This window comes from Cupriavidus sp. BIS7 (assembly GCF_000292345.1).
Lineage (GTDB): Bacteria > Pseudomonadota > Gammaproteobacteria > Burkholderiales > Burkholderiaceae > Cupriavidus.
This window is the reverse complement of record NZ_ALOU01000005.1, coordinates 1-115,343: the sequence shown is the minus strand read 5'-3', so window position 1 is coordinate 115,343 and position 115,343 is coordinate 1. Positions and strand designations below refer to the sequence as shown.

98 protein-coding genes (1 of these 98 running past the window's edge) are annotated in these 115,343 nt (G+C 65.2%); 63 read left to right on the top strand and 35 right to left on the bottom strand.

Features of this window, described 5'->3' with window-relative positions; genetic code table 11:
• A protein-coding gene (locus B552_RS27010) for a GntR family transcriptional regulator (protein ID WP_237718140.1) crosses the window boundary here: on the bottom strand, positions 1-199 show its beginning. Its footprint begins 815 nt before the window's first position; the window shows 199 of its 1,014 coding nt (coding positions 1-199); the start codon lies at positions 197-199; its stop codon lies off the left edge, out of view.
• 241 nt (positions 200-440) lie between these two features.
• Here B552_RS27010 and B552_RS0101570 point away from each other — a divergent pair, with 241 nt between their 5' ends.
• On the top strand, positions 441-1,607 hold the full coding sequence (locus B552_RS0101570; protein ID WP_019447238.1) for a lactonase family protein: 1,167 nt from the start codon (positions 441-443) through the stop codon (positions 1,605-1,607).
• Positions 1,608-1,821: 214 nt separating this feature from the next.
• Here B552_RS0101570 and B552_RS0101565 read toward each other — a convergent pair whose 3' ends face one another.
• A complete protein-coding gene (locus B552_RS0101565; RefSeq protein ID WP_026035194.1) occupies positions 1,822-2,982 on the bottom strand; it encodes a porin in 1,161 nt (386 codons plus the stop codon).
• A 670-nt stretch (positions 2,983-3,652) separates the two neighbouring features.
• Between B552_RS0101565 and B552_RS0101555 the strand changes: the two genes are divergently transcribed.
• From B552_RS0101555 to B552_RS0101525, 7 genes are all read left to right on the top strand, one after another.
• Positions 3,653-4,858: a hypothetical protein gene (locus B552_RS0101555; protein ID WP_035879258.1), complete on the top strand. Its 1,206-nt coding sequence runs from the start codon at positions 3,653-3,655 to the stop codon at positions 4,856-4,858.
• Positions 4,859-5,046: 188 nt separating this feature from the next.
• Positions 5,047-6,951, top strand: a complete 1,905-nt coding sequence (locus tag B552_RS0101550) for an acyl-CoA synthetase (RefSeq protein WP_026035193.1) — start codon at positions 5,047-5,049, stop codon at positions 6,949-6,951.
• A 296-nt stretch (positions 6,952-7,247) separates the two neighbouring features.
• A complete protein-coding gene (locus B552_RS0101545; protein WP_019447233.1) occupies positions 7,248-10,526 on the top strand; it encodes an AAA family ATPase in 3,279 nt (1,092 codons plus the stop codon).
• Between the two features lie 110 nt (positions 10,527-10,636).
• A complete protein-coding gene (locus B552_RS0101540) occupies positions 10,637-12,022 on the top strand; it encodes an FAD-binding oxidoreductase (RefSeq protein WP_019447232.1) in 1,386 nt (461 codons plus the stop codon).
• Entirely contained in the window at positions 12,019-12,357 is a 339-nt protein-coding gene (locus tag B552_RS27005) for a carboxymuconolactone decarboxylase family protein (protein ID WP_051003502.1), read from the top strand. The genes B552_RS0101540 and B552_RS27005 overlap by 4 nt, the downstream gene beginning before the upstream one ends.
• 68 nt (positions 12,358-12,425) lie before the next feature.
• Positions 12,426-12,743, top strand: a complete 318-nt coding sequence (locus B552_RS0101530; RefSeq protein ID WP_026035192.1) for a Rieske 2Fe-2S domain-containing protein — start codon at positions 12,426-12,428, stop codon at positions 12,741-12,743.
• Between the two features lie 14 nt (positions 12,744-12,757).
• Positions 12,758-13,222 (top strand): YaiI/YqxD family protein, encoded by a 465-nt coding sequence (locus B552_RS0101525; protein WP_019447229.1) that lies wholly within the window; start codon positions 12,758-12,760, stop codon positions 13,220-13,222.
• A gap of 257 nt (positions 13,223-13,479) precedes the next feature.
• Here B552_RS0101525 and B552_RS0101520 read toward each other — a convergent pair whose 3' ends face one another.
• Positions 13,480-14,454, bottom strand: a complete 975-nt coding sequence (locus B552_RS0101520) for a tripartite tricarboxylate transporter substrate-binding protein (protein WP_051003508.1) — start codon at positions 14,452-14,454, stop codon at positions 13,480-13,482.
• A 44-nt stretch (positions 14,455-14,498) separates the two neighbouring features.
• Complete coding sequence (locus B552_RS0101515; protein WP_019447227.1) at positions 14,499-15,596, bottom strand: porin; 1,098 nt, start codon at positions 15,594-15,596, stop codon at positions 14,499-14,501.
• 287 nt (positions 15,597-15,883) lie between these two features.
• Here B552_RS0101515 and B552_RS0101510 point away from each other — a divergent pair, with 287 nt between their 5' ends.
• From B552_RS0101510 to B552_RS0101440, 15 genes are all read left to right on the top strand, one after another.
• A complete protein-coding gene (locus B552_RS0101510; protein WP_019447226.1) occupies positions 15,884-16,762 on the top strand; it encodes an alpha/beta hydrolase in 879 nt (292 codons plus the stop codon).
• A gap of 148 nt (positions 16,763-16,910) precedes the next feature.
• A complete protein-coding gene (locus tag B552_RS0101505) occupies positions 16,911-17,405 on the top strand; it encodes a hypothetical protein (protein WP_026035190.1) in 495 nt (164 codons plus the stop codon).
• A gap of 46 nt (positions 17,406-17,451) precedes the next feature.
• Positions 17,452-17,865 (top strand): glycine zipper family protein, encoded by a 414-nt coding sequence (locus B552_RS0101500; protein ID WP_019447224.1) that lies wholly within the window; start codon positions 17,452-17,454, stop codon positions 17,863-17,865.
• A gap of 303 nt (positions 17,866-18,168) precedes the next feature.
• Positions 18,169-18,474 (top strand): recombinase-like helix-turn-helix domain-containing protein, encoded by a 306-nt coding sequence (locus B552_RS0101495; RefSeq protein ID WP_019447223.1) that lies wholly within the window; start codon positions 18,169-18,171, stop codon positions 18,472-18,474.
• 71 nt (positions 18,475-18,545) lie between these two features.
• Positions 18,546-19,607, top strand: a complete 1,062-nt coding sequence (locus B552_RS0101490; protein WP_019447222.1) for an aromatic ring-hydroxylating dioxygenase subunit alpha — start codon at positions 18,546-18,548, stop codon at positions 19,605-19,607.
• Positions 19,600-20,373, top strand: a complete 774-nt coding sequence (locus B552_RS0101485) for an SDR family oxidoreductase (RefSeq protein WP_019447221.1) — start codon at positions 19,600-19,602, stop codon at positions 20,371-20,373. The genes B552_RS0101490 and B552_RS0101485 overlap by 8 nt, the downstream gene beginning before the upstream one ends.
• Before the next feature lie 17 nt (positions 20,374-20,390).
• On the top strand, positions 20,391-20,927 hold the full coding sequence (locus B552_RS0101480) for a cupin domain-containing protein (RefSeq protein ID WP_019447220.1): 537 nt from the start codon (positions 20,391-20,393) through the stop codon (positions 20,925-20,927).
• Positions 20,928-20,978: 51 nt separating this feature from the next.
• Complete coding sequence (locus tag B552_RS0101475) at positions 20,979-21,836, top strand: IclR family transcriptional regulator (RefSeq protein ID WP_019447219.1); 858 nt, start codon at positions 20,979-20,981, stop codon at positions 21,834-21,836.
• A 15-nt stretch (positions 21,837-21,851) separates the two neighbouring features.
• The gene (locus B552_RS0101470) at positions 21,852-22,655 is read left to right on the top strand and encodes an SDR family oxidoreductase (protein ID WP_019447218.1); all 804 of its coding nucleotides are present in this window, start codon (positions 21,852-21,854) and stop codon (positions 22,653-22,655) included.
• Positions 22,648-24,345 carry a thiamine pyrophosphate-binding protein gene (locus tag B552_RS0101465; protein ID WP_019447217.1) on the top strand — a complete coding sequence of 566 codons (1,698 nt, stop codon included), beginning with the start codon at positions 22,648-22,650 and terminating at the stop codon, positions 24,343-24,345. The genes B552_RS0101470 and B552_RS0101465 overlap by 8 nt, the downstream gene beginning before the upstream one ends.
• A gap of 12 nt (positions 24,346-24,357) precedes the next feature.
• Positions 24,358-25,164, top strand: a complete 807-nt coding sequence (locus tag B552_RS0101460) for an aspartate dehydrogenase (RefSeq protein WP_019447216.1) — start codon at positions 24,358-24,360, stop codon at positions 25,162-25,164.
• Between the two features lie 21 nt (positions 25,165-25,185).
• Positions 25,186-26,664 (top strand): aldehyde dehydrogenase, encoded by a 1,479-nt coding sequence (locus tag B552_RS0101455; protein WP_019447215.1) that lies wholly within the window; start codon positions 25,186-25,188, stop codon positions 26,662-26,664.
• A gap of 30 nt (positions 26,665-26,694) precedes the next feature.
• The gene (locus B552_RS0101450) at positions 26,695-27,663 is read left to right on the top strand and encodes a VOC family protein (protein ID WP_026035188.1); all 969 of its coding nucleotides are present in this window, start codon (positions 26,695-26,697) and stop codon (positions 27,661-27,663) included.
• Positions 27,664-27,695: 32 nt separating this feature from the next.
• Positions 27,696-28,652 carry a PDR/VanB family oxidoreductase gene (locus B552_RS0101445; protein WP_026035187.1) on the top strand — a complete coding sequence of 319 codons (957 nt, stop codon included), beginning with the start codon at positions 27,696-27,698 and terminating at the stop codon, positions 28,650-28,652.
• 249 nt (positions 28,653-28,901) lie between these two features.
• On the top strand, positions 28,902-30,248 hold the full coding sequence (locus B552_RS0101440; RefSeq protein WP_019447212.1) for an MFS transporter: 1,347 nt from the start codon (positions 28,902-28,904) through the stop codon (positions 30,246-30,248).
• A 177-nt stretch (positions 30,249-30,425) separates the two neighbouring features.
• Here the strand turns inward: B552_RS0101440 and B552_RS0101435 are convergent, their stop codons facing one another.
• The 3 genes from B552_RS0101435 to B552_RS0101425 all read right to left on the bottom strand — a co-directional run bounded on the left by B552_RS0101435 (position 30,426) and on the right by B552_RS0101425 (position 32,665).
• Positions 30,426-30,857 (bottom strand): hypothetical protein, encoded by a 432-nt coding sequence (locus B552_RS0101435; RefSeq protein ID WP_019447211.1) that lies wholly within the window; start codon positions 30,855-30,857, stop codon positions 30,426-30,428.
• Between the two features lie 127 nt (positions 30,858-30,984).
• Entirely contained in the window at positions 30,985-31,971 is a 987-nt protein-coding gene (locus tag B552_RS0101430; protein ID WP_019447210.1) for a putative sulfate exporter family transporter, read from the bottom strand.
• Between the two features lie 181 nt (positions 31,972-32,152).
• The gene (locus B552_RS0101425) at positions 32,153-32,665 is read right to left on the bottom strand and encodes a MarR family transcriptional regulator (RefSeq protein WP_019447209.1); all 513 of its coding nucleotides are present in this window, start codon (positions 32,663-32,665) and stop codon (positions 32,153-32,155) included.
• Positions 32,666-33,002: 337 nt separating this feature from the next.
• Between B552_RS0101425 and B552_RS0101420 the strand changes: the two genes are divergently transcribed.
• The 4 genes from B552_RS0101420 to B552_RS0101405 all read left to right on the top strand — a co-directional run bounded on the left by B552_RS0101420 (position 33,003) and on the right by B552_RS0101405 (position 37,678).
• Positions 33,003-33,842 carry an IclR family transcriptional regulator gene (locus B552_RS0101420; RefSeq protein ID WP_019447208.1) on the top strand — a complete coding sequence of 280 codons (840 nt, stop codon included), beginning with the start codon at positions 33,003-33,005 and terminating at the stop codon, positions 33,840-33,842.
• A 70-nt stretch (positions 33,843-33,912) separates the two neighbouring features.
• Positions 33,913-34,923, top strand: coding sequence for a tripartite tricarboxylate transporter substrate binding protein (locus B552_RS0101415; protein ID WP_026035186.1), 1,011 nt, complete (start codon positions 33,913-33,915; stop codon positions 34,921-34,923).
• A gap of 141 nt (positions 34,924-35,064) precedes the next feature.
• Positions 35,065-35,505 (top strand): (2Fe-2S)-binding protein, encoded by a 441-nt coding sequence (locus tag B552_RS0101410; protein WP_019447206.1) that lies wholly within the window; start codon positions 35,065-35,067, stop codon positions 35,503-35,505.
• Positions 35,489-37,678 carry a molybdopterin cofactor-binding domain-containing protein gene (locus B552_RS0101405; protein WP_026035185.1) on the top strand — a complete coding sequence of 730 codons (2,190 nt, stop codon included), beginning with the start codon at positions 35,489-35,491 and terminating at the stop codon, positions 37,676-37,678. The genes B552_RS0101410 and B552_RS0101405 overlap by 17 nt, the downstream gene beginning before the upstream one ends.
• Before the next feature lie 80 nt (positions 37,679-37,758).
• Here the strand turns inward: B552_RS0101405 and B552_RS0101400 are convergent, their stop codons facing one another.
• Positions 37,759-38,499: an SDR family oxidoreductase gene (locus B552_RS0101400; RefSeq protein ID WP_019447204.1), complete on the bottom strand. Its 741-nt coding sequence runs from the start codon at positions 38,497-38,499 to the stop codon at positions 37,759-37,761.
• A gap of 112 nt (positions 38,500-38,611) precedes the next feature.
• On the opposite strand from B552_RS0101400, the gene B552_RS0101395 reads away from it, so the two are divergent.
• Together B552_RS0101395 and B552_RS0101390 are read left to right on the top strand one after the other, a co-directional pair.
• Complete coding sequence (locus B552_RS0101395; protein ID WP_019447203.1) at positions 38,612-39,535, top strand: LysR family transcriptional regulator; 924 nt, start codon at positions 38,612-38,614, stop codon at positions 39,533-39,535.
• A gap of 43 nt (positions 39,536-39,578) precedes the next feature.
• Positions 39,579-42,497, top strand: coding sequence for an HD domain-containing phosphohydrolase (locus B552_RS0101390; protein WP_237718139.1), 2,919 nt, complete (start codon positions 39,579-39,581; stop codon positions 42,495-42,497).
• On the opposite strand, the gene B552_RS0101385 is transcribed toward B552_RS0101390, so the two are convergent.
• Genes B552_RS0101385 through B552_RS0101375 form a run of 3 tightly spaced genes read right to left on the bottom strand, consistent with a single transcriptional unit; the run spans position 42,479 to position 48,320 of the window.
• Positions 42,479-43,921, bottom strand: coding sequence for an efflux transporter outer membrane subunit (locus B552_RS0101385; protein WP_019447201.1), 1,443 nt, complete (start codon positions 43,919-43,921; stop codon positions 42,479-42,481). The two genes, B552_RS0101390 and B552_RS0101385, sit on opposite strands and share 19 nt — an antisense overlap.
• The gene (locus B552_RS0101380) at positions 43,918-45,123 is read right to left on the bottom strand and encodes an efflux RND transporter periplasmic adaptor subunit (protein WP_019447200.1); all 1,206 of its coding nucleotides are present in this window, start codon (positions 45,121-45,123) and stop codon (positions 43,918-43,920) included. The genes B552_RS0101385 and B552_RS0101380 overlap by 4 nt, the downstream gene beginning before the upstream one ends.
• Positions 45,120-48,320, bottom strand: a complete 3,201-nt coding sequence (locus B552_RS0101375) for an efflux RND transporter permease subunit (RefSeq protein WP_019447199.1) — start codon at positions 48,318-48,320, stop codon at positions 45,120-45,122. The genes B552_RS0101380 and B552_RS0101375 overlap by 4 nt, the downstream gene beginning before the upstream one ends.
• Before the next feature lie 186 nt (positions 48,321-48,506).
• Between B552_RS0101375 and B552_RS0101370 the strand changes: the two genes are divergently transcribed.
• From B552_RS0101370 to B552_RS0101360, 3 genes are all read left to right on the top strand, one after another.
• The gene (locus B552_RS0101370) at positions 48,507-49,181 is read left to right on the top strand and encodes a heavy metal response regulator transcription factor (RefSeq protein ID WP_019447198.1); all 675 of its coding nucleotides are present in this window, start codon (positions 48,507-48,509) and stop codon (positions 49,179-49,181) included.
• On the top strand, positions 49,178-50,602 hold the full coding sequence (locus tag B552_RS0101365; protein ID WP_019447197.1) for a heavy metal sensor histidine kinase: 1,425 nt from the start codon (positions 49,178-49,180) through the stop codon (positions 50,600-50,602). The genes B552_RS0101370 and B552_RS0101365 overlap by 4 nt, the downstream gene beginning before the upstream one ends.
• Positions 50,603-50,697: 95 nt before the next feature.
• Entirely contained in the window at positions 50,698-51,915 is a 1,218-nt protein-coding gene (locus B552_RS0101360; protein WP_019447196.1) for an alpha/beta fold hydrolase, read from the top strand.
• Here the strand turns inward: B552_RS0101360 and B552_RS0101355 are convergent.
• Positions 51,904-52,866, bottom strand: coding sequence for a LysR family transcriptional regulator (locus tag B552_RS0101355; RefSeq protein ID WP_026035183.1), 963 nt, complete (start codon positions 52,864-52,866; stop codon positions 51,904-51,906). The two genes, B552_RS0101360 and B552_RS0101355, sit on opposite strands and share 12 nt — an antisense overlap.
• Positions 52,867-52,959: 93 nt before the next feature.
• Between B552_RS0101355 and B552_RS0101350 the strand changes: the two genes are divergently transcribed.
• The 7 genes from B552_RS0101350 (at position 52,960) to B552_RS0101320 (ending at position 61,910) form a co-directional block, all read left to right on the top strand.
• Positions 52,960-54,321 carry a D-serine ammonia-lyase gene (locus tag B552_RS0101350; RefSeq protein WP_083860202.1) on the top strand — a complete coding sequence of 454 codons (1,362 nt, stop codon included), beginning with the start codon at positions 52,960-52,962 and terminating at the stop codon, positions 54,319-54,321.
• A gap of 103 nt (positions 54,322-54,424) precedes the next feature.
• A complete protein-coding gene (locus tag B552_RS0101345) occupies positions 54,425-55,333 on the top strand; it encodes a tripartite tricarboxylate transporter substrate binding protein (protein ID WP_019447193.1) in 909 nt (302 codons plus the stop codon).
• 15 nt (positions 55,334-55,348) lie between these two features.
• Positions 55,349-56,875 (top strand): amidase family protein, encoded by a 1,527-nt coding sequence (locus tag B552_RS0101340; protein WP_019447192.1) that lies wholly within the window; start codon positions 55,349-55,351, stop codon positions 56,873-56,875.
• A gap of 164 nt (positions 56,876-57,039) precedes the next feature.
• Positions 57,040-58,005, top strand: coding sequence for a tripartite tricarboxylate transporter substrate binding protein (locus tag B552_RS0101335; RefSeq protein WP_026035181.1), 966 nt, complete (start codon positions 57,040-57,042; stop codon positions 58,003-58,005).
• 28 nt (positions 58,006-58,033) lie between these two features.
• Positions 58,034-58,834 carry an enoyl-CoA hydratase/isomerase family protein gene (locus B552_RS0101330; RefSeq protein WP_019447190.1) on the top strand — a complete coding sequence of 267 codons (801 nt, stop codon included), beginning with the start codon at positions 58,034-58,036 and terminating at the stop codon, positions 58,832-58,834.
• A 6-nt stretch (positions 58,835-58,840) separates the two neighbouring features.
• Complete coding sequence (locus B552_RS0101325) at positions 58,841-60,973, top strand: acetate--CoA ligase family protein (RefSeq protein ID WP_019447189.1); 2,133 nt, start codon at positions 58,841-58,843, stop codon at positions 60,971-60,973.
• Between the two features lie 130 nt (positions 60,974-61,103).
• Positions 61,104-61,910: an IclR family transcriptional regulator gene (locus B552_RS0101320; protein WP_019447188.1), complete on the top strand. Its 807-nt coding sequence runs from the start codon at positions 61,104-61,106 to the stop codon at positions 61,908-61,910.
• Positions 61,911-62,000: 90 nt separating this feature from the next.
• Here B552_RS0101320 and mdcH read toward each other — a convergent pair whose 3' ends face one another.
• The 7 genes from mdcH to mdcA are packed head-to-tail and all read right to left on the bottom strand — an operon-like array spanning position 62,001 to position 68,104.
• Positions 62,001-62,936: a malonate decarboxylase subunit epsilon gene (mdcH, locus tag B552_RS0101315; RefSeq protein ID WP_019447187.1), complete on the bottom strand. Its 936-nt coding sequence runs from the start codon at positions 62,934-62,936 to the stop codon at positions 62,001-62,003.
• A complete protein-coding gene (locus tag B552_RS0101310) occupies positions 62,921-63,562 on the bottom strand; it encodes a malonate decarboxylase holo-ACP synthase (RefSeq protein ID WP_019447186.1) in 642 nt (213 codons plus the stop codon). The genes mdcH and B552_RS0101310 overlap by 16 nt, the downstream gene beginning before the upstream one ends.
• Positions 63,563-63,566: 4 nt before the next feature.
• The gene (mdcE, locus tag B552_RS0101305) at positions 63,567-64,385 is read right to left on the bottom strand and encodes a biotin-independent malonate decarboxylase subunit gamma (RefSeq protein ID WP_019447185.1); all 819 of its coding nucleotides are present in this window, start codon (positions 64,383-64,385) and stop codon (positions 63,567-63,569) included.
• Positions 64,382-65,227 (bottom strand): biotin-independent malonate decarboxylase subunit beta, encoded by an 846-nt coding sequence (locus tag B552_RS0101300; RefSeq protein ID WP_019447184.1) that lies wholly within the window; start codon positions 65,225-65,227, stop codon positions 64,382-64,384. The genes mdcE and B552_RS0101300 overlap by 4 nt, the downstream gene beginning before the upstream one ends.
• The gene (locus B552_RS0101295) at positions 65,224-65,553 is read right to left on the bottom strand and encodes a malonate decarboxylase subunit delta (RefSeq protein WP_019447183.1); all 330 of its coding nucleotides are present in this window, start codon (positions 65,551-65,553) and stop codon (positions 65,224-65,226) included. Before B552_RS0101295 ends, B552_RS0101300 begins: the two co-directional genes overlap by 4 nt.
• Positions 65,553-66,446 (bottom strand): triphosphoribosyl-dephospho-CoA synthase, encoded by an 894-nt coding sequence (locus tag B552_RS0101290; RefSeq protein WP_019447182.1) that lies wholly within the window; start codon positions 66,444-66,446, stop codon positions 65,553-65,555. Before B552_RS0101290 ends, B552_RS0101295 begins: the two co-directional genes overlap by 1 nt.
• Positions 66,446-68,104: a malonate decarboxylase subunit alpha gene (mdcA, locus tag B552_RS0101285; RefSeq protein WP_019447181.1), complete on the bottom strand. Its 1,659-nt coding sequence runs from the start codon at positions 68,102-68,104 to the stop codon at positions 66,446-66,448. Before mdcA ends, B552_RS0101290 begins: the two co-directional genes overlap by 1 nt.
• A gap of 252 nt (positions 68,105-68,356) precedes the next feature.
• Here mdcA and madL point away from each other — a divergent pair, with 252 nt between their 5' ends.
• Both madL and madM read left to right on the top strand, forming a co-directional pair.
• Positions 68,357-68,755, top strand: a complete 399-nt coding sequence (gene madL, locus B552_RS0101280; RefSeq protein ID WP_019447180.1) for a malonate transporter subunit MadL — start codon at positions 68,357-68,359, stop codon at positions 68,753-68,755.
• A gap of 17 nt (positions 68,756-68,772) precedes the next feature.
• Positions 68,773-69,549: a malonate transporter subunit MadM gene (gene madM / locus B552_RS0101275; RefSeq protein ID WP_019447179.1), complete on the top strand. Its 777-nt coding sequence runs from the start codon at positions 68,773-68,775 to the stop codon at positions 69,547-69,549.
• A 50-nt stretch (positions 69,550-69,599) separates the two neighbouring features.
• On the opposite strand, the gene B552_RS0101270 is transcribed toward madM, so the two are convergent.
• Together B552_RS0101270 and B552_RS0101265 are read right to left on the bottom strand one after the other, a co-directional pair.
• Positions 69,600-70,526: a LysR family transcriptional regulator gene (locus B552_RS0101270; RefSeq protein WP_019447178.1), complete on the bottom strand. Its 927-nt coding sequence runs from the start codon at positions 70,524-70,526 to the stop codon at positions 69,600-69,602.
• 81 nt (positions 70,527-70,607) lie between these two features.
• The gene (locus B552_RS0101265) at positions 70,608-71,525 is read right to left on the bottom strand and encodes a sterol desaturase family protein (RefSeq protein WP_026035179.1); all 918 of its coding nucleotides are present in this window, start codon (positions 71,523-71,525) and stop codon (positions 70,608-70,610) included.
• A gap of 235 nt (positions 71,526-71,760) precedes the next feature.
• Between B552_RS0101265 and B552_RS0101260 the strand changes: the two genes are divergently transcribed.
• The 6 genes from B552_RS0101260 to B552_RS0101235 all read left to right on the top strand — a co-directional run bounded on the left by B552_RS0101260 (position 71,761) and on the right by B552_RS0101235 (position 76,602).
• Positions 71,761-72,660, top strand: coding sequence for a PXPV repeat protein (locus B552_RS0101260; protein ID WP_019447176.1), 900 nt, complete (start codon positions 71,761-71,763; stop codon positions 72,658-72,660).
• Positions 72,661-72,713: 53 nt separating this feature from the next.
• Positions 72,714-73,028: a hypothetical protein gene (locus B552_RS0101255; protein WP_026035178.1), complete on the top strand. Its 315-nt coding sequence runs from the start codon at positions 72,714-72,716 to the stop codon at positions 73,026-73,028.
• 45 nt (positions 73,029-73,073) lie between these two features.
• Positions 73,074-73,787, top strand: a complete 714-nt coding sequence (locus tag B552_RS0101250) for a response regulator (RefSeq protein WP_019447174.1) — start codon at positions 73,074-73,076, stop codon at positions 73,785-73,787.
• Positions 73,788-73,795: 8 nt separating this feature from the next.
• Positions 73,796-75,106: an ATP-binding protein gene (locus B552_RS0101245; protein WP_019447173.1), complete on the top strand. Its 1,311-nt coding sequence runs from the start codon at positions 73,796-73,798 to the stop codon at positions 75,104-75,106.
• 109 nt (positions 75,107-75,215) lie between these two features.
• The gene (locus B552_RS0101240) at positions 75,216-75,977 is read left to right on the top strand and encodes a DUF4410 domain-containing protein (RefSeq protein ID WP_019447172.1); all 762 of its coding nucleotides are present in this window, start codon (positions 75,216-75,218) and stop codon (positions 75,975-75,977) included.
• 184 nt (positions 75,978-76,161) lie between these two features.
• Positions 76,162-76,602 (top strand): MarR family transcriptional regulator, encoded by a 441-nt coding sequence (locus tag B552_RS0101235; protein WP_019447171.1) that lies wholly within the window; start codon positions 76,162-76,164, stop codon positions 76,600-76,602.
• 129 nt (positions 76,603-76,731) lie between these two features.
• Here B552_RS0101235 and B552_RS0101230 read toward each other — a convergent pair whose 3' ends face one another.
• The 4 genes from B552_RS0101230 to B552_RS0101215 form a co-directional block, all read right to left on the bottom strand.
• Complete coding sequence (locus B552_RS0101230) at positions 76,732-77,469, bottom strand: aspartate/glutamate racemase family protein (RefSeq protein WP_019447170.1); 738 nt, start codon at positions 77,467-77,469, stop codon at positions 76,732-76,734.
• Between the two features lie 6 nt (positions 77,470-77,475).
• On the bottom strand, positions 77,476-78,894 hold the full coding sequence (hydA, locus tag B552_RS0101225; protein WP_019447169.1) for a dihydropyrimidinase: 1,419 nt from the start codon (positions 78,892-78,894) through the stop codon (positions 77,476-77,478).
• Between the two features lie 25 nt (positions 78,895-78,919).
• Positions 78,920-79,648 (bottom strand): aspartate/glutamate racemase family protein, encoded by a 729-nt coding sequence (locus tag B552_RS0101220; RefSeq protein WP_019447168.1) that lies wholly within the window; start codon positions 79,646-79,648, stop codon positions 78,920-78,922.
• Between the two features lie 87 nt (positions 79,649-79,735).
• Positions 79,736-81,037, bottom strand: a complete 1,302-nt coding sequence (locus tag B552_RS0101215; RefSeq protein ID WP_019447167.1) for an MFS transporter — start codon at positions 81,035-81,037, stop codon at positions 79,736-79,738.
• Between the two features lie 187 nt (positions 81,038-81,224).
• On the opposite strand from B552_RS0101215, the gene B552_RS0101210 reads away from it, so the two are divergent.
• From B552_RS0101210 to B552_RS27000, 5 genes are all read left to right on the top strand, one after another.
• The gene (locus tag B552_RS0101210; protein ID WP_026035177.1) at positions 81,225-81,956 is read left to right on the top strand and encodes a GntR family transcriptional regulator; all 732 of its coding nucleotides are present in this window, start codon (positions 81,225-81,227) and stop codon (positions 81,954-81,956) included.
• A 347-nt stretch (positions 81,957-82,303) separates the two neighbouring features.
• Positions 82,304-83,329 (top strand): VirK/YbjX family protein, encoded by a 1,026-nt coding sequence (locus tag B552_RS0101205; protein WP_026035176.1) that lies wholly within the window; start codon positions 82,304-82,306, stop codon positions 83,327-83,329.
• A gap of 111 nt (positions 83,330-83,440) precedes the next feature.
• Complete coding sequence (locus B552_RS0101200) at positions 83,441-84,190, top strand: GntR family transcriptional regulator (protein ID WP_026035175.1); 750 nt, start codon at positions 83,441-83,443, stop codon at positions 84,188-84,190.
• 45 nt (positions 84,191-84,235) lie between these two features.
• The gene (locus tag B552_RS0101195; RefSeq protein WP_019447163.1) at positions 84,236-85,789 is read left to right on the top strand and encodes an acetolactate synthase large subunit; all 1,554 of its coding nucleotides are present in this window, start codon (positions 84,236-84,238) and stop codon (positions 85,787-85,789) included.
• A gap of 133 nt (positions 85,790-85,922) precedes the next feature.
• The gene (locus B552_RS27000; protein WP_019447162.1) at positions 85,923-87,332 is read left to right on the top strand and encodes a DUF1996 domain-containing protein; all 1,410 of its coding nucleotides are present in this window, start codon (positions 85,923-85,925) and stop codon (positions 87,330-87,332) included.
• Between the two features lie 37 nt (positions 87,333-87,369).
• Here the strand turns inward: B552_RS27000 and B552_RS0101185 are convergent, their stop codons facing one another.
• From B552_RS0101185 to B552_RS0101175, 3 genes are read right to left on the bottom strand one after another with little or no spacing between them, the layout of a single operon-like run.
• Positions 87,370-88,230: a MaoC family dehydratase N-terminal domain-containing protein gene (locus B552_RS0101185; RefSeq protein ID WP_019447161.1), complete on the bottom strand. Its 861-nt coding sequence runs from the start codon at positions 88,228-88,230 to the stop codon at positions 87,370-87,372.
• A 17-nt stretch (positions 88,231-88,247) separates the two neighbouring features.
• Positions 88,248-89,621: an MmgE/PrpD family protein gene (locus B552_RS0101180; RefSeq protein WP_019447160.1), complete on the bottom strand. Its 1,374-nt coding sequence runs from the start codon at positions 89,619-89,621 to the stop codon at positions 88,248-88,250.
• A gap of 8 nt (positions 89,622-89,629) precedes the next feature.
• Positions 89,630-90,799, bottom strand: coding sequence for an acyl-CoA dehydrogenase family protein (locus B552_RS0101175; protein ID WP_019447159.1), 1,170 nt, complete (start codon positions 90,797-90,799; stop codon positions 89,630-89,632).
• 276 nt (positions 90,800-91,075) lie between these two features.
• On the opposite strand from B552_RS0101175, the gene B552_RS0101170 reads away from it, so the two are divergent.
• From B552_RS0101170 to B552_RS0101150, 5 genes are all read left to right on the top strand, one after another.
• Entirely contained in the window at positions 91,076-92,113 is a 1,038-nt protein-coding gene (locus B552_RS0101170) for a tripartite tricarboxylate transporter substrate-binding protein (protein ID WP_019447158.1), read from the top strand.
• Between the two features lie 143 nt (positions 92,114-92,256).
• A complete protein-coding gene (locus B552_RS0101165) occupies positions 92,257-93,171 on the top strand; it encodes an SDR family NAD(P)-dependent oxidoreductase (RefSeq protein ID WP_019447157.1) in 915 nt (304 codons plus the stop codon).
• A gap of 809 nt (positions 93,172-93,980) precedes the next feature.
• Entirely contained in the window at positions 93,981-95,903 is a 1,923-nt protein-coding gene (locus B552_RS0101160; protein WP_019447156.1) for a PrkA family serine protein kinase, read from the top strand.
• A gap of 99 nt (positions 95,904-96,002) precedes the next feature.
• Positions 96,003-97,274 (top strand): YeaH/YhbH family protein, encoded by a 1,272-nt coding sequence (locus B552_RS0101155; protein ID WP_019447155.1) that lies wholly within the window; start codon positions 96,003-96,005, stop codon positions 97,272-97,274.
• A 37-nt stretch (positions 97,275-97,311) separates the two neighbouring features.
• On the top strand, positions 97,312-98,850 hold the full coding sequence (locus B552_RS0101150) for a SpoVR family protein (RefSeq protein ID WP_019447154.1): 1,539 nt from the start codon (positions 97,312-97,314) through the stop codon (positions 98,848-98,850).
• Between the two features lie 12 nt (positions 98,851-98,862).
• On the opposite strand, the gene B552_RS0101145 is transcribed toward B552_RS0101150, so the two are convergent.
• Complete coding sequence (locus B552_RS0101145) at positions 98,863-100,050, bottom strand: helix-turn-helix transcriptional regulator (protein WP_019447153.1); 1,188 nt, start codon at positions 100,048-100,050, stop codon at positions 98,863-98,865.
• 375 nt (positions 100,051-100,425) lie between these two features.
• On the bottom strand, positions 100,426-102,738 hold the full coding sequence (locus tag B552_RS0101140; protein WP_019447152.1) for a mechanosensitive ion channel family protein: 2,313 nt from the start codon (positions 102,736-102,738) through the stop codon (positions 100,426-100,428).
• Between the two features lie 203 nt (positions 102,739-102,941).
• Here B552_RS0101140 and B552_RS0101135 point away from each other — a divergent pair, with 203 nt between their 5' ends.
• Positions 102,942-103,568 (top strand): LysE family translocator, encoded by a 627-nt coding sequence (locus B552_RS0101135; protein WP_026035174.1) that lies wholly within the window; start codon positions 102,942-102,944, stop codon positions 103,566-103,568.
• A 14-nt stretch (positions 103,569-103,582) separates the two neighbouring features.
• Here B552_RS0101135 and B552_RS0101130 read toward each other — a convergent pair whose 3' ends face one another.
• From B552_RS0101130 to B552_RS0101120, 3 genes are all read right to left on the bottom strand, one after another.
• Positions 103,583-104,257, bottom strand: a complete 675-nt coding sequence (locus B552_RS0101130; protein WP_019447150.1) for a histidine phosphatase family protein — start codon at positions 104,255-104,257, stop codon at positions 103,583-103,585.
• Positions 104,258-104,382: 125 nt separating this feature from the next.
• Positions 104,383-105,381 (bottom strand): tripartite tricarboxylate transporter substrate binding protein, encoded by a 999-nt coding sequence (locus tag B552_RS0101125; RefSeq protein ID WP_019447149.1) that lies wholly within the window; start codon positions 105,379-105,381, stop codon positions 104,383-104,385.
• Between the two features lie 111 nt (positions 105,382-105,492).
• Positions 105,493-106,170: a TetR/AcrR family transcriptional regulator gene (locus B552_RS0101120; RefSeq protein WP_019447148.1), complete on the bottom strand. Its 678-nt coding sequence runs from the start codon at positions 106,168-106,170 to the stop codon at positions 105,493-105,495.
• 163 nt (positions 106,171-106,333) lie between these two features.
• Here B552_RS0101120 and B552_RS0101115 point away from each other — a divergent pair, with 163 nt between their 5' ends.
• The 5 genes from B552_RS0101115 (at position 106,334) to B552_RS0101095 (ending at position 113,052) form a co-directional block, all read left to right on the top strand.
• Complete coding sequence (locus B552_RS0101115) at positions 106,334-107,140, top strand: helix-turn-helix domain-containing protein (RefSeq protein ID WP_019447147.1); 807 nt, start codon at positions 106,334-106,336, stop codon at positions 107,138-107,140.
• Between the two features lie 79 nt (positions 107,141-107,219).
• A complete protein-coding gene (locus B552_RS0101110; RefSeq protein ID WP_019447146.1) occupies positions 107,220-109,331 on the top strand; it encodes an acetate--CoA ligase family protein in 2,112 nt (703 codons plus the stop codon).
• Positions 109,332-109,408: 77 nt separating this feature from the next.
• Positions 109,409-110,722, top strand: a complete 1,314-nt coding sequence (locus tag B552_RS0101105) for a DUF1254 domain-containing protein (RefSeq protein ID WP_019447145.1) — start codon at positions 109,409-109,411, stop codon at positions 110,720-110,722.
• A 39-nt stretch (positions 110,723-110,761) separates the two neighbouring features.
• On the top strand, positions 110,762-112,078 hold the full coding sequence (locus tag B552_RS0101100) for a DUF1254 domain-containing protein (RefSeq protein ID WP_019447144.1): 1,317 nt from the start codon (positions 110,762-110,764) through the stop codon (positions 112,076-112,078).
• Positions 112,075-113,052 (top strand): tripartite tricarboxylate transporter substrate binding protein, encoded by a 978-nt coding sequence (locus tag B552_RS0101095; RefSeq protein WP_019447143.1) that lies wholly within the window; start codon positions 112,075-112,077, stop codon positions 113,050-113,052. Before B552_RS0101100 ends, B552_RS0101095 begins: the two co-directional genes overlap by 4 nt.
• 81 nt (positions 113,053-113,133) lie before the next feature.
• Here the strand turns inward: B552_RS0101095 and B552_RS0101090 are convergent, their stop codons facing one another.
• Both B552_RS0101090 and B552_RS0101085 read right to left on the bottom strand, forming a co-directional pair.
• Positions 113,134-113,562, bottom strand: coding sequence for a hypothetical protein (locus B552_RS0101090; RefSeq protein ID WP_019447142.1), 429 nt, complete (start codon positions 113,560-113,562; stop codon positions 113,134-113,136).
• Between the two features lie 104 nt (positions 113,563-113,666).
• Positions 113,667-115,259, bottom strand: a complete 1,593-nt coding sequence (locus B552_RS0101085; RefSeq protein WP_026035172.1) for an exonuclease domain-containing protein — start codon at positions 115,257-115,259, stop codon at positions 113,667-113,669.
• Between the last annotated feature and the right edge of the window lie 84 nt (positions 115,260-115,343).

Genomic DNA, 115,343 nt, shown 5'->3' with positions numbered 1-115,343 from the left:
GGATGGATTCGGCGAGGCGTTCACCTTCCGCCAGATCGTCTCGTCTGGCCAAAGCAAGGATTTCCCTGGTGACTCGGGTCTGAAGCGGCGTCAATGGCATGGAATGGGACGGATGCAGATGTTCGACATGAGGCACGGAGTCGAGCGTGCCGCACGCAGCCGCGCGAGAACTCGCCCCTCCTGATGTCGATTGTGCCATTCCCACAGCAGTCTCCTTGATATGCCGATGTCTACGCCTTGCATCCTCGGGTTTACGCCGATGCCATGCCTCTTTGCGTATCGCTTTTTATGATCATAGAATGCATTACGGCGCAACGCAAGAAAGATCGTTTGCAGCCAATGGACATGTCGTCAGTTCGATGGCTCGCCATTGGTGCATGCCGGTGCGCCGTGCACGCACCAAGGCGCCATCTCTTCAACGGAAACCAGGAGACAGGGGAATGAACCCAGGAAGACGCCAGGCTATTCAGAATCTGGCCGCGCTGACGACAGCGCTCTACCAACTACCAACCGTCAACGCTATGGGAATCGAACCGACCGCTATGTACGCCTACGTGGGCTGCCGCACGACCAGGGAGCGCAATGCGCGCGGCAAAGGCATCAATGTCTACCGTGTAGATGGGAAGACAGGAGAGTGGAAACACGTGCAACTGGTCGAAGGAACGGACAATCCGTCGTTCCTTACGCTGGACCGTAGCCAGAAGTATCTCTATGCCGTCCATGGTGACCTGAGCCAAATCACCGCCTATTCGCTGGACCGCGCAACCGGCAAGCTCACGTTCCTGAACCAACAGAGCACTGAAGGTAAAAATCCAGCGCATCTCGTTGTCGATCCTACCGATCGATTCGTCATTGTCGGCAACTATGCGACCGGCTCTGTCGTCAGCTTGCCGATCCAGGCAGACGGTAGCCTTGGGCGAGTCAGCGACCTGGTCGAGCTTCCCGGCAAACCGGGGCCTCATCGTACGCAACAAGCCAGTTCTCACCCGCACGATGTGCCGTTTGACCGCAGTGGACGGTTCTTCATCGTTCCGGACAAGGGGCTTGACCGCGTCTTCGCGTTCCGTCTCGATTCCGTCAGCGGCAAAATCACGCCGGCGAATCCGCCCTTCGTCCAGGCGCGAGAAGGCGCGGGGCCGCGTCATGTCACATTTCATCCTGCCAAACCTCTGGCCTACGTGATGAACGAGCTTGACTCGACCATCACGACCTATCGTTACGACGCTGAAACCGGGGCACTGACTCCCGTCCAGATCGTCTCCACGATTCCGGAAAATTTCACAGGAGACAACACCGGCGCGGAGATTGAAATTGCTCGGTCCGGCAAGTTCCTGTTCGGTTCCAATCGCGGGCACGACAGCATTGTCACGATGCACGTGGACCCCGATAACGGCCTTCTCAAACCGGTCGCGTGGACATACACCCAGGGCAAAGGTCCACGGTTCTTTACGTTGGACCCAGTGGGGAGGATGGTCTATGCGGCCAACGAGAACAGTGACAGCGTGGTCGGATTCCGCATCGACGACGCGAACGGACAACTGACACCGTCTGGACTTGTACTCCAGACCGGCAGCCCTGTGTGTTTGGTCTTCGCCCGCACACAGTAACGCCCACCCCACGTTAGAAAAGAAAAGGTTCGACAGCAGGGATTGCCTGTCGAACCTTTGAAGTAGGAAATGCCGAGGAAAGTGCCGCCCGGACGGGAAGGAAACGGCATTCCCTGTGGAGCCTGTACAGATTGATCTTCAGAGCCGCCGCAAGAAGCGGCAGGGCTCATCGGGTAGCGCGCTCAACATCTGCGGTTCGCTACCCGCACCAGCATCAGAAGATGTGTCGGATACCGATGGCGGCGCCGAACATCGAGCTCTGGCCATTGGCGAGCGCGTAGTTGTTGACCGTAAGGCTGGTGGCATAGTTGCTTGCTGCCGATTCCATGGCCAGGCCGGCATTCTTTGCGTACGCCATCGTCAGGTAGACATCGGTACGCTTCGAGAACGAGTAATCGGCAATCAGGGCAAGCTGCCACGGGTTGGCGGCGTGGACATTGCCGCCGACGTTCTTCACGTTCTGGTAGTCATACTCGAGCGTGAAGTCCAGTGCGGAAGACAGCCGGTACTGGCCGCCCACCCAGTAGAAGTCGTCACGCAGGATCAGGTTGCCGTTCTGATCCTTGTTCTGGCCCCAGCGGTAGCCGCCCATGACCTTGGCCGTGCCATTGATGGCGAAGCTGCCCATGACGGCTGCCTTCTTGAAGGTGCCGCTGCCCGTGCCGATCGTCGGATTCCACTGGTCGTAGCCAACGCCTACGCCGAAAGGCCCGGTCAGGTAGCTCAAGCCTGCGCCATAGGCGGAGTCGCGGCGGAACGCCCCGGGCACTTCACCGGTGCTACCCGAAACCGGCATGCCGGGGGTGACCTGCGGCAGCGTCGTACCCACGCCGAACGACATGTTGGCCATTGCCGTGAGGCCGCCGAACACGCCGGTGTACTTCACCGTGTTGTCCTCGCGGAAGTTGGCACCGGCGATCACGCCGACCGGCTCATACTGGGTGGCATATCGCGCCGGGATAAAGTTGGCCAGCGTGGCAAACAACGAGTGGTATTGCCGACCGAATGTGACCTGGCCATATTGCGAGTCAAGGCCAACAAAGGCCTGGCGACCAAAGAGACGGCCACCTTGCTGCATCGCACCGGTATCGAGAGCGAAGCCGCTTTCCAGCACGAAGATGGACTTCAGCCCGCCGCCCAGATCTTCCGTGCCGCGAAGACCCCAACGCGAGCCGGAGTAGCCACCGGAGTCCTCGCGGACGACGCTATGGCCGGCACCGGGATTGAAGCCGTTGGCGGCCGAAGGCACGGCGGCGCCGACCTTATTGACGTACTCGATGTTGACATCGGCCACGCCGTACAGGGTTACGCTGGACTGCGCATTTGCTGCCCCACACGCACAAACGGCGGCCAAGGCAAATAACGTTTTTTTCACCAAAACTCCTCCACTTTCATCGCTATAGTTTTCAACCCGCGGCGCCCCGTTTGCCGTCAGCTGCGAACCTGGGGAACCATCTCAATCTACGAAGCGAGTGTGAGTTCAGGCGTGCCGGTGCGATGTACAAATTGGGACACTTGATAGCCATCCTGGGACACTCAGGGAAAACGCGATGGCGCACCGCCTCCGAGCCGCAGCGCTTACGAACGACGTCCATGTGGCGCGGCAAGCCGGGCTCGATCCCCGCAAACCGTTGAGCCGCGCCGGAATCAGCCTGTCGGCCTTGCTTGGCCTCGGTGATTTCCGCCGACGCCTTGCGCAATTTGCTGACCGAATCGGCGCGCGCCGCGGGCGTGGAAGACGTTGGCCTGCGCGTTGCCGAAACGCGACAGTTGACCGACCTCGGCCCCCCTTTGGCCTTGCGGTGCAGACGTGCAGTTCGGGAAAGGTGACGCCAGATGACCTTGGTGATCGCCATCCCGGCGATACAGGTAGCCCTGTGCCCCCCTTTGTGCCAACCCTTGATCGCTTCCGCCGACTCCTGCGTCAGTCCCGCTGTGATCGCGGCGGGGACAAGCGCGGCGCTGCGGTGACGGCCAGCGGCTGAACTACACTGAAACCGCATCGGAGCGCTTCGCATCGGCAATTTGCAACTCAGGGAGCCAATATGATTGATGCGCGCACCGGTCGACGTCTTTCTATTGACCATCCCGAAGCGGCAGAACGGTATCAACTTGCTGTTGACCGAATCCTCGGTTCTGAGACGGGCGCAGCGGTTGCCCTCGATCAGGCTTTGGCGCTGGACAGCAACTTCGCTCTGGCCCTTGCTGCGCGCCATATGCTTGCCAAAGACTCCGGGGCGGCGGACGCAGATTTCTTCAAGGAGCGTGCGCTACTGGCAGCACGCACTGCACAGCCCTGGGAGCGTGCGCATGTCTCCGCGCTGTTTGGCCTGCTTGAAGACCCCTACGCCAACCTTGCAGCGACTGAGGCCTACATCGCTGCCAATCCCGGCGACCTGCTGGTTATCTCGCAGCTTTGTGGTTACCTGATCTTCTACGGCGGTGCGCGCAAGCTTGAGCGCGTCCTGAATATCATGGAATCGGTCGATCCCGGTTTGCGGGATGATTGGGCCTGCCTCGCACGTCTGGGGTTCGCAGCCAGTGAGGCCGGTGATCAGAACCGTGGGCGTGCACTTGTCGAGCGAGCACTGCAGCAGCGCCCACAGGCTCTCTACGTTATCCATAGCTATGCGCATGTGCTGCACGACCAGGGTGAACCTGGAGAGTCAATGGAATTGCTCGGCAACTGGCTGAATGAGCACCGCCTGTCAGCGGAAGGCGGCGTTATGTATGGCCATGTGCAGTGGCACCTGGCACTGGCAGAGTGGCAGTTGGGGCTGACCGAGCAGGCATGGCAGCGCTACGAGCGTTACTGCGCACCAGAGACCACTCGCTGTGGTCCGGTGCTGACTCTGGCCGATTGCGGCGGCTTTCTGTTGCGTGAATACCTGCGTACAGGGGCTACGCGTCCGGTTTCATCCGCGGTTTCGGCCCTGTACGAGCGCTTCAATTCCATGCTGTCGCATCCGTTTGTGGCACTGCATCTTGCTGGAATTCAGGCATCGGCGGGCGATATTGCTGCGCTTGAACAAAGCAGGGCGGCTATCACGGCCAGGGAACCCAGCGATCAGACGCGGCTCTCGCTCAGGCTGGTTGATGCTGTCAGTCAGTATGCGAGAGGGCAGTACACGGAGGCAGCCAATACATTGAAGCTGATACCTGCAGACCAACGCGTTGGCGTCGGTGGAAGTCGTGTTGAACGGGTACTAATCGATCTGCTTGAAACGAGAGCCGTTGAGCTCGCGGCCTAGGTCGAAGCAGTCAATCGCCCGCGGCCTGTGAAAATGGTCGCGCCTATTCATTGCGCAAACGGCACACTTGCTATTCCTTCCGGATCACCTAGATTTCCAGAATCCCACTAAGTGGGATGGTTGGGAGCCCATTTGCCATTCAACGCTGGCCGCTGCTTTTGCGATCGACCCGGGAAGGACCCTCTCCGATGACGCGAGCCCACTTGCTTGATGCAGTAATCGGTTCAGAGCTGCCCACGTTGCAATCCGGGGCCGAGCTGGCGGCTTTTGAGGCCACGCCGTACGCCCAACGTATCCGGGCGCAGAGCACCTACGAGGCGCTGCGGCTGGGCGCGACCGCGAACCCGGACGCAGCGGCCATTCACTTCCTGTCGAAGGCCGACCCCGAGGAGACGCCCCTCACCATCTCGCACAGCCAGTTCTTCGCCCGCGTCACGCAGGCGGCCAACCTGTTCCACCAGCTTGGTGTCGGGCCCGAGGATGTCGTGAGCGTGCTGATGCCGCTGCTTCCACAGGCGTTCTGCGCGTTATTCGGTGCTCAGGCTGCGGGCATCGCCAATCCGGTGAATCCGATGTTATCGGCCGAGCAGCTGGCCGAGATTCTGCGCGCAGCGCGAACCAGGGTGCTCGTCACGCTCGGGCCGGTTCCCGGGTCGGACATCTACGCCAAGGTGCTGCAGATCAAGGACCGGCTGCCTGAACTGACAGCGATCCTGGTTGTTCACGGCGCTGGTGTTGACGCACCGGGAATGCACGACTTCGATGCGATGCTCGCGGGTTGCCCCGCTGACCGCCTGACCAGTGGTCGTTGCATCCGGCACGACGACACCGCGGGATACTTCCACACCGGCGGCACCACCGGCACACCCAAGCTGGTGCGCCATACGCACGGCAATCAGGTGTACCAGGCCTGGGCATTGGGGCTGATGCTGCCGCACGGGGGCAGCCCCTTGTTGTACGGACTGCCGTTGTTCCATGTTGGCGGCGCGTTGACGCAAGCGTTGGCCACGCTGGCGGGCGGTAGCGCGCTGGTGGTGCTGGGGCCGGCCGGCTGGCGCGAGCCTGAGGCCATCCCTAACGTCTGGCGCCTGGTAGAGCGCTACAAGCCCACCACGTTGGCCGCAGTGCCCACGGTTCTGGCAGCGGCGATCCAGGTGCCCGTCAACGGTGCCGACATCAGCAGCCTGCGCTACGCCGCCGGCGGCGGTTCGGCCGTCCCGGTAGCGGTGAGCCAGGCCTACGCGCAGCTGCTCGGCCTGCCCATGATCGAGGTCTACGGCATGACCGAGACCGCCAGCGCGCTGACCGGAGCCTACCCGCACCGGCCACTTCGGTTGGGTTCGGCGGGCCATGCCCTGCCATACAGCCGGGTGCGTGTCGTCAAGTTCGACCGCGATGGCCTCGCAGTCGGCGACTGCGCTCCCAACGAGATCGGCATTGTGGCAATGTCCGGGCCCGGGGTGTTCTCCGGCTACCTGAACGAGGCGCATAACCGGGATGCCTTCGTCGAACCGGGCTGGGTCAATTCCGGCGACCTCGGTCGAATCGACGATGACGGCTCGCTGTGGCTCACCGGGCGCGCCAAGGACCTGATCATCCGCGGCAGCCACAACATCGACCCGACGGCGATCGAGGAGGTGTTCTTTCAGCATCCGGGCGTGGCGCTGGCAGCCGTGGTGGGCGAGCCAGACGCCTACGCGGGCGAACTGCCGGTGGCTTTCGTGCAGCTGCGACCCGGCACTGCGGTCGACGCTGCCGAGCTGATCGCCTTTTTGAGAGAACGCACGCCTGAACGTGCCGCTGTGCCCGTGCACGTCTATTTCATCGACGCGATTCCGCTCACCGCTGTGGGAAAAGTGTTCAAACCAGCGCTGCGGTTCGAGGCAACGAAGCGCGCGGTGACCCGCATGCTTGCCGAGCTTGCGCCGCCCCCGGCCGAGATTGTCGTCGACGTCGGCCCGCACGCCGAACATGGCAGCCTGGTTACCGTGCGCGTCGGCGGCGTCGACATCGGCGCACGCGAGTCTGTAGCCAGGCAGATCGATTCCAGGCTTGACCCGCTGACAACGCGGCACGAAATCGTCTGGTTCTGAGGGGCGCGTGCGCGCGCCCCATCCAGTCTCGATGCCATCATCGCGAGGCTGCGCGGGCGGCGCGCCTCATCCCGCACACGTCCCTTGCCATGTGAAGCAACGTTCGCACGTTGCAGTGAAAAGGGGGTGCGCAGCCGCTGGCCAGGTCGTTCCACCGCCCGATGGATGTATCGGTCGCGGGCGATGCTGGCACTAGACTAAAGATCGGCGCCGATTCCCCATCCGTATCCGAGCAATGGTCAAGCTTGAAGGCATGGTCAGCTTCATCGCCGTAGTGAAGGCAGGCTAGATCAGCTATGACCAGCAACCCTACTGAAGCGCGCCGCTCTGTCCGCCTGTTCGGCGAGTTCCATCTCGACGGTGCTGACGCGCCCATGCCTGATGCGAGTTCCCCCCGCTTGCAGGCACTGCTTGCTTACCTGATTCTGCATCGGGACGCCCCCCAATCGCGCCAGCAACTCGCTTTCCTGTTCTGGCCGGATTCAAGCCAGGCGCAGGCGCGCAATGCATTGCGTCAACTGCTGTTTCATCTGCGCAAAACCTGGCCGCATGCAGCCCGGTTCGTCCAGGCCGATGGGCAAATGGTGCAATGGCTGCCCGATCCGGCGTTCGATCTCGATGTCGCGCAGTTTCAGGCTGCCCTGGCAGCCGCGGGGCGGGCCGCAAAGAGCAGTGACGCCGCCAATGAAGAGGAACTGCTGACGCACGCCGCAGAGTTGTATCGCGGCGACCTGCTAGCCAGTTGTTTCGATGAGTGGATAGCCCCGCAGCGCGATCAGTTGCGCGATCAGTGCATTGCGGCGCTCGTGCGACTCAGCCAGTTGAGTGAGGACAGACGTGACTACGCAAAGGCGTTGAAACACGCGCAGCAGTTGCAGCGGCTCGACCCATTCCGCGAACCCACGTATATGGCGTTAATGCGCCTGCATGCGCTGAATCACGATCTTGCGTCCGCATTGCGCACCTATCGCAGCTGTGTTGAAACGTTCGCGCGGGAACTCGGTGCCGTGCCAGGAGAAGCCCTGCGGGACGCGTATGCGCGGCTTGCTGTTCAGGCTGCGCCGTCGCAGCGCCAACGCCCACGGGACCCCTTGCTATCGATGATCGGACGCCATGAAGAATGGCGGCAGCTTCTCGAAGTGTGGCAGCGCTGCCTGCTTGGCGACAAGCAGTTCGCCCTGATCTCCGGCGAAGCCGGCATCGGCAAGTCACGCCTGGCGGAGGAACTGTTCGTGCATCTTTCCGGGCAAGGCTTTACCGCGGCGCGCTCGCGCGCGTACGCAGCAGAGGGGCAGCTTGCGTTTGCGCCGGTCACCGGATGGCTACGCAGCCCGGCGCTGGGCGAAGCGATAAGCGGACTCGACAAACTGTGGCTGACCGAAGTCGCGCGCCTGTTGCCAGAACTGCTGACGCAGCAACCCGGCCTTTCGCCGCCATCCCCGCTCACCGAATACTGGCAGCGCCAGCGGTTCTTCGAAGCGCTGGCGCGCGCTGTACTGGCGAAGGACGGCCCGTTGCTGCTGTGGCTTGACGACCTGCAATGGTGCGACGCGGAGACGCTTGAATGGCTGCGCTTTCTGATGCGCTTCGACGTGAATGCAAAGCTCCTCGTGGTTGCTACGGCACGGCATGAAGACATCACGCCATCGCACAACGTGAGCGGGCTGCTTGATGCCTTGCGGCGCGACGACCAGCTCACGGAGTTGTTGCTGGGCGCACTGGATGCCGCCGAAACTGCGAAGATCGCAGCCCAGATCATCAATCGGCCGCTGGCCGATGCCGAGGCAACCCGGCTATTCGAAGAAAGTGAGGGCAACCCCCTGTTCACGGTCGAGATGATGCGCGCCCGATCCGACCTCGCGCCGGCAGACTACACGCAGCGAGGAACGGTATCGAACCTGCCGCCCAAGGTTTACACGGTTATCTCGAGCCGGCTGGCGCAACTGTCACCCACCGCCCGGCATATCGTCGGCGTGGCGGCGATTATTGGAAGAGCGTTCACCGCCAATGTGTTGGCCCAGGCCAGCGATTTGGGCGAGGACGCCGTCGCAGACGCGCTGGACGAACTGTGGCAACGCCGCATTGTGCGCCAGCCAGACAGCGGGGGCATGGTCTTCGACTTCAGCCACGACAAGATCAGGGACGTGGCATACGCGGAGGTAAGCCCGTTGCAACGCCGGCGCCTGCATCAACGCGTGGCACGCGCGCTAGTGCAGGCGCCGGGCGATGATCCTGACGCTGCAAGCGCGCAGATTGCCGCGCACTTCGAGCAGGCGGGCCTGGCAACGGAATCGGCCGCTTACTATCGACGCGCAGCCAGCGTAGCGCAGAGTGTGTACGCCTATGACGATGCCATTGCGCTGTTGCAGCGCGGGCTGGCGCAAGCCGATCGGATCGTTGACCCGCAGGAGCGGGACCGGCAGTCGTTGGCATTGCAACTCGACCTTGCCCCGCCGATTCGCATTTCCCGTGGCTGGGCCGCGCCGGAGCTTGAAACGCCGCTGCGGCGAGCGGTGGAGCTCAGCAGGCAAGTCGGCGACATCGGTCAACAGGTACGTGCCCAGCTCAACCTTGCCTTCCTTCGCGTAGTCAGGGCGGAGTTTGCCCAGGCGAGGAGCCTGAGCGAGGAACTCATCGCGGGATTCGGCACGCAGGAGATGGGTACCTACGTGGCAATGGCGTGGACCAATGTGATGGGGACGCTGATCCAGCAAGGGGACTGGGAAGCGGTGGAGCCGGCGTATCAACGCGCGGCGGGCGCGTATGACGAAACCCAGCACGCCGAGCATGTGTCGTTGATGGGCGGCAACTTCGGCGTACTGGCAGCCGCGTGGTCCGCGCATGCACTCTGGCTCACAGGACTCGCAGATCAGGCCTTGCAGCGTGGGCGCGAAGCGCTGGAGGTGGCAAACCGGCTGGCACACCCGTTTTCCCAGGCGCTGGCGTTGGCCTATCTTGCAACGCAGCATGCCCTGCGAAGGGAGCACGGTCTCACGCTTCACTATGCGCAACAGGCGCACGAGATCGCCGATCAATACCACGTCGGTTACTACCTCGCCTGGGCGAACGTGCTGCTTGCCTGGGCAAAAGCGAAGCAGGTGCCAGGCGCCGGTGCCGCGGCGGAAGTGCAGGCAGCGATCGAAGGCTTTCGTGAAACCGGCGCACGCGTGCGGCTGCCGCTGTATCTCGGCCTGCTGGCGGAGTGTCTGGGTGACGTGGGCGAGACCGAGGCCGCGTTTGCCGCGCTGGATCAGGCGCTCGACCATGCGGAGCACACCGGCGAGCACTGGGTAGACGCGGAACTGTATCGCCTGCGCGGCGAGCTTCTTCTGCATGGCAGCGCCAACCTTGCCGAAGCCGAATCGTCGTTGATCAAGGCGATCGAGACCGCCACGGCCCAACGGGCTCACCCTTTCGAACTACGCGCCGCCATGTCGCTGGCGAAGTTGCGCGATCCGCAGGGTGGCATCAGCGCTCGCACGGTGATCGAGTCGGCACTCGGCAGGTTTACCGAAGGCTTCGAGCAGCCCGATATCGTCCAGGCGCGTGCGTTATTGGCGCGTCGTCATGATTGATCCGCCGGGGGCCAGCCGAGCCGGAAACTGGGGCAAATAACGGCTCGCCTAACGCTTTCCAAACACCGTGGTTGATACAACTCCTGCATGGCAACCGGCAGGAGGCAACCATGGAAGACTCTCTGAGGGAATCCGTCGCAACTGCGCTCAAACCGCAATTTCGTGGGCAACTGATTCAGCCCGGCGATGCGACCTATGACCAGGCACGTGCTGTGTACAACGGCATGATCGACAAGCACCCGGCACTGATTGCGCGCTGCACGGATGTTGCCGATGTCATTGCGGCGGTCAACGCCGCACGAGACGGCGGAATGCTGCTGGCCGTACGTGGCGGTGCGCACAATGGCGCTGGCCTCGGCACGTGTGATGGCGGACTGGTGATCGACCTGTCTCCGATGAAAGGCGTGTTTGTCGATCCAGCGCGCAACACGCTTCGGGTCGGTGGCGGCTGTACCTGGGGCGATGTCGATCACGCCGCCAGCGCCTATGGGCTGGCGACGCCCAGCGGGTTCCTCTCTACCACGGGCGTGGGCGGCCTGACGCTTGGCGGGGGCATTGGCTACCTCAGCCGCACCTTCGGCCTGACGATCGACAACCTGCTCAGTGCCGAGGTCGTACTGGCCGACGGGCGCGTGGTCAATGCAAGCAGCAGCGAGAACGCGGACCTGTTCTGGGCACTGCGCGGCGGTGGCGGCAACTTCGGGGTGGTCACGTCGTTCGAGTTCAAGGCCCATCCCGTCGCCACAGTCTATGGCGGCCCGATGCTGTGGCCGATGGACCAGGCGCGCGAGCTGATGAAATGGTGGCGCGAGTTCATCCTGACTGCCCCGGAGGACATCAATGGCTGGTTCGGCTTTGTTACGGTGCCGCCCGGGCCACCGTTCCCCGAGGCCGTTCACCTGCAGAAGATGTGCGCCGTGGTGTGGTGCTACACCGGCCCGCTCGATCAGGCAGAAGATCGCTTCAGGCCGATTCGTGATGCCATGCCGCCTGCGGTGGACTTTGCGGGCCCGATCCCGTGGCCGGTCTTGCAGAGCATGTTTGACGGACTGTATCCACCTGGCCTGCAGTGGTACTGGAAAGCCGACTTCGTGAGCGATCTGAGCGACAAGGCAATCGACCTGCACCTCAAGTACGCGCACCAGTTGCCATCGATGCACTCGACTATGCACCTGTATCCGATCAACGGCGCGGCGCATCGCGCGGGCCCCGGTGACACCGCGTTCAGCTACCGCGATGCGAACTTCGCAAGCGTGATTGTCGGCGTCGATCCCGACCCGGCCAACAACGACCGCATTGTGCAGTGGGCCAAGGACTACTGGCTGGCATTGCACCCGCATTCAGCGGGCGGCGGCTACATCAACATGATGATGGATGAAGGCAATGACAACGTGAAGGCCGCCTATCGCGACAACTATCCGCGACTGGCGGAGATCAAGCGCAAGTACGACCCGGCAAACCTGTTCCGCGTCAATCAGAACATCAGGCCCGCCTGACGTTGCGCCGAAAGGTTGCGCCTGCGTTGTCGTGCGCAGCAACGACACTCGATCCAGTCTGGACGGAACGATTCGTGGCGATGGGCATGCATCCGATACAATCCGGCGTGCTGGATCCAAAGGTCATCGAGTTCATCAGCATTGCAGTGGACGCCTCCTGCACGCACCTGCATGCGTCGGGCACGCAGCGTCACATCCGCAAGGCGCTTGAACTCGGGGCCACGCCGGAACAGATTACCGCGGTGCTGCAGCTTGTCAGCGTGCTGGGCATCCACACGATGAGTCTTGGCGGCCCGCTCCTGCTTGAAGAACTGGAGCGTGTACGCGACCAGTAGGATGCCGGGGACACTGGGGACACCAACGAGCGTGCCGTGGCGTGAGGGAGACAACACAAATGAACACCATGCAGAAGCAGATCACAGTCGCCCAGTTGGACGAACTTTCTCCCGGCCAGCGCAAGCTCGTCTTCGTCGACGGCCAGAGCGTCGTCCTGTTCAACATCGACGGAACGATTCACGCCATCGAAAACTCTTGTCCACACAGCGGGGCGTCGCTGGCAAGCGGCAAGCTGGAGGGAAGTGTTCTGCAATGCCCAGCCCACGGCCTGCAATTCGACCTGTCCAAGCCCTGTGACCCCGGCTCAAGCCTGTGCCTGCGCAAGTTTCCCGTCGAAGCGACCGAGGACAGTGTGAGGTTGCTGGTGGACCCTCCCGCCCCCTGATAGGAAATGCCGCGATGCAAGTACTGGTTGACGCAGACGCCTGCCCGGTTGTCGTCAAGGAGATGTTGTTTCGGGCCGCACAGCGCGTCGAAGTGTGCGTCACGCTGGTAGCCAACAAATTTTTGCGCACGCCGCCTTCACGCTTCATCAAGGCACTTCAAGTGCCCGCAGGCTTTGACGCTGCCGATGATCGTATCGTCGAACTGGTCAGCAGTGGGGACCTCGTGGTTACGGCGGACATTCCCCTTGCCGCCGCCGCCCTTGGCAAAGGCGCCTACGTGCTCGACCCGCGAGGGATCTGGTTTAGCCGTGAGAACATTCAGGAGCGCCTGACCATGCGAGAGGTGATGGACCAGCTCCGTGGCTCAGGCGTTGATACCGGCGGCCCAGCCCCATACACCACGCAGGATAGCAAGGCGTTCGCCGGCCAATTGGACCGATTTCTGGCGCGTCATGCGCCGCCACTTACGCGCACCTGAAGCGTGCTAGCCACAGCAACGCAGTTGGACCGTCCTTGATGATGGCCTCTGACTTCCGGGTTCGGCCAGAAGCGGTCATAGGCTGGCCGACCCGGATAGATCGGGACACGACCGGAGCGCACCATCAGCGACAAGGCGGGACTCAGATGTCGGCCTGCAACCTTCAATCCCTTCGTGATGACGCAAAAAAAGCCCGGCCATCCCTGGCCGGGCTGTGAGTACTACCCTCGTGAAACACTAGCGCGGGGCTCTATCCCTCAATCAGCCTGAATCCCGAATTCCTTCACGAGCTTCGTGTAGCGCGCCGTATCGGAAGCAATCAGCTTCTGCAGCACGGCGGGCTCGCCGCCCACGGGCGTCACGGCGATGGTTGCCATGCGCGCCATCACGTCGGGCTGTTTGAGGATCTCGTTGACGTGGCCGTTGAGCGTGCGGACGATCTCGGGCGGCAGGTTCTTCGGGGCCAGCAGCGCCTGCCACGCGCCGATCTCCACGTCCTTGTAGCCCAGTTCGGCCAGCGTCGGTACGTTCGGTGCAAACGGCGAGCGCTTCTGGTCGGCCACGGCCAGCGGTATCAGGCTGCCGTTGCCCACGTACTGCGCCACCGCGCCATAGGTGACGTAGGTCATCGGTACCTGGCCGCCCAGCACGTCGACGATCGCCGGTGCGGTGCCGCGATAGGGCACCTGCGAGATCTTCACACTGGCTGACTTGTTGAACATCTCGCCCATGATGTGCATTGGCGATCCGTTGCCCGGCGTTGCGTACGTCTCCACCTTGCCAGCCTTGGCGCGCGCCACCAGATCGCTCATTTTCGTGATGCCGGTGGTCTTGCTGACCACCACGAACAGCGATTGCGTGCCGATCTGCGCGATGGGCGTGAAGTCGTTCTGCACGTCGTAGTTCGCGCCCGTGCCAGCCTTCAGCACCAGCGGCGCGATGGACACGGTGTTCGGCGCAATCAGCAGCGTGTAGCCGTCGGCAGCGGTGCGCGCCACATAGGCGCTGCCGATGGTGCCGGCGGCGCCCGTGCGGTTTTCCACCACGACCGACTGCTTCAGGCGAGCGGCGAGCTTTTCCGCCATCAGGCGGGCCAGCACGTCGGTATCGCCGCCGGGCGGGTAGGCCACCACGATCGTGATCGGCTTGTTGGGATAACCACCCTGGGCCAGCGCCGGTGCGGAAACGCCAATAACAGCGGCCCCCAGCGCAATGCCGATGGCGGAGAGCATGGTGCGGCGGACATTCTTGTTCATGTTCGTGGCGCCTTTCATGCTCAGAAGATGTGCTTGATGCCGATCATCGCGCCGAACTGGTTGCCGCCCGGCTTCGGATTGGCGCCGGCCTGCGCGCCGCTCACGGACATTGCCAGCGTGCCGTCGTTGTTGATGTAGCCGGCGGTGGCATACACGGCGGTGCGCTTGCTGAAGTTGTACATGCCGCGCACGGCGTACAGCATCGCGCGATTGGGGCTGCTCTGGTAGTTCAGGTAGTAGAGCTGGCCGGCCAGCGTGAAGGCAGGCGTGATGTCGTAGGCCGCGCCGACGTAGTAGAGCTCGGAGAGCGGGGTGGGGCTGCCCTGATTGTTGCGGCGGATCACGCCGGCACCGATCTTTGTGCGATCGAGCAGCACGTAGCCGGCCAGCGATGCGCGGTCATCACGCAGGCTGCTGCTGGTCAGGCCGCCGAACGCGCCCGGGCCACCGCGCTGCGAGTCGTAGGCGGCGGTGATGCCCCACCATTTCTGGTCCCAGCCGATCAAGGCCGACCACTCGCGGCACTGGCTCGGGTTGCCCGGAACCTCGCCGGCGCAGTTGGACCCAGACGGGCTTGGGCCGGCATTGACGGTGTCGCGGCCAAAGCTGTACGTTGCGCCGACGGTCAGGCCGCCGAACGTGCCCTTGTAGGCCACGGCGTTGTCAGCCCGCGTGTTGGGCAGGTAGCTGTCGAGCGAACCGGAACCGTAGGCGTTCGGGCCCAGGATGTCCGGATCGAGCGTGGCCCAGAACAGCATGGTGTACTGGCGGCCGAACGAGATCTGGCCCCACTGGCTGGAAGAAAGACCCACCAGTGCCTGGCGGCCGAACAGGCGGCCGCCCTGGTTGGCAGAACCGGAATCGGGTGCAAAGCCGCCTTCCAGCACGAACACGCTCTTCAAGCCGTTGCCCAGATCCTCGGTGCCACGCATGCCCCAGCGGGAAGGCACGGTGCCGGTCAGCGTATTCATGCGAACCACGCCGTTGCCGGCTGCGCCAACGTTGCTCACGTATTCAATGCCAGTGTCCACCACGCCATACATGGTGACGGACGACTGGGCGCCAGCCAGCAGTGGCGCGGCAGCGAGCAGGCCCGCCGCAATCTTTCCGATCTTCATCTAACCGTTTCCTTCTCTAGTTCTGTCTTGTGGGCTCTATGGGGGAGCTCTAAAAGGGGGGGGGGCTCTTTGGGCGCTTCCGCCGGCAACGGTATGGGGGCTGCCGCCATCGTTCTTGTGTTCCATTAGTAAAACAATGAACAACATAAGAAACGCTTGAGCGAAATATAGACAGGCGCCGGTACGACGTAGATAAGGGAGTTCCCTTCCTCGTTTACCCCGATCCCACGGCCACGAATCGAACGCCTATAGTCGAGAGGTTTTATTCGCAAACACCAATTTCATATATGGAACACAACGCGGCTCTTCGTGCACTCGATCCTGGTGCGGACGTGCTTGCAGCACTTGATAGCCATTTCGCCGAGCGGCTGGTCATGGTTGGCGGCGATGGCGCCCGCGTTGCCTGCCGCGTTGGCGGAACACGTGGGCCGGTCGTGGTGCTGCTGCACGGCATCAGTTCCGGCGCGGCGTCTTGGCTGCCTTGCGCAAGCCTGCTGGCCGCGGAAGCGCGCGTGATTGCGTGGGATGCGCCCGGCTATGGGCAGTCGAGTCCGTTGCCGATGGCGGCACCCACCGCACGCGACTACGCGCTGCGGCTGGAGCAGTTGCTGACTGCGCTGCAGGTGCGCCCGGACCTGATCGTCGGCCATTCGCTTGGCGCGCTGATGGCATCGGGCTACGCGGCGCACGCCCCGGCCGCCATGCAGCCCGGGCGTTTCCTGCTGCTCAGTCCCGCATTGGGATACGGTGCCGCTGGGAAGGAAGACAAGTCGCACGAAGTGGCCCGGCAACGAATCGAAGCGCTGGAAACCCTGGGTGTCGACGGGCTGGCGCAACGCGGGGCCACGCGGCTGTTGAGTCCGGCTGCCACGGCGGATGCCCAGGGCTGGGTGCGCTGGAACATGCGGCGCCTGAACCCCGACGGCTATCGGCAGGCGGTGGCGCTGCTGTGCGGCGACGATATCGGCGGCTATCTGGCGCAGCAAACCAGTTCAGTAGAAGTGGGGTGCGGCGCCGAGGACATCGTGACCACGCCCGCCGCGTCGAACGCGCTGGCCCAGCGCTTCGGCATGCCTTTCCATCTGATCCCCGACGCCGGCCACGCCTGCTACATCGAACAGCCGCAAGCCGTGGCGCGTGTGATCCGCGCGGCCGTACCTGCCTGATCGGCCGATGGAATAAATCCGACGCGCCTGCGGTTTACCAGATAGCGGAACTGTGCCTTCCGGGGCCAGGTGTCGCCGAGTGTCGTGTCAGTGGATTGCGGAAAGCGCCAGATCCTCCGACGCTCCACAGCAAGGCAGGGGACACATCATGAACGGGCGCGGGTTATGCAGGATCGCCCTGGCATTCGTGGCAGGGGCGGCCTTGGCCGCCGGCGGTCCAACGCTGGCAGCGGGTCGCGGCAGTGGCGGCGGCGGGGGCGGTGGCATGCACGGTGGCGGCATGCAGGGCGGTGGCATGGGTGGCATGCAGGGCGGCGGCTTCCATGGTCACGATGGCTTCCACCACGACGGCTTTCACCACGACGGTTTCCATCATGGGCATGGGCACGCGGTCTTCTTCGTGGGCGGCGCCTGGCCAGGCTGGTGGTGGTGGGGATATCCGTACTACGACGGCTGGCCGTATCCGGCTGGTTACCCTGGCTACTACGCGCCCCCGGCGCAATACATCGAAAAGGGCGATGGTTCGGATGGCGCGTCCGCGAACGCGTGGTGGTACCACTGCGACCAGCCCGATGGCTATTACCCGTACGTCAAGGAGTGCCCGGGCGGCTGGCAAACGGTGCCGGCCCAACCGTCGTCCTGATGTTGCCCGGATGCTGTCCTGATGCCGCCATGATGCCGAGGTATCGATGAAGCCGCGTTCCGTTCCGCTCCTGCTGGCGGCCGCATCCGTGCTGGGCGCCTGCACGTCAATGCCGTCGGGCCCCAGCGTGATGGCGCTTCCTGGCACCAACAAGTCGCTCGACCAGTTTCGCGGCGATGACCGCAACTGCCGGCAGTTCGCGCTGGGCCAGCTCAGCGGGGTGAGTTCGCATCAGGCGTCCACCTCGGCGGCCGGTGCAAGCAGCACAAGCAGCACAAGCTACGCCGGCGACGACGCGCAGCAGCAGTACGACGCTGCCTACGTTCAGTGCATGTACGCCAGCGGACACCGGGTCCCGGTCTACGGCCCGATGATTGCGGCGCCGCCCGCGACACCACCTGCCAACTACAAGCCCAACACGCCGCCGCCGGCACCGGCACCGCAAGGCCACGCGCCCTGATCGGTCCGGCATCGCCAGAGCCGCCAAACCGAGCCGCCAATTCGTCACGCGGATCGGCAAGGCGCCGCTTTTCACCGCCGCCGATGGTCGGCTATCGATCATCACCCTCCCGCTGACGGGTTAACCCTAGTCAATTTTTGAAGCCCGGTTGTCTATAGTCGTATCTGTGTTCAATATTTAAACTCACGTTTCATAGGTAAAACGCTCAACGGAAGACATACCGGTGAGCGCGACACCGGAGACACGGTAGACAAGGCATCCCGCCAGCCGTCCCCCACACAGAAAGCCATGGAGCAAAACGCAATGGAAAGCCTCGCGTACAACCCGAACCTGGTGCCCTGGGAGCGTCCCTCGCCCAACAACGTCGCCGGCAAGGGTCATATCGAGAAGCCGGGCCACGTACCCAACATCGTCTGGCAGACGCGCGCCGCCGTGCCCTCCGCCTACGAGAACGCACTGGGCGACGCGCTGGAAGCCGCATTCGAAGGCGGCGCGAAGTCGCCGGAAGACGTGGTGCGCGCGTTCAACCGCGCCGGCTTCCTGGCCGCCGATGGCCAGCCGTGGACCGAGGAAGGCTTCCTTGCCGAAATGCGCCGCCTGGGCGCTTGAGCGGTCGGCCAAGACCCAGGACCACAAGCGATAACCGCAAATAGAAGCGAGAAAGAGCGAGAGAGCGAGACATGGAATCGAACAAGCAAGCACGCGCCGAAGCGCGCCTGAACAGCGGTCTGCGCAACTACTGGTACCCCGTGGCGGCGTCGTGGCAAGTCACGCACGCCCCGATCGGCATCACGCGCCTGAGCCAGAACATCGTCATCTGGCGTGACAACGCCGGACAGCTCAGCGCGCTGGAAGACCGCTGCCCGCATCGCGGCGCGCGCCTGTCGATGGGCTGGAACCTCGGCGACCGCGTGGCCTGCTGGTACCACGGCGTGGAAATCGGCGGCGACGGCCAGGTCAAGAGCGTGCCGGCCGTGGAGAACTGCCCGCTGGAAGGCCGCACCTGCGTGCGCAGCTATCCGGTGCAGGAGAAGGCCGGCGCCATCTTCATGTGGTTCGGCGACCGCGCCCCGACGGAGGCTGACGCGCTGCGCCTGCCCGAAGAGCTGGAGAACCCCGAACACAGCAATTTCCTGTGCGTGGCGCACTGGGACTGCAACTACCGCTACGCGATCGACAACGTCATGGACCCGATGCATGGCGCCTACCTGCACGCGGTGTCGCACTCGATGGCCAGCGGCGAGAAGTCGGCCGTGATGCAGGTGGTGGAGACCAACTCGGGCCTGATCTTCGAGAAGACCGGCCAGCGCGGCGTGAACTTCGACTGGGTGGAGTTCGGCGAGACCGGCACGCTGTGGCTGCGCCTGTCCATCCCCTATCGCCAGAAGGTTGGCCCGGGCGGTCCGTTCGGCATCATTGGCATGGCCACGCCGGTCGACGAGGATCACTGCCTGGTGTTCTTCTGGCGTACCCGCCACGTGCAGGGCTGGGAGCGCGATGTGTGGCGCTTCCTGTATCGCAACCGTCTGGAGGGCCTGCACTGGGACGTGCTCGAGCAGGACCGCGTGGTGCTGGAATCGATGGCGCCGAACGCGCGCGATCACGAGATGCTGTATGCGCACGATGCCGGCGTCACGCGTGTGCGCCGTCTGCTGAAGCGCCGCGCCGACGCCGAGGTGGCCGACGAACCGGTGGCCATGCTGCAGCCTGCTGCGGTAGGCGGAGTCGCGAAGCATGCTTGATTCGATTTCCACTTCCAACCTGCTGGCGGGCCGCAAGGTGCTGGTCACCGGCGCCGCGCGCGGCCTGGGGTTGGCCTTTGCAACCGCGATCGTCGAAGCGGGCGGTAGCGTGGCAATGGCCGACATCCTTGCCGATCGCGTGCAGGAGTCCGCCGACGCGCTGCGGGCACGCGGCTTCAACGCCGTGCCGCTGACGCTGGATCTGCAGGACCCCGCATCGGTGCAGGCATGCGCCAGCGCCGCGGCGGATGCGCTGGGCGGGCTCGACGGCCTGGTCAACAACGGCGCGGTGACCGATTCGGGCGGCCGCGATGCCACCGCACTCGACGTTGCCACGTGGGACCGCGTGATGAACGTCAACGTGCGCGGCACGTGGCTGATGACCGCGGCCTGCACGCCCGCGCTGCGCGCCAGCGGCCGCGGCGCCGTCGTCAACCTGGCATCGGACACGCCGCTGTGGGGCGCACCGAACCTGCTGGCCTACGTGGCAAGCAAGAGCGCCATCATCGGCATGACCCGCTCGCTGGCCCGCGAACTTGGCGATGCGCAGATCACGGTCAACGCCGTGGCGCCGGGCCTGACGCTCGTGGAAGCCACCGAATACGTGCCGCAACACCGGCACGACCTGTACCGCAGCCAGCGCGCGATCCAGCGCGAGCAACTTCCCGATGACGTCTGCGGCGCCGTGCTGTTCGCGCTGTCCGACCTTTCCCGTTTCGTGACCGGCCAGACGCTGGCGGTCAACGGCGGCTTTGTCATGCACTGAAACCCAAGGAAATCCAAATGAGCGATCTGTCCCAACAGGAAAACATCAAGCGTAGCTGGGAGCGTCCCGATGGCGCCTCGTTCGATTCATGGATGGAGTCCCGCGTTGCGCGCTTCTCCACGCGCCGCTACGACTGGGATGCCCTGAAGTTCCAGGCCGACTACGACCCGAAGTACCGCCGTGCGCAGATGCGCTACCTCGGCACGGGCGGCACCGGCGTGGCTGCGGACACGAACACCGTGCCGTCCGAGCACTTCACGTTCTCGACGATGATCATCCCGGCCGGCCACGAAGGTCCGTCGCACATCCACACCGACGTGGAAGAGGTGTTCTTCGTGATGCGCGGCAAGATCAAGCTGATCCTGGAAAAGGACGGCGAGCGCTTCGAGACGATCCTGACCGATCGTGACCTGGTATCGGTGCCGCCGGGCGTGTACCGCGAGGAAATCAATATCGGCGAGGAAGACGCGCTGATGTGCGTGATGCTCGGCTCCAGGAAGCCGATCACGCCGACCTATCCGCCCGAGCACCCGCTCAGCAAGATCAAGCGCTGAGCCACACGAGCCACGCCTGACCGTCGAGCCCCGAGCCCCAGAGTCCATAGCATGAGCGCCAATCCACTTTCGTCCGCACAGCCGGCTGAAGCCGAGGACAAGTACATCGTCCCCGGACTCGAACGCGGCCTGCGTCTGCTGGCCGAGTTCAGCGCGCGTGACCGCGTGCTGTCCGCCGCCGAGTTGTCGCGCCGGCTGAACGTGCCGCGTTCCACGGTGTTCCGCCTGCTGGTCACGCTGGAATCCACCGGCTACGTCGAGCGTACCGATGGCGGCCGCGAGTACCGGCTGGGCCTGGCGGTGCTGCGGCTCGGGTTTGACTATCTGGCTTCGCTGGAACTGACCGAACTGGGCGGCCCGCTGCTGAACCGCCTGCGCGACGAGATCGAGTTTCCGTGCAACCTCGTTGTGCGGGATGGCCGCTCGGTGGTGTACGTGGCCAAGGCCGCGGCATCGCGCCCGTTCGCCAGCAACATCAACGTGGGCGCACGGCTGCCCGTGCACGCCACCGTACTGGGCCGCGTGCTGCTGGAAGACCTGACGCTTGAGCAACTGCGCGCGATCTATCCGGAGCCCGAACTGCAGGTCTACTCGGACAGCACGCCACGCACCGTGCAGGCGCTGTTCGACATGCTGCAGCAGGACCGCGAGCGCGGCTACGTGCTGCACGAAGGGTTCTTCGAAGCCAGCATCTCCACGATCGCGGCGCCGGTGCGCGACCGCACGGGCAAGGTAGTGGCGGCGCTCGGCGCGACCATCCCCGCGTCGCGCCTGAGCGCCGAAGAGCTGGACCGAATGGTGGCAAGCGTGCGCAGCACGGCCGGCGAACTGTCGAGACTGCTCGGCTTCCGGCGGCAGCGGCAGGCTGGCCAGACCCAGGCCCGGGTCGTATCGATGCACCGAAACTGATAAAGGAAGCGGACGATGTCCATGATTGAACTCGACGGCAAGGTGGCCGTCGTGACCGGTGGGTCCTCCGGCATCGGGCTGGCCACTGTCGAACTGTTGCTGGAAGCCGGTGCGGCCGTGGCCATGTGCGGCCGTGACGAAGCGCGCCTGCGCAGCGCGGAAAGCGCACTGCGCGAACGCTTCGCCGGTTGCCGCCTGTATGCCGCCACCTGCGATGTGCTCAAGCCCGAGCAGGTCAGCGCATTTGCCGCTGACGTGGCACGCGAACTGGGCCCGGCGGACATGCTCGTCAACAACGCCGGCCAGGGCCGCGTGTCGACGTTCGCCAGCACCGAGGACGCCGCATGGGTGGAAGAGCTGCAACTGAAGTTCTTCTCCGTGATTCACCCGACGCGCGCGTTCCTGCCGCAGCTTGAGCAGTCGCAGCAGGGCGCCATCGTTTGCGTGAACTCGCTGCTGGCCACGCAGCCGGAGCCGCATATGGTGGCCACGTCCGCCGCACGTGCCGGCGTGCACAACCTTGTGCGCTCGCTGGCCACCGAATTCGCACCGAAGGGTGTGCGCGTCAACGGCATCCTGATCGGCCTGGTCGAATCGGGCCAGTGGCGCCGCCGCTTCGAGGCGCGTCCTGAAGAGGACCGCCATCTGGACTGGGCCGCGTGGACCGCACGCCTGGCCCGCCAGAAGAACATTCAACTGGGCCGTCTCGGTCTGCCGCAGGAAGCCGCACGCGCGATCCTGTTCCTTGCCTCGCCGTTGTCTTCGTACACCACGGGCAGCCATATCGATATTTCCGGAGGACTCTCCCGTCATGCGTAACGAGCAACAACAAGTCACCGTGGGCTGCGCCATTGCAGCCTTCCTTGAACAGTGCGGCGTCAAGGCTGCATTCGGCGTGATCTCGATCCACAACATGCCGATCCTCGACGCCATGGGCGAACGCGGCAAGATCCGCTTCGTGCCCGCACGTGGCGAGGCTGGCGGCACCAATATGGCGGACGCCTATGCGCGCACCACCGGCAGCCTGGGCGTGTGCCTGACCAGCACGGGCACCGCGGCCGGCAACGCCGCCGGTGCGATGGTGGAAGCGCTGACGGCCGGCACGCCGCTGCTGCATATCACGGGCCAGATCGAAACGCCGTACCTGGACCAGAGCCTTGCCTATATCCACGAAGCACCGGACCAGCTCACGATGCTGAAGGCCGTGTCGAAGGCCGCGTTCCGCATCCGCAGCGCGGACACCGCGATCTCGACGATCAAGCTCGCCGTGCAGACCGCGCTGACCGCGCCGACCGGCCCCGTCAGCGTGGAGATCCCCATCGACATCCAGGCCGCGCTGATTCCGATGCCGCACGACCTGCAGCCGCTGCCCGTGCCGCAACACCAGCCGTCCGCGCACGCGCTGGACGCGCTGGCCGAACGCCTGATCAACGCCAAGCGTCCGATGCTGTGGCTCGGCGGCGGCGCACGCCACGCCAGTCGTCAGGTCAAGCGCCTGATGGACATGGGCTTCGGCGTGGTCACGTCCACGCAAGGCCGTGGCATCGTGCCGGAAGACGATCCGCGTTCGCTGGGCGCGTACAACCTGCACAAGCCCGTGGAAGCGTTCTACCAGACCTGCGATGCGATGGTGGTGGTTGGCTCGCGCCTGCGCGGCAACGAAACGCTGAAGTACGAACTGAAGCTGCCGCGTCCGCTGCTGCGCATCGATGCCGATCCTGCGTCCGAAGGCCGCTGCTACCAGAGCGATTACTTCGTCAGCGGCGATGCCGCGCTGGCGCTGGACGGCCTGGCCGACCGCCTTGAAGGCCGCATGCAGATCGATGCCGGCTTTGCCGCCGACCTGCGTGGTGCCCACGATATCGCCGTAGGTGCGCTGATTGATGGCCTGGGCCCGTACAGCGCGCTGGTGCAGGCGCTGCAGCAGGCGGTGGGCCGCAACTTCAACTGGGTGCGCGACGTGACTGTGTCCAACAGCACGTGGGGCAACCGTCATCTGCAGATCTTCGACTCGCGTGCCGGCGTGCATGCGCTGGGCGGCGGAATCGGCCAGGGCCTGGCGATGGGCATCGGCGCCGCCGTGGGCGCAGCGGCGACCGCTTCGGGCAAGAAGACCTTCACGCTGGCTGGCGATGGCGGCTTCATCCTGAACCTCGGCGAACTGGCCACGGCGGTGCAGGAACGTGCCGACATGGTCATCGTGCTGATGAACGACAAGGGCTACGGCGTGATCAAGAACATCCAGGACGCGCAGTACGGCGGTCGCCGTCACTACGTGGAACTGCACACGCCCGACTACGCGCAGCTTTGCCAGTCGCTGTCGCTGCGTCATCGCCGCGTGAGCAACCTGGCCGATATCGGCGCCGCGCTGGAAGCGGCAACGGTGGAGCAGGGGCCGTTCATGCTGGAGATCGACATGCTGTCGATCGGCAGCTTCAAGACCGTGTTCGCCGGCCCGCCGGTCAACAAGCAGGCCCCGATCGCCAACACGGCCACGGCAACCGCCTGAGGAGAAATGTCCATGCTGCATGTGTCGATGGTGGGTTGCGGTGCGATTGGCCGTGGCGTGCTGGAGCTGCTGAAGTCCGACCCGGACGTCGTGTTCGACGTGGTCATCGTGCCGGAAGGCACGATGGACGAGGCACGCGGCGCGTTGTCGGCGCTGGCGCCCAACGTGCGCGTGGCCACGCGGCTGGCCGATGGTGACCAGCGTCCCGACTTGCTGGTCGAATGCGCGGGCCACCACGCGCTGGAAGAGCACATCATTCCGGCGCTTGAACGCGGCATCCCGTGCATGGTGGTGTCGGTCGGCGCGCTGTCGGAGCCGGGGATGGCGGAGAAGCTGGAAGCGGCGGCACGCCGTGGCAACACGCAGGTGCAACTGCTGTCCGGCGCAATCGGCGCCATCGACGCATTGGCCGCTGCCCGCGTCGGCGGCCTGGACGAAGTGATCTACACGGGCCGCAAGCCGGCCTGCGCGTGGATCGGTACGCCGGCCGCGCAGCTTTTTGATCTCGATGCGCTGACCGAGCCCACCGTGATCTTCGAAGGCACGGCGCGCGATGCGGCGCGGCTCTATCCGAAGAATGCCAACGTGGCCGCCACGGTGTCGCTGGCCGGGCTCGGGCTCGACCGCACATCGGTCAGGCTGCTGGCCGATCCGACCGCCGTGGAGAACGTGCACCACGTGGAAGCGCGCGGCGCGTTCGGCGGCTTCGAGCTGACCATGCGCGGCAAGCCGCTGGCCGCCAACCCCAAGACGTCCGCGCTGACCGTGTTCAGCGTGGTACGCGCACTCGGCAACCGCGCCCACGCGGTGTCGATCTGAAGCGATCAAGCGAGTAATGCAATGACAACGCAACAAGTTCTTCCGATCTGCATTGCAGGCGTCTGGCGCCTGGGCTCGGGCGACCGCTATGGCACGCGCTACCCCGCCACCGGTGAAGTGGTGGCGGAGCTTAATGCGGCCAGCCTCGATGATGTGGAAGAGGCCATCCAGGGCGCCCATCGCGCGTTTCGCGAAAGCGGCTGGGCCCAACGCAAGCCGCATGAGCGCGCCGCCGTGCTGTATCGCGTGGCCGAGCTGATCCGCGCGAAGTCGGAGCCGCTGGCACAGCGCCAGCGGCTGGATAACGGCAAGCCGATCAGCGAAACGCGCGCACTGGTGGCAAGCGCCGCCGGCACGTTCCAGTTCTTTGCCGCTGCGCTGGAAACGCTTGAAGAGCAGATCACACCGCAACGTGGCGACTGCCTGACGATGAGTGTTAATGAGCCGATGGGCGTGGTGGCGGCCATCACGCCGTGGAACTCGCCAATCGCCAGCGAAGCGCAGAAGATGGCCCCGGCGCTGGCCGCCGGCAACGCGGTCATCGTCAAGCCGGCCGAGGTGACGCCGCTGATGGCGCTGGAACTGGCGGCCATCTGCGAGGAAGCTGGCGTGCCGAAGGGGCTGATCAGCGTGCTGCCGGGCAAGGGCTCGGTGATCGGTGACGCGATCACCAAGCATCCGCTGGTGCGCCGCGTGTCGTTCACCGGCGGCACCACCACGGGCAAGCACATCGCCCATATCGCCGCCGACAAGATGATGCCGGTGTCGCTGGAACTGGGTGGCAAGTCGCCGACCATCGTGTTCGACGACGCCGATCTCGATCACGCGGTGAACGGTGTGCTGTATGGCATCTTCAGCTCGTCGGGCGAATCGTGCATCGCCGGTTCGCGCCTGTTCGTCGCGCGCTCGCAGTACGAGGCGTTCCTTGACCGGCTGGCTGCTGGCGCCGCGCACCTGCGCGTGGGCGACCCTGCCGATGAACGCACCCAGATGGGTCCGCTGATTACGGACCGGCATCGCGACAGCATTGAATCGTATGTGGCGATGGGCGTGGAGGACGGCGGCCAGTTGCGTACTGGTGGCCTGCGTCCCGAGGTGGCGGGCCTGCCGAACGGCTACTTCTACACGCCGACGATCATCGAGGGCCTGGATAACCACGCACGCATCTGCCAGGAGGAGATTTTCGGGCCGGTGCTGGTGGCGATGCCGTTCGACGATGAAGACGATCTGATCGAACAGGCCAACGACAGCATCTATGCGCTGGCCGCCGGTATCTGGACGCGCGACTACAAGCGTGCATGGCGCGTGGCGCGGGCCGTGCAGGCCGGCAACGTCTGGATCAACACATACAAGCAGTTCTCGATCTCGACGCCGTTCGGCGGCTGGCGAGACAGCGGCCTGGGCCGCGAGAAGGGACGCCTTGGCATCCTTCAGTACATGGAACAGAAGAGCGTGTACTGGGGCCTGAACGAACAACCGCTGCCGTGGGCCAACCGCTGAGCCCCGCGAACCAGGTGGAACGGAGACTGAATCATGAAGGTATTGGGAATCGATGAAATCGTGTACGGCGCGGACGATTTCGACGCCTGTCGCGGCTTCTTCAGCGACTGGGGTCTGACGATCAAGCGCGACGCCGCCGACGGGATCGACTTCGAGACGCTGAACGGCTGCCGCGTGCTGGTGCGCAAGATCGCCGATGCGTCACTGCCGCTGGCTATCGAAGACGGCCCGACGCTGCGTGAAGTGGTATGGGGCGTGGACAACCAGGCATCGCTCCATGCGATCCGCGACGCCATCGGCAACGAGCCCACGTTTGTCTCGCAGCAGGACGGCACGCGCATCGGCTGTACGGACCCGAACGGGCTGGCCGTGCGCTTCCAGGTCTCGCGCAAGCACGACGTGCAGGTGAAGTGCGGCGCGATGAACACGTGGAACGACAAGCCGCGCCTCAATGAGCCCAGCCCGATCTACGAACGCGCCACGCCGATTGAAGTGGGTCACGTGGTGTTCTTCGTCAAGGACGTAAAGGCCACCGAGCGCTTCTACATTGAAAAGTTCGGTTTCGTGCCGTCCGACAACTACCCCGGCCGTGGCGCGTTCCTGCGCTGCGCGGCCGAGGGCGGGCACCACGACCTGTTTCTGCTGCAGTTGCCGCAGCCCAAGAGCGGTCTTAATCATGTGGCCTTCACGGTGCGCGACATCCATGAGGTGTTCGGCGGCGGCATGCATGTATCGCGCAAGGGGTGGGACACACAGCTCGGTCCGGGCCGTCACCCGATCTCGTCGGCCTATTTCTGGTACTTCAAGAATCCGGCTGGCGGCCTGATCGAGTACTACGCCGACGAAGACCAGCTTGACGCGCACTGGGAACCGCGTGCGTTCGAGCCGGGGCCGACCGTGTTCGCCGAATGGGCGATCGAGGGCGGCATCGATGGCAACACGCGCCGCCAGAAGAATGCTGGCGGCCCGGAAGGCAAGTTCCTGACGGAAAAGCGTTAAGTCGTATTGAACGTGATGAGAAGGAAGCCGTCATGAGCACGAGCCAATCTTTGACGATGCGTGTGCAGGCCATGCGCTACGAGGCGCGCGGCGTCGTCAGCATCGAACTGCAGGACCCCAGCGGTGCGCAACTGCCGGAGTTCGGTCCGGGCGCCCATATCGACCTGCATCTGGCCAACGGCCTGGTGCGCAGCTATTCGCTGTGCGGCGCGCCGGAAGTGCGTGACCGCTATACCGTGGGCGTGCTGCTGGACCGCAACAGCCGTGGCGGATCGCGCTTCGTGCATGAGCAGTTGCGCGTGGGCACCACGCTGACCGTGGCCGCGCCGCGCAACCACTTCGTGCTGGATGAGGGCGCCGCGCACACGGTGCTGGTGGCCGGTGGCATTGGCGTGACGCCGATCGTCTGCATGGCACGCCGGCTGGCCGAACGCGGCCGCTCGTTCACGATGCTGTACTGCGCGCGTTCGCGTGCGGAGGCCGCTTTCGTCGAGCAACTGTCTGCCTACGGCGATGCGGTGCGCTTCCATTTCGACGATGAAGCGGGCGCGCCGCCTGACCTCAAGGCGATGCTGGCCGGCCAGGACGCTGCCACGCATTTCTACTGCTGCGGCCCCGGCCCGATGCTGAACGCGTTCGAATCCGCGTGCGAAGCGCATGGCTACCCGAACGTGCATATCGAGCGCTTTGCCGCCGATCCGGCCACCGAGGCCGTGCAGGAAGGTGAGTACAGCGTGACGCTGCAGCGCTCGGGCAAGAATGTGCTGGTGCCGTCTGGCAAGTCGCTGCTCGACGCAATCCTCGAAGCAGGCGTCCAGGTGGAATACAGCTGCCGCGAGGGAGTGTGCGGTTCGTGCGAGACGGCGGTTGTCGAAGGCTGCCCCGATCACCGCGACAGCGTGCTCAGCAACAGCGAACGTGCTTCGAACAAGACGATGATGGTCTGCGTATCCGGGTGCAAGGGACCGCGCCTGGTGCTGGACATCTGACAGACAAAGACGACGCTGCGCCATGCAAGGCGCGGCAATGAAAGATCGCCTGCCGCATATTCGAGCCGCCTTCAGCGGCCACGCGGTGGCGCCTGCCCCTCACGAATCGGAAGAGATACCGTGTTGACCCAGAGACAAGATTCCGCGTCCTCCCTTTCAGGCTCGCCGGCGGCCTCCGTCGCCCCCGTCGCCCCCGTCACCTATGGCGGTGCCCCCGCCGAATCGCAAGCGGCGGCATCGGCAGGCGCCGTGACGCGCGGCCAGATCATCGCGCGTATCGAGCGCATGCCCGGCAACGCGATGCATATTCGCGCGCGGCTGCTGATCGGCCTGGCCACGTTCTTCGATGGCTTCGATGTGATTGCCATCGCCACCACGCTGCCGTTGCTGATCGCCAAGTGGTCGCTGTCGCCGGGCCAGATCGGTTTCCTGATCGCCGCGCCGTCGGTCGGCCAACTGGTCGGAGCACTGCTGTTTCCCGCGCTGGCCGAACGCTTCGGCCGCCTGCGTTCGATTGGCTGGAGCGCGGGCATCATCGGCCTGATGAGCCTGGCGTGCGGCTTCGCGCCGTCGTTCGAGATCTTTGCGCTGCTGCGCATCGTGCAGGGACTGGGGCTTGGCGGCGAACTGCCGGTGGCGGCTACCTATATCAACGAGGTCACACGCGCGCACGGTCGTGGCAAGTTCGTGCTGCTCTACGAGATCGTGTTCCCGATCGGCCTGATGGTGTCGAACGCGATGGGTGCCATGCTCGTGCCGCGCTATGGCTGGGAAGTGATGTACTTCCTGGGCGGCGTGCCGCTGGTGCTGTTCTTCATCCTGCGCCACGTGGTTCCCGAATCGCCGCGCTGGCTGGCCGAGAAAGGCCGCATTGCGGAAGCCGACAGCGCGCTGCGCCAGTTCGAGGCGCGTGCAAAACAGGAGTTGCCGCCGGTGGGCGATACCTCCCGGTTCGATGAGATGGCCGCACGTCACCCGCGCCGCCGAGTGCGCGACCTGGTCAGCCCCGCCTACCTGGGCCGCACGCTCGCCGTGTGGATGCTGTGGGCTACCTGCGGCTTTATCCAGTACGGTCTGTCGACGTGGCTGCCCACGGTCTACAAGACGATCTATCACGCGCCGCTGCAACTGGCGCTGAACCTGGCGGCTGGCGCTTCGGTGCTTGGCGTGGTCGGTTCGCTGGTCTGCGCGCTGCTGGTGGACAAGGTGGGCCGCAAGCCCGTGATCAACGTGTCGTTCGTGCTGTGCGCGGCATCGCTGGTGCTGGCCGGCGTGTTCCACGCATCGACGGTCTACGTGGTGGCCACGTTCTGCGCACTGGCGATGGGCTTCCTGGCCAGCGGCTTCATCACCGCCTATGTCTATACGCCGGAGCTGTATCCCACCAGCATCCGCGCAATGGGCTGCGGTCTTGGTGGCGCATGGCTCAAGGTGTCAGCGATCTTCGCGCCGGGCATCATTGCCTCGACGATCGGCACGGGCAACCTGAGCACCGCATTCTTCGGACTTTCCGTGGTGCCGCTGCTGGCCGCCGTCACCGTGTACTTCCTCGGCATCGAGACCAAGGGCCAGGTGCTGGAAGAACTCGAAGTCTGAGTCTCCATGACGGCCGTGGTGTTGGGTTGCTCCCCTCTCCCGCGTGTGGAGAGGGTTTGGGGGAGAGGGCAAGCGCTTCGTCGCCGGCCAGCGTGTTCGGTGCTTCAGGCGCCGGCCCTCTCCCCCGCCCCTCTCCCACTCGTGGGAGAGGGGAGAAAACCGGTAGCGTTTGATCGGTTACTGCGGTGCCGTGCCACCGCTCAATGCCGACGATTCCGGCGGCGTTGCGCTCGTGCCCGGAACAGGTGTACCACCCGAATCGGACTTGTCCTGCTGCTGCGAGGCCTGCCGGCCGCCGCCGTGCCTGCCGCCGCCGCGCTGGCCCATGCCGCCGCCACCGCCACCGCCCCGGGCCCTCGAAGTCTGCTTCAGTTCCTGATTGATCGTGTCGATCGTGCGTGGCGGCTGCGCCATGTGCGCAAAGTTGTTCTGGATGTTGCGCATCGCCGCGTCGTTGTCGTCGCCGCCGGTGGGGGCTTGCTGGGCGAAAGCGGCCGCCGGCAACGCCAGCGCTGCGGCGATGGCCAGGCGTGCGGCGATGCGCGACGGCTGGCTGCGGATGACCTGGTGGGGAAGGTGAGGACGGTGGGAAGGGTCAGGATGATTCATGTTGCGTGTCTCGGCTCCGGTTACTGATTGTGGGGTGTATTGCCCCACGCGAGCACGCATCCTGATAGGTCCTTCCCGTTTCCGTGTGTTGCCAGTGTTTCGGCGGATTACAGCGGAGGCGCCGGGTTCACAGCGCGCCGGTGAGGTGCTGCATGGCCAGGCTGCTGGCAGCCACGCTGACCCACACGACCAGACCCAGCAGCAGCGGCCGTGCGCCAGCTCGCTTGAGCCTTTCGAAGTCCGTGCTCAGGCCCACGCCGGTCAGCGCGCCGATGACGAGGAACGGCGCCACATGCTGGATCGCAAGCGTCACACCGGCAGGCAGGAATTCATTGATTGCCGATGCGAGCACGAACAGGATGATGAACCAGGGAATCACGCGGCGCATCGAGCCGCCGGGCTTGTTGCGCTGCCAGATCATGGCGATTGCCAGCGTGACCGGCACGATCATCATGGCGCGCGTCAGCTTGACGATCGTCGCGTATTCGCCTGCCGCGGAGCTCCAGGCATAGCCAGCCGCCACAACAGAGGACGTGTCGTTGATTGCCGTGCCGGCCCACAGGCCGAATCCGGCGTCGGACATGCCAAGCATCTTGCCAAGGATCGGGAAGATCACCACGGCCACAACGTTGAACATGAAGATCGTGGACAGCGCATAGGTCATGTCGTGCTCGTCCGGCTCAAGGACGGGCGTGATGGCCGCAATGGCGGAACCGCCGCAGATGGCCGTGCCGGCGCCTATCAGGACCTTGAGCTTTTCGGGGATGCGCAGCAGGTGACCGGCGATGAGGGCTACGCCGAAGGCGACGGCCAGCGTGACCAGCGAGATCGGCAGCGACTTCAGGCCGGTACTCACGACCTGATGCAGCGGCAGGCTGAAGCCCAGGCCGACGATCGAATATTGCAGAAGCTGCTTGGAGGCGAACTGGATGCCAGGCTTGCAGGAAGCGGCCGGCTTCAGGAACGCGCGGCACAGCAGACCCAGCAGCATGCCGAATACGGCACCGCCGAGCAGCGGCACCGCCTTGCCAAGCAGCATGGCGGGCACGGCCAGGGCGATAACGAGCAGCAATCCGGGGATCGTGGCTTTGGCAGAGAGCAGTCGGGAGGTCATGCAAGCACACCTTGATAGATGAATTTTGCATAACGATATTTCCTGAGGGCATATAGGCGCCAACGGTATTTTCGGGTTGAATCAATCGAAAACATCGATAAGGCCGTCTGCTCGGGTACCCGGCCCAAAAGAAAACCGCCGCGGAGTGCGGCGGTTTGCTGGCTTTCAGGTGATCGACGCGCTACTCCTTTGCGGCCGTTGTGCAGATCTCGTGCAGTTTTCGCAACCCGGTGTAGAGCCCCTGCCGCTCCTCGGGCGTCAGCATGCGGATCACGGCGGCCTGCCCGCGCCGCGCCAGTGGAATCACCTGTGCATGCAGCGCCGCGCCCTCGGGCGAGATTGTGCACGTCAGCCGCTTGCGCGGCGTGCCGCCTTCCGATTCCAGCGTGACCAGCCCCCGGTCCTCCAGCAGCCGCAGGGTCCGGCTGACCAGCGCCTTGTCCGACGTCGATTGCCTGACCAGTTCCGCGAACGATATCGGCTGGCCGTGCGCCAGCAGCGCCAGGATGCGCCACTCCGGCACGGTCAGGTCAAACTGGGATGCATAGGGTTCCGTCACGCTGCTGCGCAGCGCCGTGACGAGCTGACTCAGCATCGTCGTCAGGAAGTCATTGACGCTGAGGTCGGTGCCGGCTTCGTCGAGGTTGGACCACGGGTCGGCGGCCACGGATGCGGAACGGGGTGTGCTGGGCATGGCTGGGAAGCTGTCCGGTGGGGGGCAGTGTGGTCCGGTGGGCGCGCGATTGTCTCATACAGCGGCATATGGGCAACTTTGTGCCAGCACCTGATGCGTGTGGGCGGTCAGGACATACCTATAAGAAGCACCGATAAGGGTTTTCCTATGTTGAGTCATCAACAAAGGCGCTCTACAGTGAAAGCGTTCCTGATGTGAATCTTGGTTTTATATATAAAACACATCTGCTAATGTTTCGAGTGTCGCCATGCGCCGTGGGTGCATCAGACAGCGGGAAGCATGCTATATCGACCCGTTGCTGTTCATTGGCAAACCAAACGTCAAGCAGAGAGAGACCATGAGCAAAGCCACTCCCAATCAGGAGACACAGGAGTCACAGGAGACACAGGACAAGTACATCGTGCCGGGCCTGGAGCGTGGGCTTCGGCTGCTCGGTGAGTTCAGCAGCAAGGACCGCACGCTGTCGGCGGCGGAACTGGCGAGACGGCTGCAGGTGCCGCGTTCCACGGTGTTCCGGCTGCTGGCCACGCTGGAAATGATGGGGTTCGTGGAGCGCACGGACGGCGGACGTGAATTCCGCCTGGGGATGGCCGTGCTGAGGCTCGGGTTTGACTACCTGGCCTCGCTGGAACTGACAGAGCTTGGCCGGCCGTTGCTGGACCGGCTGCGTGACGAGATCCACTACCCGTGCAACCTTGTGGTGCGCGATGGCCGGTCGATCGTGTACGTGGCCAAGTCGGTGGCGGCGCGGCCGTTCACGAGCACCGTCAACGTTGGCACGCGCCTGCCCGCGCATGCCACGGTGCTGGGCCGGGTGCTGCTGGAAGACCTGACGCTGTCCGAGTTGCGCGTGCTCTATCCGGAGCCGCGGCTCGAAGTGTTCTCGGAGAGCACGCCGCGCACGGTGGAGGAGTTGTACGAGATGGTGCAGCGTGACCGCCAGCGTGGCTACGTACTGCACGAAGGGTTCTTCGAGGCGAGCATCTCGACCATTGCCGCACCGGTGCGTGATCGCACCACGCGCGTGGTGGCGGCGCTCGGCGCAACGATTCCGGCGGCGCGCATCGATCCCGCGCAGCTTGAACCGATGGTGGGGCAGGTGCGCGCAGCGGCAGCGGAGTTGTCGCGCCTGCTGGATTACCGGCCAATGCCCGAGGGCAGGGTGGCCAGCCAATGACGTAACAATCGACGTAACAATCGCAACGATCGCTGGTAACAGCGGCAACGACGGGACAGGCAGGAACAGCATGCAGCAACGCAGCCACAACGCGACACCAAGGCAACGGACCCGGCGATGGCTGGGCGCAGCGGCTGCGATGGCAACCTTCGCGCTGACCGGCGTGGCACACGGTGCAACCTGCGCCAGCGTGCGGATCGTCGTGCCGTTTCCTGCCGGCGGCGCGGCGGACCAGCTTGCGCGCACGTTGTCGATGGGCCTGCAACAGCGCAAGGGCACGCCGATCATCGTCGACAACAAGCCCGGCGCGAACGGCAATATCGGCATCGATGCGGTGCGCCGCGCAGCCGGTGACGGTTGCACGTGGCTGGTGGTGCCGGCCGGCAACCTGACGATCAACCCGACGCTGTTCCCCACGCTTTCCTATAACGTGACGCGCGACTTCCGGCCTGTGTCGCTGCTGGCCAGTTCGCCCAACGTGCTGGCCGTGCATCCGTCAGTCAAGGCGCGCACCGTGCCGGAGCTGATTGCGCTGGCGAAGCAGGCCGAGCAGGGCAAGGCGCCACTCGGCTATGCCAGCCCCGGTGTTGGAAGCGGCCTGCACCTCGCCGGAGAACTGTTTCATCACAAGGCCGGCGTGAACATGCTGCACGTGCCATACAAGGGCACCACGCAGGCCGTCAACGATGTGGTTGGTGGCCAGGTGCCGGTGCTGTTCGGCACGTGGCCGACGCTGGCGCCGTTCATTCAATCGGGCGCGCTGCGCGCGATCGCGGTCACGCAATCGAAGCGTTCGCCGGCGGCTCCGGATGTGCCTTCGCTGGCCGAGCAGGGCATGCCCGGCATCGACGTGAGTTCGTGGTACGCGCTGCTGGTGCCATCGGCCACGCCGAAGCCGATGGCCGACGCGCTTTCCGCCGACGTTCAAACGCTGTTCAACACGCCGGCGATCCGCACCGATTTGCAGCGCCAGGGCCTGGAGCCCGTGGCGAGCACCCCCGAAGCACTGGCCGCGCGCATTCGCGATGACACCGCGTCGTGGGCCACGCTGATCCGCACGTACCACATCAGCGCGGACTAGTGGGCTAGCGAACCAGCCCGGGCGCCCAGGCGGCGCATCCCCCAAATCAATTTTCCGAGTCGTATCTGGCCGCACCCTGCGCCGTGCAGGGAGGCCTGCGGCCGTCATTTCCTGCACCAGCGAGGATAAAGCGAGGCAATCATGGACTTTGTGTTGAACGGAAAGGCGACACGCTTCGACGGCGACGGCGATACGCCGCTGCTGTGGGTGATTCGCGATGATGCCGGGCTGACCGGCACCAAGTATGGCTGCGGCATTGGCGCGTGCGGCGCCTGCACCGTGCATATCGACGGCCACGCACAGCGATCGTGCGTCGCGCCGGTGTCCAGCGTGGCGGGCCGCAGCGTGACAACGATCGAGGGTTTGTCGCCCGATCGCTCGTCGAAGGTGCAGCAAGCCTGGATCGCAAAGGACGTGCCGCAATGCGGCTACTGCCAGTCGGGCATGGTGATGGCGGTCAGCGCGCTGCTGAAGCAGAACCCGCACCCCACTGACAACGAGATCGACGCCGCAGTCAGCAACCTGTGCCGCTGCGCGACTTATCACCGCATCCGGGAGGCCGTTCATGCCGCAGCCAAGTGAGAGGTTGAGAAGCCCCGCGCGCCGCGGCTTCCTGAAGGGCAGTGCCGCGCTGGCCGGCGCGCTATGCATTCCGTTGCCGGCGCTGGCAAGCCGCACCGTCGACAGCGGCTCGCATGGCACGAACGAAATCACCGACTGGATCTGGATCGAACCCAGCGGCAAGATCACGCTCGGCCTGTCGCAATGCGAATGCGGGCAGGGTGTCTACACGGGCATGCCGCAGGTGCTTGCCGACGAGCTTGACGCAGACTGGCAGAACATCGAGGTCACGTTCGTCACCGGACGCGATGCGTACCGTACCGGCGCCGCGTATGAAGAGCCGCAGCAGTTCGTCGGCGCGTCGATGTCGGCCACGCTGTTCTACCAGCGGCTGCGCATTGCCGGTGCGCAGGCGCGTGAAGTGCTGATGATGACGGCGGCAAAGCGGCTGCAGGTGCGACCGGGCCAGTGCTACACGGACAAGGGGCGCGTCTATCACGGTGCAACCGGCCGATCGCTCGGCTACGGCGAACTGGCCGAGGAAGCATCGAAGCTGCCGCTCAACCCCACGCCGCGCCTCAAAAACGAAGCGGCTCACAAGCTGATCGGCAAGGAGCTGTTGCGCCTGGATACCCCGGCCAAGGTCGATGGATCGGCCCAGTTCGGTATCGACGTGAAGGTGCCGGACATGCTGTACGGCGCGCTGAAAATGCCGCCGACCGTCACCGGCAAGGTCACCGGCATCCGCAATGCCGATGCAGTCAAGGCGATGTCGGGCATCAAGGCCGTGGTGCAGGCGCCCGATGCGGCTATCGTCGTGGCCACCAGCTACTGGCTGGCGAAGAAGGGCGCCGACGCGCTGGAGATCGACGTCGATCCGGGTGCCGCGAAGACGCTCGACAGCGACAACATCATGGCCGCGCGCAAGGCCGCGCTCGGTGCGCAGGAAGCGGTAGTCGCCACGAAACTCGGTGAGCCGGATGCGGTGCTCGCGGCAGCCGGCAAGCTTGTCGAAGCCGACTATCACACGCCGTACATCGTGCACGCAACGATGGAGTCGGTGAACGCCACCGTGCACGTGCGCGACGATGCGATCGAGGTATGGGGGCCGATCCAGGGCCAGGACTTCGTACGCAATGCGCTGGCCAGGTTGTACAGCCGCAAGCCGGAAACGGTGATCGTGCACACCACGTTCCTTGGCGGCAGCTTCGGCCGCAAGTTCCTGCCAGACTTCGTCATTCATGCCGCGCGCGCGTCGGCTGCCGTCGGCAAGCCGGTCAAGGTGATTCGCTCGCGCGAGGACGACATCCGCCATGGCTTCTATCGCCCCGGCGTGTCGGGCCGCTTCCGCGCGGTGCTCGGCGACAAGGGCATGCCAGTGGCCATGCACGCGCGCCTGACGGGCCAGTCGCTCTACGGCGTGATCAAGGCCGAGCGCATGGCGAAGAACGGCGGCTGGGACGAGACGATGCTTGAGGCGATCTACGACTGCGTCTATCGCGTGCCAAACCTCAAGGTCGACATGATCGACGTGAAGCAGCCGATTCCGGTCAGTTTCATGCGCAGCGTGGGGTCCTCGTCGAGCATCTTCATGCTGGAGAGCTTCGTCAACGAGATGGCCGATGCGGCAGGCGTGGACCCATATCACTATCGCCGCGCGCTGCTGGCCCACAATCCGCTGGCGCTGCGCACGCTGGATGCCGCGGCGAAGGCGGCGAACTGGGATCGCAAGCCCGCCGCCAATGTCACGCGCGGGTTCACGTTCAACCTCTATACGGGCCGTGGCGAGGCGTTCCAGACCTATGTGGCGATGGCGCTGGAACTGGAGCGGGAGCGTGGGGGCAAGGCGTTTCGCGTGCGCCGCGTGGTGTGCGCGGTCGAGTGCGGCAGGTCGATCAATCCGAACCTGATCCGCGCGAATATCGAAGGCGGCATCGGCTTTGCACTGACCAACACGCTCAGGAGCGAAATCACGTTCAAGGGCGGCGTGGTGCAGCAGAGCAACTTCCACGACTATCCGCTGCTTCGGTTGGCGGAGATGCCGAAGGTGGAAGTGGTCATTGTCGATAGCGACCGCCCGCCGCAGGGCTGCGGCGAGGTGTCCCTCGGCCCCGTGGCACCTGCCGTGGCGCATGCGCTGTACCAGGCCACGAAGTCGCGGCGCCGGTCGATGCCGATTAAGCTGGAATCGTAAGCGGAATCGTGAGCGGAATCCGCCCGGGCGGCATTGCGTGCCGCCCGGGCGGTTGGAAGGTCGAGCAGTTCAGAGCAGGATCAGGCCGCGAACCCGCCGTCCACATTGAGGCTCGCGCCGGTCACGAAGCTCGATTCCGGGCCGGCCAGGTACGCCACCATGCTGGCGATCTCGTCGGGCTCGGCGTGACGTTGCAGTGCCATCAGGCCATGCAGCGACTTGGCGAAATCCGAGTCTTCCGGATTCATGTCCGTATTGACCGGGCCCGGCTGCACATTGTTGACGGTGATGCCCTTCGGTCCCAGGTCGCGCGCCATGCCTTGAACAAGCCCCTTCAGCGCGGACTTGCTCATGGCGTAGGCGGCGCCACCGGGGAACGGCATGCGGTCCGCATTGGTGCTGCCGATATTGATGATGCGGCCGCCTTCACCCATGTGAGGCAGCGCGGCCTTGGCTGCAACGAATACGGCGCGGACGTTCACGGCCAGCGTCTTGTCGAAGTCTTCCAGCGCGAACGTGTCGACCGGGCCGAGAAAAAGCACGCCGGCATTGTTCACGAGGATGTCGATCTTGCCGAAGTGGCTGGCCGCATCATCGATGGCACGCGCCACGGCGGCGGCATCGGCTGCGTCGGCCTGATAGGCCCGGGCGCGGCCACCCGCCGCCTGGATCGATTCGACCAGCGCTTGTGCCGGGGCGCCAGAGCTTTGATACGTAAAGGCCACTGCGGCGCCGTCGCGCGCCAGGCGGCGGACGATGGCGGCGCCGATGCCGCGCGATCCACCGGTGACGAAGGCAACTTTGCTGGAGAGGGCGTTCATGATCGTGTTCCTGTGTGGTTGGGAAGGTGAAATCAGTATGGTTCGGGCGATCTGCTACCGGTAGGAGCAAGTCCGTATCAACTTTTTCAACCAGTGGTATAAGCTTCCGCGCATGGAAGCGCTGAACCTGCTCGATTCGTTTATCCAGAGTGCCGAGACCGGCAGCTTTTCGGCTGCGGCGCGCCGGCTGGGCCTGACGCCAGCGGCTGTCAGCAAGAACGTGGCGCGGCTGGAGGATCATCTGGGCCTGCGGCTGTTCCAGCGCAGCACGCGGCGGCTGACGCTGACGATGGGCGGCGAGCAGTTCCTGAGCCAGGTGTCAGATCCGTTTTCGACGCTGCGCGACGCGTTCGCCAACGCGGCACAGGAAGACGGCAAGCCGGTCGGCGTGCTCAAGGTCACCATGGCCGTGGCGTTCGGGCGCGAATACCTGGTGCCGCTGCTTGGCGAGTTCCTCGAGCGCTATCCGGGCATCGTGCCTGACTGGCACTTCGAAAACCGCACCGTCGACCTGATCGCGGGTGGGTTCGATGCGGCCATTGGCGGCGGCATCGAACTGACGGAAGGCGTGGTTGCGCGCGAACTGGCGCGTACCTATGTGGTTGCCACGGCGTCGCCGGCCTACATGAAAGGCCGGGCCATGCCGCGCCATCCGGCCGATCTGGCCGGGTTCGATGGCATCGTGCGCCGTTCGGCTTCCACGGGACGTCTGCGAGTGTGGAATCTGCGCAATCAGATAGGCGAGCAGGCGCTGGCCGAAGTACGCACCCGCATGATCTTCGACGATCCCGAAGCGATGGCGCACGCCGCAACAAGCGGGTTGGGCGTTGCCCTGCTGCCAATGCCGCACGCGGCGCCATGGCTGGAGAGCGGTGCGCTGGTGCGTCTGCTGCCGGGCTGGTATGCCGACAACGGGCCGATCGTGCTCTACTATCCGAACCGCAAGCTGCTGCCGCAGAAGACGCGCGTGTTCATCGACTTCATTGCGGAATCGTTCCAGAAGAAGGGACTGGCGCACCGTTTCGACGGGCGCTGAGCTCAGAACCGTGTAGCACCTCATCCCGGAGGGCTGTATGGCAATGGCATTACGAAGAAGCTACCCGCTCCAGGCCTACGTCTGGGCGCTGTTTGGATCGCTGGTGCTGCTGGTCGGAGCGCTGACATGCGGCATCAACTACCTGATGACCAAGGCGGCGCTGGAGCGGGCGATGGCCGATACCACCGAGCGCATCAGCCGCGAGATGCTGGACAAGGCCGAGGAGATGGTGGTGCCTGCCCAGGCGGCAGTCACGCTGCTCAGCCACAGCTCCCTTGCCGATGCCGGAACGCTCGCGCAGCGGATGGCGCGCGTTGCCCTGGTGCGCGACGCACTGGGCGCATCGTCAGTCCTGCAGGCGCTTTACATGGGCTATGCCGATGGCAGCTTCTTCTACGTTCGAAAGGTCAGCGAGGATGTCGACCGCTCGATATTCCAGGCGCCGGCACGGACGGCCTATGTCATCCAGAGCATCGATCACGACGCGGGTGCGCCCAGGGGGCAATTGATCTTCCTCGATGACGACCTGAAGGAGATCAGCGCGCGTCCGGCCGAGGACTTTGCGCAACGGTTCGACCCCAGGAAGCGCCCCTGGTACATGGCGGCGATGCGGTCCGGCAAGCTGGTGCGGACCGAACCGTATCTGTTCTTCACCGAGCGCGAGGCCGGAGAGACCTTGGCAATCCCAACGCTCGCCAGGCACGCCGTGGCAGGTGCAGACTTCCGGCTGGACGCACTGGGGAAGGTGCTTGCCCGCGACAAGGCGACACCGGGGGCCGTGCTTACCCTGCTCGATGCCGCCGGTCAACTGATCGCCATTGACAGGGCGCCGCCCGATTCACTGTCCGCGCCCGACTCGCTGCAAACGGGGCTGCTGGGCAAGCCGGAGGACTATGGCCTGCCCGTTCTGACCGGGCTGGCGGCAAGGCTGGCGGCGAAAGGGGAGGCGGCGGCCGGTAACGCGCTAGTCACCGTGGACGGCAAGGCCTGGTACACCAGCATCGGGCGCCTGACGCCGGACATGAGCAATCCGCTCTACCTGGTGGCGGCGACACCGCAGGGCGAGTTGCTGCGGGATGCCGAGAAGCAGGCGGTGACGGGCATGGCCGCCACCGCGCTGGTGATCCTGCTTGCGCTGCCGGTGGTGTGGCTGCTGGCCCGCGCGGTGGCAAGGCCGCTGCGCCTCTTGACGACCGGGGCCGAGTCCATCGGCCGCTTCGACTTCGATCAGCCGTTCTTCGTCCGCTCGCCGATACGCGAGGTGAACCGGCTTGCGATCACGATGGACGAGATGCGGCACACAATCCAGCAACTGCTGACGATCATGCGGGCCGTCTCGGCCGAAAGCCGCATCGAACAGCTCTTGCCGCTGCTGCTGCGCAAGATGCTGAACACCGCAGAGGGGCAGGCGGGCGTGCTGTACCAACTGCATGACGACACCGTGCGCGCAGCCGTCGCGTTTGATGGACTGGGGCGTGACGTCGTCCAGGACATCGCGGCCACACCGTTACCGCAGGCGCTGTCGCTGATACGTTCCGCGATAGCCGAGAGCGCACCGCAGACGGGCTACGTGACAGCCGCCGACACCGCCCATGCCAACCTTGGCGTGCTGGCGTCGGTCGCACCATGCTACGTCGCGGCGATTCCGCTGATCAATCATCGGCAGGAATGTCTTGGCGTGGTGCTGGTGATGCGCGACACGCCGCTGCAGGCGGCTCAACTCGCCTTTGTCAATACACTGGCCGGCCTTTCCGCCGGCGCGCTTGAAATCCGCGAGCTGACTGCCGCCCAGCGCGACCTGTTCGATGCGTTCATCCGCCTGCTGGCCGATGCGATCGACGCCAAGAGCCCCCATACCGGCGGTCACTGCGCGCGCGTGCCGGTGCTGACCAAGATGCTTGCCAGCGCCGCCTGCAACGCAACGCATGGGCCCTACCAGTCGTTCCAGCTTACCGAGCAGCAATGGGAAGAGCTTCACGTGGCCGCGTGGCTGCATGACTGCGGCAAGGTCACCACGCCCGAGTACGTGATCGACAAGGCGACCAAGCTGGAGACGCTGTACGACAGGATTCACGAAGTGCGCATGCGTTTCGAAGTGCTCAAGCGCGACGCGGAGATCGCGTGCCTGCGCGCGATAGCCGCGGGAGAGCCCGAAGCCGCCGCGCACGCGCGGCGCGATGTCGAGCTGGAGCAGCTTGATGATGACTTCGCCTTCGTTGCCGCGTGCAACCTCGGCAACGAGTCCATGGCGCCAGAGGACATGCAGCGTCTGCAGCGCATCGCCGCGCGCACATGGACCAGGACGCTCGACGACCGCATCGGCATCTCGCAAGAGGAACTGGAACGCAAGCGCCGCGTGCCCGCCAGCGCCTTGCCGGTGCAGGAGCCGCTGCTGGCCGACCGTCCCGATCACCGGATCGCACGTGGCCCGCATGATGTCATCGCGCCGGACAATCCATGGGGCTTCAAGCGCAAGGTGCCGCAATACCTGTATGACCGTGGCGAATTGCACAACCTGACGATCTCGCGCGGCACGCTGACCGAGGAGGAGCGGTTCAAGATCGAGGACCATATCGTGCAGACGCAGATCATGCTGTCGCGCCTGCCGTTCCCCAAGCACCTGCGCAATGTGCCGGAAATCGCCGGTGGGCATCACGAGAAGATGGATGGCACTGGCTATCCGCGCGGCCTGACGCGCAACCAGATGAGTCCGCTTGCCAGGATGATGGCGATTGCCGATATCTTCGAGGCGCTGACCGCGGCCGACCGGCCGTACAAGAAGGCCAAGACGCTGTCCGAGTCGATCCGCATCATGGCCCGGCTCAAGGCCCAGCAGCATATCGACGGCGAGTTGTTCGACCTGTTCCTGACGTCCGGTGTTTATCGCGAATACGCGGCGCGCTACCTGGACCCGGAGCAGATCGACGAGGTGGTGCCGGAAGACTACGTCGGCGCCGCCTGAGTGGCGGCGTCCGCCTTCCAGCCGCCGCCAAGCGCCCGGAACAGGCCTACGCTGGCGGCAAGCTGGCGACGATGCACGGCTTCCAGCGCGCGCGCGTTGGCCAGCGTGGTGGCCTCGATCACGTTGACGTCGAGATAGCCAACGGCGCCCTTGCGGTAGCGCTCGGTGGCATGGTCCAGCGCGTGCTGCGATGCCGCGACGGCTGATTGCTGGCTTGCTGCCTCGTCCTGCAGGCCGTGGATTGCCGCGTAATTGTCCTCCACGTCCTGCACGGCCTTGAGCACCACCTCGCGATAGTCGGCGGCGCTGGCGTCGAACTGCGCGTGGGCGCTGTCCACGCCCGCCTGCCGCTTGCCGCCATCGAAGATCGTGGCCGCCAGCGCGGGGCCGATGGCCCAGAAGCGGCTCGGCGCGGTCAGCAGATCGGCAATGCCGGAACTCTCCAGCCCGCCGGTCAGGTTCAGCATCAGGCTGGGAAAGAACGCGGCCCGCGCTACGCCGATCTGCGCGTTGGCGGCGGCCACGCGGCGCTCGGCAGCGGCGATGTCCGGGCGGCGCTCAAGCAGTTCGGACGGCACCGCGGCGGGCGGCGCAGGCAGCCGTGCGGCTTCGCTGTCGACGGCCGGCGGCAGCGCGAACGTGCTGGCAGGCTCGCCCACGAGCGTGGCCAGCGCATGCAGCAACTGGGCACGGGACAGCCGCAGGTCCGCAAGCTGCGCGCGCGTGCTGTCCAACTGCGCCTGGGCCTGTGCCACGTCGCCTTCCGCAGCGATGCCGCCGCGATAGCGGTTAGTCACAAGCTGCAGCACAGAGGCGTACGCATCGACGGTGCGCTGGACCAGACCGGTTTCGCGATCAAGCGAGCGAATGCCGAAATAGTCGACGGCGACTTCGGCCTGCAGGCTCAGCCGCACCGCTGCCACGTCGTCCGCGCTGGCCTGTACGCGGGCCTGTGCGGCATCCACGCTGTTGCCGATACGGCCAAACAGATCGGGCTCCCACGATGCAGCAAGGCCAAGCAGGTAGTCCTGTGTGGTCTTGCCGGCCAGCGATTTGCCGACCACATTGGCCGATGTATGAAAGTTGGTGGCGGCGGCACCGGCGCCAACCGTCGGGAAGTACGCCGCATGCGCTGCAGCGGCCTGTGCACGCGCATCGTGCAACAGTGCCACGGCGCGGCGCAACGTCTGGTTCGTGACGTCGACACGGCCGACCAATGCGTCGAGCTGCGGGTCGCCATAGGCGTGCCACCAGTCCGGCGTCACGGCGACCGTAGACGGCGAGCCTTCGCGATAGGCCGCAGGCATGTCGATAGGCGGCGGCTGGTAGACGGGCGCCAGCGAGCATCCGGCCAACGTCAGCGCTGCCAGCGCTGTCAGTGTGGCCAGCAGGCCTGCGGCAAGCGGCTTCTTGATGGTGCTCATGCGCCCGCTCCCTGCGCCGCAACCACGCGCACGGCGGTGCCGGCCACGAGCCCGTCGCCGGGATTGGTGACCACCGCATCGCCAGCATCGACGCCGCTCAGCACCTCCACATGCGAGCCAAAGTCGCGGCCCAGCGCAATGCGCTTGATCGCAAGCTTCCCGTCCGCGCCGACCACGGCCACGCTGGGGCCCTGCGGCCGGAACAGTAGCGTGCTGGCGGGCAGGTCTAGCCCGGCGTGCGCGCTGTCGGCGTCCAGATGGACCTCCGCATAGGCGCCGGGCAGGATATGTCCGCCGCTGCTGTCCACATCAAGCTCGACGCGCAGCGTGCGCGTTACGGGGTCGATGGCGCCTGCCGTGCGCGTCACCGTGGCCGGATAGCGTTGCCCCGGCGACTGCGGCAAGGTCAGCCACGCCTGCGTGCCCGGGGCCACCTTCGCGCTCACGTCCTGCGGCACCTGCGCATAGACGCGCAGGCGGTTGCCGGCTGACAGGTGGAACAACTCGCGGCCTTGCGTGGTGCCGCTGCCCGCATCGACGAGCGCACCCGCATCGACATTGCGTGCGGTGATCACGCCATCGAACGGTGCGCGGATCTGTGTGTACGAGGCCATCTGCGCGAGGCGCGAGGTGTTCGACCGGGCCGCGGCCAGCAACGCCGCCTTGGCCCGCATGTCCGCCACCTTCTGGTCGGTCTCCTGCTGTGCGACGGAGTTGGTGGCCTGCAGATCCTGCCAGCGATCGGCAGTGCTCTTTGCCAGCGCGTAATTGGCAGCGGCCGTGGCTTCATCGGCGCGTGCCTGGCGCAACTGGTCGGCCAGTTCGGGGGCATCGATCTCGGCCAGCAACTGCCCCGCTTTGACCGTGGCGCCAATGTCGAAGTACCAGCGCCGCAGATAGCCATTGACGCGTGAATGGATGGCCGCATCCTGATAGGCGCGCACATCGCCGGGCAGCGCGATGTCGTGCACGGCTGCTGCCGGGCGAGGATGCACCACGCTGACAATCGGGCTCATGGCGTCGGCGGTACGCTGTTGCAGCGCCTCGCGGCCCTGCAGGCGCGGGACGATGCCGGCCGTCAGCGCGGCCGCCACGACGACACCCGTTGTCAGCAGAACGAGCCTGCGTGGCTTGTGTGGTTTGTGGTGAGGCCGCGTGCGGGTCGTGGTGTCGATGCCGGGATCGAGATCGGCTTGGGTCATGCCAGACCTTCCTGATGCGTGGATGGTGTGTCGAAGGACGTGCCCCGGCTGGCGCGCGACGCCATCCAGCCGTGCAGCACACTGAAGAAAACCGGGACCAGTACCAGCGTGGCGACCGTACCGAAGCCCAGTCCGCCGATCACGGTGCGGCCGAGCGGGGCGTTTTGCGCGCCTGCGCTGCCCGCGCCTAGCGCCATCGGCACCATGCCGAACAGCATGGCCAGCGCGGTCATCAGCACCGGACGGAAGCGGCCGAAGCCAGCTTCGTATGCGGCCGCAACAGGCGACGCGCCTTCTGCCAGCACTTCGCGTGCGCGGCTGACCACAAGGATGCTGTTGGCGGTGGAGATGCCCACGCACATGATGGCGCCCGTCAGCGCCGGCACGCTGATCGTGGTGTGGGTGGCAAACAGCAGCCATGCCATGCCCGAAAGCGCCACGGGCAATGCGCCGACGATGGCGAGCGGGTCCAGCCATGACTGGAAGTTCACCACCATCAGCAGGTAGACCAGGACGATCGCAGCGGCCAGGCCGGTGATCAGGCCAGTGAACGACGCATGCATGGTCTGCACCTGTCCGCGCACCACGATCTCCGAGCCGCGCGGCAGGTCCTTGCGGACGCCGTCCACGATGCGCTGGATATCGCCGGCCACCGCGCCAAGGTCGCGTCCGCGCACTGACCCGAACAGGTCGAGAACCGGCTGCACGTTGTAGTGCGACACCACGCCCTGCTGGCTGGAACGGGCCACGCTGCCGAACTGGCCAAGCTGGCCCGCGCCGCCCTGCGCGGACGTTTGCGCGCCCAGGCCAAGCGGAATGTTCGACAGCGTCTGCAGCGAGTCCATCGCATACTGGGGCACAGACACCATCAGCGGATAGCTCACGCCGTTCTTCGGATTGAGCCAGAAATTCGGCGACGTCTGGCCGCTGCCGGACAGCGCAACCAGCAGGTTCTGTGCAACGTCACGTTGTGACATCCCGGCCTGCATGGCGCGCGTACGGTCGACGTTCACGGTCAGGGCCGGCTGGTCGTCGGGCTGCTGCAGGTGCAGGTCGGTCAGGCCTGGTACTGCAGCGAGTTCGCGCAGCAGCCGGTTGGCCACCGCACGATTGCCGTTGAGATCGTTGCCGACGATCTGCACGTCGATCGGCGCGGGCAGGCCGAAGTTCAGGATCTGGCTGACCATGTCCGCGGGCAAGAACGAAAAGCTCACGCCGGGAAACGCCTTGGGCAGCGTGGCATCCAGCCGGTCTACCAGTGCCGATGAGCTGCCCGCATCGGGCTTCAGCGATACCAGTATCTCCGCGTCGCCAGTGCCAATCGGCAGCGCGGAATCGTAGGTCAGGTTGATGCCGCTGACCGGCAGGCCGATGTTGTCGACAATGCCGGCCACGTTGGCAGGGCCGATCACGCGGCGAATCTCCGCCTCCACCTGATCGGCCACGCGCGCGGTTTCCTCGATCCGCGTGCCCGTGCGTGCGCGCATGTGAATGCGTATCTCGCCGCTGTCGATGGTGGGGAAGAAGTCCTGACCCAGGAAAGGCACCAGCGCGAGCGACGCCACGCAGGCGATGGCGAAGATCGCCATGGTCCGGCGCGGCGAGGCCAGCGCGGCAGACAGCACGGCAGCGTAGGCGTTGCGAACTTGCTCGAAGCGATGCTCGAAGCCGGCGTGAACGCTGGCGAACCAGCGACCGGCGCGGCCATGTCCCTTGCGCTCGCCGCGCAGCAGATAGTGCGCCAGCGTGGGGATCAACGTGCGAGACAGGAAATAGGACGCCAGCATGGCAAACACCACGGCCTCGGCCATCGGCACGAACAGGTAGCGCGCCACGCCGCTCAACAGGAACATCGGCAGGAACACGATGCAGATGCAGAGCGTGGATACCAGTGTTGGCAGTGCGATCTGTGCCGAACCATCGAGAATTGCCTGCTCCAGCGGCTTGCCGGATTCACGATGATGGGTGATGTTCTCGATGGCCACGGTGGCATCGTCCACCAGCACCCCAACCGCCAGCGCCAGGCCGCCGAGCGTCATGATGTTGAGCGTCTCGCCCAGAGCGGACAGCGCGATCAGCGCGGCCAGCACCGATAGCGGGATCGTGATGGCGATGATCAGCGTCGATCGCCAGCTTCCCAGGAACAGCAGGATCATCGTGGCGGTCAGGCAGGCTGCAATCAGCGCTTCGTGCAGCACGCCGTCGATGGCCGATGTCACGAACACCGATTGGTCCGAGATCGGCTGTACGTGCAGCGAACTGGGCAGGCCCGCCGTCACCTGCGGCAGCAGCGCCTTGATCTGGGCGATGATCGACAGCGTCGAGGCATTGCCGCTCTTCTCGATTTCCAGCAGCGCGGCGCGCTTGCCGTCGCGGCGCACGACGTTGGTCTGCGGGGCGTATCCGTCGCGCACCTGCGCTACGTCGCGCACGTAGACCGTGCCGTCCGGCCCACTGCGTATCGGCAGGTCGTTGAGCGCGGCCACGGTCTTTGTGCTGCCGTTCAGGTCCACACGGTATTCCAGCGCGCCGATCTTGGCGGTGCCGCCCGGCAGCGTCAGGTTCTGCGCGTTGATCGCGTTGACCACGTCGATCGGCGCCAGCCCGCGCGCCTGCAGCGCCGGCACATTGAGATCGACCATGATCTGGCGCACCTTGCCGCCATACGGCAGCGGAATCGAGGCGCCCTGCACCGTGGCCAGCTGCGTGCGGATAAAGCTGTTGCCAAGGTCATATAGTTCCTGCTCGGGCAGCTTGTCGCTGCCTAGCGCCAGCCGCAGGATCGGCACGGTCGAGGCGTTATAGCTCAGCACCAGTGGCGGCGTGGTGCCGGGCGGCATCATCCGCAGCATGGACTGCGCGCCCGACGAGGTCTGGGCAATCGCGCGATTGATGTCGGCGCCGGGGTGAAAGAACACCTTGATGACGGCCACGCCGGCCAGCGATTGCGACTCGATGTGCTCGATATCGTCGACGCTGTTGGTCAGCGACCGCTCGTAGCCGGTGACGATGCGCTGCGCCATGTCCTGGGCCGACAGCCCGTTGTAGGTCCAGACGATACTGACCACCGGGATATCGATCGACGGAAAGATATCGGTGGGCGTGCGCAGGACGGCCACCGGGCCGCCAAGCAGCAACAGTATCGCCAGGACGATGAAGGTATAGGGCCGCCGCAGGGCGAGCCTGACAATCCACATGCTTTTCTCCCCGGACGCGCGCCGACGCACGTCCTCTGATGCATTGCATGGCGGGATTCTAAAAAGCCACCCCCGTGTCCAACGGGGACAAAATGATTACAGTGTTGTCATCCAATGTGCCGTGGCCGGCAGCTATCATCCGGACACGGACGCCCGGGGTGGCGTGCGGTGGCGGGGGACTGGACCATGAAGATTCTGGTGATCGAAGACGAGCCCAAGACGGGCGAATACCTGCGCCGCGGTCTGACCGAGTCGGCCTTCGTGGTGGATCTCGCCGTGACCGGCAAAGAGGGGCTGCATCAGGCCATCGAGCAGGACTACGACCTGGTTATTCTCGACGTCATGCTGCCGGCCATGAATGGCTGGGACGTGATGAAGCAGTTGCGCGAACGCAAGGACACGCCGGTGCTGTTCCTGACGGCGCGCGACGAGGTGGAAGACCGCGTGCGCGGCCTGGAACTTGGCGGCGACGATTACCTGGTCAAGCCGTTTGCATTCGTGGAGCTGCTGGCGCGCGTGCGCACACTGCTGCGGCGTGGCCCGGTGCGCGAGGCCGAGCATATCGAGATCGAGGATATGGAGATCGACCTGATCCGTCATCGCGTCGTGCGGGCGGGCCAGCGCATCGATCTGACCCCGCGCGAGTTTGCGCTTCTGCATTTCCTGGCAAGGCGCCACGGCGAGGTGCTGAGCCGCACGCAGATTGCCTCCCATGTCTGGGACATGAACTTCGATAGCGACACCAACGTCGTCGACGTAGCCATCCGCCGCCTGCGCGCCAAGATGGACGACCGCTTCGCGCCGAAGCTGATCCACAGCGTGCGCGGCATTGGGTACGTGCTGGAGAGCCGGCAATCGTGATCCGCAGCAAGTCCCTGACCGCGCGCCTTGCACTGGCCTTTGCGCTGATCGCCGGCTGCGCGTTCGCGGGGGTCGGCCTGTATCTCTATCGGGCCCTGGCGATGCAGATTGTCGAGCGTGACGACGCCGAGTTGCTGCGCAAGGCGGCGCGGGCCCGCAGCGAACTGATGGAGCTTGCCGCGTTGCCCCCCACGGGCCGTGCCGGTGAAGACCATTGGCAAGATATTCGCGGCGTGGTGATGGGCAATGACGAGTTCGGGCTGCGCGTGCGCACCGCCGAAGGCGCGCTGCTTGCCAGCGCGGGCGCCGATCCGGGGACGATACCCGCGCTTGTACCACTGGCACCTGCCGCATCGCTCGATACGTCGGTCATCAGTGCGTGGAGCAAGGGCCCCGATGCCGTCCCTGTACACGGCCTGGCCATGCTCGCGCGAATTGGTGCTGGGCCAGCGACGGCGCATATCGAGCTCTATCAGGTGGCGGCGTCGCGCGTGGCGCTGCTGCGCGCGTATCGCGTAAAGCTGATCGTGGCCGCCTGCCTTGGCGCGCTCGGTGCGGGCCTGCTTGGCTACGCGGCATTGCATGCCGGCATGGCGCCGCTGCGGCGCATTGCGGCGGGCACGCAGACCGTGACCTTCACGAGCGGCGCGCTGCCGGTGGACCCCGCCAGGCTGCCCGCCGAACTCCACGAGCTGGCGCTGGCGCTGCAGGCAATGATCGACCGTTTGCGCGAGCGTTATGAACGGCTGTCGCAGTTTTCGGCCGACCTTGCGCATGATTTCCGCACGCCGATCGGCAACCTGCTTGGACAGACGCAGGTTGCGCTGTCTAGCGAGCGATCGGTGGACGAGTACCAGGCGCTGCTGGCCTCCAACGTGGAAGAGTACGAGCGCCTGTCGCGCATGATCGAGAACATGCTGTTCCTGGCCCGCGCGGACAATGCGCGCGTGGCGCTGCATGTTGCGGAGCTCGACCTGCACGATGAACTGTCACGCCAGGCCGACTATTTCGAGTTGCTGGCCGATGCGCGCGGGATTGCCATCCACGTTTCAGCCAGTGGCAAGGTCAGGGCCGATGCAACGCTGCTGCGCCGCGCGGTGGGCAATCTGCTTTCCAATGCGGTGCGCTATGCGCCCGAGGGCGCCGTGATCGAGTTGTCCGGCCGGCAGGTTGCGGAGGCCGCCGAGATCGCGGTGTCGAACCCGGGGCCCGGCATCGCGGCCGAACTGCTGCCGCGCCTGTTCGACCGCTTCTTCCGGGGCGACCCCGCACGCGCGAACTCCGGGGAGTCATCTGGCATTGGCCTGGCCATCGTCAAGACGATCATGGACCTGCACCATGGCTCGGTGCAGGTGGAATCGGTGCCGGGGCAGCGGACTACGTTCCGGCTGCGGTTCTCGGGCAGGGCGGTGGCGGGATAGGCCACGGCCGATATCTCCGGCGGCATCGTCTATGCTCAGAAGGTTTCCCGGGGTTTCCGGGTTTCCGGGGTAGTCGAGTCAGGAGGGCCTGGCAAATGAGCAGCGAAAGAATCGAGATTCCCGGCAGCCAGGGCGGCCAGCTTTCAGGCCGACTGGAACTGCCGGATGGCCCGGTGCGCGCCAGCGCGCTGTTCGCCCACTGCTTCACATGCGGCAAGGACAGCCTGGCCGCCACACGCATTGCCCGCGCGCTGAACGCGCACGGCATCGCCGTGCTGCGTTTCGACTTCACCGGTATCGGGGCCAGCGAGGGGGACTTCGCCAGCACCAACTTTTCCTCCAATCTTGCGGACCTCGTGGCGGTGGCCGCGTACATGCGCTCTCGCGGCATGGCGCCCATGCTGCTGATCGGACACAGCCTTGGCGGTGCGGCCGTGCTTGGCATGGCCCGGCAGGTGCCGGAGGTGCGCGCGGTGGTGACAATCGCCGCGCCAAGCGATCCGCGCCATGTGCTGGGTCTGCTGGGCGATGACGTGGAGCGAATCCGGGCGGAGGGCGAACTTGACGTGAAGCTTGCCGGCCGGCCATTCCGCATGACGCGCCAGTTTGTGGACGATGTCTCGGACCATTCACTGAGCCATGAGATCGCCAATCTGAACCGGCCGCTGCTGGTGCTGCAATCGCCCACCGACGATACGGTCGGGGTGGAGAATGGCCTGGCGATTTTTGGCGCCGCAGCGCAGCCCAAGAGCTACGTCGCGCTCGAAGGCGCCGATCATCTGCTGCAGAATCGCGTGGCTGCCGCCTATGCGGCGGAGATGATCGCTGCGTGGTCGCAGCACTATCTGCCGGTGCAGGAGGAGGCCGAAGCGGCGCCATCGCTCGATCCCGGTGTGGTGGAGGTGCAGGAGCGTCACAAGGGCCGCTATCAGCAAACCATTCGCGTCGGCCAGCATGAACTGGTTGGCGATGAGCCCACATCGGTCGGCGGCGATGATGCCGGTCCGAACCCCTACGAGTTCCTGCTGGCGGCGCTCGGCGCGTGCACGTCGATGACATTGCGCATGTATGCCGAACGTAAGGCGCTGCCGCTGGAGCACGTGTCCGTACAGCTTCGCCATGAAAAGGTCCACGCCAGGGATTGCGCGGACTGCGAGGACAAGGGCGCCCTGATCGACCGGATGGAACGCAGGATCAGCCTGGGCGGACCGCTCTCCGCCGAGCAGCGCGAGGCACTGCTGGCCATTGCGAACAAGTGCCCGGTGCATCGCACGCTGGAATCGGCGGTTCGCATTGACACATCAGCGGTGTGAGGCGACGGGTTTCAAAACGCGGCTGCGTGCGGTGTCGAAGGCCTCGCCTTCTTCCACCAGCCATGCTTCCACCTCTGCCACTTGCGTGGTCGGACCGTGCGGGCAGATGAAGCGATAGGACGCCTCGCTGCGCGCGTGGATGCCCCAGAGATCGATCAACCGGCCAGATTCGATGGCTTCGAGAATCAGGGCAGTACGCCCGATCGCCACGCCCTGTCCGGCCAGTGCGGCATTGAGCGCCAGTTGCGAAAGATTGAAGCGCTGGCCCTCGGCCGTGTCCGGCAGGCTCACGCCGGCGTGGCGCAGCCAGCAGTTCCATTCGTCGAATTCTCCCGCGCCGTCCCACGGGCTCACGTCGTGGAGCAGCATGCTGGCGCGCAGGCCGCCGGGGGTGTGCAGCTCCGGGTGCGCCGCCAGATAAGCGGGGCTGGCCACGGGAATCAGCCATTCTTCAAGGAACACCCGCGCCTTCAGGTCCTGATAACCGCCGGGGTCGAAACGCACGGCGGCCTCGGTGCCATCCCGCAGCATGCGCGAGCGGTCGAGTGCGTGGAACTCGCCGTACACGCGCAGACCGATGTCGGGGTGCTGCTGGAAGAAGTTGCCAAGCCGGGGCGTTAGCCAGACCATCGCGAACGACGGCGAGCAGGAGAGCGCGATCGGGTGCCGGTCGCGGGGCTTGCGCAACTGCGTCAGCGTGCCTTCGATGGCCTGGAATGACTCGCGCAGGACAAAGCGCAACCGTTCGCCTTCCGGTGTCAGCACCAGCGCACGCGGCGTGCGCAGGAACAGGGGGCGGCCGAGCCATTGCTCGAGTTGCTTGACCTGTTGGCTGACCGCACCCTGCGTGACGCAAAGTTCCGCTGCCGCCTGGGTGAAGCTGCAATGACGCGCCGCTGCCTCAAAACAGCGCAGCCAGCCCAATAGTGATGCGGAAAGCGTGTTTGCCATTAGTCAGACTAATACGTGGATCAGTACAAATCGTTTGTCACAGCCCGGCAACACGACAAGAATTGACCCATCCCAATCGATGCCTGGCGCAGCATGATCTCCGATTCCACCGTTACTTCCTCAGCGGCTTCCTCATTTTCAGCACTGCTGCACGACCTTCGGGCCGCAGGGCCGGTGCTCTGGATCAATCCGCAGCGCAGTGGGGAGGCAGCCGTTCAGACCGTCGTGGATGGTCGCGGCATTAGTCTAGCTGATGTGGAGGCGGCGCAGGCGCGCTTCGTGCGCTTTGCGCCGCTGCTGGCGAAGCTGTTTCCGGAGCTTGCCGCAAGCGGCGGCGCCATCGAGTCGCCGCTGGTGGCGGCGCCGGGCATGCAGCGTGCGCTCGGGATGCCGCCCGGGGCGGGCAGCCTGTGGATCAAGTGCGATCACAGCCTGCCAGTGGCCGGATCGATCAAGGCGCGTGGCGGCATCCACGAAGTCCTGGAGTTTGCGGAGTCGCTGGCGCTGGAACATGGTCTGGTGACGCCTGATGGCGACTATGGCGACTATGCCGCGCTGGCCGATGCGCCGGCGCGTGCGCTGTTCGGCCGCTATCAGGTAGCGGTGGGTTCCACTGGCAATCTGGGATTGAGCATCGGTGTGATGGCATCGGCGCTGGGATTTCGCGCCGCCGTGCACATGTCGGCGGATGCCAAGGCGTGGAAGAAGGCCAGGCTGCGGGCGCGCGGCGTGGAGGTGGTGGAGCACGCGGGCGACTATGCGTCGGCGGTGGATGCGGGGCGCCGCGACGCCGCGGCCGATCCGTACTGCTATTTCGTCGATGACGAACGATCGTTGTCGCTGATGCTTGGCTACAGCGCTGCTGCACCGCATCTGAAAGCGCAGTTCGCCGCAGCGGGTGTGAGCGTGGATGCGGAACATCCACTGTTTGTCTACGTGCCGTGCGGGGTGGGCGGCGCCCCTGCAGGGATCGCCTTTGGATTGCGGCAGTACTACGGGCCGCACGTCCACACATTCTTTGTCGAGCCGACCCAGTCACCGTGCTTCCTGGTCGAGATGCTGTCCCCGGGCGCTTCGGTCTATGACTTCGGTCTGACCAACCGTACCGAGGCCGATGGCCTGGCAGTGCCGCAGGCATCCGAGTTGGCCGCCGAGGCGATGCGTCTGCTGCTGAGCGGCGTTTGCACCGTGCTGGACGATACGCTGTTCCTCGACCTGCACCGCCTGCGTGAGTCGGAGGGTTTGCAGATCGAGCCATCCGCTGCCGCGGGCTTCAGCGGCCCCGGCATGCTGATGCGCACCGACGCGGGCCGCGCGTACCTGAAGCAGCACGGACTCGAAGGCGTCATGCCCCGCGCGACGCACCTGGTCTGGACCACGGGTGGCCTGTTCGTCCCGCCCGACGAGTACGCCCGTTTTGCCGAACGTGGCGCGGCGCTTGCCGCGACCGTCTGATTTGATCGATTGCATCGTACGGAGCTTCACCATGACTTGTTCGTTTTTCAGGTTCGCCCGGGTTGGACTGGCATGCGGTCTCGCGCTCGGCGGCAGTGCGGCGATGGCGGATACCTTTCCGTCCAAGCCGATCCAGCTTGTGATCCCGTTCCCGCCGGGCGGCGCCACCGATGTCATCGGGCGCCTGGTCGGCAAGAAGCTCGGCGACAAACTCGGCCAGACCGTGGTGATAGACAATCGTCCGGGGGCAGGCACGATCGTTGGCGCCAGCTACGTCGCCAAGGCCACGCCGGATGGATACACGCTGCTGGCCAGCTCCGGCACCACGTTCACGGTCAATCCGGCGATTCACGCCAAGCTGCCGTACGATCCCGTCAAGAGCTTCGAGCCGATTGGCTTTACTGCCCGCACGGGCCTGATCCTGCTGGCCAACAAGGATGTGCCGGTCAACAACCTCAAGCAGTTCGTGGCCGCCATGCGGGCGGCGCCCGGCAAGTACTCGTACGGATCGTTCGGCACGGGCACCACGGCGCAGTTCGCGGGGGAAATGCTGTTCAATCTCGCGGGTGTCAAGCTGCTGCACGTGCCATACAAGGGCAGTTCACCGGCAATGACCGACCTGATCGGCGGACAGATTCCGTTCTCGATCGACACGGTGGCGGCGGCGATTCCACAGGTGAAAGCCGGCAAGGTCAAGGCGATAGCGGTAACCACGGCGAAGCGCTCGATGCTGTTGCCCGATGTGCCGACTGCAGCAGAATCCGGCTTCCCCGGCATCGATGCGGACACCTGGCTTGCCGTGGTGGCGCCGCGCGGCCTGCCGGCCGACGTCAGGCAGAAGCTTGAACGCGCACTGGCTGACGTGATGGCCGATCCCGACACGCGCAAGCAGTTGCTGGCCGCCGGGTTCGAGCCGCTCGACGGCAACGGGGCTGCGGTTGCCGCGCAGATTGCCAAAGAACTGCCGCTGATGCGCGCCACGGCGCAGCGCGCCAACATCACGGCCGAATGATCGGGGGATCGATATATGGATGCCAAGGCAGCATTGGTTGCGCACTCGGCGGTGGAACTGCGCCGCATGATCGGCAGCAAGGAGATATCGCCGGTTGAACTGCTCGACGCGTGCATCGCGCGGATTGAGCGCGTCAACCCGTTCCTGAACGCGATAACTGCCACATGTTTCGAACGGGCGCGCGATGAAGCACGGGCCGCCGAACGCGCCGTGCTCGATGGCAGGCCGCTTGGCCTGCTGCACGGCTTGCCGCTCGGCGTAAAGGACCTGGAAGCCACGGCAGGCCTGCTGACGACTTATGGTTCGCCGCTGTACCGCGACAATGTGCCGGCCGAAGACAACGTGCTGGTGGCGCGCCTGCGCGCGGCCGGCGCGATCGTGGCGGGCAAGACCAATATTCCCGAAATGGGCGCCGGGGCGAATTCACGCAATGCCGTGTGGGGCGCCACGGGCAATCCGTTCGATCCCAATCTCAATGCGGGCGGGTCTTCGGGCGGCTCCGCGGCAGCGCTGGCGGCGGATCTGCTGCCGGTCTGTACCGGCTCCGATACCGGCGGTTCGTTACGCATTCCGGCCGCCAAGTGCGGCGTGGTGGGATTTCGTCCGTCACCCGGCGTGGTGCCAAGTTCGCGCAAGCTGCTTGGCTGGACGCCGATCTCGGTGGTCGGGCCGATGGGCCGCACCGTGGCCGACGCCTGCCTGCAACTGGCAGCCTCGGCAGGGGTGTCCGCCGGAGATCCGCTGACCTATCCGCTCGATCCGCTATCGTTCCTGACGCCGCTGCCCGTGGACCTGGGCAGCCTGCGGGTTTGCTACACCGAGGACTTCGGCTGCTGCGACGTTGACGACGGTATCCGCGACACGTTCCGCAAGAAGATCGCGGCGATGCGCCACCTGTTCCGCAGTTGCGACGAGATGCGGATCGACCTGGGCGATGTGCACCGCTGCTTCGACGTACTGCGCGCGGAGAGCTTCGTCGCGGGTATGCGCGAGGCTTACGAGCGCGATCCGTCGCAGCTTGGGCCGAACACGCGTGCCAATTACGAGATGGGTGCGCGCATGTCACTGCTGGACAGCGCGTGGGCGCAGGCCGAGCAGACCCGCATCCTGCAGCGCTTCCAGCAGATTTACCGCGACTACGACGTGATCCTTTCGCCAACCACGCCGGTGTCGCCGTTCCCGTGGACATCGCTGTACGCGGAGTCGATCAACGGCGTGAGGCAGGAGAACTACTATCGCTGGCTGTCGCTGACCTACGTCGTGACGCTGACCACGCATCCGGCGCTGTCGCTGCCGTGCGGGCGCGACCATGCCAACATGCCGTTCGGATTGCAGATCGTCGGCGGGTTCCGCAAGGACCATGAAACGCTCGGCGTGGCGCATGCGATGGAGCAGGCGTTTGCGGCAATCCCGGCGTTGCGCCGGCCGCTGCCCGATCTGGACGCGCTGAAGCCGGCCGAACCGGCCCTGACATCGATCGTGACGGCACCACCCGTGCTGGACGCGAAGGTGAAGTCTGGCGGCGAGGCTTCCGCGGTTTAGGGGTACAAGCCGGATAGAGGCTATATTCCTGCAGCCGGTCAATTCCATTGAGTGGAATTGACCGGCTGCATCAGGCCAGCCTTCGGCCTACTCTGCTGTCAGCGTCATCACAACACTGACAGGAGACACCCGTGGCTACCCTTACATCCCGGGCGACGCGATGGCTGGCGGCATTCGCCATCCCTTGCGCCGTACTTGCTTCGATTTCCCCATCAGATGCGCATGCGGCTTATCCCGACAAGCCGATCCGCATCGTCGTGCCATTCTCGCCGGGTGGCGGTACCGACCTGATCGCGCGGGCGATGGGCATGGCAATGGCCCAGGACCTCGGCCAGCCCGTGGTGATCGACAACCGCCCGGGCGCCGGCACGATCATCGGCACCGACAACGTGGCCAAGAGCGCGCCGGACGGCTACACGCTCGTGATGGCGACGTTCGCACACGCGGTGAATCCCAGCCTGCAGCCAAAACTGCCCTATGAGACCGACAAGGCCTTCGCGCCTGTGGTGCTCGTCGGGCGCTCGCCCAACGTGCTGGTGGTGCGGGCCAACAGCCCATACAAGTCCGTTCAGGATGTGATTCATGCGGCGAAGGCCAGGCCGGGCCAAATCTCGTTCGCGTCGCAAGGCCCCGGCACATCGGCGCATCTGGCCGGTGAGTTGTTCAAGAGCCTGGCCGGGGTCGATCTCAATCACATTCCCTACAAGGGCGCCGGGCCCGCCATCACCGACCTGCTCGGCGGACAGGTGGACCTGATGTTCGCCACGGCGTCGGCCGTCGGCAACCTGCTTGAATCCGGCAAGCTGCGCGCGCTCGGCGTGACCACCGCACAACGCTCGACGAGCGCCGACCTGGCCAAGGTGCCAACCATCGCGGAAAGCGGCGTGCCGGGCTATGTGGCCGAGAGCTGGTACGCGTTGTTCGTGCCGGCCGGCACGCCGGCGCCGGTGATCGCGCGGCTGAATGCCGCTGCGAAGAAAGCCGTGACCGCCGAGGCATTTCGCAAGCGGGCCGAATCGGAGGGGCTGATCGTCAGCCCCGGCTCGCCCGAAGAGCTTGGCCGCTACGTGCGTGGCGAGGAAGCGCGCTGGGGCAAGGTCGTCAAGGACGCAAAGATCACCCTGAACTGAACATCATCGCATCACCGATATTTCCAACATGAACGAATACTCCCTGATTCAACTCGACGTGCGTGACGGCGTTGCCGTACTGACGCTGAACCGTCCCGAGAAGCGCAACGCCATCAGCGATGACATGCGCACCGAACTGATCGACGCACTGGAGCGTGTGACGGCCGATCGCGAGATCCGGGCGCTGGTGCTGACCGGCAACGGCAAGGGCTTCTGCGCAGGCGGCGACGTGGCCGGCATGCAGCGCCGCATGGACGCGCCGCCGGGCGAGGTGGGCTTCAATGGCTGGACGCGCCAGCAGCGTGTGCATCATTCGGTGGCGTTGCTGCACGGCATGCCAAAGCCCGTGATCGCCGCGGTCAACGGCGGTGCGAACGGGCTGGGCGCGGATCTGGCAATGGCCTGCGATTTCGTGATCGCCTCGGCGTCGGCCAGCTTCACGTGGTCCTACATCCATCGCGGACTGATTCCCGATGGCGGCGGTATGTACTTCCTGCCGCGCCGTACCAGCCTGGCCACGGCGAAGGAACTGATCTTCAGCGGCCGCAAGGTGGAAGCCGACGAGGCGCTGAAACTCGGCATTGCCGACCGGCTCAGCACATCGCCAGATACGCTGCTGACCGAGGCCGTGACGTGGGCGGCCGAGCTGTCTAAGGGCTCGGCGACGGCACTTGCGCTAGGTAAAACCATCCTGAACCAGACCTTCGAGCTGACTGCCGACCAGGTATTCGCGCAGGGCAGCCAGGCCCAGGGCATCTGCTATACGAGCAGCGAACACCGGGAGTCGGTCCTGGCGTTCCTGGCCAAGGCCGCGGTGGCGAAGGGCTGAGACATCATGACCACTTCTTCCCATGCCCTGGCGACTGATGCGACCGATGCCGTCGATGCCATCTCGCGCCTGGTCAGGCCGCGCAGCGTGGCCGTGATCGGCGCTTCCGCCGATCCGAACAAGACCGCCGGCCGTCCGGTGTCCTACCTGACCCGACACGGGTTTGACGGCGCAATTTATCCGGTGAACCCGAAGGTCGATGCGATCGGCGGCATCCGCTGCTATCCAGATATCGGTTCGCTGCCCGAGGTGCCCGATGTCGGCATCGTGCTGCTTGGCGCCGAGCGCGCACATGTGGCCGTGCGCGAACTCGCCGCACGCGGCACCGGGGCGGCTATCGTGCTGGCAAGCGGCTACACCGAAACCGGTGCCGAGGGCGCGCGTCGTCAGGCGGAGCTGATCGAGGCGGCCGGCAGCATGCGCCTGCTTGGGCCGAACACGATCGGCCTGGTCAACCTGACCGATCGCATCCCGCTCTCCGCAAGCGGTGCGCTGGAGATGGACCATTTCCCGGCCGGCAGCATCGGCGTGGTCTCGCAAAGCGGGGGCATCCTCGGGGCGCTGCTGTCGCGGGCAGCGGCGCGCGGCATCGGCCTGTCCAAGCTGATCTCGACCAGTAACGAGGCGGACCTCGACCTGGCAGATTTCATTGCGTACCTGGCCGACGACCCGGCCACGCGCGTGATCGCGCTGTACGTGGAAAGCGTGCGCGATCCCGCCAGGTTCCGGTCCGCCGCGCTGAAGGCGGCCGCTGCGGGCAAGCCGGTGGTGGCGTTCAAGATCGGCCGCTCGGAGGCCGGGGCGCGCGCGGCCGTGTCGCACACGGGGGCCATGGCCGGCGCCGATCGCATGTATGACGCGCTGTTCCGGCAGGTGGGCGTGATCCGCGCGCAGACATTCTCGGACCTGATCGATATACCGGCGGCGTTGGCCACGCGACGTTCGCTGCACGGCAAACGTGTGGCAGTGCTGACCTCCACGGGCGGCGCGGGCACGCTCGTCTCCGATGCGCTGGGCGTGTCCGGTTTCGAAACACCGCCACCAGACGACGCTACGGCCGCAAAGCTGCGGGCGCTGCAGACCGGCGATCATGCCGCACTCGATCGCAATCCGATCGACGTCACGTTGGCGGGCCTGCAGCCCGATCTGCTGCGCGGCGCGATCCGGGCGCTGCTGGCCAGCCCAAGCTACGACGCAGTGGCGATCATCGTCGGCTCCTCCGGCCTGGCGATGCCCGGCCTGATGGCCGACGCGATCCACGACTGCCTGCCCGAGAGCGACAAGCCGGTACTGGCCTATGTGAGCCCGCACGCACCGCAGGTGGCCGCGGTGCTCAACCAGCGCGGCGTGCCGGCATTCAGCGCGCCGGAGAGTTGCGCGGTGGCGTTTGGCGCGATGCTGGCGGCGGCCCGGCCCGTGCCGACCGTCGTGGCAGCGCCGCTGCAGCATGATGTCGATACATCGGATATCGCACCCGGATCGCTCGACGAGGCTGCCGCCAAGGCACTGTTCGCGCGCTTCGGTGTGCCCGGTGTGCGCGAGTCGATCGTTGCAGATACGGCGCAAGCCATTGCTGCCGCACAGGATCTGGGCGATCGCGTGGTGCTGAAGATGCTGTCGTCGACGGTGACGCACAAGAGCGACGTCGGCGGCGTCGCGGTCAACGTCGCGCCGGACGACATCGCCATGCGGCTCGACGCGATGCGCAGCAACGTGCTGCGGCATACCGGCAGCGCTCCCGAACGGTACCTCGTTCAGGAAATGGTGAGCGGCGGCGTCGAGATGATCGTCGGCATGCACCGTGATGCGCTTGGCACCGCAATTCTGCTGGGCATGGGCGGCGTCACCGCGGAACTGTTCCAGGACACCACCATGCGACTGTTGCCGCCTTCCGGCGGGCTGACGCGCGACGAAGCGTTGTCGATGATCAGGGAACTGAAGACATGGCCGCTGCTCGATGGCTATCGCGGGCGACCGAAAGGCGACGTGGACGCGCTGGCGGATGCTATCGTGGCGTTCTCGTCGATGACCGCGGCCTTGGGTCCACGGCTGGTCGAGGCGGAAATCAACCCGTTGTTCGTGCTGCCTGCCGGCCAAGGGGTGCGGGCGGCAGACGGTGTGGCAGTGATAGGAACGTAAAAAGGAGGCAGGGTGGACGTGTGCGCAGCGGATGCCGTAACGGCGCGGGAGAGTGATGCTCTTGTGAGGCGGCTGGCGGGGCTGGGGCGCTTCGGTGCGTCGATGGACATGCTCACCGGGTCCTGAATCGATGGATTCAAACGATGCGAACATCCGGGCGCGTGGCCGCCCGGAAGGCACCCAGGCCAACCGTTCGCTCGAACGCGGCATCGAGATCCTGCGCGCGTTCCGGCCCGGCTCCGAGGTGCTTGGCAATGGCGAGCTTGCCGAGCGCACCGGCCTGGCGCGCTCGACGGTCAGCCGGCTGACGCAAAGCCTGGTCGAATCCGGTTTCCTGCAATACGACGCGGCCTTGCGTGCCTACCGGCTGGGCGCGCCGGTCTTGAGCCTTGCTCACGCCATGCGTGGCGGCTCCACCGTGCTGCAGGTGGCGGCGCCCTTGATGCGGGAACTGGCGCAGGCAGAGCATCTCAACGTCGGCCTGGCAATGGCGGACCGCGACGAAATGGTCTATCTGGAATCGATCCGCTACAGCCGCAAGGTGTCATTGCGTACCGTGGTGGCGGGGCAGCGCGTGCCAATGGCACTCACATCGCTTGGCCGCGCGTGGCTGGCCGTGGCGCCCGAGCCGGAGCGTGACGCGCTGATGACGCATTTTTCGGGGCGCTTCGCGCACTGGCAGGAACTCGAGGCGCAGATTCACGCGGCCGTGGCACACGTGCAGCGCCATGGATGGTGCATCGCAAGCTGGCAGCCGGAGGTCATGGCGATGTCCACGCCGTTGCAGCTTGGCCACTTTCCCGTGCATGTGCTGAACGTCAGCCTGTCCACCCGGGCCTCGATCCGGGAAGCATCACGAGAACTGGCGCCGCATTTGATGAAGCTGGCCGCCGATATCGGCGCGGCGTTTCAGGCAGCCCAGCCGGAAGCGTCATAGTCGCCGAAGCAACGCCGGGTACTTCGGGCGCTACCGCCCCCGCTCGCCCCAGCGATCTGCGTCTTGCGATCTCGCGCCACTGCAGGCCGCTCAGGCGTGGCTCTCGCGCAACATCATGAACCGCACGCTGTCTGTGCGCATCTCTGCGCAAGCCACGGCCTGCGGAAACAGCGGCTGGCACAGGCGCGTCAGCACATTGCCCGGTGGCATTTCCACGGCCAGCCGCATATCGCATGCGCGCGCCAGCAGCATCGTCTCGTGCCAGCGGACGGGCCGCGCCATGTTGTGCGCCAGATCGTCGGCGATGCGTGCCGGGTCCCGCAGTTCGCGTGCCGCACTGGCGCTGAAATAGCGCAGTGACGGGCGGCGTACCGTTACGGCGCTAATCGCTTCCGCCAGCAATGCGGCGGCTGTGTCGAGCAGCGGGCAATGCGATGGCACGGCAATCGCCACGCGTTGCGCGGCACGCGCACCCGCCGCGATTGCCCGCTCGGAGACGCTTGCCATGGCTTGCTCCGATCCGGCAATCACGAGCTGGTCGTCGGCGTTGTAGTTGGCCACGTAGACCGGCACGTCCGGCGCGCGCACTGCATCGACGATGGCTTCCAGCGCGCCGCGTTCGAGACCGAGGATGGCGGTCATGCCATAGCCAGCGGGGAAAGCCTCTTCCATCAGCCTGCCGCGTAGTGCGACGAGCCGCACGGCATCGTCGAACCGCAACGCACCGGCCACCACGGCCGCTGCGTACGCACCGATCGACAGCCCGGCCACGCCATCGGCGTGCATGGTGTCGCCATCGCCGTTGTCGAGCAGATGGCGCGCACTGGCCACACCGGCAACCAGCAGGCACAGTTGCACGGCCACGGTGGAGGCAAGGCGTTCCGCGTGATCGAGCCGCAGAACGTTGTGGCCGAGCACGTCGCTGGCTTCTGCCAGCGTGCGGGTGACGATAGGGTGGTCGGGCAGCGCGTGCAGCATCCCGGCGCGCTGTGCCCCCTGGCCCGGAAACGTCAGCAGCGTGGCCATGGCGCCTGCCAGGGGTCGTCGCACAGAACGGGGCCCGCGTCGGTCTTGAGCAGTACGCGTCCCCTTGTGCGTAGCCGTTCGCGCAGCGCAAACGCGCCGTGCGGCGTGGCGATCTGGATGTCGAGTCGTACTTCCGGTGTGTCAGTCAGCGCGGCCATCTTTTCCATGTCCGCCTGTGACAGGGGCTTCGGTGCCGCAACCAGCATGTCGATATCGCTCTGCACATGGAGCACGTCGATACCTGAAGCCAGCGTGAAGCCCACGGCGCCGGTGATGCCCCACGGGAGATGCAGCGTGCCAAGCTGCGCGGCGATGCGGTCCAGCGCGTGTAGGGCCGGGATCTCGTCGCGGCGCGGATGCAGGCGCCAGAAACCTTGCCCCGCGATCTCGAACGGTGAGACGACCGACGCGCACTGGTCCGCGTGGAGCCATGCGGCGTGGCGTTGCTCGCGTTGTTTTCCGCGCAGGCCCACCGGAATGCGGCTGCCTTGGCGGCAATCGCGTCTGACCACAACCGGTGCCTGCGCAAGCCAATCCGCGTTGGCCCAATCGGGCAGCGCGCCCGTGGCGACGAACGCCGCCGGGTCGCGCAGCCAGATCAGGTCGTGCGGCTGGGGGCGTTGCATGGCATCAGCCTTGCCACTGGCTGGCCAGCACGGCGCGCACCCGGCGCGATGCACTACGGTTCTCTCCGCCCAGGCGGCCGCGCAGGTCGCGATGCGGGTCCGCGTCGATATCGGCCAGCGCATCGCACAGCACAGCCTGCACGGCGGAAACATCGGCGGGCGTCGGCGCCGCTGCATGCTGAACCGGAATGGTTCGCCACAGCAGGCCGAGTGTCGCGTAGCTGTCGATGTCGTAGGCCATCGGCGGCACTGTGGCGGCGAACGCTTCCAGTTCTTCCACGCTGCGCAGCGTGATGCGTGCCGCAGCTTCTTTGCCCATCGCGTGCACCAGCACGCCGGGGTCGGCCAGCGCCAGTATCCGGTTGGCCTGATAGCCGTGCGCCAGAAACGCGCCGGACATGGCCTTGCCCACCAGCAGCGCGATCACCGGGTGCCCTTGCAGGCGCGCCGAGGCGTACGCTGCCGCCGCACTGGCCAGTGCCTGATGGATGCCGAAAGCCTCTTCGCGGCGGCCATAGGCCTGACTCGGCGTATCGACGATGGCGATGATGGCGCGCTTGACGGGAGCGTCCCGGTCGGCGTCGATGGCCTCATGCACTGCCTGGGCCAGCGACCAGCCTTCCTGCAGCCCAACTTCGCCGTTGCGTGCACGCGGGAAGGCACTGTTGGCATCGGGCACGACGGCGATCAGACGGGCTGCACGTCCGCCCGTTTCGATGTCGACAACCTGCACCGACGCCGGAAAGCCGGGCAGGCGCGGCGCGTTGCCGCCGAGCACGGCAAGCCAGGCTTTGCCACGGCCGGACTCGTGGGTATCGCTCATGGCTGCTCTCCGAATAGTTGGCGCACCGTTTCCGGGGTGGGCTGCTTGCTGGCGTCGTACTTCGCAAGATGGCGCAGGTAATCGGCGTAGCGTTCGCTGCGATTCAACGGGCTGGGTGGCTGCGCGGCCAGTTCGGCGACCACGTCGCGGATGGCTGCAACGTCGTCATCGGCAAAGCGGTCCGCCAGCCCCGTGGCAAGGCGTTGCTCGCCGCCGGTAAAACTCCAGATGAAGGGGCGGTCACGCGAGTCGTACTCGCCAATACCCGCTTCCTGTTCGATCACGGCAGGGCCATTCAGACCGAGCCGCGCCTCGCGTGTGACCACCAGTGCGCTGCACAGGCCCGCCGCAATCGACATGCCGCCAAAGCAGCCAACCTGCCCGGCAATCACGCCGATCACCGGCTGGTAGCGGCGCAGATCGACGATTGCCGCGTGGACTTCGGCGATCGATGCCAGACCGAGGTTGGCCTCCTGCAGCCGGACGCCGCCGGTCTCGAACAGGATCACGGCGCGCGTCGGCACGCCCCGGCGATTGTCCTCGGCCGCCAGTTCCAGCGCGCCGGCAATCTTGGCGCCGCCGACTTCCCCAAGGCTGCCGCCCTGGAATGCGCCTTCGATGGCGAGGACAACGGCCGGGTGGCCGTCGATGCTCCCCTTGGCGACGATCACGCCGTCATCGCCCTGCGGCACCACGCCCTGCCGTGCCAGCCACGGCGAGGTCAGGCCATCGAACGGGCCCGCCAGTTCGCGGAAGGTGCCAGGGTCCAACAGTGCGCGTGCGCGAGCGCGTGCGCCGAGTTCGACAAAACTCTCGCGGGACAGCAATGCGGCTCGGCTCATGGTTGCTCCTTGCCTTCGTCAAGGTCCGCAGGCGAACCGAGCGCCTCGAACGCCTCGGCCAGCCGCATGCCGACCACGCCCGGCGTGGCGCCAAAATCGTGAATGCGGATGCGCATGGCCGCGCGTGGCTCCGCGCTGAACACTCGCGTCAGTTGCGCGTCCCAGACGCGGCCGTAGCCGTTGACCGAGGTCGTGACGTCGATCGATGTCTTGCCGGCTTCGCCCGGTTCGATCATCACTTCCAGATCGCCGGAGCCCACCACGCCCACCAGCACGCGGCGGCTGGCCGGTTCACTGGCGGCATATTCGAATCTGAGCTGTTCCATCAGGACTCTCCTGGTTGCGCGGCGGATAGCCGGTCGAGGAATAGGGTGGCGGCCAGCAGGTCCGCCGCGCCGCCCGGCGACGCCTGGCGGAGCCGCATCGAGGTTTCGAGTTCGTGCAGGCGGCGGCGCCCGGCCAGCGTGCCGATGCCGCCAGCGTCTAGCACCGCCTCTGCACCGGCCTGCACATCTGCAAGTCCATCGCGGCCAGCGCGCGCCAGCACGCAGGTATCGTCAAGCTGCGCCATGATCGCCAGCAACGCGTTGACCCGTGCCGTGGGCTCCGCATCGCCACGTGCGCGGCTGGCGCGCAGGGCCGGCAGGCCGACACCGATCACATGCGGAAAGCACGCTTCGGCCTGCCCGCGCGCGCCGCCCACGCCGAACGCGTGGCGTGCCAGTTCGCCCTTGTTGCCGGTATGGGCGGGACGGTGCCGATCGGGCAGCCGGGCGATAACGCCCGCGATCTGCGCAATGGCGTTGGCGCCGCGGCTCTTGCCGAGCCAACCGGCGGCGCCGGCCAGCAGCCCGAGCGCCCAGATCGCGCCGCGATGCGTATTGATACCGCCGCTGGCTTGCAGCATCGCCGCTTCGGTCTCCCGGCCCAGCGCGCCGAGCCGCTCGCGCAGCGATGCGTCGATACGCGTGGCCGCCTGGCCGGCGCGGGCCATCGCCACGAAGCCATCGCGCAGGCTGTGCGCGGAATCGATCATCAGCCGCAGGGACATGTCCGGGTGCGCGCCGTTGCCGCGCCCATCGACAAGACCGGGCTTCGGGGTCAGCGTCGCTTCGTCGATCAGGACGGCCACGGCAAGCTCGCCGATGGTCTCGGCGATGGCTTCGCCGTTGCTGTGCGTTCGCGCATCGCTACGCGCAAGTGTTGCGAGCGCGCCCATCACCAGCTCCGGAAACGTGCCGGCGGCGTGTAGAGCCCTCCGGACCATTCAACAAGATCGGCCATGCTCTTGGCCGCCAGCAGCGAGCGCGTGGCATCGCCGCGATGCACGCCGAGATCCTCCGGCAGCGCGATGAGGCCGTCGCTGCGCATCTGGCGCGTCGTGGCCGGGTCGTGCCGCATGCCGATTGGCGTGACACCGGCGACGGCCGCAATCATGCGGCGGCGCTCTTCGAGCGAGCGTGCCTTGTAGAGATAGGCGATGCCTTCTTCCGTCAGCACGTGCGTGACGTCGTCGCCATAGATCATGACCGGCGCCAGCGGCATGCCGCTATCCTTGGCCACCTGCACCGCGTCCATCGATTCGACGAACGTGGGTTTGCCGCCAGCCTGGAACGTCTCCACCATCTGCACCACAAGCTTGCGGCCACGCGCGAGCGGGTCGTCGGTCTCGATCAGGTCGAGCCAGGCGGGGGTGGCGTGACGGCGGCCTCCGGGGTTGTGGCCCATGTTGGGCGCGCCGCCGAAACCGGACAGCCTGCCGCGCGTGACCGTGGACGAGTGGCCGTCGCCGTCGATCTGCAGCGTCGAGCCGATAAACAGGTCCACCGCGTACTGACCGGCAAGCTGGCACAGTGCACGGTTCGAGCGCATCGATCCGTCGCTGCCGGTGAAGAAGACGTCGGGGCGCGCCGCCACGTAGTCTTCCATGCCAAGCTCGCTGCCGAAGCTGTGCACGCTTTCGACCCAGCCCGATTCGATCGCCGGGATCAGCGTTGGATGCGGGTTGAGCGTCCAGTACTTGCAGATCTTCCCCTTCAGGCCAAGCTGTTCGCCGTAGGTTGGCAGGATCAGCTCGATCGCGGCGGTGTTGAAGCCGATGCCGTGGTTCAGGGACTGCACGTTGTGGCGCTCGTAGATGCCACGGATCGCCATCATGGCCATCAGGATGTGCACCGGCTTGATCAGCCGGGGGTCGCGCGTGAACAGCGGTTCGCAGAAGAATGGCTTGTCGGACTCCACTACGTAGTCGATCCAGGAGCCGGGAATATCGACACGCGGCAAGTCCTTCGGGTCGTCGACGATTTCGTTGACCTGCGCGATCACGATGCCGTCGCGGAACGCCGCCGCCTCTATCAGCGCGGGAGAGTCCTCGGTACTCGGGCCGGTATAGAGGTTGCCGTCACGGTCGGCCTTGTACGCCGCGGTCAGCACGACGTGCGGCGTCAGGTCGACATAGAGCCGTGCGTAGAGCTCGATATAGGTGTGGATCGCGCCAACCTCCATCAGCCCGTCTTCCAGGAACTGGGAGATCCGCACGCTCTGGGCGCCCGCGTAGGCGAAGTCGAGCTTGCGTGCGATGCCGCGCTCGAACAGATCCAGATGTTCCACCCGGCTCACGCTCGGGATGATCAGGTGCAGGTCGTGCAGCCGGGAAGGATCGGCATCCGCCAGCGAGCGGGAGAGGAAGTCTGCCTGCTTCTGGTTGTTGCCTTCCAGCACCACGCGGTCGCCCGGTGCGGTGATCGTTTCCAGGAAGGACACGATATCTGCCGTGGGAATCACCTTGCCCGTGGCGATCTTCGCGCCCAAGGCCTGGCGGCGCCGCTTTTCGGTGCGGCGCGTGTCCCACTGTCGTTCCGGTATCGGGTTCAGCATGACGTCTCCGGTGTGCGTCGGTCGATACGGGAAAGATAGGCGGGGTGGCGGGGCCGAACAATCAACACTGGCGTCGGACCGTTACGCCACGCGTAACTAACCTTGCCGCCACGATTAACAGGAGCGTAACGATCGGGAAGCGGAGTTGATTGATGGCGGAGCCGCCGCTTCCTACAGTCGTTCTGCAAAGCGCCGTGCCGCCCAAGCACCGGCGCATCAAACTACAAAACCCGCACCATCAAGGAGACAACCATGATCATCTACGGAACCGCGCTGCTTGCGCTCTGCCATCTGATTGGCCTGTACCTGGGCGACCTGCTCGGCGTGGCGATTGGCGTCAAGGCCAATGTTGGCGGGGTCGGCATCGCCATGCTGTTGCTGATCTCGATCCGGCTGTACCTGCATGACCGCGGGCTGATGCCCAAGGAGACCGAGGCCGGGGTGGCCTTCTGGGGCTCGATGTATATCCCGGTGGTGGTGGCGATGGCGGCACAGCAGAACGTGGTTGCCGCATTGCGCGGCGGGCCGGTGGCGGTGATCGCGGCGGTGCTGGCGGTGCTGGCTTCTGGATGCTGCATCGCGCTGTTGAGCCGCACCGGCGATCATGAGCCGTTGCCGCCGCTGCCAGCCGAAACGGCTGCCCGTACCTGAGCCCGGGGGAGACTGCCATGACGATCGCACCGACCCTCATGTTCCAGAAAGTGCTCGAACACAATGCCCTGGTCACGGCTTTTGCCACCGTCGGCATTGTGATGTGGGTGTCCTCGCAACTGTCGCGCCGGCTGACAAAAGGGCGCCTGCACGCCTCGGCCATCGCCATCATGATCGGCCTTGGGCTGGCTTACTACGGTGGCTTGTCCACCGGCAAGGAAAGCGGGCTGGCCGATTTTTCGCTGTTCTCGGGTATCGGGCTGATGGGCGGTGCAATGCTGCGCGACTTCGCCATCGTGGCCACCGCGTTCGAGGTGCAGGTGCGCGAAGCGCGCAAGGCCGGGCTGGTGGGGGCCGTGTCGCTGCTGCTTGGTACCGTGATTCCGTTTGTCGTCGGGGCGACGGTGGCGCGCGCGTTCGGCTATAGCGACGCGGTCAGCATGACGACGATTGGCGCGGGCGCGGTGACCTATATCGTGGGTCCGGTAACGGGCGCCGCACTGGGCGCCAGCTCGGACGTGATTGCGCTGTCGATTGCCACGGGCCTGATCAAGGCGATCATCGTGATGGTGGGCACGCCGCTCGCCGCGGGCTTCCTGGGGCTGAACAACCCGCGCGCCGCGATGGTGTTCGGCGGACTTGCGGGAACGGTCAGTGGCGTGTCGGCCGGTCTGGCGGCCACCGACCGGCGGCTGGTGCCGTACGGCGCACTGGTGGCCACGTTCCACACGGGGCTGGGCTGCCTGCTGGGGCCGTCAGTGCTGTACCTTGCCACCCGGGCGCTGGTTGGCTGATCGGCTGCTCGGCTGCTCGGCTAGTTGGTTGATACTGGCCGGGCCCTGCGTCAGAGGGCGGTCTTGTCGCCGGTCTGCGTCAGCATGCGGCAGACCGCGGCAAGGGCCAGCAGGTTCGGGTCGCGCTCGCGCCGGCGCAGGAAGCTCAGTCCGATCGTCTGCTTCATGTCGTACTCGGCTGTCAGCGGAATGAACGCGACGTTGCGCGCGAATACGTCACGCACGCGGCCGGGCAGCAGCGAATAGCCGATGCCGCCACCGACCAGGTTCATCAGCGAGAAGATGTCGCCGACCTTCATCACCACATTGGGCGTGAAGTCGGCAATGCGGAACGCCTCGGCAAAGCCGCTCGATGTCACGAAGCCGTCGCCGAGCGAGACGAACGGTTCGTCGCGGCACTGGCGCAAATCGACGGCATCCATGCGGGCGTAGTGCGAATCGGCCGGGGCGGCGAAGAAGATGTCGTCCTCGAACATCGCGATCGATTCGATATCGCTGCATGATTCCGGCAGGCCCATCAGCGTGGCGTCGATTGTCCCCTGGCGCAGCTTGTCGAGCAGATCGGCGTTCGAGCCGAGCACCAGTTCCGTCTGCAGTTCAGGGCGCCGCATCTTGATGCCGATGACCACCTGCGGCACCGTGCGGATCGTCAGCGAATACAGCGAGCCAATCTTGAGCTGATCGGCCGAATAGCCGGCGGCCTCGCGCGTCATGCGGATGCCGTCGGACATGGTCTTGATTACGTCGCGCGCCACATCGGCCAGCACGTGGGCGGCCTCGGTCGGCAGCAGGTTGCGCCCCTCGTGCCGGAACAGCGCGCAGCGCAACCCTTCCTCCAGCGAATGCAGCGCGCGGTGCACGCTTACCGTGCTGACGTCCAGCGCTTCGGCGGCCTTCGCCAGGTTGCCCGTCTCCATGAAGGCCAGCAGCGCCTCGAGTTTGCGGAACGTGATGTCTTCGCTGATGCGGTCTGGCATGGGGGCGGCGGTAAAAGCAGACAGGCCACGATCTTCGCATATCGTGGCCTGTGCTGTCCTGACTCCTGACGCGGTGAAGGGCTACTGCTGGAGTTGCCAGCCTGCCTGCTTTACCTCCTGATGCTGCATGCGCAGGTTCTCGGTGGTGGTGCCCTTGCCGTCTGGCGCCCAGCCCGGGGGCATGACCAGGTACGCGGCGGCGTGCCAGAGTTTCCCGGCGGAGGCGATGTCGCGGCCCAGGCCGATCCAGTGTTCGAACTGGTTCACGATCGGGTTGCTTGTGGTGCTCGGGTGGACCAGGCCGTAGCGGCACGGTTCGTCGGCGCGTTCTTCCACATAGGTGCCGAACATGCGGTCGAAGATGATCAGCACACCGCCGTAGTTGGCATCGAGGTAATCGATGTTCGAAGCGTGGTGCACGCGGTGGGCGGACGGCGTGTTGAACACATATTCGAGCCAGCCGAGCTTGGGCATCCAGTCGTTATGAAGCCAGAACTGGTAGAGCAGGTTCAGCGACAGCGTGGCCAGCACCACTTCCGGGCGCACGCCAAGCAGGACTAGCGGCGCGAAGAACACCGCGCTGCCGGTCAGCTTGCCGGTCCAGCCAAGACGGTAGGCGGATGTCAGCGTGAGCTGGTTGGGCGAATGGTGCACCGCGTGCGTGGCCCAGAAGAAGCGGACGCGGTGCGCCGCGCGGTGGTACCAGTAGTAGCAGAACTCCTGGCCGACAAAGAGCAGGAACACGGCAAGCGCGCTGTTCAGCGTGACCGTGAACAGGCGGTGATCCCAGGCGAACGCAAAGACGGGCGCGGCCAGCGACAGCGGCAGCATCACGGACAGCTTGCGGCCGGCCAGATCGGCCAGTGACAGCCAGACCTCGTTCCACGAGAACGGTTTGACGCTGTCGCGGCGCTTGCGCCAGAGGACGAGTGCCTCGATCAGCGATATGGTCACGACGAACGCGGTGACGTACATCGCGAACTTTCCGGTAATGAGCATGGTTAGCCTCGGTGAAATCTGTTCGGGTAGCGCGGTTGGGCCGCGTCGGTGAGGCAACTCTAGCGGCCGGCCGTCAGGGAATCCATTAGGGAATTATTTCGCGCGATGTCACCCGGCTGGCCTTGACATTTGCCGACATGATTTCCGGGGCGACGCGCGAAATCCCCCGTCCTATAGTTCGGCCCGTCAGCACGCCGCGGCGTGTTGCGACGCAACAGATCGAAAGGACATCACGATGGCTTCACGCACGCTGATTGCAGCTACCGGATCGCTGCTCCTGCTTTTCAACGCCTCCGCGTTCGCCGCCTGGACCGGCCACGGAACCGCTTATACGGCACATGGCACGTACAACGGTGCCCACTATGCGTCCTGCGGCGGCGGAAGCTGCACACACGCCGGCGGCGTGGCCGGGCCCTACGGCGGCCTGGCCACCAATACCGGCACGGTCACCCGCACCGCGCCCGGACAATTTTCGAACGCGGGAACGGCCACGGGCCCGAATGGCCGCTCGGTGCAGCACGACGGCAGCACCAGTTGCGCGGGGGGTACCTGCTCGCATAGCGGCGATATGACCGGATCGGGCGGCCGCAGCGCAACAACCGATGGCAGCGTCACGCGCGAAGCGCCGGGGCAGTACACGTCGTCGGACTCGGTGACGGCCGCCAATGGCAATACCTACAACCACTCGGCATCGACAGCGTGCGCCGGCAACACCTGCAACCGGTCCGGCACCGTAACCGGCAGCAACGGCGGGACGGTCACCCACGCAGGCAGCGCGACGCAGGTGTCGTCGGGCGTGGTCACTACCGGTGGCGGCACGACGGTCGTACACGGCGGCACGGTGACAACGGGCAGCACGGTCGTGGTGGGCGCTGCGCCAGTGGCGTATGTGCCGCCGCCACCACCGGTGACGGTCGTGGCCGCAGTGCCTCCCGCAACGCCGGTCGCGCCGCCGCCCCCGCCGCCCGGCGTTGTCTATGTCGCGCCGCCGGCTCCCGCCGTGGTGGTTACGACCAAGGCGCCGCCGCCGGTCTATATCGCGCCGCGCCCTGTTTATGTTGCGGCGCCGCGTCCGGTGGTGTGGGTGCCGGCCCATTGGGTTGGCCGCGTCTACGTGCCCGCGCACTGGGCATGACACGCATCGATCCACGCATTGATTTCCATTCCTTGAATCCCACGGAGTTCATCATGAAGAAGATGATTGCAGTACTTATCTTGTGTATTGTTTCGGCAGGTGCAAGCGCGCAGAGCCGGTTGATGGCCATGGGTGGCGGAGGTGGCGGCGGTGACCGCATCGAACGCGCCGAAGCCGCTGAGCAGCAATTGCAGGCACGCTTCGCCAATGCCAACACCACGCACGACGGCAAGCTGACGCGTGCCCAGGCCGCCGCCGGCATGCCGATGGTGGCGAAGCATTTCGACGAGATCGATACGCAGCGCGCCGGCTACCTGACGCTGCCGCAGATCGAGGCGTTCATGGCGCAGCGAATGATGTCGCGTTGATGATGTCGCACTGATGCCTCGGAACAGAACCGGAGAAGACACGGCATGGAGCAGGCTAACCGGATAATCGTGCTCGATGACGAGGCCGAGCTGCGCAACATGCTGCAGCGATTCCTGACCGGGCACGGCTTTAACGTGCGCGCGGTGGCGGACGGCAAGCAGCTCAATCGCTACCTGCAGCGCGAGCCCTATGACCTGCTCGTGCTCGACCTGATGATGGAGCCCGAGGATGGCCTCAGTGTCTGCCGGCGGCTGCGTGCCGAAGGCCAGACGCTCCCGATACTGATGCTGACGGCCAAGGGCGACCCTGCCGATCGCGTGGTGGGACTGGACACCGGCGCGGACGATTACCTGGCCAAGCCGTTCCTGCCCGATGAACTGGTGGCGCGCATCCGCGCTTTGCTGCGCCGCCAGAAGATCGCGTCGGGCGACCCCACCGTGACTTCGCAGACGCTGAGCTTTGGCGAGTTCCGCTTCGACGTTGGCAAGCAGGTCCTGACGCGCGCAGGCGAGCCCGTGGAAGTGCACTCGGCGCAGATGCTGCTGCTGCAGGCGCTTGGCGCATCGCCAAACCGGGCGGTCAGCCGCGAGAACCTGCTGGCCCGTGCGCGTGGCCGTGACCATGACGCGCTCGATCGCAGCATCGACGTGCAGATCCTGCGGCTGCGGCAGATTGTTGAGGAAGACCCATCCAAACCGCGCTTCATCAAGACGGTCTGGGGTGTGGGCTACATGCTGGTGGCAGGCGTGGAAGCATGAGGGGCGCGATGCGGATTGCACTGCCTCGCTCGTTGCTGGCCCGCAATATCGCGCTGCTGGTGGCGCTGGTTGCATTTACGCAGGCATGTTCACTGATCGTGCTGCTGCATTTTGTGCAGCGCCCGCGCGTGGAGCGCGCGGCGGCCGTGTTCTCGCACTACGTGAAGATGCTCGACGGCGTGATGGCGGCCATGCCGGCGGAAGAGGGCAGGGCTGCCGTGGCGCGTCTGGGCGGCCAGGCGCAGGCTCCCGAAGATGACGGCACGGACATGCCGGCCCTGCATCCGTTTCGCACCTGGCAGCGAGACGTGTTCATGCGCGGGCTGCAGCGGCACTTGCCTCCGGATATGCCGGTGAAATGGCAGGACAGCGGCGACAACGAGCGGCTGTGGATTCGCATCCACGCTTCCGGCGCGCCCACGTGGGTTGCCTTGCCGATGACTGCCGATGCACAGGCAAGCGGCATCACGGCCGCAATCGCGCTGTCCGCGGCGCTCGGCCTGCTGGCGGCGTTGACTGGGTATCTGATCCAGCGCCATATCAACCGGCCGCTGCAGGACCTGGCGCGTGCTGCACTGCACGTCAGCGCAGGAGAAACGCCACCGCCGCTGCCCACCAATGGCCCGACCGAGATCGCGCAGGTCAGCAGCGCGTTCAACCGGATGACAGACGCGCTGCAGCAGGCGGAGAAGACGCGCGCGCTGATGCTGGCCGGTGTCTCGCACGACATCCGCACACCGCTGACCAAGCTGCGCCTGGCCATGGCGATGGCGCTGCCGCGCGGCACGGACGACGCATTCGTGGCGTCGGTCGAGGGCTATCTCGATCACATCGACACGATTCTCCAGCAGTTCATGGACTACGCCGGCAGCGGCGAGCGCGAGGTGCCGCAGCCGGGCGACCTCAACGCGCTCGTGCGCCAACTGGCCTCGGACTTTGCCGGACTCGGGCATGAGTTCGAACTCGACCTGGGCGATCTGCCACCGGTTTCGTACCGGCCGACGAGCATGTTGCGCCTGCTGATGAACCTGATGCAGAACGCGATCAACTACGGGCGCACGGGACTGATGGTGCGCACGTGGGCGGCAGGCGGTGCCGCGCACGTCGCGGTTTGCGATCGCGGCATCGGTATCAGCGTGGCGGAACTCGAACAGCTTCGCGCGCCGTTCAGCCGAGGCGACAACGCGCGCGGGCACTCGGGCGGCACGGGGCTTGGGCTGGCCATTGTCGAGCGCATCGCGCGCCTGCACGGCGGCTCGCTGGCTTTCCGCCCGCGCGAGGGCGGCGGGCTGGAAGTGCTGGTGTCGCTGCCGGCCTGACATCGAATGAAATAGTTCTTGCCTGGCCTGTTGCACGGCTGCATCCAATACTGGGTCTGCCGGCGCCGGAATCGCGGCGCCACGGCAACCAACCGCTCAGGACTTCGACATGCAGACCGTTTTTCAATCGCTCCCGCGCCACGCCAAACACCTGACCATCGCCGCATTTGCGGCGACGTCGATGCTGATGGCGGGCTGTGCTTCCGCAACCACGATGATCTCCGATGTGCCCGTGCCAGTGGCCGCTGCCGTGGCCCATGCCCCGGCTGACGTGGTCTATGTGCGCGGGTTCGATGCGAGCGCGGATCAGGTCAAGGTCGACGACAACCTGATGCACCGCGTCAAGGCCATGGCCTCTGGCCAGTCCGCAGCGCCCACGCCGGGCAAGACCGCCAGCGAGGCACGCAACACGGTGGCCGACGAGATCGTGCAGGCACTGCGGGCCAAGGGTCTCAACGCCGTGCGTATCGACGGCCCGGTGCCGGCCGATGCGAATGCGCTGATCGTCGAGGGCCGTTTCGACAAGATCGATGAAGGCAAGGCACGCCGCCGGATGCTGATTGGCCTTGGCGCGGGCAAGAGCGATGTGTCGGCATCGGTGCAGGTGCTTTATCAGCCTGCGCACGGCACGCCGGTCCCTGTGACGCTGTTCCAGACCAGTGCCGATAGCGGCCATATGCCGGGCATTGCCGAAACCGCGGGCGTGGGGGCCGCCGCCGGCGTTGTGACGAGTGCTGCCGCGATTGGCGCCGGCGTGCATGGTGCTTCGGAAGTGAAGCGCGACAGCATCACCGCGGAAGCGAAGCGTGTGGGCGATGCCGTCGCGGAGCAGGTGGTGGCCGTGGTAGCAAAGCTGTCGAAGACGGCCTGAACGGACCTGAACAGGCCTGAGCAGGCCTGAGCAGGCCAGGGCGGCGCGGAGTGTCGATAACGGTACAGCGCTAAATATCGTCTATGTCGGGTGTCGCCAAGTAGCCAGATGGCTGGCCGCTACTTCCTTTTCTTCTGCTGATGCATCAGATACATTGGAATTTTCGCGATTTGGCCAAAATGCCATGAAACACTACACCTGCGAAAACTTCCACCTGACACAAAGCATCGGATTCCATCTGAACAAGGCACGCAACACGGTGTTGATGGAGATGGATGCCGCACTGCGCCCGCTCGGCATCACGGGCCAGCAGATGGGTATCCTGCTTTCGCTGATGCGGGGCATGGCCAACACGCCCTTCGAGATCAGCAAGGCGCTTGGCATCGATACGGGCCTGATGACGCGCATGCTGGACAAGCTTGAGAGCCGGGGGCTGCTGGTGCGCCAGCGCAGCGTCGAGGATCGGCGCGTGATTCACCTGGTCCTGACCGAGACGGGCAGGGAGGTAGCCGACCGTATCCCCGAGATCGCGCCGGAAGTGCTCAACGACCGGTTGCGCAATTTCTCCACCGAGGAGTTCAACGAGTTCCTGCGGCTGCTGCGCAAGTTCGCTGGCGCGGAGTGAGGGCACTTAACCGCTCACATGTAATCGGTTACATCACTTTATCGCTCATATATGAGCGATAAAGTGATCATGCGGCGTGCGCCAAGTTGCTTTCGCCCTGCCTGGCGCGCGCCACGCACTCAACCCGCTCTAATCGAGCAACCGCGCCAGCGCCGCAGGCAGCCCTGCATTGGGTTTGCGCGGCGGGCGCATGAAACTACCCTCCTGTGCGCTGCCGGCCTGCAGTGCCACGAGCGATTCGCAGTGCCGTACGGCGCTGCTGACGCCATCGACCACCGGCACCGGAATGCGGCCCTTGAGCGAGCGAGCCAGCCCGGCCAGCGGTGCGCCGGCAACGATGATCACGTCCGCGCCATCCTCGCGTACCGCCTGTAGCGCCAGTTCCTCCAGCCGTGCGGCATGGTCCTCCTGCACGCTGCCGATATCGCGCAGCGGTTCCTGGAGAGAGCGGATGCTGGCCAGACGGTCCAGCAGCCCATTGGCGGCCACGCATTCGCGATACCACGCCTGGATGCGGTGCGAGATCGCGATGATCGAGAAGCGCTGGCCCAGCAGGCACGCGCTGGCCAGTGCGGCTTCGGTCATGCCCACCACGGGCACGTCGAACAACTCCTTCATGCCGGCCAGGCCCGGGTCGCCAAACGCTGCGACGATCAGGCCATCGAAATTGCCGGCATGCTCGGCGGCGGCGCAGGCGGTGGCGTAGCCGCCAACCAGCGCTTCGAAGCGCGTTTCGATATAGGCCACGCCAAACGGGGCGGTCGCCATCGTGATGTTGGTGTCCGCAGCCGCCGTGCGGCGGGCTTCCGCTTGAATCAGGTCGGTCACCGATTCACTGATGTTCGGATTGACGATAAGCAGGTTCATGGCGCTTCAGATCTCGGGTTGTCCAGCTTCAAGGAATTTGCCGCGGCCAGCCGCGGGCTCCAGGTACTCGCCGTTGCGCACGATCATCTCGCCGCGCGAGAAGGTCGTCATCGGCCAGCCGGTGACCTCGATGCCCTCGTACGGCGTGTAGTCCACCGCGTGGTGCAGGTTGGCATTGGCGATGCGCACCTTGCGTGACGGGTCCCAGAGCACGATGTCGGCATCGGCGCCGACGGCGATCGTGCCCTTGCGCGGATAGAGGCCGTAGATCTTCGCCGGCCGGTGCGACGTCAGTTCGACAAACTGGTGCAGCGAAAGCTTGCCGCGCGTCACGCCATCGAACAGCAGCGGCAGGCGTGTCTCGATGCCCGGCACGCCATTGGGAATATGGTCGAACGGCTGCGCCGTGCCGCCCAGCTTCTTGCCCTCGGGATCGTCATAGTTGAACGGTGCATGGTCTGAAGAGAACACGCTGAACACGCCATTGGTCAGCGCGCGCCAGACGGCGGCCTGGTTTTCCGGGTCGCGCGGGGGCGGGCTGCACACGCACTTCGCGCCTTCGTAGCCGTCGTCGCCGCCCAGGCCCATGTCTTCGGCGGTCAGGTACAGGTACTGCGGGCAGGTCTCGGCCAGGATCTTCATGCCGCGGCCCTGGGCCCAGCGGATCTGCTCGATGGCTTCCTTGCCGGAGACGTGCACGATCAGGATTGGCACATCGACCAGCTCGGCAAACGTGATCGCGCGATGCGTGGCTTCGCGCTCCACGGCATCCGGACGCGCCAGCGCGTGGAAGCGCGGTGCGATGCGGCCCTGGCCGACAAGCTTGTCGGTCAGCCACGAGATGCAGTCGGCATTTTCCGCATGCACCATGACCAGCGCCTTGTTCTCGCGTGCGACGTCGAGCACGGACAGCATCTCGCGATCGGACAGCTTGAGGTCGTCGTAGGTCATGTAGACCTTGAACGAGCTGTAGCCCTGGCGGATCAGCGACGGCAGTTCGTCCTGCAGCACGGCCGGCGTGGGATCGGCCACGATCAGGTGGAATGCGTAGTCGATCACGGCGCGGCCATCGGCGCGGCGGTGGTAGTCATCCACGGCGGCCTTGAGCGAAGCGCCTTTCTCCTGCGCGGCGAACGGGATCACGGTAGTGGTGCCGCCGCATACGGCCGCACGCGTGCCGGTGAAGAAGTCGTCGGCCATGCGCATGCCGTCCGGCATCGGCTGGTCCAGGTGGCAGTGGCCGTCCACGCCGCCGGGCAATGCCAGCAGGCCGGTGGCATCCACTTCGCTGGCGCCAGGCGGCAGGTCGTGACCAAGCGCCACGATGCGGCCGCCGCGCACGCCGATATCACAGCGGAAGCGATCGGATGCGGTGACCACGTCGGCATTGCGGATCACCAGGTCAAGTTTGTTGTCAGCAGGCATGGTCTTGGCTCCGATGCGTTATTCGTCAGGCAACTTCACGGAACAGGCGGCCCCAGCCCTGCAGCGCGCGGGTATCGACACCCGCCAGCCGCAGCGACTTCCACACCACGGTGGCAATCGTGTCGTAGACGGGGATGCCGGTCTCGGCTTCCAGCGCCTCCACCAGATGCGCGGCGCGCAGGTTGGTGCAGAACGTGGTGATGGCCTGCGGCTTTTCGGCGGCCAGTTCGCGCACCATCTTGCGGATGGTGTCCTCTTCCACTTCCGCGAAGCTGTAGTTCACGTGCAGATCGAGGTGACGTTCGGCCGAGCAGTCGAAGCCGCTGCGCTGGTAGTTGGCGACGATGCGTTGCTGCACATCGTTCAGGTACGGCGTGGCCAGGCCGAAGCGGCGCGCGCCGGTCTTCTCCAGGATTTCGTTCAGTGCCAGCACAGAGGTCGTGGCGGGAATGCCGGTGGCCTCGGTGATCTGCTTGCACAGGGCTTCGTCCTTGTCAAAGCCGAGCCAGCCCGACGACGTGCCGTTCCAGGCGATCACATCGACGCGGGCATCGGCCAGCAGCCGTGCCGCCGCCAGGATTTTCTCCAGGTCGAACTGGCCAAGCGCCTGGTCGCGCAGGGAGATCTCGGTCACCGTGAAGCGCGAGAAGTGCGCGCTGACGTTGGGCAGGCTGCTCACCATCGCGCTGGTAATCGGTTCGAGCGCGGTATTGGACGACGGCGTGAGCATGCCGAGGCGAATCTGTTTGGTCATGATGGCGTAATCAGGAGTGGGACGGGCGCCGTCCAGGGGGCGGCGCCTCTGTAGTCGTTGATGGCTTGCTGGCTTCGGACCCCGGCGTCAGACCGGAATCTTCTTCTCGTAGTCGATGTTGGTGGATGCCAGCAGCAGGCCGACGCCGCATACCGCAAAGAACATCAGGGCCAGGAAGTAGGAACCGGTGGCCTGGACGATCAGGCCGACGATGATCGGTACGCTGATGCCGGCGATATTGCCGCCCAGGTTCATCACGCCGCCGAGGAAACCCACCTTGTTGCGGGTGCCCAGCATCGACGGCACGGACCAGAACAGGCCGCACCAGCGCAGGAAGAACAGCGTGGAGGACAGCAGCACCACAACCGCCACGGGGTCGGTGACGTAGGCCACCGAGAAGATCGATACCGTGGACACCACGGCGGCGATGCCGAACAGCGTGCGCATCACGACGTTGGGGCGCCCGCCCGCTTCCTTCCACTTGTCTGCAATCCAGCCGCCAATCATTTCGCCGATAAAGCCGGCGAAGAAGATCGTGAAGCTGGCGCCGCCCATCTGCTTCAGGTCGAAGCCGCGAGCGCGGCTCAGGTAGGTGGGCATCCAGGTCAGCAGGCCGTAGAACACGGCGTTGAAGCACATCCAGCTGATTGCCATGCACCAGACCGAGCGGTACTTGAAGAAATCCAGCGAACGGCCGCTCAGGTTGGCCGGCTCCTCGCTGTGCTCCTGGGCCAGCGCGTCCTCGATATGACGCGCTTCCTGTTCATTGACGCCCTGGTGTTCGCGCGGCGAATTGCGGATGTACCACCACGCCACGGCGCCGGCGAGCACCGTGCCCACGCCCGCCACCACGAACGACATGCGCCACGACCCCAGTTCGCTGATCAGCCCGGCGATGATGAGCGAGCCAAGCGCCGCGCCCAGCGGTGCGCCGCCATCCAGCAGCGTGGCGCCGCGGCCGCGCTCGTTCTTCGTCATCCAGATGGCATTGAGCTTGCCGCCGGCCGGGTAGATCGGCGCTTCGGCGGCGCCCAGCCCAAGCCGCGTCAGCAGCAGCGCAGTGGAGTTGGTGCAGACCGCCGCCAATGCCTGGAACGCGCCCCAGAACACGGTGGCGGTGGCAATCACGATGCGCGGCTTGTACTTGTCGGCCAGCATGCCGCCCGGCACCTGCATGAAGGCATAGGTCCAGAAGAACGAACTGAGGATCAGACCCTGCATGGCGGGGCTCAGATCGAACTCCTTGGCGATCAGCGGCATGGCTACCGACAGCGACGCGCGGTCGATGTAGTTGATCGCCACGAGGCACAGCATCATCAGGAAGATTTTCCATCGCACGCTGCTGCGGGGAACCGCGAGCGAGGCGGCGGCTGGGGTTGTCGATTGCATGACTGGTGTCTCCTAGTCCTTAAGTCCTTCGATGAGGCGTTTTGTTTAATGTGTCGCGCAACTGGCCGGAGTATAGGATACGTAATCTGTAATTACAACATCGGTAAGTTACTGATTTATATGGATCGTCAATGTGCGCATTTGGTGTGTGGTAGCCTGTTGCCGGTGCAATTTCCCCAACCTGGTGATGTCAGTGACACAAGCGCTCCCCAAAACCGCCCGACTCCGCACACTTGGCATGTCCGCCGAGATCGCGGCGCGGTTGCGCACGATGATTCAGGAGGGCGAGCTGCCTCCCGGTGTGCGGATCGACGAAAAGGCGTTCTGCGAAGCGTTCGATGTGTCAAAGACGCCGTTGCGCGAGGCGCTGAAGGTGCTGGTGGCCGAAGGGCTGGTGCTGCATCGGCAGTACATCGGCTATCGCGTGGCGCCGCTCGATCTCGACGAACTGCGCGCCACCTTCGAGACGCTGCACGGCCTGGAGGCGCATGCCGGGGAACTGGCGGCACAGCGGCTCACCGACACGGCAATAGCCAAGATCGAGCGCCGTCACCAGGCAATGATCGACGCGCACCTTGCAGGGCGCCGCACCGACTACTTCCGCATCAACCAGGAAATCCACCAGCTCATCATCGACAGCGCGGATAACGCCGTGCTGGCCAGCATCTACGCGATGCTGATGAGCAAGGTACATCGCGCCCGCGGCGCGGCCAATGCGGACATGCTGCGCTGGCAGGAATCGCACGAGGAGCACGAAGCGATCATCGCAGCCCTGCGCGAGCCTGGCCGTCCGCGCCTGGCCGCTGTGCTGCGCCAGCATTCGGAGAACACCGCGAAGGAAGTGCTGCGCGTGGTGGAGCAGACGCTGGCCGAGCCAGCGGCACGCGCTGCCGGGGCTGCCGGCGTCACGCGGCGCTGACTCCCTGCAAATCCAAATCCCTTTGATCACGAACTGGGCCGGCATCACGCCGGCCTTTTTTCATGTCGCGCGCCTGCCCGGCAGATTGCAAATATTTGCAAACGCGTCGCGGATCTGCCTCAGATTAGGGATTCCGTTCATTTTCTGTAACAGTGTCAACTGGTAATATTTCAAGGCGTTACGAAATATTACGAGCCAGGCCCGCGTTCCCCACATCACATTCAGAAAGAAGAGACGGGCCGGTTTTTGCCACCTGCGTGCAAGGCACCAGGTGGTCCGGGTTGAAATTCGCACACATCGCGCCTGAGCCAGGGCGGGTGGGTGTCAAACAAGGGGAGCAGTCAGTCGTGCAAGAACCAGTGTCATACCTGCAGGGCTTCATCCATGCCCGCGCGGGGGGGCTTCTCGATCTTTATCCGGCGTATTACCTGCGCTACCTCACATCGGTGGCGTCAGTTTCTGCATTCTGCTATCCGTCCGGCAGCCGGAAATGGCTGACGCGACGTGCCAGGCTGGTGACGTTGTCGGCCGTGCGTGCCAGCACGGCCTTGCCCTGGCTGCAGGCAGCAAGTTCGTTGCCGCTGCTGCAACGCGTGGTGGTCGCGCGGCCGTTGATGCTGGAGAAGCCATTCCGTCCGCTGGGCGCGCAGGGCATGGGTTTTCGCGATCGCGCCCGGTTCGTGGTCGACCATTACACACTGCTGGAAGCTGCGCTGCCGGCCTGTGTGTGCGACCGCATTTACCTGGCCGGCGGGCTGAAATGGTGGTCCGCCGACGGCCGCTACATGCTGCGCCTGGCAGATTCCGGCCCGAATCCGCGGGAAGGGGAGCTTGCTTTCTATTGGAGCGATACCCAAGCCGGGGTTTGCCTGGCACAACTGAGCTTCTACCTCAGGCGTGGGGATCACGGCGCGGAGATCTTCGTCGGCGGCCTGCAGGGGCCGATGGGCGAGCAGAGCCGTGAACTGATACGGGAGGCCACCAAGGCGAGCGAAGGCCTGCGTCCCAAGGATCTGGTGATGGAGGCGCTGCTCGCGCTTGCCGAAGCGGTGGGTGTCCGGCGCGTGGTGGCGGTGTCCCGTGCCAATCACGTGGGGCGTCAACGCCGCACGCCACGCGAAATCCAGGCCGATTACGAGGGTTTCTGGATGGAATATCACGGCACGCTGCTGGCGGATGGCAATATCGAAGTGCCCGTCTGCCAGCCACAACGCGACATCGCCGAGATCCCTTCGAAGAAGCGATCGGCATGGCGCCGCAAGCAGGCAATGACGGACTCGGTACGTGGCATTGTGCTCGGCTGGCTCCGGGCCGATGCGACCGTGGCCGGTAACGACGCGCAGATGCCGGTTGAGGCGGCCGCCGCAGCCTGATTCCGCATGGCAGAACGACGGGGCGGTAAACCCTAGTAGTCTAGCCAGCTAGACTTTTAATAGAGTCCGGTATCGACCCGATGCGTCGGCATGGTTGCCGACGCCCTTCGCATGCCGGACGCCCACGATCTCCTCTCACGCAGCCGCGAGCCCGTCTATCTGCAGCTCGCCACGATATTTCGCCGCCAGATTGAAAGCGGCGCGTGGCGGCCGGGCGAACAAATCCCCTCCCTTGATGCGCTGTGCCGCCAGTACGGCGTTGCACGCATGACGATGCACCATGCGATCTCGCGCCTGGACGCCGAAGGGCTCGTCGCGCGCTCGCGCGGGCGCGGAACGTTCGTCAAGGCGGCTGGCCGCGAGCGGCGCCAGCTTTCGCTACCCGTCAGCTGGGACCAGGCCGTTGTGGTGGGAGACCAGCTTTCCACCGAGGCGATGGTCGAGTCCACCGCCGATGTTTCCCTGCCCGACGATCTGGGCATGCCCTGCGATGGCCGCCGCGCCGATGCCTATCACTTCCTGCGCCGCGCGCACCGCATGGACGGACGGCCGTTCGCGGTGGGCGAGGTCTATATCGCGGCCGAGGTGTTCGAGCGCGATCCGGAGGCATTCCGCCACGGCGCCTCCGTGCCCGTGCTCGACCGCTTTCCGGGCCTGGAGGTCAACGCCGCGCGCCAGCGGTTGTCCATCGTCCCGGCCGGCGCCGATTCGGCTGGCGCGCTCGAACTGCCCGTGGGTGCCCCGGTGGCAGAACTGCGGCGCTTTGCCTGTGTCGACGGCGTCATCGTCTATTACGCGCGGATCGAGTTCCCGACGGAGTACGTCTGCCTGGATTTCGATCTGCTCGCCCCCCATTCCTGACAACACATAACAAGTACGGAACCTGCAATGGAGACTCAAGATTCAATGAACGGCGCGGAAAGCCTGGTCAAGACGCTGCTGGCATGCGGCGTCGATACGTGCTTCGCCAACCCGGGCACCAGCGAGATGCATTTCGTGGCCGCACTGGACCGGATTCCCGGCATGCGCTGCGTGCTGGGCCTGTTCGAAGGCGTGGTGACCGGCGCAGCCGATGGCTACGCACGCATGGCGGACAAGCCGGCCGCCACGCTGCTCCATTGCGGGCCGGGCCTTGCCAATGGCCTGGCCAACCTCCACAACGCCCGCCGCGCGCAAACGCCTGTGGTCAACATCATCGGCGATCAGGCCACCTATCACCGTCCGTTCGATGCACCGCTGACTGCCGATACCGAAGGCTGGGCCCGCCCCGTGTCGGTGTGGACGCGTACGGCCACGCATGCCGCGTCTGTCGGCGCGGATGCGGCGGCAGCGGTGCAGGCTGCCCGATCGGCGCCCGGGGGCGTGGCCAGCCTGATCCTGCCGTCCGATGTCTGCTGGGACGCGGGCGGCAAGGTTGCCGGGTCGCTGCCTGCGCTGCCAGTGCCCAAGGTTTCGCCGGATGTTGTGAAGAACGCCGCGCGCATCCTGCGCAGCGGCCAGCCCACGCTGATCGTGCTGGCCGGTAGCGCGTTGCGGGCGGAAGCGCTGGCCGACGCGCACCGCATTGCCGCGGCCACCGATGCGCGCCTGATCACGCCGATGTCGAATGCGCGCGTGACGCGTGGCCGGGGTCATCTGGCGATCGACCGCATACCGTACTCGGGCGATGCGGCCCGCCAGAAGCTGGCCGGCATTCGCAACGTGATCCTGGTTGGGGCGCCGACGCCGGTGACGTTCTTCGCGTATCCAGGCAAGTCGCCGCGTCCGTATCCGGAAGACGCCGCAATTCATGTGCTGGCCCGCCCGGAAGAGGATCTTGCCGGGGCACTGGCTTGCCTGGCCGATGAACTCGGCGCGCGCAATGCCGCGCTGCCGCCTCTGACGTCGGCGTCGATGTCGATATCGGCGGAACCCGCAAAGGGTGCCGTGACATCCGAGGCGGTTGCGCAGACGCTGACCGCGCTGCTGCCGGAGCAGGCCGTGGTGGTGGAGGAGAGCGTGAGCTTTGGCCGCGCGTTCTATCCAGGCACGGTGCACGCCGCCCCGCACGACTGGCTGCAACTGACCGGCGGTGCCATCGGTGCCGGGCTGCCGATGGCCACGGGCGCGGCAATCGCAGCGCCAGATCGCCGCGTTGTGGCGCTGCAGGCCGACGGCTCGGGCATGTACACGCTGCAGTCGCTGTGGACCATGGCGCGCGAAAAACTCGACGTGACCATCGTGCTGCTTGCCAACCGCAAGTACGCCATCCTGCTTGGCGAGCTTGCCGGCGTCGGCGCGAATCCGGGCAAGACCGCCCTGGACATGCTCGATCTGGGCAACCCCAATCTGGACTGGGTCAGCATGGCCAACGGCATGGGCGTGGAGGCTGCGCGTGCGGAGAACATGGAAACGTTCGCCGACCTGTTCCGCATGGCAAACCAGCGCAAGGGGCCGTTCCTGATCGAACTGGTGATCTGATGCGCTAACGGTCTAACGAGGCACCAAGAGGGGCCTCGCTGAGAGGCCTCGGCTGATCCACCATGTTCCATGGCGCGGCCGGGGCCGCGCGTTCACCATCGCTCGCATCGACAACACCGAGCGAGGTGACATCATGAAGACGCTGTGGATTCACGCCTGTACCGTGCTGTGCGGCCTGTTGCTGGCGGCAGCGGCGGCAGCGCAGACCCCGAAACTGACGGACGGCAGCTTCGATATCGTCTGCAACTATTCCCATACCCTGCCGGACGACGCAATCGTGTATCCGGGCAAGCCCGGGATAGCCATGCAGCACGACTTCTTTGGCAACACCACTACCAACGCCTACTCCACGGCGGACACGCTGCAGGCCGTGTCGGGCAGCACCTGCGAGAACGCTGCCGACGGCACCGCATACTGGGCACCGTCGCTGAAGTTGCCGGACGGCACCATCGTGCGGCCCAGCTATCAGAAGACGTACTACACGAACCAGGCGGTTCCGTCCGCAAAGCGTGTGTACGTGCAGGCGCTTCCGGCCGGCCTGAAAATGATGGTGGGCGACCACCACGGTACGCAGCCGAACCCGCGCATCTCGTTCCTTTGCACCGGGCGCGGCTATACCAATACCATCCCCACCAACTGCGTGCCGGACCCCGCAACCGGTACCCAGCTCAATATCGGCATGAACTTCCCGACCTGCTGGGACGGTGTCAACCTCTCGCCGGTGATGGGGGGCCACGACAACATGGCCTATCCGGATAGCAATGGCAAATGTCCTTCGGGATATCCGGTGCATCTGCCAGAGGTGAACATGAACATTGCCTACAACCTCGGCCAGATATCGGACCTGACCAACGTGCAGCTTTCGCTGGACCCGCAGCTCGATGCGCAAGGCAACGTGGTCAAGCAGCTATGGGGATCGCTCTACACGGCGCACGGGGACTTCTTCATGGGCTGGCGGCCCCAGGCCGCGCAATACATGGCCACCTACTGCATGAACAAGGGGCGCGTGTGCAACCGCGAGCTTCCGTATTCGTACAGCGAGCCATCGGACGATGCCACGGTGGTGGTGGGCAGCACCGCCAACTACGGCACGGCGAAGACGCTCAACGCACAGCGGTCGAGCGGGTCCACGCCGGAGTCGGTCTTCTACGTCAAGTTCAAGATCCCGCAGGGGGCCGTGACGCTGCCTCCGGAATTCACACCGCGCTATATGCTGCTGGTCGATGGGGGCAATATGACCGATACCGCCGCCGTCAACATCGGAGCGTTCAGCGTGTCCACTGACTGGTCGGAGCAGACGATCAATGGCACCAACGCCCCGGCCTGTCAGGGCACGGAATCGACGCTCTATCTGAACAACCAGGTGCAGTACCGCACCTTCACGGTGACCGATGCGATCAATCAGGCGATTGCCGCCGGCAAGGACACGGTGGCCTTCTGCGTGCGAGGCACGGGTGACGGCCGGCTCTTCCAGTTCGGCAGCAAGGAAAGCGTCAACAGGCCCGTGCTGTACATGATCGCCGTGAATCCGCTGCCGACCTGAGCGGCAGATGGGAAGTGCATGCCGGCGGCGTGGCGAGTCAGGCTTCCACCTCGGCCCACGCCGACATCGCCTGGCCACCATCGCCGTCGCCGGTCCACAAAACGACCCTGCCGCGCGTTTCGGGGTCGTCCATGCCGCTGACGGTAACAGTGTCCTGATGGAACAGCGGCGCCAGCCCGCGGAAGCCGAAGCGCTTCACGCGTGCGCCGGGCCGCTCGTGCCGCAGCAGTTCCAGCGTCAGCATTGCCTGTAGCGGGCCGTGCACGATCAGGCCTGGATAGCCCTCCACGTCGCGCACGTAGTCGAGATCGTAGTGGATGCGGTGGCCATTGAACGTCAGCGCCGAAAAGCGGAATAGCAGTACCGGATCGGCCTGCAGCGTGCGGCCGAACTGCGCCGTGTACGCAACGCGCGGTCGTGGCGGCTGCGGCTGGCCCTTCTCGGGCATCGCGCGATAGACGATGTCGTGGCGCTCGGTCAGCGCGGTTTCTCCAGCAACGCTGAAGACGTGATCGACGGTGACGAACCACAGTTCACCGGTGCGGCCGGCTTTGTACTGGACATCGGCGATGGTCGAGGTCTTTGTCACGGTTTCGCCAACGCGCAGGCCGCGCGTGAACGTCAGCTCGCCGCCGGCCCACATGCGGCGTGGCAGCGGCACCGGCGGCAGGAACCCGCCAAGCGCCGGATGGCCGTCCTGTCCCAGTTCGTGCTGGGGCGCGCGCGGAAGGAAGTAGAGCCAGTGCCAGAGCGGCGGCAGCGGCTTGCCAATAAGCGCGTCGCCGTCCAGGTCGAAGGTCGCGGCCAGCGCGCGCACGGGCTCGGCAGCCAGCGTTTCGGTGCGCGTCTCCGAGCGGCCGATCCACGCGCGCAGCTGTTCAAGGGTAGGGGTCGTCATGATGCGTCTCGTTGGATTTAGCGGGCCGCTGGCAGCCAGTTGCCAACGTTGGCTTCGTGCTCCAGGCGCCATACCCGCGCGATGATTGCGCGCATTTCCGCTTCAGATGCGCCGTGGCGGAACGCGCCAAGCTCAATGGCCTTGGCTTCGAGTTCCGGCCGCGTCAGCGTGTTGCCGGGGTCGCCCTTGGGCACGTCGACACGGGCTGCGAGCGTACCGCCATCGACAGTGCGCACGGTCACCCGGCCGATCCACTGGCGTGGATATGCCGCGTTGATTTCCTCGTCGAGCACCATGGTGACCTTGTCGCGGAACGCGGCGATGCGCGCGTCCTGCAGCGCGTGCTGCTCGAACTCGCCCAGGCCCGCGTGCGCGTGAACGGCAACCAGGCCGAGCACGGTGCCCATCGAGAACTTGGCCTGGTGGATCGTGGCGGGGTTGACCACGGGGCCGAGCACGTCGATGGCGCCCTGATGGACGTGGGCCGTGACCGAGGCGATCTGCTCGGCGTGCAGCCCCTCGCGCAGCATCAGCGCCTTCAATGCATCGGCGGCAGGGTGCGTGTGCCGGCACGAAGCGAAGAACTTGAATGACGTCTCCGCCGTGGCCCAGCGGCTGCCAAGGCCATCGGTCAGCGCGGCGGGGTTGGCGTCACTGGACATGCCTGCGGCCATGCCCTGCGGACCTTCCAGGATCTGCCGTGCGCCGGTAAAGCCCGCGCGGGCCAGCCAGGCCGATTGCAGGCCGTCGGCCGCCGCCTTCGCGGTGTGAAGCTGCTTCGAATCTGCCGCATCGCGCAGGAATTCCCATAGTCCGGCGGCCTGGGTGCCGGCGGAGCCGAGCGCCTGGTTGATGCCTTCGGCGTCCAGCCCATAGAGCTTCGCCACGGCTGCTGCAGCGGCCAGCGTGCCGACCGTGCCCGTGGTGTGGAACACGCGATAGTGCGAACGTCCCATGAATTCACCGATGCGGATGCCGGCTTCATAACCGGCGATGGACGCCTGCAGCACGTCGGCGCCGGTCTTGCCTTCGGCCTGTGCAGCAGCCACGACCGCCGGAAACACAACCGCCGCCGGATGCAGCACCGAGCCGTTGTGCACGTCGTCCTGCTCGACTACATGCGACGACGCACCGTTGATCAGCGCAGCGAAATAAGGTGAGGTGCGGCGGCGGTCGACAAAGACTTCGGCATCGCCGCTGGCCGGTCCCATCGCGGCGGCAAACTCCTGGATCCGGCGTATCGCGGGCGCGTCCTTGCCGGCGATGGCCGAGGCGATCCAGTCGAGAAACAGATCCTTGGTGCGCTCGACCACGGGCGCCGGCACGTCATCGAGCTTCAGTGCGGCCAGGTATTCGCAAAGCTGGCGGGTCGGATAGCGGGTATCGGACATGGTCGGTATCAGAATGAGCGCGGCAGTTCGAGAACGTGTTCGGCGACGTACGACAGGATCAGGTTGGTCGAGATTGGCGCCACCTGGTAGAGGCGCGTTTCGCGGAACTTGCGCTCGATGTCGTATTCGGCGGCGAACCCGAAGCCGCCGTGCGTCTGCAGGCAGACGTTGGCGGCTTCCCACGATGCATCGGCGGCCAGCAGCTTCGCCATGTTGGCCTCCTTGCCGCAGGGCTTGCCCGCGTCGAACAATTGCGCGGCCTTGTAGCGCATCAGGCTGGCGGCTTCGACATTGACGTACGAACGGGCGATCGGGAACTGCACGCCCTGGTTCTGGCCGATCGGGCGATCGAACACGATCCGCTCGCGCGCGTAGCCGCTGGCCCGTTCGACGAACCAGTAGCCATCGCCAATGCATTCGGCGGCAATCAGGATGCGCTCGGCGTTCAGGCCATCGAGGATGTACTTCAGGCCGCGTCCTTCCTCGCCGATCAGGTTTTCGGCGGGGATCTCCAGGTTGTCGAAGAACAGTTCGTTGGTCTCGTGATTGACCATGTTGCGGATCGGCTGGACGGTCAGGCCGTTGCCGATGGCTTCACGCAGGTCAACGACGAACACCGACAGTCCTTCGGATTTCTTCTTGACCTGATCGAGCGGCGTCGTGCGCGCCAGCAGCAGCATCAGGTCCGAGTGCTGCACGCGCGAGATCCAGACCTTCTGACCGTTGACCACGTACTTGTCGCCGCGGCGCACTGCTGTGGTCTTGAGCTTGGTGGTATCGGTGCCGGTGGTCGGCTCGGTCACGGCCATCGACTGCATGCGCAGTTCGCCGGAGGCGATGCCGGGCAGCCAGCGTTGCTTCTGCGCATCGGAGCCGTGGCGCAGCAGGCAGCCCATTACGTACATCTGCCCGTGGCACGCGCCCGAGTTGCCGCCGCTGCGGTTGATCTCCTCCATGATCACCGACGCGGCCGTCAGGGACAGGCCAGACCCGCCGTACGCCTCGGGAATCAGCGCGGACAGCCAGCCGGCCTGGGTGAGGGCCTGCACGAACTCCTCGGGGAAGCCGTTCTTTTCCTCCACGCGCTGCCAGTAGGCCGAATCGAACTGCAGGCAGAGGTCGCGTACGGCCTCACGGATTTCCGGGTAAATCAGGTCTTGGTCCTGTGCAGCATGCATGGCAATGTCCGTCTGTGTCGAGTCTGGGCATTATTCCCGACTGCCCGTGCCACGGGCATTCACATTTGCCAAAGCGCGGCTTTGTTGCTGCTTAGGTCACGGGCCTCAGGAGATCGCGCTTGATAGCGGTTGATAGGGGTTATCCCGTGGCTTCTTGCCGGCCTTGCGCCCCCTTCGGCAATTCGGAATTGTGCGGTCTCGGCATTGGATTCACGCTGCACGTCACCCGATTTCCAACAACCAGACGCGTGCCACACGCGCTTCAGGAGACAGCGTATGACCTCATTCCGGCAGTCGACAGCCATCGCCGCCCACAAATGGCAACGCATGACGGGGGCGGCACTCGCGCTTGCCGCCCTTGCCGTTGCCGTTGCCGTTATCGTGCCCGGCCAGGTGCACGCGAGCGATGCCTACCCATCGAAGCCAGTCGTCATGGTCGTGCCGTTTGCCGCTGGCGGGCCGACCGACGTCGTGGCGCGATCGGTGGCGGCGGCCATGTCGAAGACGCTGGGCCAGAGCGTGGTGGTGGAGAACCGCCTGGGCGCGGGCGGCACGGTGTCAGCCGCATACGTGGCAAAGGCCGCGCCGGACGGCTACACGATCCTGATTCACCATAACGGCATGGCCACCGCGCCGGCGCTGTATTCGAAGCTGCCATACAAGCCGCTGACCGACTTCAGCTTCGTTGGGCAGGTGGCGGACGTGCCGATGACACTGCTGGGGCGCCATGACCTGCCGCCCAACAACTTGCCGGAACTGGTCACCTATATCCAGAAAAACCACGACAAGGTGAACCTGGCCAACGCGGGCCTGGGCGCCGTGTCGCAGTTGTGCGGGATGCTGTTCCAGAAGGCAATCGGCGTGGATGTGCAGACCATTCCCTATCAGGGAACCGCCCCGGCGATGACCGCGCTGCTGGGCGGCCAGGTGGATGTGCTGTGCGACCAGACCACCCAGACGCTAACGCATATCAAGGCGGACAAGGTGAAGCTGTACGGTGTGACCACGGCCGAGCGCATTCCCGCACTGCCGAATTCGCCGACGCTGCGCGAGGGCGGCCTGAAGGGCTTCGAGGTCAAGGTCTGGCATGGCATCTATGCACCGAAGGGAACGCCGCCCGCAGTGATCGCCAGGCTCAATGCTGCGCTGCGCGCGGCGCTCAAGGACCCGGCCGTTGCGGCGCGCATGCAGGACCTGGGCGCGGTTATCGTGTCGGAAGACAAGCAGACGCCGGAAGGGCTGCGGACGTGGCTGGCCTCGGAGATCGACAAATGGTCGCCGATCATCAAGGCGGCAGGCGTGAAGGCAGACTGATTCTTGCATGGCTTCGGCGGGCACGAAGCCCACTTTTGTGATTCATGAATTCCAAAGTCTCCGGCGCCAATTTATCGTATCCGGCACTGCAATCGAACCGGTAGGCTCCCTGCCGCGGGGATTGCGAGCCATAGGAGTGGACGATGAGCGCAATGATGGAAGGCAAGGTGGTGGTGGTGACGGGTGCCGGTGGCGGCATCGGACGGGGGATCGCGCTGGGAATGGCGGCGGCCGGAGCCAGGGTCGTGGTCAACGACCTGGGTGTGTCGATGAGTGGCGAAGGCGGCGACAAGGGGCCCGCGCAGCGTGTGGCCGAGGAGATCCGCGCAGCCGGCGGTGAGGCGGTGGTCAGCACGGACAGCGTCTCAACCTGGGCCGGTGGCAACGCCATCGTGCAATGTGCGCTCGATCACTTTGGCCGTATCGACGCCGTGGTCAACAACGCAGGAAACCTGCGCGACCGCATGTTCTTCAAGATGAACGAGGAGGAATGGCGCTCGGTGGTCGACGTCCATCTGAACGGCACCTTCTTCGTCAGCCGTGCGGCGGCCAACTATTTCAAGGACCAGGAGGGCGGCGCCTACGTGCACATGACCTCGACGTCCGGGCTGATCGGCAACCTGGGGCAGGCCAACTACTCGGCGGCCAAGCTCGGCATCGCCGCGCTGTCCAAATCGATCGCGTTGGACATGGCGCGTTTCAATGTGCGCTCGAACTGCATCGCCCCGTTTGCCTGGAGCCGCATGACCAGCTCGATTCCGGCCGAGACGCCCGAGGAAAAGGCCCGCGTGGCACGGTTGCAGAAGATGGAGGCGGGCAAGATCGCGCCGGTGGCCGTGTTTCTGGCGAGTGACGCCGCACACGAGGTCAATGGCCAGATCTTTGCGGTACGGGCCAACGAGATCATGCTGATGAGCCAGCCGCGCCCTGTACGCTCCGTACATACGGCGGAGGGCTGGACCCCGGAGACAGTCGCCGAGATCGCCATGCCGGCGATGCGCAGCAGCTTCTTCAAGCTCGATCGCTCGCCCGACGTCATCAACTGGGACCCGATCTGAGGCGTCCCCCTCGCAGCGCCGATGCTGCATTGCAGCGCAAACCGGTTTATGCGTGCCCACGCGTGGCACGCATTCTGCTCAATCCCCACTCAATGGCCTTCGCCGGGCCGTCGTCGGACTGTCACGCACCCCTGGGGTGCGTGACAGTCCCCGCCGCTCGCGCTGGAAACGCAAAACAGGTGCACGTTCAGCGCGTATTCGAGGTCCGAGACTGCTGACCAATTGGCACTCTCGGATCGCAAGTGCTAATGCGGAAAACGTTGAACGATCAGTGCTGCAGCATGTCGCAGCGATAGTCATTCGCGAGATCATTCGCGCGCCGTGATGAGAGGCGCGCTGATCCATGGTGTAAGCACGGGCCTGGTCTTATCGTTGCTGCAAATGAATCGCGTTGCACGAGCAGTTGGTGCGGCGGGCCAGATGTAGAACCAGGTCGAATATGTCTTGTCAGACGTAACGGGTCTTGTTGCTGCGTTACACAACGTGCTGTGCAGATTGCGCGCTAAAGGTGTAAGGTGTGTCACAAGCATGGTCGATGGCCCGTCGCTGCGGAATAGAACAGCGAGCAATTCGGTAATGGCAGGCATGATTATCAGATGCACTGCCATGACCGATCGGACGATGTGCAAACGATGTGCAAATCGTCAACGCGCGGTTCAGGTTCGCCGTTATTTGACTATGATGAAGTAAAGACTTCGCAACATGGCAACTCCGCCATGCCGGGGTGGTGGGAAGCAGAATTGCCGCGGAGTCTTAAGGGGAGTAGCACTGCCTTCGCCTCGGACGTGGGCCTCTGACGGGAGTGAGGTATGGACATTTTTGGCCACTACGCCACACGCTTCGAAGCACGCAAGGAAGAGGAATTCAGCATCCAGGAATATCTGGAGATCTGCAAGAAGGATCCTGTTGCCTACGCGACTGCTGCCGAGCGGATGCTCGCCGCAATCGGACAGCCCGAACTGGTGGACACCCACCATGACCCGCGTCTGTCCCGATTGTTCTTCAACAAGGTGATCCGGGTCTACCCGGCCTTCCGCGACTTCTATGGCATGGAGGACACGATCGAACAGATCGTCGCGTTCTTCAAGCATGCCGCACAGGGCCTGGAAGAGCGCAAGCAGATCCTGTATCTGCTCGGGCCTCCGGGCGGGGGTAAGTCATCCCTGGCCGAGAAGCTCAAGGCGCTGATGGAGGAGATTCCCATCTACGCGCTGAAAGGCTCGCCGATCCATGAATCGCCGCTCGGGCTGTTCTCGGCCGAAGAGGACGGCAAGATCCTGGAAGAGGACTATGGCATTCCGGTCCGCTACCTGAATACCATTCCTTCGCCATGGGCGGTCAAGCGCCTGCATGAATTCAATGGCGACATCACCAAGTTCCGTGTGGTGAAGCTGCGCCCGTCGGTGCTGTCACAGATCGCGATCTCGAAGACCGAGCCAGGCGACGAGAACAACCAGGATATTTCGTCGCTGGTTGGCAAGGTCGATATCCGCAAGCTCGAGGATTTCCCGCAGGACGACCCGGACGCCTATTCGTATTCCGGTGGGCTGTGCCTGGCCAACCGCGGCCTGCTCGAGTTCGTGGAAATGTTCAAGGCGCCGATCAAGGTGCTGCACCCGCTGCTGACCGCTACGCAGGAGGGTAACTACAAGGGTACCGAAGGCTTCGGCGCGATTCCTTTCGATGGCGTCATCCTCGCCCACTCGAACGAAGCCGAATGGACGACGTTCAAGGCGGACAAGAACAACGAGGCATTTCTCGACCGCATCTACATCGTCAAGGTGCCGTACTGCCTGCGTGTGTCGGAAGAGGTGAAGATCTACGACAAGCTGCTGCGCAGCAGTTCGTTGTCTGCGGCGCCCAACTCGCCGAACACGCTGAAGATGATGGCGCAGTTCGCGGTGCTTACGCGGATCAAGGAGCCGGAAAACTCGAACATCTTCTCGAAGATGCGCGTCTATGACGGCGAAAGCCTCAAGGACGTGGACCCGAAGGCGAAGTCGTACCAGGAGTATCGCGACTACGCGGGCATCGACGAGGGCATGAGCGGGCTGTCCACGCGATTCGCGTTCAAGGTGCTTTCCAAGGTCTTCAACTTCGACAACACGGAAGTGGCGGCCAACCCGGTGCACCTGCTCTATGTGCTCGAACAGCAGATCGAGCGCGAGCAGTTCCCGCCCGAGCAGGAAGCCAGGTTGATGTCGTACATCAAGGAGTACCTGACCACGCCGTATGTGGAGTTCATCGGCAAGGAGATCCAGACGGCCTATCTGGAGTCGTACTCCGAGTATGGCCAGAACATCTTCGATCGTTACGTGGTGTTCGCTGACCTGTGGATCCAGGATCAGGAGTATCGCGATCCCAATACCGGCGAGATCCTTGATCGCAACGCGTTGAACGACGAGCTGGAGAAGGTGGAAAAGCCGGCGGGTATCTCGAATCCGAAGGACTTCCGCAACGAGATCGTCAACTTCGTGCTGCGTGCGCGCGCCAACAACGGTGGCAAGAACCCGGTCTGGACCAGCTACGAGAAGCTGCGGATGGTGATCGAAAAGCGCATGTTCTCCACCACCGAGGACCTGCTGCCGGTGATCTCGTTCAATGCGAAATCGTCGCGGGAAGACCAGGACAAGCACGAGAACTTCGTCAACCGCATGGTCGAAAAGGGATATACACCCAAGCAGGTTCGACTTTTGGTGGAGTGGTATCTGCGCGTCAGGAAGTCGTCGTAGTCCACCAGACGCGGTCCTGGGAGCCGCTTCGCGGAAGCGTGCAGGCGGCTCCCGATCCCGACGCGCTGGTCTGGCGTCTCAACAAGGCGAGCGAACGGCATGGCTACGGTCATCGATCGGCGTGAGAATGGCGGCAACAAGAGTGCCGTCAATCGGCAGCGCTTTATCAAACGTTACCGCGAGCAGATCCGGCAGGCGGTAGCGAAGGCGGTGTCTGGCCGGAAGATCATGGACATCGAGCAGAGCGGGCAGGTGTCCATTCCTGTAAAGGACATCTCCGAGCCGATCTTTCATCACGGCCAGGGCGGCCGGCGCGAGTGGGTTCACCCCGGCAACAAGAAGTTCGTCAAGGGTGACAGTTTCGACCGCCAGCAGCAGGGCGGCGGCGGACAAGGCTCGCGCGCCAGCGACAGCGGCGAGGGCGAGGACGATTTCGTCTTCACCTTGTCGCGCGAGGATTTCCTGAATTTCTTCTTCGAGGACATGGCGCTGCCGGACCTGGCCAAGCGCCATCTTGCCAAGATTGCCGAAGTGCGCAAGGTGCGCGCCGGTTTTTCCATCGATGGCACGCCTTCGAACCTGTCGATCCTGCGCACGATGCGCAGCTCGCTCGGGCGGCGCATTGCGTTATCTAGCCCCTATCTCAAGCGGCTGCGCGAACTCGAGATCGAGTACGCCGAAGAAATCGAGAAAGACCCGTATTCCGACAAGGCCGTGGCGCTGATGGAGAAGATGCGCCACCTGCGCGCGCAGGTGGATCGTGTGCCGTTCATCGAGAAGCTCGACCTGCGCTACAACAACCGTGTGCTGAAGAAGCGCCCGCAGGCCCAGGCGGTGATGTTCTGCCTGATGGACGTTTCGGGTTCCATGGACGAGAGCCGCAAGGATCTCGCCAAGCGCTTCTTCATGCTGCTCTACCTGTTCCTGAAACGGAACTACGAGCGCATCGACGTGGTGTTCATTCGCCATCACACCGTGGCCAAGGAAGTGGACGAGGAAGATTTCTTCCATTCGCGCGAGTCCGGTGGTACCGTGGTTTCGAGCGCGCTCAAGCTGATGGTGGAGGTCATTCACGACCGCTATTCGCCAAGCCAGTGGAATATTTACTGCGCGCAGGCTTCGGACGGCGACAACTGGGCGGGTGACTCCGAACTGTGCGGGCGCCTGCTGCGCGAGTCGATCTTGCCGCTCGTGCAGTACTACGCGTATGTGGAGGTGGCTTCGGAAGAACCGCAGAATCTCTGGGAGGAGTACCTCACGGTGAAGAGCCAGTTCGAGCACTTCGCGATGCAGCGCATCATCGGTGCCGACGAGATCTATCCCGTGTTGCATGACCTCTTCCAGAAGCGGGCCGCGTGGCCCGGCAGGTAGCTGACCGGTGCGTCACCGGTGAACACTGGGGAAGTCTATGGCCTATCTTTCCACGGGCTCGGAGTGGACCTTCGAGTTGATCCAGCGCTATGACCGCGAAATCGCTCGCATCGCCGGCGAGTTCGGGCTGGACAGCTATCCGAACCAGATCGAGATCATCACGGCCGAGCAGATGCTCGATGCCTATGCCTCCGCAGGGTTGCCGGTGGGATACAGCCACTGGTCATACGGCAAGCATTTCCTGGCCTCGGAACGCAGCTACCAGCGCGGCTACATGGGCCTGGCCTACGAGATCGTGATCAACTCCAACCCGTGCATTGCGTACCTGATGGAGGAGAACACGATGCCGATGCAGGCGCTGACCATTGCGCACGCCTGCTACGGCCATAACTCGTTCTTCAAGGGCAACTACCTGTTCCGCACCTGGACCAACGCGGACGCGATCATCGACTATCTGCTGTTCGCCAAGAACTACGTGGCTGAATGTGAGCAGCGCTACGGCGAACAGGAGGTGGAGGCTCTGCTGGACTCATGCCACGCGCTGCAGAACTATGGCGTGGATCGCTACAAGCGGCCCAAGAAGCTGTCGATTACCGAAGAGCAGGCGCGGCAGGCCGAGCGAGAGAACTACCTGCAGATGCAGGTGAACGATTTGTGGCGTACGCTGCCCAAACACCGGCCGCATGCATTGCGCCAGGAAGAAGAGGCTTTTGAGTCGGAAGCGACATTCCCGCCCGAGCCGCAGGAGAACCTGCTCTACTTCATCGAGAAGAACGCGCCGAAGCTGCAGCCGTGGCAGCGCGAGATCGTGCGCATCGTGCGCAAGATCGCGCAGTACTTTTATCCGCAGCGCCAGACCAAGGTCATGAACGAAGGCTGGGCTACGTTCTGGCACTACACGATCATTCATCAGCTCTACGAGGAGAAGCTGGTCAATGACGCGTTCATGCTCGAACTGCTGCAGGCGCATACCAATGTCATCTACCAGCCGCCGTACCACAGCCCGTATTACAGCGGACTGAACCCGTACACGCTGGGCTTCCTGATTTTCCAGGATCTCCGCCGCATGTGTGAGAACCCCACCGAGGAGGACCGCCGCTGGGCGCCCGAGTTTGCCGGCAGTGACTGGCGCAAGACGCTCGACTTCGCCATGCGCAACTTCAAGGACGAGAGCTTCCTGCTGCAGTTCCTGTCGCCGCGCGTGATCCGCGAGCTCAAGCTGTTCTCGGTGCTCGATGACGACCGCGAAGGCAAGCTGCGCGTCACGGCGATCCATGATGACGAAGGCTATCGCGAGATTCGCCACCTGCTGGCCAATCAGTACGACCTGTCGAACATGGAGCCGAACATCCAGGTGACGAACGTCGACATTGGCGGCGACCGATCGCTGACGTTGCGCCACCTGCAGAACGACCGTCGGCCGTTGGCACATAACTTCGACGAGGTGGTGCGCCACGTCACGCGGCTATGGGGCTTTACGGTTCGGCTGGAAGTGGCCTATGAGGACGGCCGGCGCGAACTCAAGTACGAGTGCAAGCCCGAACGCCGTCATCAGCTGCAGCGCAGGGCCGCTTAAGGCCCTGGCAACTCAGATTCCGCGGCGCGCGGTCTTTGGCCGCGCGGCCGAGGACACCCCCGCGCGCCCGAGATCGACCCCCGGCAGCAGGTGCAGCAATCGCACCAGTTCCGACTGGCGATGTGTGCCCGTCTTGCGTAGCGTGTCCCGAATATGCACGCGTACGGTATGCGGGGAAAGGAACTCGCGCTCGGCAATCTCGTTGAGCGTTTCGCCGGCCGCCAGGCGGATGGCGATGATGCTCTCCTTGCGCGACAAGCCGAAAAGCGAGGTCAGTACGCCGGCATCGAGCACGGAGCGCGATTCCGAATTGCCGAGCAGCATCATTGCCATCGGCAGTTGCCAGGGGCCTTCCACGGGCTGGCGCGACACCAGCGGCATCACGATGATCGGCACCGGCTGGCCGCCGGACGTGATGTGCATCCACGATCCCGCCGCAGTGGTGCCATGGCGGCCGCCGTGCGCCGCCGCATCCAGCAGATCGAGCAGCACCGCCTGCAGCGATTCCGGACGGGCACGCAGAACGCCGTTGTCGAGTGCAAGGTTGGTATCGGCCTGCACCAGCGCTTCGGCCCAGCTATTGGCGTAGCGCACGCGCATGTCCGCCTGGAGCACCATCACGCCGAAGTCCAGCGTGTCGAGGCTGGCCAGCCCGAGGGCAGCCAGGCCGCTCAGTTCGAAATTGCGATGCTGCATACGTGCAGCGCGTGCCCAATGCGGCATGACCTGAGCCAGGCGCTTCTGCCGGTGATCGTGCGTCAGCGTGCCATCCGCTGTCGGGGTGGCGCTCATCAGCACGCAGATATCGCTGGTGTCGAACAGGCGGATGCCTTGTTCGAGTCCGCGGCAATCGAACGCCGGAATGGCCGTCGCGAATTCGGGTTCGGCAAGCCGCGCCGCAGCCTGGCCGTCGGTGGCCATCACGCAGGCATGCTGAGCGCGTGCGGACGGTTGATAGGCTGGTGGTGTGCGCATGCTGTCGGGCATGCTGCTGGCGTTCGTGAAGCAGCCGTGCGGTGTTACGCCAAGGCGGGTTCGCTCGGCAAGCTTGTCCCAGATCAGGTAGCTTGGGCTGCCAGTGCCGGTGTAGCGGGAAAACAGGTCCAGCGCCACTGGCATGGCCGCAACGTCCATTGCGGATTCATAAATGCAATCGACCAGACGATGGAATACATCGTCGGTGGACGGTTGTTCGCCCATATTGTTTTCCCCCGGTGGCAAACGACGCCTTTTCCTCAAGACCGCTGCATCGAGGCGCGGTCCCCTTTTGTCTTTGTATGCAACTGCCCGCGATGACCCTGAAGCGTGTCGCGGTACTGCGAAATGACGATGATCGTGCATGAACCCGGGGCGGGAATATACCGCCTTGGGAGGGGGCAGCCCGCGCCACACCTGCGTTTCCGGGTGATGCAGCCCGTGTGGCAACTTCCAGCTGCCGCCACCGAAGCTCGGATGATAGTAATGCCGTGACTGGCGTATTTCAAACTCTTCACGGCCAATGTATTGGCCCGCCATTGCACAAAAGAGACATGGTTGTGCTGGCGCGCACCTATGTTCACATTGGCCCGCTGATCACTAGGATTTTCTGGTTGCAGAGGTGACGAGATCGGCGCCCGCGCCGGCCACGGCTGCCGTGGCGACATCTTCGGTCAGGTTGCTGCCATCGACCTGCACCGTCACGTACGGCACCGCCAGGCGGATACCGTTGGCGTCGAAGTTGCGTTTAAGGCGCACGTTGAATGCGCGTGTGATCTCGGCTTGCGTCAGCGGACGCGTCTTGAACTGTGCGAGCACGACCTGGCCGTTCGGATCGAAGCGGTCCAGCCCAAGGATGTCCAGCCCGGACAGCAGATTGCGGCTGTAACGATGATCGTGCGCCACCTGTGCGCCGGTTTCGCGAACCAGTTCAAGCGCTCGGTCGAAGTCACTCTGGTAGGAGATCGAAATGCTGAACACCGCGAACGCGTAGCCGCGGGACAGGTTCTTGACCGCCTTGATCTGGCTATAGGGCAGTGTGTGCACGGCGCCTTTGCCGTCGCGCAGGCGCACCGTGCGGATCGTCATGCCTTCCACCACGCCAGAGTGGTCTGGCAGTTCGATCGAGTCACCGATGGCGATGGTGTCCTCGATGACGATGAACAGCCCGGTGATCAGGTCCTGCACAAGCGTCTGCGCGCCGAAACCGATTGCCAGACCGACGACACCGGCGCCGGCCAGCAGAGGCGTGACGTTGACGCCGAGGTTGGCCAGCACGGCGATCATCGCTACCACCAGCACGCCCACGAACGACGCATTGCGCACCAGCGGCAGGATGGTCTTCGCGCGCAGGCTTGGCTGTGCTGCCCGGCCGTGCGTCGGGGACAGCGTCTGGGTGATCGCGGTGTCGATCAGCAGCCATACCAGCCAGGCCAGCAGCACCACACCCACCACGCCAAGCAGGGACTCGGTGATGTGCCGGCCCACGACGGTCGACCTGGCCAGATCGATCAGGGACGTTTGCCAGATGCGTGCATTGAGTTCAAGGAACGCCAGCCAGATCACTACGCGAATCAGCGCCACGCCGAACCGGCCAAAGCGCTGGACATAGGCCGAGCGGCGCCGGTCGCGCAGCCGCGGGGCGCGTGTGGTGGATTTTGGCGAGCGGCCCACCACCATCGTCAGCAGCATGGCCGCAACGAACAGCGCCACCGTGACCACCGCGCGGCGCAGGAACTCGTCGGCGTGGCCGGTAGCCATGATCGTGCCGATGACCGATGCCACCACCACCGCCAGCACTGGCAAATACCAGGCCGCGCCAGCCATGCGCAGCAGGTCCATCGCCGCCGGGTGGTTCTGGCGCACCGTCAGCGGGCGGAATGCGATCAACTGGCCGATGGCGCGGCGAAAGCGTATGGCAAACACGCCGATCAGGATCGCGGCAAGGATGTTGGCCAGTGTGCTGATCAGGGCGGACAGGTTGATGCCAAGTGCCGTGATGACGCGTGGATCGGTATTGGCTTCGCCCAGGGCTGCCAGCGCGCCCGTGAAGAACAGCAGGATCGGCGAATGGTTAAGTAGATCGCGGACGGCATGCGCGCGATGCGCGGACTGGAACAGTGCAAAGATGACCTGGCAGAACGCCGACATCACGGCACCTGCCACAATCGCGTAGGCGACCAGTACGCCGCCCATGCTGGCGGGCGTGCGGCCAAACACCTGATAGGCAAGCAGCACCGTAAGCCCAAACGCTACGATCCACGGTCCGATGCGGCGCAGAAAGTAGAAGCCGACATCGATCCACGATGGGACGGTTGGAAGACTGGGCGCTTGCGCGGGCCGCAGCCGGTTGCGGCGCAGCCGGCGTGACAGTTCACGCAATACCCATCCGGTAAATGCCCACCCGGCAAGCACTGTCGCAAACTCGGTCCAGGAGATGAGCGCGCTGCGGGTGTTCTTGATCGTCAGCGCTTCGTGAAACTCCTCGCCGGCAAACTGCATGCGCCACCGCCAGTAGTGCCACGGGCCGCGATCCTTGTGGGGGGCGTTATCCATTTCCTGCAGTGCCTGCGCCACGGCGCCGATCAGGCCCGGCGACGGCGCGCTGGCAGCGGCGGCGGAGGCGGCTGCCGCCGCCGAGGCATCAAGCCCCTTGCGCAGCGTCTGCAGTTGCGCCACCAGCGCCTGGCGCTCCGTGTCGTTCTGCAGCGTGCCGATGACCTGATCGAGCGACTGGGCGAGTGGGGCGCTGGCCGGTGCGGCCGACGCGGCCGATGCAGTGCTGCTGGCGGTCTTTTTCGTCACCCCCGGCAGCGAAAACCCGGCAGCCTGCGCCATGCCTGTCATCAGCAGTGCCATCAGGATGCCGGTGAGCCAGGCAGGAATGGATATGCGTAGTTGGAAGCGATGCATGAACGATTGGGAGCGGGGCTGCCTCATCGGGATGGCTGGATGGCCGGCATCGCGTCACTGTAGCGCATCGGCGGGCGTTGTCGCGCACATCCGGGTTCGGATCGCTGGTTGGGAAGACCGAAGCGCGGGCGGCGGTGATTGCGGAGCTGGCCTGAACGTCGTTACCATGGCCGCTCCACGTTATGGAGCCTATGGAGCCATTCATGCTGCCCCTCGAGACGCTGCTGCCGTTTCTCGGCATTGCCATCATGCTCAGCCTGGCGCCAGGGCCTGACAATATTTTCGTGCTGCTGCTGTCTGCAATGCACGGCACGCGCGCCGGCCTGACCGTGGTGCTCGGGCTCTGCACGGGGCTGCTGGTGCACACCGCAGTGGTTGCCGTTGGGCTTGCGGCGTTGCTGGCCGCTTCGGCGGTGGCCTTTACCGCGCTGAAGATCGCTGGCGCGCTATACCTCGTCTATCTGGCCTGGCAGGCGTTCCGCGCCCCCGTGGGAGCGTTGACGACGTCGGATACGCAGGTGAAGACCGGCAAGCACATGTATCTGCGTGGCGTGGTCATGAACCTGACCAATCCCAAGGTCGTAATCTTCTTCCTGGCGTTCCTGCCGCAGTTCGTGAATCCGGAACGTGGCCACGTGGCCGTGCAACTGATGATGCTCGGCTTCGTGTTTATCCTCGCGGCGCTGCTGGTATTTGGATCGATTGCCTGGTTCTCGGGCGCGTTTGGCCGCGTGCTGATGCGCTCGGCGCGTGCGCAGCGTGCCGTGAACTGGTTTGCCGGGAGCGTGTTTCTGGCCCTCGCCGGCAAGCTGGCGTTGTCCCAGCGCTGACCTGTGACGCGCGGTCAGGCAAAGGTGATGGCCTGGCGCCTGTCCGGCAGTTCAAGGTGCGGCACGTTGTTGAAACTCAGCAGCCGCTGCGTGCCGCGTCCGACGATCAGTTCGCAGAAGCCGGTATTGCGGAACTGCAGATTCAGTTCGATGGCGGTCTGCGTTGGCGCGCCGAGCAGGTCGGCCACTGCGCGGCCGATGGCGCCGCCCGAGCTGACCACCAGCAGCGCATCCTCGCGCGCAGCGCCTTCCGTGGCATGCGCAAGCGCCGCCTGCATGCGCGCGCCAAACTCGCCCCACGTTTCGGGCATGCCGGTCAGCTTGTCCTCCGTCCATGCGCCAAACGCCGCGCGGAACGTCCGCCAGTAGTCCTGGTAGTCGCTGTTCTGGTGTGCACGATGATCCGCGCCGTTGGTGAAGCTGCGGTAAAGCGATTCCCCGTCGTATTCGTTCAGGCCTGCGTGGGCAGCCACGGGCGTGCCGGTCATGCCCATGCCCGCCAGGATCTCCGTGGCCGTGTCCTGCTGGCGCACCAGTGTGCCGGCTACCACACGGCGAAACTGCACGCCGCGGTCACGAAAGTATTCGCCCAGCCAGCGCGCCTGCTGGCGACCGACGTCGGACAGACAGTCGTAGTTGGCGGCCCCGAAAGAGGCTTGTCCGTGGCGGACCAGGAATAGGGTTGCCATGATGTGCGGGCGGCATCGCGCCCAAGGGAGTCAACGTTGCAGCGATTCTAGGCGGAGGCCGCCCGGCGGACCTAGCAAGGCCCGCCGAAATTCATGGCGGCCATATTTGCGCTGCATTGCCCGGGTCAGTCCAGCGTCACTCCCGTATCGGCGGTCAGCTTGAGCACGACTGGCAGATATGCCTTGTACGCGCGCTCGGCTTCGGCGGGCGAATTGCCGATCGGCTCGGCGCCGATTTCCTCGATCTTTGCGCTCAACTCGGGCGTCTTCACCAGGGCGGCGACTTCGCGGCCGAGTTTCTCCACGATGGCGTCCGGGGTCTTCGCCGGAGCCAGCAGCGTCGTAGGGCCAACGATCTTGTAGGCGGCGTCGCCGTAACCGGCCTCGGTGAAGGTCGGTACGTCCGGCAGCGCCCTGGCGCGTGTGGTACCGGCCACGGCCAGCGGCCGCAGCTTGCCCACTGCAATGTACTGGCGCAGCGTGGTGACCGAGCCGATCGTCATGTTGACCTGGCCCGCAAGCAGATCGGTGACCATCGGCCCTTCGCCGCGATATGGCACGTGCAGGATGTCCACGCCATAGGTCTTGTCCATATAGGCCTGGATCGTATGTGGTTGCGTGCCCGGCCCCCAGGATCCCATGCGCAGCTTGCCTGGCTCCTTCTTCGCATAGGCGATCAGTTCATGCATGGTCTTCACGGGCACGGCCGCGTTGACGGTGAGCACGGTGCGCGCCATCGCCACGTCGGAGACGGGCCGCAAGTCGGTACGCGGGTCGTAGGGCAGCTTCTTGTACAGCGCGATATTCGCCGTGATCGGTCCCGGGATCGTCATCAGCAGCGTGTAGCCGTCCGGCGCAGACTTGGCGACGAAATCCGTGCCGATGATGCCGCCCGCGCCACCCTTGTTTTCGACCACAACCGCCTGGCCGAGCCGCTTCGACAGGCCTTCGGCAAGCTGGCGTGCGAGCGTGTCGGTCAGCCCGCCGGCGGGGTACGGCACCACGAGCCGGATCGGTTTGGTCGGGAAATCGCCCTGCGCGTGAACGGCCAGTGGCAGCAGCGACATGGCGGCGCAGGCAATGTGAATGGCCCACCGCCGGCGCGGCAGCGTGAATTGCTCCATGGTGTGTCTCCTCGGTTTGAAGCCCGGTCCGTGTGCGGACACGCCGCTATGGCTGCGGCTGATGCGGGCGGTTGATGGGTGAAGCGAGGGAAAACTTGCTGCGGAAGCGGTTCAGGCGTCGAGTCCGAGATAGGCGGCCACCATGCGCGTCATCTCGCCGGGCAGGCGCTCGTCGTCGAGCGGTAGCGGGCCCGGGTTGTTGAGCACGGCGTTGACGAGCATGCCAAAGACCATCTGCATGGCAAATCGCACGCGAATCTCGTTGGTGTCGGCTGCCCCCGGGAGGCGGGGCACGAGCAGCGCGACCAGCCGCTCGACGATCTCATGGCCGTTTTTCTGGTGCGGCAGCCATTCCTCTGGCCGCGTGGTGGCGTGCTTGAGCGACGCGCGAATCACGCCTCGGTTGTTGTGGCAGCCATTGACCAGGAATCGCATGGTCTTTTCGACGATCTGGCGCGCTGGCACTTCGCTCCAGCGGTGTTCGGCCATGTAGCGCGCCACCGAGGCATCCGATTCCTCCATTACCACCGTGCGCAACGCGTCGAAGAACGCCATCTTGTCCCGGAAGCGCCCGTAGAACGCCCCAACCGATACCTGGCATGCAGCCGCGATCTGGGCCACCGACACCGCGGCGAAATCGCGTTGCGCCAGCAGTTGCCGGCCGGCAGACAGCAGTGCCTGCTCGGTCTCGCGCGCACGGCGCTGCCGTGGCGGCTGCAGGATCGAGGTGGTCTCGACGCGCGGAAATGCAGAAGAGGCGGAGGATGCACTTGTGGCTGGGCTTTGCATGGCAGGTTCCGTATTCGAATTCGGATTCGGTTTTGAACCTTACGTGCCGCCTGAACGGAGCGTCAAGCTGGGGTTTACGATTTCCAATATTTGGAAATACATTCCGCTTTTTGACACACACCAAGATCGCCGACCAAACTGGAATACAGGAGACGACATCCACATGAACACGCCGGTCGAACAATTCATTGCCGAGCGCCGCCTCGAAGATCCCTCGTTTGGCGGGCTGCTGGCCAAGGGGTTTGCGCTGCTGCGCTGCTTCATCGACGACGCGCGCCCGCTGGGCAATGGCGAGCTGGCGCAGCGGTTGCAACTGCCACGCGCTACCGTATCGCGCATCTGCCGCACGCTGTTCGAGCTTGGCTATCTCGACTGGGACCCAAAGCTCGACAAGTACTTCGTCAGCGCCCAGGTACTGGCGCTGGGCTATCCGTACCTGGCGGGCCTGCAGGTCCGCCATCTGGCGCGGCCGCTGATGCAGGAGCTGGCCAACCAGGTAGAGGGGGCGGTGTCGATGGGCGTGGCGTACCGGCTCGACGTGACCTACCTGGAATCGTGCACGCACATGGAAGGCACGCCGGCGCGGCCGGCGATTGGCGCGGTGCGATCGGTGATGACTACCGCCATGGGGCGCGCGTACCTGTGCACGCTTTCCAAGACCGAGTTCGAAAAGCTGATGACCGACGCCCGCGCGGAACGGCCCGAGGAGCACGCCGCCTGCTACGACACCGTGTGCCACAACGTCGCGCACTATCCGAAACGCGGCTTCACGCTCAATGAGGGCGATGCCGGCAGCGATGTGCACGGCGTGGGCGTGTACTCGCGCATCGTCTACATGAACCGGCCGTTGCTGTTCAACTGCGCGATTCCGGGCCTGCGCGTGAAGCGCGGAATGATGGAAAAGCGCGTTGCGCCGCTGCTGCGCGAGATGGTGCGGTCGATCGAAAACATGGCTGGCATGGGACGCTAGCCGCCGGTGGGCGGGCCGGACCTCCCCGCCAGACTGAACGATAGCGGCACGTATCGCGATCGTCATCAATGGAGACAACATGCAGGATCTGCAACCCTTGCTGCGGCCGCGTTCGATCGCCGTCGTAGGCGCATCGACGCAACCCGAAAAAGTCGGCGGCATGCCAATTCGCCTGTTGGGCGAACTCGGCTATGACGGCCGCGTGTTTCCGGTGAACCCCGGTGCCGATTTCGTGCAGGGCCTGCGTGCCTATCCCTCCGTCGAAGCCATTGGCGAACCGGTGGACCTGGCCATCGTGGCCGTGCCCGCACCGGCGGCGGCTGACGTGATGTCGCAGCTTGGCCGCGCTGGAACGCGCGCCGCCGTGGTGTTCACCTCCGGGTTTGCCGAAGTCGATGGCGGCGCAGATATGCAGCACGCGCTGGCCGCGCAGGCGCGTGCGCATGGCGTGCAGTTGCTTGGGCCCAACTGCCTTGGCGCGATGAACCTGCGCGAACGCGTGTACGCCACGTTCTCGCCGATTCCACTGGTCGGTGTGCCGCCGGTTGGCGACGTAGGCCTTGTCAGCCAGAGCGGGGCTTTCGGCGGCTACGCGTTCGCGCTGGCGCGCGAGGCGGGTCTGGGGCTTAGCCATTGGGTGACCACTGGCAACGAGGCGGGGCTGCAGGTGGCGGACGTGATCGAGTGGCTTGCCCATGACCCGCAGACCCGCGTGATTCTTGTCTATATGGAAGGCGCGCGCGACGGCGCACGCCTGCGCCAGGCGCTTGCCGCGGCGCGTGCGGCGGGCAAGCCGGTGGTGATCACCAAGGTAGGCACCACGGCGGCCGGGGCCTGCGCCGCGCAATCGCATACGGCCAGCCTGGCGGGCGAAGATGCCGTGTATCAAGCGGTGTTTGACGAGTATGGCGTGCACCGCGCGCATACGCTGGAAGCGTTCTTCCGGCTCGGCTACACGCTTGCGCGAGGACGCCGACCGACGCGCTGGCATTCGCCTACCGGGATGCCAGCCGATGCGGTGGCGCCGGTGGCCATCGTTACCGTTTCGGGCGGCGTGGGCATCATGATGGCGGACAGCGCCGAGTCGCAGGGCATGCCGTTGCCGCCGACGCCGGACGGCGCGGCAAAGGCGCTGCGCACGGCAGTTCCGTTTGCAAGCACCACGAATCCAATCGACGTGACCGGACAGATCGTTGCGCAGCCGCAGGTGCTTGCGGACGCGCTGGCGGGCGTGGCGCGCAGCGGCGCATACGGTAGCGTGGCGGCATTCCTTGCCGGGGGCGGGAATGCGCCAAAGGTGTGGAGTCTGCTGCAGCAGACCATCGACGACCTGGCGAGCGATCCGCAGGCAGCCCCGCTGATGATCACGGGCGTGATGACCAACGACAAGCGCGAATGGCTGGAGGCGCGCGGCTGCCTGGTCTTCCGCGAGCCAGCCCACACCATCGAAGCGGTGGCCGCGCTGGCCAGGGCTGCCGCAGTGGCCGAGTCTGCGCGGGCGCCTGCAATCGAGACGCAGGTGCCGCCGGCCCCAGAACTGCCATTCAATGCAAAGGCGTTGTCCGAGGCCGAGGCCATGGCGTTGCTGGCACAAGCCGGCGTGCCCGTGGCACCGCACGGCCTGGCACGCGACGCCGACGACGCCGTGCGAATTGCCGAGTCGCTCGGCTATCCGGTGGCCGTGAAGATCTGCTCGCGCGAGGTCCTGCACAAGAGCGATATCGGTGGCGTCCTGCTCAACCTGCACAGCGCAGACGCCGTGCGTGACGCGTTCGAACGTGTGCGGCGTGCCGCCGGCGCGGCGAAGTTCGACGGTGCCCTTGTGGCGCGCATGGTGCGCGGATGGGGCGAGATCATGGTTGGCGTGCGGCGCGACCCCGTGTTCGGGCTTGTTGCGCTGGCCGGTATCGGCGGCACGGCAGTCGAGATCTTCCGGCAGATGGCGTTTGGGCTCGCGCCGCTTTCGCGCGAACGGGCCCGGGCAATGCTGACGCAGAGCCGGGCCTCGGCGTTGTGCAGCGGCCATCGTGGCCATCCGGCAATCGATCTTGACGCGGTGGCAGCCGTGCTTGTGAACGTATCGCGTGCCGCAGCGGCCATCGGGGACCGACTCGATACGCTCGAAATCAACCCGTTCATCGTGGGCGCGGAGGGCCTGGTGGCCGCCGACGCGGTCATCACGTTGCGCTGACCCATCCATCACGGCGAGCTGTGTCGAGCGGCGCCGCACTTCAACGATCCACAATGGTTTCGACCAGGGGAACGCTTATGAATCATCCCGCCTCAACGATGTTGTCCACCCCCGTCCATGCAAGCCCGCAGGAAGCGCTGGTAGCCGCAGCGGCATTGCCGCTGGTGATCTACGGCTATTCGCTTGTCGAGACGCTGCGCACGTGCCGCCTGCAGACTTCCGTCGATGCGCCGACGCGATACGGGCGCGCGCCAATGAACATGCTGTCGGCCAGTGCCCGGCAATGGACGCATGAGGATCGGGACATCGTCACGCCTGCCAACGACCTGCTGTACTTCTGCGGCTGGCTGAACCTGGCGGACGGCCCGGCCACCCTGCGCGTGCCGGCCTTGCCAGATGCGGAACGCTATTACGTGGTGGAGCTGCTTGACGCGCATACCAACAACTTCGCCAACCTTGGTCAGCGCAATGTGCCGCAGTCTGGCGCGGATATCGAGATCGTTGGTCCGGGCCAGCGCGGCAGCGGAGCGCACGTTGTGGAGGCGCCGACGTCTTTGGTCTGGATCATCGGCCGCGTGCTGGTAACGGGCCCTGATGACCTCGCGCGCGCGTATGCGTTCGAACAGGGGTTCCAGATCGTGAGCAGTGCCGGTCCGGCCCGGCCCGCCAGCGTGACGCAGTGGCAGGAGAGCGGCGACGAAGGCATCGATTTCTTCCAGAACCTGTTCCGTGCCATGCGCGACTTTCCGCCATCGCAGCAGGAAACCGGACTGTTCACGCTGCTGCGCAAGGTGGGTCTGCGGCTTGAGGACGATGTGGAGATTGCTTCGTTACGGCCGTCAATCGTCAATGGATTGCGTAGCGCCTACGCGCAGGGCATGGCGCTGATCGAAGCGCATACGCGTAGCCAGGGGCACAAGGCGTGGGGCTATAGCCTGCGGCTGGGGACGTACGGCGACGACTGGCTGCTGCGCGCGTGTACGGCAATGAAAGGGCTTGGCGCGCTGCGCGCGGATGAAGCTGTCTACGCGATGGCCGATTTCGATGCCGATGGCGAGCGCCTCGACGGCCGCCACTCGTATGAGTTGCGTTTTTCGCCCGGAATGCAACCGCCGGCGGATGCATTCTGGTCGGTCTCGCTCTATGGCGAGGATCGTTACTTCACAGCCAACGAGATGGGCCGGTACGCGGTGGGCGACCGCACGCCGGGTCTGCGCAGCGAGGCGGACGGCACGCTGGCCATCCCGATCGGCCACGCGAGGCCGCCGCAGGATGCCAATTGGCTCCCGGCGCCGGCCGGCCACTTCTATCTGATCCTGCGGCTCTATCACCCGTCCGCGGCATTCCGCGCGGGGCAGTACACGATTCCCGCCGTGCATCGCATCGGCTGAACGGGATCGCCATCAAAAAAATACAGGAGACAACGAGACATGCAACAAGCCCAGACCACCCTGCAGCAACTTGCGCGGGATGCCGTGATCTACACGCTGCCGCTCTACGAGATGGCGCGCATGCGTGCGGCCACCTGTCCGCGCCGCGACCACGCGGGAGCGTTTGCCGGAGATGGTCCCGAATCGCGCCTGCGTTGGGTCAATCATGTGATTCACACACGGCAGTTGCTTGGCCCCCAGCACCGTCAGGTCGTCACGCCAAACAACGACACGCTCTATACGAACGCGTGGATCGACCTGTCGCGCGGGCCGGTGGTCCTCGAAGTGCCGGATTTCAAGGGGCGCTACTACGTACTGGGGCTGCTCGACTTCTATACGAATCCGTTCGGCTATATCGGCAGCCGTACCACCGGCACCGGCGCGGGCCGGTTCCTGCTGCACGGGCCCGACTGGCGCGGCGACGTACCGGATGGGATGCGGGCCGTGGCATGTTCGACGAATGCGGTCTGGATGATCGGGCGGCTGCTGGTCGATGGCGACGCCGATCTGCCGACGGTGCACGCACTGCAGGACGCCATCACGCTCAGGCAACCCAATGGGGCTGCCGCTGCGTTCGCGTTCGATGTCGGCATGCACCCAGGCGAGCACCTTGGTGACGCGCGGCGCTTTGCCGAGGTGGTGAATCGCGCGCTGGGCGAGAATCCGCCTCCGGCCGGCGAGGCGCGTGACGTTGCACGCTTCGCAGAGGTCGGTATTGGCCATGGCATCGTGCCGACGCCAGCGCAGATCGATGTGCTCGATGGCGCCCTGCGGAGCGTGCTGGCGGATCTGGCCGAGCCGCAGCCCTCGGACATGGGCGGGGGCTGGGCGATGTCGGTCGATGTGCGCGAATCATATGGCACCAACTATCTGCAGCGTGCGCTGGTGGCGCGTAACTATATTGGCGCGCTCGGCGTGCAGGAGGCCATGTATGTCATTGCCGACCGTTGTGGCGACGGTGCGCCGCTCGATGGCCGCCATGCGTACCGGCTGGACTTTGCTGCCGACAACCTGCCCGATGTCGGTGCGTTCTGGTCACTGACGATGTACGACAAGGGCGACTGCATGCTCGTGCCGAACGACATCGCACGGTATTCGCTCGGCGACCGCTCGCCATCGCTGACGCGTGGCGCGGACGGCAGCCTGAGCCTGTATCTGTCGTCAGTACCGCCGCGCGATGGCGCGCTGCACGGCAACTGGCTGCCCGCACCGGCGGGCCCGTTCTATGTGGCCCTGCGTCTGTATGTGCCACAGCCTTCGCACCTGAACCGGACCTATTGCTACCCCGCTATTGTCCGGATGGGAGATCCGACATGAACGCATCTCAACTGACCCGGCGGCGCCTGCTTGGCGCGATGGCGCTGGCTGGCTTCGTACCGCATGCATTTGGCAACGCCTACCCGAGCAGGTCCGTGCGACTGGTGTCCCCCTATGGGCCGGGCGGGTCGAACGATACGTCCGCGCGCATCCTGGCGGAAGTGCTGAGCCGCAAGTACGGCCAGCAGGTGGTGGTCGAAAACAAGCCCGGCGCCGGCACACGCGTTGCCAGTGACTCCGTGGCCCACGCCACGCCCGACGGCTACACGCTATTGTGGGCAGCCGCGCCGTTCGCCATCAACACAGGCGCCGGACTGCAGCAGCGGTTCGATATCCACAAGGATTTCGTTGCCGTCGGGCCGCGCGTGCTCGGGCCGGTGTTCCTGATCGTCAATGCCGCATCGCCGGTCAGGACGGTTGCGGACTTCGTGAAGATGGCACAGCAGAAGCCGGATGGCGCGACGTTCGCGTCGCCGGGGATCGGCTCTGGCCCCCACCTGACGGCGGAACTGTTTGCATCCCAGGCCCGGTTCAAGGGGCTCAATGTGCATTACCGCGGGGATGCCACGGCGTATACAGAGTTGCTGGCCGGGCGCGTGGATGCGACGTTGACCGCCATCACCAGCGCGCTGCCGTTTATCCAGACCGGCAAGCTGCGCGTGATAGCCGTGGCGGCGGAGCAGCGCACGCCTGTCTACCACGATGCGCCGACGTTCGCTGAGCAGGGGGTGCCGGGCGTGGTTGGCTATGGCTGGTTTGGCGTTGTCGCACCGGCCGGTACACCGGCAGCGATCGTGCACCAGATCAATCAAGACGCAAGCCAGGCATTGAGCGACGCGCAGGTCCGGCAGAAATTGCTGGCGCTCGGGTTGCAGCCGGAGCCAGGCAGCAGCGCCGACTTCGCGGGATTTATCGATGCCGAGGTGAAGAAGTGGGGCGCGCTCGTGCGTGAGCGGGGGATCGTGCTGGAGTAAGGTCCAGTGCAACGGCGCCGCGGGCTTGTCGGGGAATCGACGGAGTGCGACGCTTGTCAGGCAGGTGCAGGGATTGCCGGATCAGCCTTTGCTTGTGGATTGCGATTTCCTGGCCAGTCCCGCGCATTCTCCGACGAGCGTTTGCACGCAGCACGCGCTGCCGCTCCACTCCCCGCGGCTGACGTTGCCGTCCGAGCCAACTACCAGCTTGCGCTGGCAATACGCGGCGGTCGCTGGGGGTTCAAGTTGCGCATCGCGCGGGCCGCTGCCCGGTGGATGGGCTGAGGGGATCTCATCGGTCCAGACATAGGCCGTGCCGTCCGGCACCGTCTGTACGGACTGCGGCGGGCCCCACTGCGCCTTGGCCTGCTCGACCGGCACGCCCTTCCAGGAATCGAAGATCCGCTGCATGGTGCCGGCCTGCAGATTGGCGCAGGCGGCGGTCAGGACGATTGCGGCAACGGCAATCATGCCGCTGCGGGCGGCGGAACGTCGAGGCGATGCAGGCATGGCGACTCCCTCGGGGGCAGCAGTCCCTCCTCTCCGAGACTAGCCGAGCCACGTGGCGGCTGGCAATACGAATATGCGCGCCGCCGCACGGAGTGGCCCTGCTGTCAGCCGAACAGGTCCGTGATTTGCGGGTGGATGCCGGATTTCGCAATGCGCCTTGCCGATGCGCGCGGCGCGGAAGCCGGCTTGGGGTCGGGCGGTGTCGGCGCGGTCAGCATAAATGTGCGAGTCGAATCCAGCAGAACTGCTGTGGCCTGCAACGCTTCGATGCGCGGCGCCAGGATCTGATAGGTATCGACATCGAAGCGAGCCGGGGCCGCGAGCTGCTGGACCGCGGCTTCCAGCGTCGCCGCAGAACCCAGATAGCACCAGTCCTCGATGACGTGCCACGGGAAACCGTCAGCGGCCGCCTCGCGCCAGGCAATTGCGCCGGCGAATGGCCAGCGCTGGAGTGCCAGCGGGGCCATTGCGGTCATCGTGCGTTGGCGATGGTCGGATGGCGATTCTTCCCCGGTGCAGGCGCCCGCGCATCGGTGCAATTGCCGTGCAAAGCACGGATTGCCTCGTCCGCTGCTGGCTTCCAGCCTCAAGGTCGCCAGGCAAAGCTGGTGATCCTCTGCCAGCGATCGCAGTCGCGCTTGCGCCGAGGCGCGGCTTGGGAACGCTCCAAAGAGGGTGCCGTGACGACTGAAGTCGACTTGCCGGTCCGATCGCAGGCGCGGCGCGGGCAGGCCGTCGACCATCTCCCACGAGAACAACTCCGTGTTCTGGCGCAGCATGTGGTTGTGCAGCGGGCGCAGCGTCTTGACCAGATGCGCCTCCAGAAGCAGCGCCCCGACTTCGCCGCCGGTCTCCCGCCAATCGACGCGGCGAACGGAGCGGGCCAGCCGCATTTCCCGGGCGTTGCCGTGGTCGCCGGAGAAGTGGGCGCGAATGCGCTGGCGCAGATGGATGCTTTTGCCGACGTACAGCGGCACGTCGTCGTCGCCATAGAACAGATAGACACCGGGGCGGTCCGGTACGTCATCGAGCGCTGTTTCCTCAAGCCCTGCCGGAAGGCTCGCATGCTTGACCAGCGATTTCACGGCGGCTTCGACCAGATCCACTGAATAGATGCCGTGGATCTTTTGCCAGAATTGCCACAGCAGTTCGGCGTCGGCCAGCGCGCGGTGGCGGCCCTTGGGGGCGAGGCCGAAGCGTGCGATCAGTGCGTCCAGGCCGTGCCGCTCGACTGAGGGAAACAGCGAGCGCGACAGCCGAAGCGTGCACAGCACATCGGCACGGAAAGTCACGCCTGCGCGACGGAACTCGTTTTTCAGGAATCCATAGTCGAATCGCGCATTGTGGGCAACGAACAGGCGCCCCTGCAGCTTCTCCGCAAGAGATTCGGCGATCGATGCAAAGGTAGGCTGGCCGCGCACCATGTCGTCGGTAATGCCGGTCAGTCCCTGGACAAATGGTGGAATGCTGGCCTGCGGATCGATCAGCGTGTCCCATTCCTGGATGCCGTCGGCGCTGACCTCGACCACGCCGATCTCGGTGATGCGGTCACGCTGGGCATCGGCGCCCGTGGTCTCCAGATCGACGAAGACGATAGGACGCGCGAGCGCGGCGGCAAGGGCGTCAGCGTCAAGCATGCCCGGCTCGCGGCTGGCCAGCTTCTCAGGTAAATAGGTGGGCGGATCGAGGGACGTCATGCGGCGATTCTAATGGATCGGAAATTTCTTTTACGAAACCCCTTGCCAGCGGCCCGGTAGTCATCTAATATTCGCCCCCTCGCA

Bases quoted from the DNA above. Each gene is read 5' to 3' on its own strand.
- B552_RS0101570 (WP_019447238.1), top strand. From the start codon at position 441: ATGAACCCAGGAAGACGCCAGGCTATTCAGAATCTGGCCGCGCTGACG.
- B552_RS0101555 (WP_035879258.1), top strand. From the start codon at position 3,653: ATGATTGATGCGCGCACCGGTCGACGTCTTTCTATTGACCATCCCGAA.
- B552_RS0101550 (WP_026035193.1), top strand. From the start codon at position 5,047: ATGACGCGAGCCCACTTGCTTGATGCAGTAATCGGTTCAGAGCTGCCC.
- B552_RS0101545 (WP_019447233.1), top strand. From the start codon at position 7,248: ATGACCAGCAACCCTACTGAAGCGCGCCGCTCTGTCCGCCTGTTCGGC.
- B552_RS0101540 (WP_019447232.1), top strand. From the start codon at position 10,637: ATGGAAGACTCTCTGAGGGAATCCGTCGCAACTGCGCTCAAACCGCAA.
- B552_RS0101530 (WP_026035192.1), top strand. From the start codon at position 12,426: ATGCAGAAGCAGATCACAGTCGCCCAGTTGGACGAACTTTCTCCCGGC.
- B552_RS0101525 (WP_019447229.1), top strand. From the start codon at position 12,758: ATGCAAGTACTGGTTGACGCAGACGCCTGCCCGGTTGTCGTCAAGGAG.
- B552_RS0101520 (WP_051003508.1), bottom strand. From the start codon at position 14,454: ATGCTCTCCGCCATCGGCATTGCGCTGGGGGCCGCTGTTATTGGCGTT.
- B552_RS0101515 (WP_019447227.1), bottom strand. From the start codon at position 15,596: ATGAAGATCGGAAAGATTGCGGCGGGCCTGCTCGCTGCCGCGCCACTG.
- B552_RS0101510 (WP_019447226.1), top strand. From the start codon at position 15,884: ATGGAACACAACGCGGCTCTTCGTGCACTCGATCCTGGTGCGGACGTG.
- B552_RS0101505 (WP_026035190.1), top strand. From the start codon at position 16,911: ATGAACGGGCGCGGGTTATGCAGGATCGCCCTGGCATTCGTGGCAGGG.
- B552_RS0101500 (WP_019447224.1), top strand. From the start codon at position 17,452: ATGAAGCCGCGTTCCGTTCCGCTCCTGCTGGCGGCCGCATCCGTGCTG.
- B552_RS0101495 (WP_019447223.1), top strand. From the start codon at position 18,169: ATGGAAAGCCTCGCGTACAACCCGAACCTGGTGCCCTGGGAGCGTCCC.
- B552_RS0101490 (WP_019447222.1), top strand. From the start codon at position 18,546: ATGGAATCGAACAAGCAAGCACGCGCCGAAGCGCGCCTGAACAGCGGT.
- B552_RS0101485 (WP_019447221.1), top strand. From the start codon at position 19,600: ATGCTTGATTCGATTTCCACTTCCAACCTGCTGGCGGGCCGCAAGGTG.
- B552_RS0101480 (WP_019447220.1), top strand. From the start codon at position 20,391: ATGAGCGATCTGTCCCAACAGGAAAACATCAAGCGTAGCTGGGAGCGT.
- B552_RS0101475 (WP_019447219.1), top strand. From the start codon at position 20,979: ATGAGCGCCAATCCACTTTCGTCCGCACAGCCGGCTGAAGCCGAGGAC.
- B552_RS0101470 (WP_019447218.1), top strand. From the start codon at position 21,852: ATGTCCATGATTGAACTCGACGGCAAGGTGGCCGTCGTGACCGGTGGG.
- B552_RS0101465 (WP_019447217.1), top strand. From the start codon at position 22,648: ATGCGTAACGAGCAACAACAAGTCACCGTGGGCTGCGCCATTGCAGCC.
- B552_RS0101460 (WP_019447216.1), top strand. From the start codon at position 24,358: ATGCTGCATGTGTCGATGGTGGGTTGCGGTGCGATTGGCCGTGGCGTG.
- B552_RS0101455 (WP_019447215.1), top strand. From the start codon at position 25,186: ATGACAACGCAACAAGTTCTTCCGATCTGCATTGCAGGCGTCTGGCGC.
- B552_RS0101445 (WP_026035187.1), top strand. From the start codon at position 27,696: ATGAGCACGAGCCAATCTTTGACGATGCGTGTGCAGGCCATGCGCTAC.
- B552_RS0101435 (WP_019447211.1), bottom strand. From the start codon at position 30,857: ATGAATCATCCTGACCCTTCCCACCGTCCTCACCTTCCCCACCAGGTC.
- B552_RS0101430 (WP_019447210.1), bottom strand. From the start codon at position 31,971: ATGACCTCCCGACTGCTCTCTGCCAAAGCCACGATCCCCGGATTGCTG.
- B552_RS0101425 (WP_019447209.1), bottom strand. From the start codon at position 32,665: ATGCCCAGCACACCCCGTTCCGCATCCGTGGCCGCCGACCCGTGGTCC.
- B552_RS0101420 (WP_019447208.1), top strand. From the start codon at position 33,003: ATGAGCAAAGCCACTCCCAATCAGGAGACACAGGAGTCACAGGAGACA.
- B552_RS0101415 (WP_026035186.1), top strand. From the start codon at position 33,913: ATGCAGCAACGCAGCCACAACGCGACACCAAGGCAACGGACCCGGCGA.
- B552_RS0101410 (WP_019447206.1), top strand. From the start codon at position 35,065: ATGGACTTTGTGTTGAACGGAAAGGCGACACGCTTCGACGGCGACGGC.
- B552_RS0101405 (WP_026035185.1), top strand. From the start codon at position 35,489: ATGCCGCAGCCAAGTGAGAGGTTGAGAAGCCCCGCGCGCCGCGGCTTC.
- B552_RS0101400 (WP_019447204.1), bottom strand. From the start codon at position 38,499: ATGAACGCCCTCTCCAGCAAAGTTGCCTTCGTCACCGGTGGATCGCGC.
- B552_RS0101395 (WP_019447203.1), top strand. From the start codon at position 38,612: ATGGAAGCGCTGAACCTGCTCGATTCGTTTATCCAGAGTGCCGAGACC.
- B552_RS0101390 (WP_237718139.1), top strand. From the start codon at position 39,579: ATGGCATTACGAAGAAGCTACCCGCTCCAGGCCTACGTCTGGGCGCTG.
- B552_RS0101385 (WP_019447201.1), bottom strand. From the start codon at position 43,921: ATGAGCACCATCAAGAAGCCGCTTGCCGCAGGCCTGCTGGCCACACTG.
- B552_RS0101380 (WP_019447200.1), bottom strand. From the start codon at position 45,123: ATGACCCAAGCCGATCTCGATCCCGGCATCGACACCACGACCCGCACG.
- B552_RS0101375 (WP_019447199.1), bottom strand. From the start codon at position 48,320: ATGTGGATTGTCAGGCTCGCCCTGCGGCGGCCCTATACCTTCATCGTC.
- B552_RS0101370 (WP_019447198.1), top strand. From the start codon at position 48,507: ATGAAGATTCTGGTGATCGAAGACGAGCCCAAGACGGGCGAATACCTG.
- B552_RS0101360 (WP_019447196.1), top strand. From the start codon at position 50,698: ATGAGCAGCGAAAGAATCGAGATTCCCGGCAGCCAGGGCGGCCAGCTT.
- B552_RS0101355 (WP_026035183.1), bottom strand. From the start codon at position 52,866: ATGGCAAACACGCTTTCCGCATCACTATTGGGCTGGCTGCGCTGTTTT.
- B552_RS0101350 (WP_083860202.1), top strand. From the start codon at position 52,960: ATGATCTCCGATTCCACCGTTACTTCCTCAGCGGCTTCCTCATTTTCA.
- B552_RS0101345 (WP_019447193.1), top strand. From the start codon at position 54,425: ATGGCGGATACCTTTCCGTCCAAGCCGATCCAGCTTGTGATCCCGTTC.
- B552_RS0101340 (WP_019447192.1), top strand. From the start codon at position 55,349: ATGGATGCCAAGGCAGCATTGGTTGCGCACTCGGCGGTGGAACTGCGC.
- B552_RS0101330 (WP_019447190.1), top strand. From the start codon at position 58,034: ATGAACGAATACTCCCTGATTCAACTCGACGTGCGTGACGGCGTTGCC.
- B552_RS0101325 (WP_019447189.1), top strand. From the start codon at position 58,841: ATGACCACTTCTTCCCATGCCCTGGCGACTGATGCGACCGATGCCGTC.
- B552_RS0101320 (WP_019447188.1), top strand. From the start codon at position 61,104: ATGGATTCAAACGATGCGAACATCCGGGCGCGTGGCCGCCCGGAAGGC.
- mdcH (WP_019447187.1), bottom strand. From the start codon at position 62,936: ATGGCCACGCTGCTGACGTTTCCGGGCCAGGGGGCACAGCGCGCCGGG.
- B552_RS0101310 (WP_019447186.1), bottom strand. From the start codon at position 63,562: ATGCAACGCCCCCAGCCGCACGACCTGATCTGGCTGCGCGACCCGGCG.
- mdcE (WP_019447185.1), bottom strand. From the start codon at position 64,385: ATGAGCGATACCCACGAGTCCGGCCGTGGCAAAGCCTGGCTTGCCGTG.
- B552_RS0101300 (WP_019447184.1), bottom strand. From the start codon at position 65,227: ATGAGCCGAGCCGCATTGCTGTCCCGCGAGAGTTTTGTCGAACTCGGC.
- B552_RS0101295 (WP_019447183.1), bottom strand. From the start codon at position 65,553: ATGGAACAGCTCAGATTCGAATATGCCGCCAGTGAACCGGCCAGCCGC.
- B552_RS0101290 (WP_019447182.1), bottom strand. From the start codon at position 66,446: ATGGGCGCGCTCGCAACACTTGCGCGTAGCGATGCGCGAACGCACAGC.
- mdcA (WP_019447181.1), bottom strand. From the start codon at position 68,104: ATGCTGAACCCGATACCGGAACGACAGTGGGACACGCGCCGCACCGAA.
- madL (WP_019447180.1), top strand. From the start codon at position 68,357: ATGATCATCTACGGAACCGCGCTGCTTGCGCTCTGCCATCTGATTGGC.
- madM (WP_019447179.1), top strand. From the start codon at position 68,773: ATGACGATCGCACCGACCCTCATGTTCCAGAAAGTGCTCGAACACAAT.
- B552_RS0101270 (WP_019447178.1), bottom strand. From the start codon at position 70,526: ATGCCAGACCGCATCAGCGAAGACATCACGTTCCGCAAACTCGAGGCG.
- B552_RS0101265 (WP_026035179.1), bottom strand. From the start codon at position 71,525: ATGCTCATTACCGGAAAGTTCGCGATGTACGTCACCGCGTTCGTCGTG.
- B552_RS0101260 (WP_019447176.1), top strand. From the start codon at position 71,761: ATGGCTTCACGCACGCTGATTGCAGCTACCGGATCGCTGCTCCTGCTT.
- B552_RS0101255 (WP_026035178.1), top strand. From the start codon at position 72,714: ATGAAGAAGATGATTGCAGTACTTATCTTGTGTATTGTTTCGGCAGGT.
- B552_RS0101250 (WP_019447174.1), top strand. From the start codon at position 73,074: ATGGAGCAGGCTAACCGGATAATCGTGCTCGATGACGAGGCCGAGCTG.
- B552_RS0101245 (WP_019447173.1), top strand. From the start codon at position 73,796: ATGCGGATTGCACTGCCTCGCTCGTTGCTGGCCCGCAATATCGCGCTG.
- B552_RS0101240 (WP_019447172.1), top strand. From the start codon at position 75,216: ATGCAGACCGTTTTTCAATCGCTCCCGCGCCACGCCAAACACCTGACC.
- B552_RS0101235 (WP_019447171.1), top strand. From the start codon at position 76,162: ATGAAACACTACACCTGCGAAAACTTCCACCTGACACAAAGCATCGGA.
- B552_RS0101230 (WP_019447170.1), bottom strand. From the start codon at position 77,469: ATGAACCTGCTTATCGTCAATCCGAACATCAGTGAATCGGTGACCGAC.
- hydA (WP_019447169.1), bottom strand. From the start codon at position 78,894: ATGCCTGCTGACAACAAACTTGACCTGGTGATCCGCAATGCCGACGTG.
- B552_RS0101220 (WP_019447168.1), bottom strand. From the start codon at position 79,648: ATGACCAAACAGATTCGCCTCGGCATGCTCACGCCGTCGTCCAATACC.
- B552_RS0101215 (WP_019447167.1), bottom strand. From the start codon at position 81,037: ATGCAATCGACAACCCCAGCCGCCGCCTCGCTCGCGGTTCCCCGCAGC.
- B552_RS0101210 (WP_026035177.1), top strand. From the start codon at position 81,225: ATGTCAGTGACACAAGCGCTCCCCAAAACCGCCCGACTCCGCACACTT.
- B552_RS0101200 (WP_026035175.1), top strand. From the start codon at position 83,441: ATGCCGGACGCCCACGATCTCCTCTCACGCAGCCGCGAGCCCGTCTAT.
- B552_RS0101195 (WP_019447163.1), top strand. From the start codon at position 84,236: ATGAACGGCGCGGAAAGCCTGGTCAAGACGCTGCTGGCATGCGGCGTC.
- B552_RS27000 (WP_019447162.1), top strand. From the start codon at position 85,923: ATGAAGACGCTGTGGATTCACGCCTGTACCGTGCTGTGCGGCCTGTTG.
- B552_RS0101185 (WP_019447161.1), bottom strand. From the start codon at position 88,230: ATGACGACCCCTACCCTTGAACAGCTGCGCGCGTGGATCGGCCGCTCG.
- B552_RS0101180 (WP_019447160.1), bottom strand. From the start codon at position 89,621: ATGTCCGATACCCGCTATCCGACCCGCCAGCTTTGCGAATACCTGGCC.
- B552_RS0101175 (WP_019447159.1), bottom strand. From the start codon at position 90,799: ATGCATGCTGCACAGGACCAAGACCTGATTTACCCGGAAATCCGTGAG.
- B552_RS0101170 (WP_019447158.1), top strand. From the start codon at position 91,076: ATGACCTCATTCCGGCAGTCGACAGCCATCGCCGCCCACAAATGGCAA.
- B552_RS0101165 (WP_019447157.1), top strand. From the start codon at position 92,257: ATGAGCGCAATGATGGAAGGCAAGGTGGTGGTGGTGACGGGTGCCGGT.
- B552_RS0101160 (WP_019447156.1), top strand. From the start codon at position 93,981: ATGGACATTTTTGGCCACTACGCCACACGCTTCGAAGCACGCAAGGAA.
- B552_RS0101155 (WP_019447155.1), top strand. From the start codon at position 96,003: ATGGCTACGGTCATCGATCGGCGTGAGAATGGCGGCAACAAGAGTGCC.
- B552_RS0101150 (WP_019447154.1), top strand. From the start codon at position 97,312: ATGGCCTATCTTTCCACGGGCTCGGAGTGGACCTTCGAGTTGATCCAG.
- B552_RS0101145 (WP_019447153.1), bottom strand. From the start codon at position 100,050: ATGGGCGAACAACCGTCCACCGACGATGTATTCCATCGTCTGGTCGAT.
- B552_RS0101140 (WP_019447152.1), bottom strand. From the start codon at position 102,738: ATGCATCGCTTCCAACTACGCATATCCATTCCTGCCTGGCTCACCGGC.
- B552_RS0101135 (WP_026035174.1), top strand. From the start codon at position 102,942: ATGCTGCCCCTCGAGACGCTGCTGCCGTTTCTCGGCATTGCCATCATG.
- B552_RS0101130 (WP_019447150.1), bottom strand. From the start codon at position 104,257: ATGGCAACCCTATTCCTGGTCCGCCACGGACAAGCCTCTTTCGGGGCC.
- B552_RS0101125 (WP_019447149.1), bottom strand. From the start codon at position 105,381: ATGGAGCAATTCACGCTGCCGCGCCGGCGGTGGGCCATTCACATTGCC.
- B552_RS0101120 (WP_019447148.1), bottom strand. From the start codon at position 106,170: ATGCAAAGCCCAGCCACAAGTGCATCCTCCGCCTCTTCTGCATTTCCG.
- B552_RS0101115 (WP_019447147.1), top strand. From the start codon at position 106,334: ATGAACACGCCGGTCGAACAATTCATTGCCGAGCGCCGCCTCGAAGAT.
- B552_RS0101110 (WP_019447146.1), top strand. From the start codon at position 107,220: ATGCAGGATCTGCAACCCTTGCTGCGGCCGCGTTCGATCGCCGTCGTA.
- B552_RS0101105 (WP_019447145.1), top strand. From the start codon at position 109,409: ATGAATCATCCCGCCTCAACGATGTTGTCCACCCCCGTCCATGCAAGC.
- B552_RS0101100 (WP_019447144.1), top strand. From the start codon at position 110,762: ATGCAACAAGCCCAGACCACCCTGCAGCAACTTGCGCGGGATGCCGTG.
- B552_RS0101095 (WP_019447143.1), top strand. From the start codon at position 112,075: ATGAACGCATCTCAACTGACCCGGCGGCGCCTGCTTGGCGCGATGGCG.
- B552_RS0101090 (WP_019447142.1), bottom strand. From the start codon at position 113,562: ATGCCTGCATCGCCTCGACGTTCCGCCGCCCGCAGCGGCATGATTGCC.
- B552_RS0101085 (WP_026035172.1), bottom strand. From the start codon at position 115,259: ATGACGTCCCTCGATCCGCCCACCTATTTACCTGAGAAGCTGGCCAGC.